The organism is Mariprofundus aestuarium, assembly GCF_002795805.1.
Classification (GTDB): Bacteria; Pseudomonadota; Zetaproteobacteria; order Mariprofundales; family Mariprofundaceae; genus Mariprofundus; species Mariprofundus aestuarium.
Map to the genome: position 1 here is coordinate 1 of NZ_CP018799.1, position 113,608 is coordinate 113,608.

General features: G+C 52.4%; 117 protein-coding genes and 1 pseudogene (1 of these 118 cut by a window edge). 78 read left to right on the top strand and 40 right to left on the bottom strand.

Annotation, left to right across the window (positions count from 1 at the left end):
* Positions 1-119: 119 nt before the first annotated feature.
* The 6 genes from dnaA to purN all read left to right on the top strand — a co-directional run bounded on the left by dnaA (position 120) and on the right by purN (position 8,812).
* Positions 120-1,451, top strand: coding sequence for a chromosomal replication initiator protein DnaA (gene dnaA / locus Ga0123461_RS00005; protein ID WP_100278595.1), 1,332 nt, complete (start codon positions 120-122; stop codon positions 1,449-1,451).
* 1,006 nt (positions 1,452-2,457) lie between these two features.
* On the top strand, positions 2,458-3,558 hold the full coding sequence (dnaN, locus tag Ga0123461_RS00010; RefSeq protein ID WP_100276465.1) for a DNA polymerase III subunit beta: 1,101 nt from the start codon (positions 2,458-2,460) through the stop codon (positions 3,556-3,558).
* 7 nt (positions 3,559-3,565) lie between these two features.
* Complete coding sequence (recF, locus tag Ga0123461_RS00015; protein ID WP_100276466.1) at positions 3,566-4,699, top strand: DNA replication/repair protein RecF; 1,134 nt, start codon at positions 3,566-3,568, stop codon at positions 4,697-4,699.
* The gene (gene gyrB, locus Ga0123461_RS00020) at positions 4,696-7,122 is read left to right on the top strand and encodes a DNA topoisomerase (ATP-hydrolyzing) subunit B (protein ID WP_100276467.1); all 2,427 of its coding nucleotides are present in this window, start codon (positions 4,696-4,698) and stop codon (positions 7,120-7,122) included. The genes recF and gyrB overlap by 4 nt, the downstream gene beginning before the upstream one ends.
* Positions 7,123-7,134: 12 nt before the next feature.
* Positions 7,135-8,187: a phosphoribosylformylglycinamidine cyclo-ligase gene (gene purM / locus Ga0123461_RS00025; RefSeq protein WP_100276468.1), complete on the top strand. Its 1,053-nt coding sequence runs from the start codon at positions 7,135-7,137 to the stop codon at positions 8,185-8,187.
* Positions 8,188-8,197: 10 nt separating this feature from the next.
* A complete protein-coding gene (gene purN / locus Ga0123461_RS00030; RefSeq protein WP_232710235.1) occupies positions 8,198-8,812 on the top strand; it encodes a phosphoribosylglycinamide formyltransferase in 615 nt (204 codons plus the stop codon).
* Positions 8,813-8,876: 64 nt separating this feature from the next.
* Here purN and Ga0123461_RS00035 read toward each other — a convergent pair whose 3' ends face one another.
* Complete coding sequence (locus Ga0123461_RS00035) at positions 8,877-10,220, bottom strand: sensor histidine kinase (RefSeq protein WP_232710237.1); 1,344 nt, start codon at positions 10,218-10,220, stop codon at positions 8,877-8,879.
* A 174-nt stretch (positions 10,221-10,394) separates the two neighbouring features.
* The gene (locus tag Ga0123461_RS00040) at positions 10,395-11,078 is read right to left on the bottom strand and encodes a heavy metal response regulator transcription factor (RefSeq protein ID WP_100276470.1); all 684 of its coding nucleotides are present in this window, start codon (positions 11,076-11,078) and stop codon (positions 10,395-10,397) included.
* A gap of 113 nt (positions 11,079-11,191) precedes the next feature.
* Here Ga0123461_RS00040 and Ga0123461_RS00045 point away from each other — a divergent pair, with 113 nt between their 5' ends.
* A complete protein-coding gene (locus Ga0123461_RS00045; protein ID WP_100276471.1) occupies positions 11,192-11,782 on the top strand; it encodes an NUDIX domain-containing protein in 591 nt (196 codons plus the stop codon).
* On the opposite strand, the gene bioD is transcribed toward Ga0123461_RS00045, so the two are convergent.
* From bioD to Ga0123461_RS00065, 4 genes are read right to left on the bottom strand one after another with little or no spacing between them, the layout of a single operon-like run.
* Positions 11,779-12,423: a dethiobiotin synthase gene (bioD, locus tag Ga0123461_RS00050; RefSeq protein WP_100276472.1), complete on the bottom strand. Its 645-nt coding sequence runs from the start codon at positions 12,421-12,423 to the stop codon at positions 11,779-11,781. The two genes, Ga0123461_RS00045 and bioD, sit on opposite strands and share 4 nt — an antisense overlap.
* Positions 12,413-13,324, bottom strand: a complete 912-nt coding sequence (gene bioC, locus Ga0123461_RS00055; RefSeq protein WP_232710239.1) for a malonyl-ACP O-methyltransferase BioC — start codon at positions 13,322-13,324, stop codon at positions 12,413-12,415. The genes bioD and bioC overlap by 11 nt, the downstream gene beginning before the upstream one ends.
* Entirely contained in the window at positions 13,306-14,034 is a 729-nt protein-coding gene (locus Ga0123461_RS00060) for an alpha/beta fold hydrolase (RefSeq protein ID WP_100276473.1), read from the bottom strand. The genes bioC and Ga0123461_RS00060 overlap by 19 nt, the downstream gene beginning before the upstream one ends.
* Positions 14,031-15,161 (bottom strand): aminotransferase class I/II-fold pyridoxal phosphate-dependent enzyme, encoded by a 1,131-nt coding sequence (locus Ga0123461_RS00065; RefSeq protein ID WP_100276474.1) that lies wholly within the window; start codon positions 15,159-15,161, stop codon positions 14,031-14,033. Before Ga0123461_RS00065 ends, Ga0123461_RS00060 begins: the two co-directional genes overlap by 4 nt.
* Between Ga0123461_RS00065 and Ga0123461_RS12505 the strand changes: the two genes are divergently transcribed.
* The 3 genes from Ga0123461_RS12505 (at position 15,145) to can (ending at position 16,863) form a co-directional block, all read left to right on the top strand.
* Positions 15,145-15,699 (top strand): ComF family protein, encoded by a 555-nt coding sequence (locus Ga0123461_RS12505; protein ID WP_232710241.1) that lies wholly within the window; start codon positions 15,145-15,147, stop codon positions 15,697-15,699. The genes Ga0123461_RS00065 and Ga0123461_RS12505 overlap by 17 nt on opposite strands.
* 238 nt (positions 15,700-15,937) lie before the next feature.
* Entirely contained in the window at positions 15,938-16,195 is a 258-nt protein-coding gene (grxC, locus tag Ga0123461_RS00075) for a glutaredoxin 3 (protein ID WP_100276475.1), read from the top strand.
* An 8-nt stretch (positions 16,196-16,203) separates the two neighbouring features.
* Positions 16,204-16,863, top strand: a complete 660-nt coding sequence (gene can, locus Ga0123461_RS00080; RefSeq protein ID WP_100276476.1) for a carbonate dehydratase — start codon at positions 16,204-16,206, stop codon at positions 16,861-16,863.
* Here the strand turns inward: can and rsmA are convergent, their stop codons facing one another.
* Positions 16,864-17,637, bottom strand: coding sequence for a 16S rRNA (adenine(1518)-N(6)/adenine(1519)-N(6))-dimethyltransferase RsmA (gene rsmA / locus Ga0123461_RS00085; protein WP_100278598.1), 774 nt, complete (start codon positions 17,635-17,637; stop codon positions 16,864-16,866).
* Between the two features lie 124 nt (positions 17,638-17,761).
* Between rsmA and tpiA the strand changes: the two genes are divergently transcribed.
* The 5 genes from tpiA to Ga0123461_RS00110 all read left to right on the top strand — a co-directional run bounded on the left by tpiA (position 17,762) and on the right by Ga0123461_RS00110 (position 20,921).
* Positions 17,762-18,511 (top strand): triose-phosphate isomerase, encoded by a 750-nt coding sequence (gene tpiA, locus Ga0123461_RS00090; RefSeq protein ID WP_100276477.1) that lies wholly within the window; start codon positions 17,762-17,764, stop codon positions 18,509-18,511.
* Between the two features lie 15 nt (positions 18,512-18,526).
* Positions 18,527-18,904 (top strand): preprotein translocase subunit SecG, encoded by a 378-nt coding sequence (gene secG / locus Ga0123461_RS00095; RefSeq protein ID WP_100276478.1) that lies wholly within the window; start codon positions 18,527-18,529, stop codon positions 18,902-18,904.
* Between the two features lie 196 nt (positions 18,905-19,100).
* Entirely contained in the window at positions 19,101-19,232 is a 132-nt protein-coding gene (locus Ga0123461_RS12685; protein ID WP_257790595.1) for a hypothetical protein, read from the top strand.
* A 467-nt stretch (positions 19,233-19,699) separates the two neighbouring features.
* Entirely contained in the window at positions 19,700-20,590 is an 891-nt protein-coding gene (locus Ga0123461_RS00105) for a carbohydrate kinase family protein (RefSeq protein WP_100276480.1), read from the top strand.
* Complete coding sequence (locus Ga0123461_RS00110; RefSeq protein ID WP_100276481.1) at positions 20,583-20,921, top strand: hypothetical protein; 339 nt, start codon at positions 20,583-20,585, stop codon at positions 20,919-20,921. Before Ga0123461_RS00105 ends, Ga0123461_RS00110 begins: the two co-directional genes overlap by 8 nt.
* Before the next feature lie 4 nt (positions 20,922-20,925).
* Here Ga0123461_RS00110 and Ga0123461_RS00115 read toward each other — a convergent pair whose 3' ends face one another.
* On the bottom strand, positions 20,926-21,744 hold the full coding sequence (locus tag Ga0123461_RS00115) for a MipA/OmpV family protein (protein WP_100276482.1): 819 nt from the start codon (positions 21,742-21,744) through the stop codon (positions 20,926-20,928).
* A 76-nt stretch (positions 21,745-21,820) separates the two neighbouring features.
* On the opposite strand from Ga0123461_RS00115, the gene Ga0123461_RS00120 reads away from it, so the two are divergent.
* From Ga0123461_RS00120 to Ga0123461_RS00155, 8 genes are all read left to right on the top strand, one after another.
* Positions 21,821-22,504, top strand: a complete 684-nt coding sequence (locus Ga0123461_RS00120; protein WP_100276483.1) for a DUF1722 domain-containing protein — start codon at positions 21,821-21,823, stop codon at positions 22,502-22,504.
* A 9-nt stretch (positions 22,505-22,513) separates the two neighbouring features.
* Positions 22,514-22,984, top strand: a complete 471-nt coding sequence (locus Ga0123461_RS00125; RefSeq protein WP_100276484.1) for a 2-thiouracil desulfurase family protein — start codon at positions 22,514-22,516, stop codon at positions 22,982-22,984.
* A gap of 70 nt (positions 22,985-23,054) precedes the next feature.
* The gene (locus tag Ga0123461_RS00130; RefSeq protein WP_100276485.1) at positions 23,055-23,507 is read left to right on the top strand and encodes a CBS domain-containing protein; all 453 of its coding nucleotides are present in this window, start codon (positions 23,055-23,057) and stop codon (positions 23,505-23,507) included.
* A gap of 2 nt (positions 23,508-23,509) precedes the next feature.
* Complete coding sequence (locus tag Ga0123461_RS00135) at positions 23,510-24,823, top strand: ArsB/NhaD family transporter (protein WP_100276486.1); 1,314 nt, start codon at positions 23,510-23,512, stop codon at positions 24,821-24,823.
* 9 nt (positions 24,824-24,832) lie between these two features.
* A complete protein-coding gene (locus Ga0123461_RS00140) occupies positions 24,833-25,495 on the top strand; it encodes an O-methyltransferase (RefSeq protein ID WP_100276487.1) in 663 nt (220 codons plus the stop codon).
* A gap of 96 nt (positions 25,496-25,591) precedes the next feature.
* A complete protein-coding gene (locus Ga0123461_RS00145; RefSeq protein ID WP_100276488.1) occupies positions 25,592-25,915 on the top strand; it encodes an EF-hand domain-containing protein in 324 nt (107 codons plus the stop codon).
* A gap of 95 nt (positions 25,916-26,010) precedes the next feature.
* Positions 26,011-26,652, top strand: a complete 642-nt coding sequence (locus Ga0123461_RS00150; protein WP_100276489.1) for a metal-dependent hydrolase — start codon at positions 26,011-26,013, stop codon at positions 26,650-26,652.
* 180 nt (positions 26,653-26,832) lie between these two features.
* Positions 26,833-27,333, top strand: coding sequence for an EF-hand domain-containing protein (locus tag Ga0123461_RS00155; protein WP_198507074.1), 501 nt, complete (start codon positions 26,833-26,835; stop codon positions 27,331-27,333).
* 69 nt (positions 27,334-27,402) lie between these two features.
* On the opposite strand, the gene Ga0123461_RS00160 is transcribed toward Ga0123461_RS00155, so the two are convergent.
* On the bottom strand, positions 27,403-28,362 hold the full coding sequence (locus Ga0123461_RS00160) for a 2Fe-2S iron-sulfur cluster-binding protein (RefSeq protein ID WP_100276491.1): 960 nt from the start codon (positions 28,360-28,362) through the stop codon (positions 27,403-27,405).
* A 131-nt stretch (positions 28,363-28,493) separates the two neighbouring features.
* Between Ga0123461_RS00160 and Ga0123461_RS00165 the strand changes: the two genes are divergently transcribed.
* A complete protein-coding gene (locus Ga0123461_RS00165; RefSeq protein ID WP_198507075.1) occupies positions 28,494-29,732 on the top strand; it encodes a glycosyltransferase family 4 protein in 1,239 nt (412 codons plus the stop codon).
* Between the two features lies 1 nt (position 29,733).
* Here Ga0123461_RS00165 and hemC read toward each other — a convergent pair whose 3' ends face one another.
* The 4 genes from hemC to Ga0123461_RS00185 all read right to left on the bottom strand — a co-directional run bounded on the left by hemC (position 29,734) and on the right by Ga0123461_RS00185 (position 34,049).
* Complete coding sequence (gene hemC / locus Ga0123461_RS00170) at positions 29,734-30,660, bottom strand: hydroxymethylbilane synthase (protein ID WP_100276493.1); 927 nt, start codon at positions 30,658-30,660, stop codon at positions 29,734-29,736.
* A gap of 76 nt (positions 30,661-30,736) precedes the next feature.
* A complete protein-coding gene (rsmD, locus tag Ga0123461_RS00175; protein WP_100276494.1) occupies positions 30,737-31,273 on the bottom strand; it encodes a 16S rRNA (guanine(966)-N(2))-methyltransferase RsmD in 537 nt (178 codons plus the stop codon).
* Positions 31,270-32,577, bottom strand: a complete 1,308-nt coding sequence (locus Ga0123461_RS00180; protein ID WP_100276495.1) for a M16 family metallopeptidase — start codon at positions 32,575-32,577, stop codon at positions 31,270-31,272. Before Ga0123461_RS00180 ends, rsmD begins: the two co-directional genes overlap by 4 nt.
* Entirely contained in the window at positions 32,574-34,049 is a 1,476-nt protein-coding gene (locus Ga0123461_RS00185; protein WP_232710245.1) for a M16 family metallopeptidase, read from the bottom strand. The genes Ga0123461_RS00180 and Ga0123461_RS00185 overlap by 4 nt, the downstream gene beginning before the upstream one ends.
* Between Ga0123461_RS00185 and Ga0123461_RS00190 the strand changes: the two genes are divergently transcribed.
* From Ga0123461_RS00190 to Ga0123461_RS00235, 10 genes are all read left to right on the top strand, one after another.
* On the top strand, positions 34,050-35,453 hold the full coding sequence (locus Ga0123461_RS00190) for a diguanylate cyclase (RefSeq protein ID WP_100276496.1): 1,404 nt from the start codon (positions 34,050-34,052) through the stop codon (positions 35,451-35,453).
* 229 nt (positions 35,454-35,682) lie between these two features.
* Complete coding sequence (gene purH, locus Ga0123461_RS00195) at positions 35,683-37,236, top strand: bifunctional phosphoribosylaminoimidazolecarboxamide formyltransferase/IMP cyclohydrolase (RefSeq protein ID WP_100276497.1); 1,554 nt, start codon at positions 35,683-35,685, stop codon at positions 37,234-37,236.
* Positions 37,237-37,246: 10 nt separating this feature from the next.
* Complete coding sequence (purD, locus tag Ga0123461_RS00200) at positions 37,247-38,524, top strand: phosphoribosylamine--glycine ligase (RefSeq protein WP_100276498.1); 1,278 nt, start codon at positions 37,247-37,249, stop codon at positions 38,522-38,524.
* A gap of 1 nt (position 38,525) precedes the next feature.
* Complete coding sequence (purE, locus tag Ga0123461_RS00205; protein WP_100276499.1) at positions 38,526-38,999, top strand: 5-(carboxyamino)imidazole ribonucleotide mutase; 474 nt, start codon at positions 38,526-38,528, stop codon at positions 38,997-38,999.
* Entirely contained in the window at positions 38,965-39,552 is a 588-nt protein-coding gene (locus Ga0123461_RS00210) for an L-threonylcarbamoyladenylate synthase (RefSeq protein WP_232710247.1), read from the top strand. The genes purE and Ga0123461_RS00210 overlap by 35 nt, the downstream gene beginning before the upstream one ends.
* Positions 39,553-39,583: 31 nt before the next feature.
* Positions 39,584-41,260 carry a cytochrome c biogenesis protein ResB gene (locus tag Ga0123461_RS00215; protein WP_232710249.1) on the top strand — a complete coding sequence of 559 codons (1,677 nt, stop codon included), beginning with the start codon at positions 39,584-39,586 and terminating at the stop codon, positions 41,258-41,260.
* A 52-nt stretch (positions 41,261-41,312) separates the two neighbouring features.
* Positions 41,313-42,554, top strand: a complete 1,242-nt coding sequence (gene ccsB / locus Ga0123461_RS00220) for a c-type cytochrome biogenesis protein CcsB (protein ID WP_100276500.1) — start codon at positions 41,313-41,315, stop codon at positions 42,552-42,554.
* 52 nt (positions 42,555-42,606) lie between these two features.
* Positions 42,607-43,470: a UTP--glucose-1-phosphate uridylyltransferase GalU gene (gene galU, locus Ga0123461_RS00225; protein WP_100276501.1), complete on the top strand. Its 864-nt coding sequence runs from the start codon at positions 42,607-42,609 to the stop codon at positions 43,468-43,470.
* A complete protein-coding gene (tsaB, locus tag Ga0123461_RS00230) occupies positions 43,467-44,120 on the top strand; it encodes a tRNA (adenosine(37)-N6)-threonylcarbamoyltransferase complex dimerization subunit type 1 TsaB (RefSeq protein WP_157819178.1) in 654 nt (217 codons plus the stop codon). Before galU ends, tsaB begins: the two co-directional genes overlap by 4 nt.
* Positions 44,113-44,592: a low molecular weight protein-tyrosine-phosphatase gene (locus Ga0123461_RS00235; protein WP_100276503.1), complete on the top strand. Its 480-nt coding sequence runs from the start codon at positions 44,113-44,115 to the stop codon at positions 44,590-44,592. The genes tsaB and Ga0123461_RS00235 overlap by 8 nt, the downstream gene beginning before the upstream one ends.
* Positions 44,593-44,631: 39 nt before the next feature.
* Here Ga0123461_RS00235 and Ga0123461_RS00240 read toward each other — a convergent pair whose 3' ends face one another.
* The 4 genes from Ga0123461_RS00240 to xseB are packed head-to-tail and all read right to left on the bottom strand — an operon-like array spanning position 44,632 to position 48,342.
* Positions 44,632-45,381 (bottom strand): TlyA family RNA methyltransferase, encoded by a 750-nt coding sequence (locus Ga0123461_RS00240; protein WP_100276504.1) that lies wholly within the window; start codon positions 45,379-45,381, stop codon positions 44,632-44,634.
* A gap of 2 nt (positions 45,382-45,383) precedes the next feature.
* Positions 45,384-47,240: a 1-deoxy-D-xylulose-5-phosphate synthase gene (dxs, locus tag Ga0123461_RS00245; protein WP_100276505.1), complete on the bottom strand. Its 1,857-nt coding sequence runs from the start codon at positions 47,238-47,240 to the stop codon at positions 45,384-45,386.
* A complete protein-coding gene (locus Ga0123461_RS00250) occupies positions 47,237-48,127 on the bottom strand; it encodes a polyprenyl synthetase family protein (protein WP_100276506.1) in 891 nt (296 codons plus the stop codon). The genes dxs and Ga0123461_RS00250 overlap by 4 nt, the downstream gene beginning before the upstream one ends.
* On the bottom strand, positions 48,127-48,342 hold the full coding sequence (gene xseB, locus Ga0123461_RS00255; RefSeq protein ID WP_157819179.1) for an exodeoxyribonuclease VII small subunit: 216 nt from the start codon (positions 48,340-48,342) through the stop codon (positions 48,127-48,129). Before xseB ends, Ga0123461_RS00250 begins: the two co-directional genes overlap by 1 nt.
* Before the next feature lie 91 nt (positions 48,343-48,433).
* On the opposite strand from xseB, the gene lipB reads away from it, so the two are divergent.
* The 3 genes from lipB to Ga0123461_RS12265 all read left to right on the top strand — a co-directional run bounded on the left by lipB (position 48,434) and on the right by Ga0123461_RS12265 (position 50,799).
* The gene (gene lipB, locus Ga0123461_RS00260) at positions 48,434-49,042 is read left to right on the top strand and encodes a lipoyl(octanoyl) transferase LipB (protein ID WP_100276507.1); all 609 of its coding nucleotides are present in this window, start codon (positions 48,434-48,436) and stop codon (positions 49,040-49,042) included.
* Positions 49,043-49,250: 208 nt separating this feature from the next.
* Positions 49,251-50,369, top strand: coding sequence for a carbohydrate porin (locus tag Ga0123461_RS00265; protein WP_100276508.1), 1,119 nt, complete (start codon positions 49,251-49,253; stop codon positions 50,367-50,369).
* 265 nt (positions 50,370-50,634) lie between these two features.
* Positions 50,635-50,799, top strand: coding sequence for a hypothetical protein (locus Ga0123461_RS12265; protein ID WP_157819180.1), 165 nt, complete (start codon positions 50,635-50,637; stop codon positions 50,797-50,799).
* A 114-nt stretch (positions 50,800-50,913) separates the two neighbouring features.
* On the opposite strand, the gene Ga0123461_RS00270 is transcribed toward Ga0123461_RS12265, so the two are convergent.
* The 3 genes from Ga0123461_RS00270 to Ga0123461_RS00280 all read right to left on the bottom strand — a co-directional run bounded on the left by Ga0123461_RS00270 (position 50,914) and on the right by Ga0123461_RS00280 (position 52,896).
* Positions 50,914-51,972, bottom strand: coding sequence for a TolB family protein (locus tag Ga0123461_RS00270; protein ID WP_100276509.1), 1,059 nt, complete (start codon positions 51,970-51,972; stop codon positions 50,914-50,916).
* Positions 51,973-52,115: 143 nt separating this feature from the next.
* A complete protein-coding gene (locus tag Ga0123461_RS00275) occupies positions 52,116-52,478 on the bottom strand; it encodes a DsbA family protein (RefSeq protein ID WP_335645312.1) in 363 nt (120 codons plus the stop codon).
* A complete protein-coding gene (locus Ga0123461_RS00280) occupies positions 52,393-52,896 on the bottom strand; it encodes a PaaI family thioesterase (protein WP_100276511.1) in 504 nt (167 codons plus the stop codon). Before Ga0123461_RS00280 ends, Ga0123461_RS00275 begins: the two co-directional genes overlap by 86 nt.
* Positions 52,897-53,049: 153 nt before the next feature.
* Here Ga0123461_RS00280 and Ga0123461_RS00285 point away from each other — a divergent pair, with 153 nt between their 5' ends.
* Together Ga0123461_RS00285 and Ga0123461_RS00290 are read left to right on the top strand one after the other, a co-directional pair.
* Positions 53,050-53,505 (top strand): winged helix-turn-helix transcriptional regulator, encoded by a 456-nt coding sequence (locus Ga0123461_RS00285; RefSeq protein WP_100276512.1) that lies wholly within the window; start codon positions 53,050-53,052, stop codon positions 53,503-53,505.
* A 68-nt stretch (positions 53,506-53,573) separates the two neighbouring features.
* Complete coding sequence (locus tag Ga0123461_RS00290; RefSeq protein WP_100276513.1) at positions 53,574-54,851, top strand: PP2C family protein-serine/threonine phosphatase; 1,278 nt, start codon at positions 53,574-53,576, stop codon at positions 54,849-54,851.
* Positions 54,852-54,869: 18 nt separating this feature from the next.
* Here the strand turns inward: Ga0123461_RS00290 and Ga0123461_RS00295 are convergent, their stop codons facing one another.
* The 7 genes from Ga0123461_RS00295 to sppA form a co-directional block, all read right to left on the bottom strand.
* Complete coding sequence (locus Ga0123461_RS00295) at positions 54,870-55,418, bottom strand: TlpA family protein disulfide reductase (RefSeq protein ID WP_157819181.1); 549 nt, start codon at positions 55,416-55,418, stop codon at positions 54,870-54,872.
* Between the two features lie 21 nt (positions 55,419-55,439).
* Positions 55,440-55,910, bottom strand: coding sequence for a DUF411 domain-containing protein (locus Ga0123461_RS00300; protein ID WP_232710252.1), 471 nt, complete (start codon positions 55,908-55,910; stop codon positions 55,440-55,442).
* Entirely contained in the window at positions 55,900-59,073 is a 3,174-nt protein-coding gene (locus Ga0123461_RS00305) for an efflux RND transporter permease subunit (RefSeq protein ID WP_100276515.1), read from the bottom strand. Before Ga0123461_RS00305 ends, Ga0123461_RS00300 begins: the two co-directional genes overlap by 11 nt.
* A gap of 27 nt (positions 59,074-59,100) precedes the next feature.
* Entirely contained in the window at positions 59,101-60,540 is a 1,440-nt protein-coding gene (locus tag Ga0123461_RS00310) for an efflux RND transporter periplasmic adaptor subunit (RefSeq protein ID WP_100276516.1), read from the bottom strand.
* Positions 60,537-61,874, bottom strand: coding sequence for a TolC family protein (locus Ga0123461_RS00315; protein WP_100276517.1), 1,338 nt, complete (start codon positions 61,872-61,874; stop codon positions 60,537-60,539). Before Ga0123461_RS00315 ends, Ga0123461_RS00310 begins: the two co-directional genes overlap by 4 nt.
* 91 nt (positions 61,875-61,965) lie before the next feature.
* Positions 61,966-62,385, bottom strand: coding sequence for a hypothetical protein (locus Ga0123461_RS00320; RefSeq protein ID WP_232710253.1), 420 nt, complete (start codon positions 62,383-62,385; stop codon positions 61,966-61,968).
* 49 nt (positions 62,386-62,434) lie between these two features.
* Entirely contained in the window at positions 62,435-64,270 is a 1,836-nt protein-coding gene (gene sppA, locus Ga0123461_RS00325) for a signal peptide peptidase SppA (RefSeq protein WP_157819182.1), read from the bottom strand.
* A gap of 108 nt (positions 64,271-64,378) precedes the next feature.
* On the opposite strand from sppA, the gene Ga0123461_RS00330 reads away from it, so the two are divergent.
* From Ga0123461_RS00330 to Ga0123461_RS00365, 8 genes and pseudogenes are all read left to right on the top strand, one after another.
* Positions 64,379-65,146, top strand: coding sequence for an undecaprenyl-diphosphate phosphatase (locus tag Ga0123461_RS00330; protein WP_100276520.1), 768 nt, complete (start codon positions 64,379-64,381; stop codon positions 65,144-65,146).
* Entirely contained in the window at positions 65,143-65,937 is a 795-nt protein-coding gene (gene lgt / locus Ga0123461_RS00335) for a prolipoprotein diacylglyceryl transferase (RefSeq protein WP_418289170.1), read from the top strand. Before Ga0123461_RS00330 ends, lgt begins: the two co-directional genes overlap by 4 nt.
* A gap of 126 nt (positions 65,938-66,063) precedes the next feature.
* Positions 66,064-66,531 (top strand): annotated as a pseudogene (locus tag Ga0123461_RS12515) (protoglobin domain-containing protein); the annotation flags it as partial.
* An 81-nt stretch (positions 66,532-66,612) separates the two neighbouring features.
* Positions 66,613-66,951, top strand: a complete 339-nt coding sequence (locus Ga0123461_RS12520; protein WP_257790609.1) for an STAS domain-containing protein — start codon at positions 66,613-66,615, stop codon at positions 66,949-66,951.
* Positions 66,952-66,963: 12 nt separating this feature from the next.
* The gene (locus Ga0123461_RS00350) at positions 66,964-67,311 is read left to right on the top strand and encodes an STAS domain-containing protein (protein ID WP_100276524.1); all 348 of its coding nucleotides are present in this window, start codon (positions 66,964-66,966) and stop codon (positions 67,309-67,311) included.
* A gap of 10 nt (positions 67,312-67,321) precedes the next feature.
* Positions 67,322-67,735 carry an anti-sigma regulatory factor gene (locus Ga0123461_RS00355; protein ID WP_100276525.1) on the top strand — a complete coding sequence of 138 codons (414 nt, stop codon included), beginning with the start codon at positions 67,322-67,324 and terminating at the stop codon, positions 67,733-67,735.
* Between the two features lie 3 nt (positions 67,736-67,738).
* Positions 67,739-68,773, top strand: coding sequence for an ATP-binding protein (locus Ga0123461_RS00360; protein WP_100276526.1), 1,035 nt, complete (start codon positions 67,739-67,741; stop codon positions 68,771-68,773).
* On the top strand, positions 68,766-70,925 hold the full coding sequence (locus Ga0123461_RS00365) for a putative bifunctional diguanylate cyclase/phosphodiesterase (protein WP_100276527.1): 2,160 nt from the start codon (positions 68,766-68,768) through the stop codon (positions 70,923-70,925). The genes Ga0123461_RS00360 and Ga0123461_RS00365 overlap by 8 nt, the downstream gene beginning before the upstream one ends.
* 3 nt (positions 70,926-70,928) lie before the next feature.
* Here Ga0123461_RS00365 and Ga0123461_RS00370 read toward each other — a convergent pair whose 3' ends face one another.
* Positions 70,929-71,144, bottom strand: coding sequence for a hypothetical protein (locus tag Ga0123461_RS00370; protein ID WP_100276528.1), 216 nt, complete (start codon positions 71,142-71,144; stop codon positions 70,929-70,931).
* 130 nt (positions 71,145-71,274) lie between these two features.
* Here Ga0123461_RS00370 and xth point away from each other — a divergent pair, with 130 nt between their 5' ends.
* The 6 genes from xth to rodA all read left to right on the top strand — a co-directional run bounded on the left by xth (position 71,275) and on the right by rodA (position 77,445).
* A complete protein-coding gene (gene xth, locus Ga0123461_RS00375) occupies positions 71,275-72,033 on the top strand; it encodes an exodeoxyribonuclease III (protein ID WP_100276529.1) in 759 nt (252 codons plus the stop codon).
* A gap of 268 nt (positions 72,034-72,301) precedes the next feature.
* On the top strand, positions 72,302-73,339 hold the full coding sequence (locus tag Ga0123461_RS00380; protein WP_100276530.1) for a rod shape-determining protein: 1,038 nt from the start codon (positions 72,302-72,304) through the stop codon (positions 73,337-73,339).
* A gap of 3 nt (positions 73,340-73,342) precedes the next feature.
* Positions 73,343-74,137 (top strand): rod shape-determining protein MreC, encoded by a 795-nt coding sequence (gene mreC / locus Ga0123461_RS00385; RefSeq protein ID WP_100276531.1) that lies wholly within the window; start codon positions 73,343-73,345, stop codon positions 74,135-74,137.
* Positions 74,134-74,541, top strand: a complete 408-nt coding sequence (locus tag Ga0123461_RS00390) for a hypothetical protein (RefSeq protein ID WP_100276532.1) — start codon at positions 74,134-74,136, stop codon at positions 74,539-74,541. The genes mreC and Ga0123461_RS00390 overlap by 4 nt, the downstream gene beginning before the upstream one ends.
* Positions 74,522-76,342, top strand: a complete 1,821-nt coding sequence (gene mrdA / locus Ga0123461_RS00395) for a penicillin-binding protein 2 (protein WP_100276533.1) — start codon at positions 74,522-74,524, stop codon at positions 76,340-76,342. Before Ga0123461_RS00390 ends, mrdA begins: the two co-directional genes overlap by 20 nt.
* Positions 76,339-77,445: a rod shape-determining protein RodA gene (gene rodA, locus Ga0123461_RS00400; RefSeq protein ID WP_232710255.1), complete on the top strand. Its 1,107-nt coding sequence runs from the start codon at positions 76,339-76,341 to the stop codon at positions 77,443-77,445. Before mrdA ends, rodA begins: the two co-directional genes overlap by 4 nt.
* A 3-nt stretch (positions 77,446-77,448) precedes the next feature.
* On the opposite strand, the gene Ga0123461_RS00405 is transcribed toward rodA, so the two are convergent.
* Together Ga0123461_RS00405 and Ga0123461_RS00410 are read right to left on the bottom strand one after the other, a co-directional pair.
* Positions 77,449-78,249, bottom strand: a complete 801-nt coding sequence (locus Ga0123461_RS00405; RefSeq protein ID WP_100276534.1) for a sulfite exporter TauE/SafE family protein — start codon at positions 78,247-78,249, stop codon at positions 77,449-77,451.
* 7 nt (positions 78,250-78,256) lie between these two features.
* On the bottom strand, positions 78,257-78,499 hold the full coding sequence (locus tag Ga0123461_RS00410; RefSeq protein WP_100276535.1) for a hypothetical protein: 243 nt from the start codon (positions 78,497-78,499) through the stop codon (positions 78,257-78,259).
* A 481-nt stretch (positions 78,500-78,980) separates the two neighbouring features.
* Here Ga0123461_RS00410 and Ga0123461_RS00415 point away from each other — a divergent pair, with 481 nt between their 5' ends.
* Entirely contained in the window at positions 78,981-80,075 is a 1,095-nt protein-coding gene (locus Ga0123461_RS00415; protein WP_232710256.1) for a crotonase/enoyl-CoA hydratase family protein, read from the top strand.
* Positions 80,076-80,132: 57 nt separating this feature from the next.
* On the opposite strand, the gene Ga0123461_RS00420 is transcribed toward Ga0123461_RS00415, so the two are convergent.
* The 10 genes from Ga0123461_RS00420 to Ga0123461_RS00470 all read right to left on the bottom strand — a co-directional run bounded on the left by Ga0123461_RS00420 (position 80,133) and on the right by Ga0123461_RS00470 (position 90,563).
* Positions 80,133-82,595 carry an ATP-binding protein gene (locus tag Ga0123461_RS00420; protein WP_100276536.1) on the bottom strand — a complete coding sequence of 821 codons (2,463 nt, stop codon included), beginning with the start codon at positions 82,593-82,595 and terminating at the stop codon, positions 80,133-80,135.
* Positions 82,596-82,821: 226 nt separating this feature from the next.
* Complete coding sequence (locus Ga0123461_RS00430) at positions 82,822-83,136, bottom strand: non-heme iron oxygenase ferredoxin subunit (protein ID WP_100276538.1); 315 nt, start codon at positions 83,134-83,136, stop codon at positions 82,822-82,824.
* Between the two features lie 10 nt (positions 83,137-83,146).
* Positions 83,147-84,331, bottom strand: coding sequence for an NnrS family protein (locus tag Ga0123461_RS00435; RefSeq protein ID WP_100276539.1), 1,185 nt, complete (start codon positions 84,329-84,331; stop codon positions 83,147-83,149).
* Between the two features lie 57 nt (positions 84,332-84,388).
* On the bottom strand, positions 84,389-84,961 hold the full coding sequence (gene sufT / locus Ga0123461_RS00440) for a putative Fe-S cluster assembly protein SufT (protein WP_100276540.1): 573 nt from the start codon (positions 84,959-84,961) through the stop codon (positions 84,389-84,391).
* The gene (gene sufU / locus Ga0123461_RS00445; protein ID WP_100276541.1) at positions 84,958-85,413 is read right to left on the bottom strand and encodes a Fe-S cluster assembly sulfur transfer protein SufU; all 456 of its coding nucleotides are present in this window, start codon (positions 85,411-85,413) and stop codon (positions 84,958-84,960) included. Before sufU ends, sufT begins: the two co-directional genes overlap by 4 nt.
* Positions 85,413-86,633, bottom strand: coding sequence for an aminotransferase class V-fold PLP-dependent enzyme (locus tag Ga0123461_RS00450; protein WP_100276542.1), 1,221 nt, complete (start codon positions 86,631-86,633; stop codon positions 85,413-85,415). The genes sufU and Ga0123461_RS00450 overlap by 1 nt, the downstream gene beginning before the upstream one ends.
* On the bottom strand, positions 86,630-87,880 hold the full coding sequence (sufD, locus tag Ga0123461_RS00455; RefSeq protein WP_100276543.1) for a Fe-S cluster assembly protein SufD: 1,251 nt from the start codon (positions 87,878-87,880) through the stop codon (positions 86,630-86,632). The genes Ga0123461_RS00450 and sufD overlap by 4 nt, the downstream gene beginning before the upstream one ends.
* Positions 87,877-88,629, bottom strand: coding sequence for a Fe-S cluster assembly ATPase SufC (gene sufC / locus Ga0123461_RS00460; RefSeq protein ID WP_100278606.1), 753 nt, complete (start codon positions 88,627-88,629; stop codon positions 87,877-87,879). Before sufC ends, sufD begins: the two co-directional genes overlap by 4 nt.
* A 12-nt stretch (positions 88,630-88,641) precedes the next feature.
* On the bottom strand, positions 88,642-90,108 hold the full coding sequence (gene sufB / locus Ga0123461_RS00465) for a Fe-S cluster assembly protein SufB (RefSeq protein WP_100276544.1): 1,467 nt from the start codon (positions 90,106-90,108) through the stop codon (positions 88,642-88,644).
* Positions 90,108-90,563 carry an SUF system Fe-S cluster assembly regulator gene (locus Ga0123461_RS00470; protein ID WP_100276545.1) on the bottom strand — a complete coding sequence of 152 codons (456 nt, stop codon included), beginning with the start codon at positions 90,561-90,563 and terminating at the stop codon, positions 90,108-90,110. The genes sufB and Ga0123461_RS00470 overlap by 1 nt, the downstream gene beginning before the upstream one ends.
* A 646-nt stretch (positions 90,564-91,209) precedes the next feature.
* Here Ga0123461_RS00470 and Ga0123461_RS00475 point away from each other — a divergent pair.
* The 24 genes from Ga0123461_RS00475 to fliP form a co-directional block, all read left to right on the top strand.
* A complete protein-coding gene (locus Ga0123461_RS00475; protein WP_232710461.1) occupies positions 91,210-93,648 on the top strand; it encodes a chemotaxis protein CheA in 2,439 nt (812 codons plus the stop codon).
* Positions 93,629-94,048: a chemotaxis protein CheW gene (locus Ga0123461_RS00480; protein ID WP_100276546.1), complete on the top strand. Its 420-nt coding sequence runs from the start codon at positions 93,629-93,631 to the stop codon at positions 94,046-94,048. Before Ga0123461_RS00475 ends, Ga0123461_RS00480 begins: the two co-directional genes overlap by 20 nt.
* 68 nt (positions 94,049-94,116) lie before the next feature.
* Positions 94,117-95,712 carry a methyl-accepting chemotaxis protein gene (locus Ga0123461_RS00485; protein ID WP_100276547.1) on the top strand — a complete coding sequence of 532 codons (1,596 nt, stop codon included), beginning with the start codon at positions 94,117-94,119 and terminating at the stop codon, positions 95,710-95,712.
* 139 nt (positions 95,713-95,851) lie between these two features.
* Positions 95,852-97,840, top strand: coding sequence for a methyl-accepting chemotaxis protein (locus Ga0123461_RS00490; protein WP_100276548.1), 1,989 nt, complete (start codon positions 95,852-95,854; stop codon positions 97,838-97,840).
* A 121-nt stretch (positions 97,841-97,961) separates the two neighbouring features.
* A complete protein-coding gene (locus tag Ga0123461_RS00495; RefSeq protein WP_100276549.1) occupies positions 97,962-98,327 on the top strand; it encodes a response regulator in 366 nt (121 codons plus the stop codon).
* A gap of 2 nt (positions 98,328-98,329) precedes the next feature.
* The gene (locus tag Ga0123461_RS00500) at positions 98,330-99,424 is read left to right on the top strand and encodes a protein-glutamate methylesterase/protein-glutamine glutaminase (protein ID WP_100276550.1); all 1,095 of its coding nucleotides are present in this window, start codon (positions 98,330-98,332) and stop codon (positions 99,422-99,424) included.
* Positions 99,425-99,430: 6 nt separating this feature from the next.
* Positions 99,431-100,249 (top strand): CheR family methyltransferase, encoded by an 819-nt coding sequence (locus tag Ga0123461_RS00505; RefSeq protein ID WP_100276551.1) that lies wholly within the window; start codon positions 99,431-99,433, stop codon positions 100,247-100,249.
* An 11-nt stretch (positions 100,250-100,260) separates the two neighbouring features.
* A complete protein-coding gene (locus tag Ga0123461_RS00510; protein ID WP_100276552.1) occupies positions 100,261-100,710 on the top strand; it encodes a chemotaxis protein CheX in 450 nt (149 codons plus the stop codon).
* Positions 100,711-100,764: 54 nt separating this feature from the next.
* Positions 100,765-101,130, top strand: a complete 366-nt coding sequence (locus Ga0123461_RS00515) for a response regulator (RefSeq protein WP_100276553.1) — start codon at positions 100,765-100,767, stop codon at positions 101,128-101,130.
* On the top strand, positions 101,123-101,512 hold the full coding sequence (locus Ga0123461_RS00520; protein WP_100276554.1) for a PilZ domain-containing protein: 390 nt from the start codon (positions 101,123-101,125) through the stop codon (positions 101,510-101,512). The genes Ga0123461_RS00515 and Ga0123461_RS00520 overlap by 8 nt, the downstream gene beginning before the upstream one ends.
* Positions 101,513-101,819: 307 nt before the next feature.
* Entirely contained in the window at positions 101,820-102,164 is a 345-nt protein-coding gene (locus tag Ga0123461_RS00525) for a pentapeptide repeat-containing protein (protein ID WP_100276555.1), read from the top strand.
* A gap of 134 nt (positions 102,165-102,298) precedes the next feature.
* Positions 102,299-103,324 (top strand): SPOR domain-containing protein, encoded by a 1,026-nt coding sequence (locus Ga0123461_RS00530; RefSeq protein ID WP_100276556.1) that lies wholly within the window; start codon positions 102,299-102,301, stop codon positions 103,322-103,324.
* A gap of 173 nt (positions 103,325-103,497) precedes the next feature.
* A complete protein-coding gene (locus tag Ga0123461_RS00535) occupies positions 103,498-103,872 on the top strand; it encodes a hypothetical protein (protein ID WP_100276557.1) in 375 nt (124 codons plus the stop codon).
* Between the two features lie 340 nt (positions 103,873-104,212).
* The gene (locus tag Ga0123461_RS00540) at positions 104,213-106,426 is read left to right on the top strand and encodes a flagellar hook-length control protein FliK (protein WP_100276558.1); all 2,214 of its coding nucleotides are present in this window, start codon (positions 104,213-104,215) and stop codon (positions 106,424-106,426) included.
* 18 nt (positions 106,427-106,444) lie between these two features.
* Positions 106,445-107,101 (top strand): flagellar hook assembly protein FlgD, encoded by a 657-nt coding sequence (locus Ga0123461_RS00545; protein WP_232710257.1) that lies wholly within the window; start codon positions 106,445-106,447, stop codon positions 107,099-107,101.
* Positions 107,102-107,136: 35 nt separating this feature from the next.
* Positions 107,137-108,525 (top strand): flagellar hook protein FlgE, encoded by a 1,389-nt coding sequence (locus tag Ga0123461_RS00550; RefSeq protein ID WP_100276560.1) that lies wholly within the window; start codon positions 107,137-107,139, stop codon positions 108,523-108,525.
* Positions 108,526-108,660: 135 nt separating this feature from the next.
* On the top strand, positions 108,661-109,425 hold the full coding sequence (locus Ga0123461_RS00555) for a motility protein A (protein WP_100276561.1): 765 nt from the start codon (positions 108,661-108,663) through the stop codon (positions 109,423-109,425).
* A gap of 6 nt (positions 109,426-109,431) precedes the next feature.
* Positions 109,432-110,211 carry an OmpA family protein gene (locus Ga0123461_RS00560; RefSeq protein ID WP_100276562.1) on the top strand — a complete coding sequence of 260 codons (780 nt, stop codon included), beginning with the start codon at positions 109,432-109,434 and terminating at the stop codon, positions 110,209-110,211.
* A 4-nt stretch (positions 110,212-110,215) separates the two neighbouring features.
* Positions 110,216-110,953 (top strand): OmpA/MotB family protein, encoded by a 738-nt coding sequence (locus Ga0123461_RS00565; protein WP_100276563.1) that lies wholly within the window; start codon positions 110,216-110,218, stop codon positions 110,951-110,953.
* 46 nt (positions 110,954-110,999) lie between these two features.
* Entirely contained in the window at positions 111,000-111,512 is a 513-nt protein-coding gene (locus tag Ga0123461_RS00570; RefSeq protein ID WP_100276564.1) for a flagellar basal body-associated FliL family protein, read from the top strand.
* Positions 111,512-112,516, top strand: coding sequence for a flagellar motor switch protein FliM (locus Ga0123461_RS00575; RefSeq protein ID WP_100276565.1), 1,005 nt, complete (start codon positions 111,512-111,514; stop codon positions 112,514-112,516). The genes Ga0123461_RS00570 and Ga0123461_RS00575 overlap by 1 nt, the downstream gene beginning before the upstream one ends.
* On the top strand, positions 112,509-112,838 hold the full coding sequence (locus Ga0123461_RS00580; protein WP_100276566.1) for a FliM/FliN family flagellar motor switch protein: 330 nt from the start codon (positions 112,509-112,511) through the stop codon (positions 112,836-112,838). Before Ga0123461_RS00575 ends, Ga0123461_RS00580 begins: the two co-directional genes overlap by 8 nt.
* Before the next feature lie 58 nt (positions 112,839-112,896).
* Positions 112,897-113,175 (top strand): flagellar biosynthetic protein FliO, encoded by a 279-nt coding sequence (locus tag Ga0123461_RS00585; protein ID WP_157819183.1) that lies wholly within the window; start codon positions 112,897-112,899, stop codon positions 113,173-113,175.
* Positions 113,175-113,608, top strand: partial view of a flagellar type III secretion system pore protein FliP gene (gene fliP, locus Ga0123461_RS00590; protein ID WP_198507079.1) — the 5' portion only. 319 nt of this gene lie beyond the right edge of the window; the window shows 434 of its 753 coding nt (coding positions 1-434); the start codon lies at positions 113,175-113,177; the stop codon falls past the right edge of the window. Before Ga0123461_RS00585 ends, fliP begins: the two co-directional genes overlap by 1 nt.

The window sequence follows — 113,608 nt, forward strand, 5'->3', positions numbered from 1 at the left end:
TGATAAGCAGTCGCTTAAAAAGGGTCGCGCATGATAAATACCACCGCAATGGTGTCAAGGAATCATCGCGAATCATCTATGGGCTGGATGAAGCCGGGCAAGCATGTACTATTCTGACAATGACAACAACCGAAACGGAATCTTACTGGGATAAAATCAAGGATGCGCTGATGGATGAGATCCCGGCATCGCGCTTTGATGCATGGATTCGTCCGTTAACTGCGCATTGCGATGACAATGGCTTAACCATTAAGGTACCCAACCGTTTTTTCCTTGATGGACTGAAAGCAAGCTACGGCAAACGCATGACTGAGCTGACGGCTTCCCTGCTGGGAAAAGAGACAACCATTATCTATGATGTGGATACCAACCTCGCTGCTGCTGAAGAAACCAGTCAGCCAAAGAGTGAAGTTGTAAAAACAGAATCCAATGTGGATGGATATATCGATCCACGTTTCACCTTTGAAAATTTTGTCGTCGGTTCGGGTAATGAGTTTTGCCATGCAGCCAGCAGGGCTGTGGCTGATAAACCAGGCGAGAGCTACAACCCGCTTTACCTCTATGGTGGTGTCGGATTAGGTAAAACACACCTGATCAATGCAGTTGCCAATGAGCTCCTTAGTAAAAATAATACCCGCATTGCCTACCGCACCGGGGAACGCTTCACCAATGAGCTGATCCAGGCTATTCGTAACGGTTCAACCGATGCATTCCGTAATCAGTATCGCAAGGTTGATGTGCTGATTATCGATGATATCCAGTTTATTGCTGGTAAGGACCGAACGCAGGAGGAGTTCTTTCATACCTTCAATGCACTTTATGAGGTCAAAAAACAGATTATCCTCACCTCTGATCGAAGCCCTCGCGATCTGACCAATCTCATGGAGAGATTGCGCTCCCGCTTTAACTGGGGCTTGGTCGCCGATATCCAGCCACCCGATCTTGAGACCCGTCTGGCGATTCTATCCAGTAAAGCGGAATTGGCTGGTATCCAGCTTGATAAGGATGTCGCTCATCTGCTGGCTTCACGCATCACCAATAACGTTCGTGAACTTGAAGGTGCCCTGACCCGCCTGACCGCGCACTCCACACTGACTGGTCGTACAATCGATATCGCTTTTGCTCGTCATGTACTGCGCGATCTTTTACATGAAGAGGTTCGCGCGATTTCTGTAGAGGATATCCAGAAGAAGGTGGCCTCCTACTTCAATATCAACATACGTGAAATGTCTTCAAGCAAACGCAGTAGAACGATTGCATTCCCGCGACAGATCGCGATGTACGCCACAAAAGAACTGACCTCCCTCTCCTTGCCGGAGATTGGTAGCCGCTTCGGTGGTAAGGACCATACGACAGTCCTCTATGCCGTACGTAAGATTGATGCCAAGCGTAAAGATTCGGATGATTTTGATGAAGAGATGGATCGAATCATGGCCCTGCTCAAACAGTAGTCGCAGGGAGGCTCTTTTTTAGGAGTCCCCCTTTTTTATATCCTTTAACACCTTATCTACATCACCGGCTACCGCACACCTTCAGGTGCAGGGTGGTATTAATTATTTACACCACTCCCTTAACGAGGCTTCAGAGAGGGTTGCCACCACTAATACAACCATCACCACAGGGTTTACTCGCACCCCTCTCCATAATAATCATTTAACACACTGTTATTAAATTTATTTCCGAACGAATGACTACGCCTTACAAGCTGAAAATATTTTCACCTAAGAAGATGTGAGTCTATCCCCTCAGAGCCTGTGGATGGTTTGAGTATAAAGTTATTTCACTGCAATATTTTACTGACCTTGGATACTTATCCACATCTAGCTCACACCCTCTCCTGAATCCGCACACAGTTCACAGAGGAGATAAATTCAAGTGAACAGTGAGTAATCATGGTTTATACACAATACTCACAGCACCTATGATGACTATGAACTCTTATATATATAAAAGGGTATTAAGTAGTATGTGAGACATGCAACCTTCAAATCAGCTTGGATAGCCCCTCTCCAACAAATATCTTTTCAATTGTAACCATCCTCAAAACAAAAACTGCATTAACCAATGTAACTCTTAATTATTATATATAAGACTTATTCATCATCTTTAAAATGGAACGATGCCAGTAGTGAATACAAATAAATTTGATACGCTAACTCTCATGCTTGGATGTTTTTCACAGTGCAATAAAACAACACTTCTCTTTTGTCTAAGAAGATGTGAGTTTATCCCCTCAGAGCCTGTGGATCATTTGAGTATAAAGTGATTGACCGGTAACATTCGACTGTCCATGGTTTTTTATCCACACCCTGTTCACACTCTCTCCTGAATTAACACACAGCTTTGAGGGGATGAATAACAAAGTGAATAGAGGATAATCGGGGTTTATACACAATACTCACAGCACCTATGATGACTATGAGTTTTTATAAATATAAAGGGGATTAGGTAGTAGATATGAACATTACATTGTCCAGAGCATCTTTGTTGCAGGCAGTGCAGCGTTGTCAGAGTATTGTTGAGAAGCGCCATACCATCCCAATTCTTGCTAATATTCTGCTTCAGGCAGAAAACGATACATTGCACATTACAGCTACAGACCTTGAAGTTGGCATTCGCTCTCAAGCACCTGCCACCGTTTCTTCTGCAGGGTCGATTACAGTCTCTGCAAAAAAACTATTCGATATTATCAAGGAGTTGGATCCTGATCAGGATGTAACGCTGGAAACTGGTGAAACATTCGTATCTATTCGTAGTGGTCGTTCCCGTTTTCGTCTTGCCTGCCTGGCTGCAGGTGAGTATCCAGCCCTGACAGAAGAACAGGGCGGAAGCTCCATCACACTCTCAGGCTCAACGCTTTCAGATATGGTTTCAGCCACTTCTTTCGCCATGTCCAGTGATGAAACCCGAAAGTACCTGACCGGTAGCCTGTTTGAGGTAGATGTTGAGCATATGCTCAGGCTGGTAACCACCGATGGTCACAGGTTAGCCCTTTCCGAGGTTCGTCTGCAGCAGGCAACAGAGGCGGTGAAATGCATTGTCCCGAGAAAGGCTGTGATGGAGATCAAAAAGCTGTGTGATGAGTGCCAGGGGCAGATTGAACTGTTTCTGGGCGAGCGTCAGATACGCCTGGTGGCTGATTCCAATATTCTCACCTCAAAACTGATTGATGCCCGTTTCCCTGTTTATCAGGATGTGATTCCTGCCAATAACCCATCGCAGGTGGTTATTGCCAGAGGTGAATTCGATCAGGTACTGCGTCGCAGTATGATTGTAGCCAATGAATTTACTCACGATGTACGACTCACCTTCAAAGAGAGCGGGATCGATATTTCTGCGCACAATACCGAACAGGAAGAAGCAGAAGAACATATCGCAGCAGAATACAACGGTCAGGAGGTCGCTATCGGCTTTAATGGTCGTTATCTCAGGGATACGCTGGGAGCAATCCGCTCTGCAGCGGTTTATATCGAGCTTAAAGATGAGTTATCACCAGTACTTGTACGTGGTGAAGATGCAGATGGATCGCGCTATGTCATTATGCCGATGAGGATTTAAGCGAGAGTTGTCTGCAACGCCCCTTTCTATACGCGAGGTTAAGGTAAGGCACCTACGCTGCCACGAAGAGATTACCTGGAACTGCTCGGAAGGACTCAACCTGATCATCGGTGCCAATGGCAGTGGGAAAACAACACTTCTTGAAGCTGTTTACCTGATGGCTCATGGCCGCTCATTTCGTCAGGCCCGTGATCCATTCCTGGTAAAAAGGGATGCCGAACGCTTTTTTATCCACGGACAATGGCATCGTTATGGGCCTATGAACTTGTCTGTTGCAGGTCGTCGCGGCCAAACGACGCTTCGCCTGCAGGGGCGTGACGTCCAGCGTCGTAAGGATGTCAGTGAAAGTTTCCCTGTTCTGGTGGATGCACCGCAGGGAAGAAAAATTATCGATGGTGCACCCGGTGAGCGCAGGCGGTGGCTCGATGGACTGGTTATCACCTGTTTCCAGAATATGGCTATTCACTATGAACGTTATCTGCGGGCTGTCATGCAGCGGTCGCGTTTGTTAAGGCGCAGGGCTTCATCGGAAGAGCTTGATGTCTGGGAACATCAGATCGTTCAGTATGGCAAGCCGATTGTACTGGCCAGAGAGAAGATGGTCGCAGAGATGAACCTGTACCTGGTTGAAGAGGTGGCTCTCACCGAGCATCCTTTAACGATCTCTGTCACAATGCCCGATTACGATCAACAAGCCTGGTTATCAAGGTTGAAAGAGAAGCGCAGTGACGACCTTCGCACAGGGTTGCGCTTCGGTCCGCACTGTGATTTGGTTAATATCCACTTCCAGAAGCGTGAAATCCGCAGTGCAGGCTCACGCGGTCAGCAAAAACTGGCGGCCATCGCTATAAAGATGGCAGAATGCGGACTCTGGACCCGATATCGTAAATTGATTCCGGTTTTATTGCTGGATGATTGTCTGGAAGCTCTGGATCGTACACGTCAACTGCGACTTCTTAAGCGGCTGCAAAACAGTTCGGCACAGGTATTGATGACTGCACCAGAGGGAGTCAACATCGCATCGGATCTGAATATTAGAATTCAGCTGTTGGATGCGCATGGATTGTGTGACAGTGCTACCAGCTCGATGGTTTCGATGCTTGATGATGATACAACAGAAGTAATGGAGGAAGCTGCATGACTGCTTCTCAAGAACAGGAAGAATATGGTGCGGACAGTATTAAGGTCCTTAAAGGACTTGATGCGGTGCGTAAACGCCCGGGTATGTATATCGGTGATACCGATGATGGTACCGGCCTGCATCATATGGTGTTCGAGGCAGTGGATAACTCCATCGATGAAGCACTGGCTGGTCACTGTAATAAAATTGAAGTCATCATTCACTCCGACGATTCGGTAACTGTACGCGATAATGGACGTGGCATTCCGGTTGCCATGCATGAGGAAGAACAGGTTTCTGCTGCTGAAGTGATTATGACTGTGCTGCATGCCGGTGGTAAATTCGACAGTAACTCCTACAAGGTTTCCGGTGGTCTGCACGGCGTGGGTATCTCGGTTGTGAATGCACTCTCTGAAACACTGGAGTTGGTGGTTCGCCGTAATGGCCATGTGCACTATCAGAAATATGAGATGGGTGTACCTGTAGCACCGTTGAAGGTGATCGGTGATGCCAAAGGAACGGGTACAGAAGTACGTTTCCTGCCAAGCCTAGAAACCTTCTCACATCGCAATATGTCGTTTGATATTCTCTCAACCCGTCTGCGTGAACTCTCATTCCTCAACAGTGGCGTGCATATCGAGGTGATCGATGAGCGCACCGATAACAAGGTGGTATTTGAGTATGAGGGCGGCATTTCAGCCTTTGTGAAACATCTCAACCGCACCCGTACCCCGCTGCATAGCGACTGCGTGAGCATGTGTATTGAGAAGGATGATGTAACCGTCGAACTCTCCATGCAGTGGACCGACTCCTATCAGGAGCATGTCTTCTGTTTTACCAATAATATTCCGCAGCGTGATGGTGGCTCCCATCTGGCCGGTCTGCGCGGTGCATTGACCCGCACCATCAACAACTATGCAACCGCCAGTGGTTTGGCTAAAAAGCTTAAGGTAAGCCTGACAGGTGAAGATTGCCGCGAAGGTTTGACCGCTGTGCTCTCAGTGAAGGTTCCCGATCCGAAGTTCTCATCCCAGACCAAAGATAAACTGGTCTCATCGGAAGTGAAGCCGATTGTTGAGAGTGTTGTGAATGATAAACTTGCTGAGTGGTTCGAAGAGAATCCGAAAGAGGCCAAGCGTATTGTTGGCAAGGTGACAGAGGCGGCAACTGCACGCGATGCAGCACGCAAGGCCCGTGACCTGACCCGCCGTAAAGGCGCGCTCGATATCTCATCCCTGCCGGGTAAGCTGGCCGATTGCCAGGAGAAGGATCCGGCACTCTCCGAACTCTACCTGGTGGAGGGAGATTCCGCAGGTGGATCTGCCAAACAGGGCCGTGACCGTAAGGCGCAGGCGATCCTGCCACTTAAAGGTAAAATCCTGAATGTAGAGAAGGCTCGTTTTGATAAGATGCTCTCTTCTCAGGAGATCGGCACCATGATCACCGCACTCGGTACCGGTATCGGTAAGGATGATTTTGATATCTCCAAGCTGCGTTACCATAAGGTTGTCATCATGACCGATGCGGACGTGGATGGTGCGCACATTCTGACCCTGCTTCTCACTTTCTTCTATCGTCAGATGCCTGAAGTGATTGAGCGCGGTTACCTCTATATTGCGCAGCCGCCACTTTACCGTGTTACACGCGGTAAGAAGGCACGTTATATTGCCAATGATGATGAGCTGTTCGAATTCCTACTTGAGCATGGCTCTGAGGGCAAAGAGTACTTTAACAGTAGCAAGGCCAAGGTCATGAGTGGAGAGCGTCTGCAGACATCAATTCGCAGCATTAACCGTCTGCAGCGTTTGCAGAATCGGTTATCGCAGCGTATCGACGCCAAGGTGCTTAAGTTCCTGATCGAAACCGGTCAGACTACAGTGAAGATGATGCGTAATCGCGAACTTCTGGAAGAGCGTATGGATGCACTGGACTTTGCATTTAAGCAGGCCTCCCGCATTGATGAGATTCTCTCATGGAAGATTATGGAAGATGCCGAGGACGGGAGCTTCTGGGTACAGTTCCAGCGTCGCGATCATGGCCGTTTGATGATCTCAAGGCTTGATAAGGATCTGATCGGAACTGCCGAGTTTGCCGAGGCGCAGAAGCTGTGTGAATCGTTGCAGAATTTGGCTGATGAAGGCGCACACCTTACACACGGTGACAAAAACTGGGCTATCAATCATTTCGATGAACTGGCAGCAACCATTGAGTCAGAGGGACGCAAGGGATTGAATATCCAGCGCTATAAAGGACTGGGCGAGATGGATCCTGAGCAGCTCTGGGAGACCACGATGGATCCGGCCAACCGCATCTTCAAGAAGGTAACACTGGAAGATGTTGTCAATGCTGATGAAACCTTCTCCACATTGATGGGGGATGCAGTTGAACCGCGCCGTAAATTTATTCAGGACAATGCGCTGAAAGTGAAAAATCTGGACGTTTAAGGGAAGCTGAAAGTGAGTGCTACAGACAAGAGTAAACTAAGCTATGCCGATTGCGGTGTGGATATTGATGCCGGAAACGCCTTTGTTGGCCGCATCAAAAAAGCGGTGAACAGCACCATGCGTCCGGAAGTACTGTCCGGACTTGGTGGTTTTGGTGGCCTGTTCAAACCGGATTTTTCAAATATGGAAGAGCCGGTACTGGTATCGGGCACAGACGGCGTTGGTACCAAGCTGTTGCTGCTGCAGGAGTATGACAGGCCGCATGTTGCCGGTATTGATGCAGTAGCCATGTGTGTCAATGACCTGGCTGCATTGGGCGCTACCCCGCTCTTCTTCCTCGATTATCTGGCTACTGGAAAACTTGCCGGTGAAACACTGGCTGGTGTGGTTGAAGGTATTGCCGATGCATGCCGCACCTGTGACTGCTCACTGGTGGGTGGCGAAACAGCCGAGATGCCTGGCATGTATGCACCGGGCCACTACGATATCGGCGGCTTCTGCGTTGGTGTGGTGGATCGACCGAAGATGGTGGATGGCAGCAAAATCACCGCCGGCGACATCATTATCGGTGTGGCCTCCAATGGCCCGCACTCCAATGGTTTCTCCATGGTGCGCAAGCTGCTAGAGCTTGGTGGTGCTGATCTGAATAACGACCTGCTTTCTGATGGCCGCAAGGCTGTAGAAGGCGTTCTCTCCCCAACCCGCCTCTATGTTCCTTCTGTGAATGCTTTGATGAAGTCCGATACCGAGATCCATGGCTTCTCTCACATTACCGGCGGCGGCATGTTCGATAATTTCGAGCGCCTGCTGACCGATGATCTGGCAGTCACCATTGATGTCGGTTCATGGCCTGTGCCGCCTGCATTTGAATACCTGCTTAACTTTGCAGATGTGGAACGTGATGAGCGCTACCGCACCTTCAACATGGGTATCGGTTTTGCGGTGATTCTATCTGAGTCCGAAGCGGAGAAGGCCGAGGCCGTACTGAAGGAAGCTGGTGAAACCACCTACCGCATTGGTTCAGTTCATAAACGCGATGGCGAACCGGTCACGCTGATCGGCTGATCTCACGCTCATGAGTTCCAAATCTATTGCAGTGATGGCCTCTGGCCGTGGCTCAAACCTGAAGGTGATTCTCGATGCCGTTGCGGCGGGCGACTGTCCTGTCGATGTGCAGCTGGTGATCTGTGACAGAGGTGATGCTGCAGCACTCGATATTGCTCGTGCTACAGGCGTACCCCATGTGATTCATGTGAACCCGAAAGATTATGAGGGTCGTGAGCAGTACGATGCAGAATGTGCAGATCTTCTGGACAGGTACGGCTGCCAGTGGATCGTTCTGGCTGGATACATGCGCATCCTATCCTCATCATTCGTGCGCCGTTTTCGCGGCCGCATCATCAATATTCACCCTTCAATCCTGCCCGCCTTTGCCGGCGCCAGAGCTGTAGAGGATGCGCTTGCTTATGGTGTTAAGGTCTCAGGCTGCACGGTTCACCTCGTCGATGAGGTGCTTGATGGTGGTTCAATCCTTGCCCAGTCGGTAGTCCCTGTACTTGATGACGACACCCGCGACTCCCTGCATGCCCGCATCCAGATCGAGGAGCACAAGCTCTATCCGGCAACCCTGAAACGTATGGTTGAAGAGGGTTTTACCATCGAAGGCCGCCGTATCATCTGGTCTAAATAAACAAATTGGACCTGAACGCCTGCTTCCGGTTGAGATCACCGTCGGAATCAGTCATTCAAGTAAGTCATGATTTTCCGTTCTCAGGGTCTATCAGGATATTGTCGAGTCGTTTGAGGTGGCTGGGATCGGCACCGGCCAGTGGCAGTCGGATGATGAAGGTCGCTCCTTCACCCGGTTTGCTCTCTACCTTGATCTTGCCAGCATGGGCTTCAACAATGCGTTTGCAGATAGCCAGACCAAGGCCAGCACCCTCGCCCTCTTTACGGCAGCGTGCATCATCAGCGCGGAAGAAACGGTCGAACAGGTGGCCCTGCTGCTCTTTGGCAATGCCCGGCCCTTCATCGCGCACAGCGATGATCGCAGAGCCATTCCGTGTTCTGGCACTCAAGTGGATGGTTGAATGCTCTGGCGCGTGCTTAAAGGCGTTGGAAAGCAGGTTCATCATCGTGCGCTCCAGCTGGTCAGCCTCACCCGTGACCTCCATGTCATCCTCGATATCCATTTCGAGGGTAACATTCTGACTATCAAACAGGATCAGGTGCTGCTGGCCGATCTCCTGCAGTAGCAGTGAAAGGTCGACCGGAGCCTGCACCAGCTCAAGCTGGCCGGCATCGGAGCGGGCAAGGGTTAGCAGGTCATTTACGATGCGCTGGATGCGGTCGATGGTGCCAAGCTGCTGGCGAAGTATTTGCTGATACTCCTCTTCAGAACGTGGGTGGCGCAGCGCCACTTCGATTTCACCCTTGAGTATGGTCAGCGGCAGGCGCAATTCATGCGAGGCATCGGCGGTAAAGCGTTTCTGGCCCTGAAAGCTTTCTTCGAGATCAGTAAACATCTTGTTTAACACGCGTACCAGCACGCGAATCTCTTTATCCTGCGATTTGGACTTCAGGCGGCGGGAGAGGTCGCCTGCTGCCACGCCTCGCGCGGTCGATGTGATCTCTTGAATCGGTTCAAGCGCACGCTTGGCCATGTAGTAACCGGCAACCGCACTGATGACGATAGAGAATACGCCTAGGATACCGCCCAGAATATAGAGCAGGTTGAAAACAGAGCGGATATCGCTGGTGCTGTGGCCCAGCATCAGGGTGGCAACGACACGGCCATCACGATGAATAGGGAAGGCGATAACGCGGATATTACCCTTGTTCAGCAGTGATTCGGTTGAGGCGAAGGAGGGGATTCCGTTTCGAAATGCCTGGCCAAGGGCGCGACTGACATCGTTGCCACCCTTGTCGATCAACGAACGGTCAGAGCGGAAGAGGATGAGTCCATTGGCTCCAACCAGCTGGATGGCACCGGGATAGTGGTTGGCAAAGCTGCCCAGGTGGCCTGACCAGAAATAGAATGGCGAACTCTCCAGCTCATTGGAGAGAGAGGTGGCCTGACTGATCAACTGCTCATCCACCTCGTAGTAAACGCGGTTGGCGAGTGCGGTATAAAGTACGGCAGCGGCAAAGATAAGAATGCCGAGTTCAAGTCCAATATAGAGCAGCGCAAGCCTGCCGCGAAATGTGCGGAACAGGTTGGAGCGAATCCAGTTGATAAAAGCCAGAGGGTTAAGGGTCAGGAGAAGCTCCCGTTAAACGGGTGGTGAGTCGTCGCTGAGCAGGTAACCCTGGCCGCGCAGGGTGTGCAGCAGTGCCGGCTCATAACCTTTGTCGATCTTGGCACGCAGGTGACTGACATACACATCAATAACATTGCTCTCCGGATCGAAGTTCATGTCCCAGACATGCTCACCGATCAGGGTACGCGAAAGAACCTTATCCTGGTTGCGCATCAGGTACTCTAGCAGCGCATACTCTTTGGTGGTCAGGCGGATTGCTTTGCCACGACGGGAAACGCGACGACTGATCGGATCAAGCTCCAGATCAGCAAGTTTAAGAACTGGAGATTTGCTATCTGACTGGCGGCGCAGCAGAGCACGTACGCGGGCCAGAAGCTCCTCGAAAGCGAATGGTTTAGGCAAGTAATCATCGGCACCTGCATCCAGGCCGCGAACCTTGTCTTCCACCGAATCACGGGCGGTAAGCATCAGTACCGGTGTTGCCACGCCACTGGCGCGCAGTTCGCGGCAGACCACAATACCGTTCTTCTTGGGCAGCATCAGATCGAGAATGATCAGGTCGTAATCGTTCACCTCGGCAAGAAATTCGCCGTCCTCACCGTCGTAGGAAACATCTACGGCGTGCCCCTCTTCCTTCAGTCCCTTCTGAATGAAGTGTGCAACGCGCTCTTCGTCTTCAACCACCAGAATCTTCATGGGGCTTACTGTAGCAGTTAAGGATACTCTGACAAAGCGGCATTATTCCGGAATTCGTTATAAGCGTGGGAACTCATGTTATGATACGTGAACTCTGAAGGGGAGATGCTGCCATGGATTATCAGATCAAGAAAAAAGAACGGGTCTATCAGGGCTTTTTTGCCATGGATAAATATACCGTCGAACACGACCGCTTCGATGGTGGCGCCCTTACGATCACAAGGGAAAACATGGAGCGCGGAGATGCGGCAGCGATGCTGCTTTACGATCCTGATGCAGATGAAGTGCTGTTGTTGGAGCAGTTTCGCATCGGACCGGTAGCACGCGATGACAAGCCGTGGCTGATCGAGATTGTCGCGGGCATCATTGATGAGGGTGAGAGCGCTGAAGAGGCGGTGATCCGTGAGTCAAAGGAGGAGGCAGGCTTCCTGCCTTACGAAACCCGTTTCCTGGGCCGTTACTACACCACACCCGGCGGTTGCTCGGAGTGCATTGATCTTTTTCTTGGGTTGGTGGATAAAAACAGCCCGGTAAGTGATGGCGGTGGCTGCGATCATGAACAGGAAGATATCCGCCTCTTCTGGGTCAAGCGCGAAGAGGCGCTTACGATGCTCGATGAAGGAAAGATCGGCTCCGGTGCTCCGATGCTCGCCCTTCTTCTCGCCTTCGGCTGGAAAGGTGTGGTAACCGAAGGGAATACTTAAGCAGTTAAACCCGTTGTTTCACCGTACTTCAGGCAATCAATGGTGCAACCCTGATTCAGGAAAGGTTCAACCGCTTTTCGAGTTGGTGCAACCCAGTCGTTCTGTTCCGGTTTTGTGGCATTGAAGAAGATACGAGTCGGTGAACGACCCATCTGTTTGAGTTTTTCCAGTGTTAATAACGTCTGGTTGATGGCACCGAGCTTGCAGCCTACGACAAGCCACACCTCAGCATCGGGCATGGCCTCGATCCAGTCGGAAAGCAGCCAGCTGTCGGTGATCGGCACCATCAGACCGCCTACGCCTTCGATCAGGCAGGTTTCAACATCATCTGATTGGGCTTCACACCATTTAACCAGTTTGTCCGTATCAACAGCCTGACCTTCTGCTGCGGCAGCCTGTGAAGGTGCTGCTGGAAGAGCGTAGCGAAAGAGACTGATCTGATCTGCATCGTCCAGGTTTTGGGCGGAAAGCAGGGTTTCGATATCCTCGTTTTTACCCGCCTTATCCAGACCGCAGGCGATCGCTTTCAATGCCTTGGCACTACTGCGCCCCTCTTTCAGCAGCGACCGAATGACCGAGGCCGTCACCCAGGTTTTTCCGGCATCGGTGTCGGTGGCTGTTACGAAAACCTTAGATGCCATCGATTTTCATGTCCCCTTCCACCTTGATAGGGATGATGCCATCGCGATGTTCGAAACCCTCCTCTTTGTACCATGCCTGCGCATAGAGCGCTTCGAAGGTGGCGCGAATGCGTCCGTTCTCATCGCGATAACGCTCAGAGTACTGTTTCTCCAGTTTTCTGATCAGGGCGCGTCCATAGAGACCGCTCTTGCGACCACGGATTGCTGCGGCGGAAGCGCCCAAACCCTTGAGTTCGCGTACCAGGGAGATGGTATCGGGATAGGTGAGCGTGAAGAGATCGGCATCAGTAACCGGTGTTTCAACGGCAAGTTTCATGATCGCATCACCCAGACTCATCACATCGGGGAACGGCAGTACATGGCCGGCATTGCCCGGATCGATCTCAGCCAGTGACTGGCGCAGTTCGGAGAGTGTGCGACGACCAAAGGTGGAGAAGAGAATCAGCCCGCCCGGTGCCAGTACCCGACGCATCTCGGCCAGCATCAATTCAGGTTCAGGAACCCACTGCATGGCAAGGTTGGAAGTGACCAGATCGAATGAGCCGGACTTGAACGGCAGGGAAGCCGCATTGCCGGAGGCATGATGGTGACGCCCGTGCCACGGCAGGCGGCGAGAATGAGCCTTGCGGGTTGTTGCAACCATTGATTCAGAGAGGTCGAAGGCCGTGATATCGGCCTTTTTGAACTTTCCACGCAACAGGCGGGTGAAATAACCGGTGCCACAACCGATATCGAGGATGCGTTTCGGATCGATCCTGGTGAAGTTGAGGTGTCCGATCAGGCGATCGCCGATCTCGCGTTGCAGTACGGCGTGTTCATCATAACTGTCAGAGGCTGAGGAGAATGCGCGTTTGACCTGGCCGGCATGTATATGACTGTTTTTCACTGTTTCAACCACCATGTTTGAACTGTTTTGTTAAATTTGTCTTCCTGAGTGAGGAACGGTGCATGACCGCAGGTATTAAATAGTTGCTGTTGGCTGTTCGGGATCATATCGGCCAGCCACTGGCCCGCCTCAACAGGCACGATTGCATCACCCTCACCATGGATGACCAGTGTCGGCTGTTTGATGGCTTTGACCAGCTCACGCAGGTCGAGTTGCTCCAGCAGTTCAAGCCCACCCTTCAATCCTGCCTCACTTACCCTCTTCTCCCGATCTACTGCTGCTTTAGCCAGCCGGTTGTAGTCGCTGCGGTTGAGTTCGTCACCGTGCAGCATCAGGGCAAAGAAGCGGTTCAGCGCCTTGGGTGAAGCGGATTCAACAGCCATCCTGAAACCGTTAAACACCTCACTGCTGCTGCCAAACGGCCAGTTTTCACCAATTCTGAAACGGGGTGTAGTGGAAACAAGGGCAAGCGAGGCAATACGTTCCGGAAAAGCTGCTGCAATCTGCATGGCCAGCATGCCGCCCAGAGACCAGCCGACCAGGTGGCAGGGTTTGTCAGGCAGCTGCTCCACAATGGTTTCAACCCACGCATCGGCAGGGAAGTCTGCTGCGCCGCCATGACCCGGAAGGTTAAGGAACAGGGCATCAGCGAAGGTTTCAAGCTGATTGCACCAGATTTGGCGGGATTGCGCCCAGCCATGCAGGAAAACGACAGGTCTGTTCACAGCAGTGCTCGCAGGCAGGTCGATAGTTTCTCAATCATTTCCTCGCTGTGGCCTGCGCTGAGGGTAAAACGCAGGCGCGCTGTACCTTCGGGCACAGTCGGAGGCCTGATCGCAGGCACGAAGAAAGCGGCGTCACGCAGGGCGGTGGCCATCTGCAGGGCTTTCTCATCACTGCCAACTACCAGAGGCTGAATAGGGCTGTCAGAAACCATGAATCCAAGCCCTGCTGTCAACTGTTTGAACAGCTTAAGATTTCGCTTCAACTGCTGCCGCTGCTCGCCAGACTGGATCAGTTCAAGTGCAGTTTCTGCCGCAGCAACCATGGCAACGGGCAGTGCGGTAGAGTAGATCACGGTGCGCTGTCGCTGCCTCAACCCCTCAATCAATTCACGGGTTCCGAGAATAAATGCGCCGTATGAGCCAAACGCCTTGCCGAAGGTGCCGACCTCGATCAGGCGAGCATGGCCGGAGATCGTATCACCACCTGTGATGCCTTTACCTTCCGGACCCATGCAGCCTGTGCCGTGGGCATCATCAATCACCAGCAGTGTATCGTATGCTTCGGCAAGTTTGAGCAGGCCGGCAGCATCGGCACTATCCCCGTCCATGCTGAAGATACCGTCTGAGACGATGATGCGCCTGGCTGCGGGATGTTTGTTCAGCTGCAATTCAAGCTGTTGGTTGCTCAGGTGGGCATAGCGGTGCGATTGCCCACCGGAAAGGCGCACCCCATCCACCAGCGAAGCGTGGTTTAGTTTGTCGGAAAAAACATGCGTGTGGCGATCGGCCAGCGCCTGCAGCAGCCCGATATTGGCCAGCATACCGGAACCGGCGATAAGGCACGCCTCATAGCCTTTCCAGCTCGCAAGCTTCTCCTCAAGCCGGTGCAGCACGGGATCATCCCCTGAAACCAGGCGTGATGCCCCACTGCCGACCGCGTCATCGAGCGCACCTCTAGCAACCATGCAGACATCCGGATGAAAGCTGAGCCCAAGATAATCGTTGCTGGCGAAGTTGATCAGCCTCTTACCATTAAGATGGATATACACGCCCTGACGTCGCGAGGCGGTAAAGCGCCTGCGGCGAGTCTCGGGGGTTTCAGGAAACCAATTGCGCGAATCGGGCATGTCCGGCATGCTGGTAGGCATGAAGGGACTGTCAACCAAAGCCTTTAATCTGGTTAACGGGGTGCGAAGCCTCCTGTTTCCCCCGGCCTGTCTATTTTGCCAGCAACCGCTTGAGACGCTGGCAGGCAACAGCTGTTGTTCGTCATGCTTTGAAAAGATCACCATCTGGCCACGCTCAGTCTGCCACAGTTACGGAGCTGAGCTACCTGAGGCGATGGTACCGGGGCCATGCGGCATTTGCCTTAACCGCCCACCCGCACAGACAGAGACCCGAAGCATCTATGCCTATCGTGGCCCGGTTCGAGATGCGATCCTGAACTGGAAACTGCAGGGCATGGATGGGGGCGTACGCTGGCTTCTGGAGTCCGCCATGCCCCATGCCTCAGAACTGATCGGCAAGGATGACCTGTTGATTCCGGTGCCTATGCCGCTGGCACGTATGCGCAAAAGTGGTCGTCACCACGCTGCTGACCTGCCGCTGGCTGGCGGACGGAGTCAACTGCAACTGGGATTGGCAACTGTCGCACAGGGTCGGTGAGCAGCCGCGCCAGTCGGCACTTTCCGGGTTGGTCCGGCGAAAAAACCTGCGTGGGGCTTTTGCACTCTGCGACGACTATCACGAGCGCATCCCGGATAAGAGAACGGTCTGGATTGTTGACGATATTCTGACGACAGGTTCAACGCTGAACTTTGCCGCCAGAGCTTGCAGGCCGCTGAAAGCAGAGGTGAAGCTGTTGTCGCTGGCGCGTACATTACATAGAGGATAGGTTTTCCCCATGGCTAATATTGAAATTTATTCGGGCGACTACTGCCCCTACTGCGTTCGGGCCAAGAGCCTGCTGAAAAACAAAGGCGTTGAGTTCACCGAATACAATGTGCAGCGCGACATCAATCGTCAGGCAGCAATGCTGGAGCGGACTGGCGGAATGCGCACGATCCCCCAGATATTTATCAACGGAAAGCATGTTGGTGGCTGTGACGAGCTCTATGCGCTCGATAGCCGGGGCGAACTGGACCCCATGCTGACGGATTGAGGTAGACTATGTGTAGCCCGAAAACACTACTTGCGAATAACAGGGCATGGTCTGAGAAGTGCCTTCAGGAGAACCCGGATTTTTTTAATCGGCTATCAGCGCTCCAGTCACCGGATTTCCTCTGGATCGGTTGCTCCGACAGCCGTGTACCGGCCAACGAGATTACCGGCCTTGAGCCGGGGCAGGTTTTTGTTCACCGCAATGTTGGCAATCAGGTGCACCATACCGATCTGAACTGCCTCTCGGCGGCGCAATATGCGGTCGATGTGCTGGGCGTTAAGCATATTGTTATCACCGGCCACTACGACTGCGGCGGCGTGCGTGCGGCGATGGCGGGTCAGCATCACGGCATTGTTGATAACTGGATTCGCAGTATTCGCGACACCTATATGCTGCACCAAAAAGATCTGGAACTGCTGAGTGAAGATTCGCGCCTCGATAGACTGTGCGAGCTTAATGTGATTCGCCAGGTCGATAATATCTGCCACACCCGAATTGTGCAGAATGCATGGGAGCGCGGCGATGCACTATCCGTGCACGGCTGGATTTACAGCGTGAAGGATGGCCTGCTGCACGATCTTAACGTGACAAAAAGTATGCCGGAAGATGTGGCACCGCTCTATCGCGTCACCGGCACTGAAACCAGTGCCTGGCCGGTTGCCAGTTAATTAATTTTTTAGGGCCAGAGCGATTCTTACCCAGGCATCGTAATCGAGCTGCTCCGGGCGTTTGCGCGGATCAATTCCAATGGCCTCAAACTCTTCAGCACCAAGCTCGCCCCTGAAATTGTTGTTGATGGTCTTGCGCCGATGGGCAAAACCCTGACGTACTGTTTTCTGAAGCTGTTCATAGCTGCAGGCCGGTGTTTTGCCATGCGGCGTCATCAGAATCACGGCCGAATGCACCTTGGGTGGCGGTACAAATGCACCGGGCGGCAGCGTCAGCAACCGTTTTACATCATAATAGTGGCGCACCAGCACCGAGAGACCGCCATACACCTTACTGCCAGGTTCTGACGCGATACGTTCAGCTACCTCGCGCTGATACATCAGCACCATGCCACCGGAGAGATTGAATCCGGCCAGTTTGGCGGTCAGCGGACCGCTGAGATTATAGGGGAGATTTCCCGCAATCCATTCAGGTTGAACCGAAGCTACAGCTCCCTCAAGCTCCTTCATGACATCACCGTGGATGACGGAGAGTTCCGAATTGTTCTTTGCCACATCCTGCCAATGGCTGGCAAAGCGGTCATCCATCTCGATTACGGTGAGTTTAATGGCTCGCGCCAGCAGTGATTCTGTAATTGCACCCGGCCCCGGGCCGATCTCGATGGCGATCGCTCCTTCAGGGATCGCGGATGCGATGCGGGCTATGGCATTGTGGTCGCGCAGAAAGTGCTGTCCGAGCGACTTTTTGGCGTGTTGTGAAGTGCTCTCTGTCATGGGGCAAGCGTAGCCGATATTGACGTAAAACATAGCCCCGCCGATTTCTCCTTGCCTTATATGGTAGGCTTCCTAGAATCCGCGACCGTTTTCGAGCCGTTGGTTCTATTCCGGGAGGTCTAACATGAGCAGTGAAAAGCGTAAGTTGATTGCGGGCAACTGGAAGATGAACGGGCTACTGCAGGAAGCGAAAGATTTCATGGATGCGTTTGGCAGTAACCCTGCGCCGGACCATATTGAAGTTGGTTTGATGCCGCCATTCACGCTGTTGCATCCAATGGCAGACAGACTGGCAGAGATGGGCGTGGCACTGGGTGCGCAGAACGTTTACTACGAAGATAAGGGTGCTTTTACCGGCTCTATCTGTCCGATGATGTTACGTGATGCCGGTTGCCACTATGTGATTCTTGGTCACTCTGAGCGTCGTAGTATTATTGGCGAGAGTAATGCCCAGATTCGTTCGAAGATGAATGCATCATGGCTGCATGGTCTTGAGCCGATTCTCTGCATCGGTGAAACACTGGAGCAGCGTGAGAAGGGTGTGACCAATACCGTTCTGGCTGAGCAGCTGGCTGTTCTCAAGGGTGCGCCGAAGAGTGCAGCGCTGACAGTTGCTTATGAGCCGGTATGGGCGATTGGTACTGGTTTGACCGCATCACCTGAGCAGGTGACTGAAACGCATGCATTTGTGCATGCAGAGTTGCAGCGTCTGGGTCATGATTGCCGCGTGCTTTACGGTGGTAGTGTGAATCCGAGCAACGCCGAGGAGTTGATGGGTTGCCCCGGCGTGGAAGGTGCGCTGGTAGGCGGCGCAAGTCTGAAGGCGGACTCGTTTATGGAAATTGTAAAGGCAGCTGCGAAAGCAGCGAGCTAAGGAGAACAAGAACAGATGGCTACAGTTCTTATTATTATTCACGTGCTTATCGCCGCACTGCTGATCGGAGTAATTCTGGTTCAGCGCGGACAGGGTGCAGATATCGGTGCCTCTTTCGGTGGCGGCGGTGCACAGACCCTGTTTGGTAGTCGCGGTTCCGGCTCCTTTCTGGGTAAGATGACCGGCGGTCTGGCAGCAGCCTTCATGGTGACCAGTCTGACACTGGCATTTTTCTCTCAACAGCAGACAGGTTCTGTTGTGGAACGTACCATTGTCGATGAAATTCCGGTTGAGGCTCCTGTAGAGTCACAGCCACAGCAGGGTGGTTTCGATCCATCCAAGCTGAAGAGCGATACAACTGCACCGGCCGATGGCCTTCCGGGCGCAGAATAATCAGTTTTTTCGGGGCTTCTGTCCTGATAAAACAGCAACACGAAAGGGGGCGGGTAATTTAATGTTACTCGCCCCCTTTCGTGTTAGGGATACCTGAAAAAAATCGTAACTTAATGTCGCCCCTCTTCTTTCATCTTAGTGAAATTGACTGTTCCACAGTTATAGTAAGTTACTTTTGTTTGACGTGGATGTGGTTATGAAGTTTATTGCGATGTCACTGATGCTATTACTGGCCGCCTGCTCGATTCATGTCAGGCCGGTGCCGAATGTGAGCGTACATATCCCGGTTCCCGTTCCTTTAGATGCGGAACACTCTAATCAGGAGTGATTTCTGTAGTCGGGGCATCAGTCACCCGATTCAGATTCCAGTTTTAACCTTCGATTGCGCATCTCTTCAGTCTCATGGGAAGCATTTATTTTAAATTCACGTCCGAACTTGTTCAGGCTCTTGTTGCCAATGAAGTGGCAAGTTCGGCAATCTGCTTGTATTTGACGACTGAAAGAGGGGATGGCCTGAGCCGTAATGGGTAATGACAAACAGATAAATACCGATGACATCAATATGGAAAAAAGTCTCATGTAACCTCCTTCTTTGAAGCAGATCAGCGCATAAGTAGCTTCTTGGTTAGTAAATCATTTTGAATAGCTGAGCATTAAGGTCGGGTTAACTCGGCCATAAATAGCCTTCAGAAAATCAGAGAGCTTGAAATAATCGGGTTCATCAATTTATGTCATTCAGTATCCATTCTGTTTGTAAGATGGCGTCGGGCTGATGTTTTACGTTAAAGTTCATCCATGCTTGATCTTCTCTGTATTGGCCACGCCTCTTTCGACATCACCATGGCAACAGCAGCCCATCCGGGGCCGGATGAGAAGTTGTTTGCCGATTCCATGATGCTTTCCGGCGGTGGACCTGCCGCCAATGCAGCCGTTTGTGTGAGAAGGCTTGGTGGTAAAGCCGGATTCTGCGGTTATCTCGGTAACGATCTCTTCGGCGATTTACATATTCGCGAGCTGGAAAACGAAGGTGTCGACTGTTCGCTGCTCGTACGTGGTTCTGGCCCCTCCCCCGTCTCTCAGATCCTCGCCAAACCGGACGGCACACGTTCGCTGGTCAATTTCAAGGGGAATGCCCCCTGGCTGGCCGCCAATGCAGTTTCGATCCCTACCCCTCCAAAGGTAATCCTCTTCGATGGCCATGAGCCGCTACTCTCTGTGCATCTGTGTCACTGGGCAGCGGAACAGGGAATACCGACCGTGCTCGATGCGGGATCGCTGCACAGGGGTACTGAGGAGCTGGCCGGGATGGTTGATTACCTCGTGGCCTCGGAGAAGTTTGCGCGGCAGTGGTGTGATACCGTGGATATGACGAGGGCGCTGGATGAACTGGCAGCCATATCGGAAAATGTGATAATAACACTTGGAGAGCGTGGTCTGATCTGGGCCAGGGAGAGAGGGCGTGGGATGCTCCCCGCTTTCAAAGTAGAAGCGATAGACTCGACTGGTGCCGGTGATGGATTCCATGGCGCCTTTGCCTACGGCCTGTCACTGGATATGGCGTGGGAGGAGCTGCTTCGCTACGCCTCAGCCGTGGGTGCTCTGACCTGTACCAGGCTGGGGGCAAGGCCTGCCCTGCCCGAGGCAATTGATGTGATGCGGTTTACTGGAGGCGTGAGAAATGGATAGAAACTACAGTGATGAACAACTCTTACGCATTATCGACCAGGCGATGATTTACCAGTGCGCCTGCCCTGCCCAAGTGGCATCGGTTATGCGCGAACTTCGCAGGGTGGACTCTTATCAGCAAACGTGCCTCAACCTGAGCGGTACCGATAAACAGGTTCATCAGCGGATTTCAGAGGATGTAAGGAAGGCCCATGCAACAATGGAGAGTTGCCTTGAATCCGTGCTGCTGTTGGAGGGGTGGGATCTTGAAACGATGACCATGCCGGATAATTTAAAAAAACAGATGCGCCAGGCATTTTCACCGGATGGGCAGGACAATCATTCAGGTTAACCCATCAGTTGCTTTCGGCACGCGCTTCTGACGACCAGAAGCTCCACGCCATGCCAATGGTGGCCGAAATGTAATTTTTATCTTTTACCAGTGGGCTGTTTACGATCACGCCCGGAGATAGGTTACGGTAACGGATCGCCGAAAAGAGAGAAATCGAGTCGCTGTACTGGTAGCGCAAGCTGGTCGTGAGCGACAATGAATGAAGCCCTGCACCTGCCCTGTAGGCTGGCCTTGCCGCTGTGGCATAGACCGGTGCTACACCGTAATAGGTATTGTGAAACCCCTGAGAGCCGTAAAGAAGCCCCGCTGCAAGCGTCACTTTCATTATTTCACTGGCCTGATGCTCCAGCAGAAGATCGGGTTCCGATACCCAGCCCAGCCAACTGCCGGAAGTATTAATGACGCCGCGCCACGGTAACCTGAGCGTCAGCTTGGTTTGCTCATCTTCAAGCAGCCTCCAGTTCAGTCTCGGGCCAAGCTGGAAGCTAAACTTGAGGTCAGGCATACCGGCTCTTGCCCGGTTGGAGTTGCGAACCGGCAATCCAAATCCGAGTGAGAGATCCAGGTTGAGGTCCTTGAATCCAAGCAGTTCACGCCTGATCCCAGAGCGGTCAATTTTAAGTCGATTGCCACGATAGATCAGATAGGGAATAGGAGCGCCAAAGAGATAGCGTTCATTGCTTCCCATGTAGTGTGGCAGGCTGGCCACACCAGCTGCGATGCCAACCTCCCAGAGCGGTTTGCCCGATGATTCGGTGGCGGTGGCAGCGTTTGCTGGTAGCAGCAGGCCGGGCAGAAGGATTGCGATCATTGAGCGCTTCATGAGTACGGATGATATACGCCTTGCCGATGATGAATAGTAGTTTCAACAGTCGGGTAGAGGCGTTACGCTGGCCACTATGCGGATATGGGATGTGAATCCAGGCTATCTGGCCCGGCAGCAGTTGCTCGGTGAGCACCGGGAGCTGCACGGGCTTTTCAATGTTCTTACCATGGGCAAGAAGGGTTATGCCAATCATCCTGAGACGCTTCGCTGGGTTGGCTGCATCAGTGCGCTTACGATACGGCATCGGCAACTTACGGCTGAGATGCAGTTGCGCGGTTACAACCACCACTCGCCTTTGCCTGATATTGCCGGTGCCGCGGCATGGCCCAACATATTTATCGATACCCTTGCCCACCAGTTCGAACTGCTGGCTGGTAAATATGCCGCTGACGGGAGATCTGGCCGAATTCCGCTGCCTATGAACTGCCAGGAGCTCTGGGCCCAGCATAAATATTCGGTGATGGCACACGATCCCAACCTTTATCGTGAGCTTGGCCCAGCTGTGGCGCATGGGGGGGAATACCATGACAATATTGAGGCGCTATCAACCCTGCTGATCAGAACACTCAGAAGTGAGCCTGAGCCGGGACACCTGATGAATGCACTGCAGCATATGTGGGGTTATTTGAAAGGTGAAACATCTCCGCCGCAGTCCCCCTCTGCACTGCTTGAAGCGATTCAGGCTGCTGCCATCAAACGTGACACGACTTACCTTATAAATTCCACTGCCCTTTCCGAGTTGGCGGTGTGGCTCTAGGTTGAAGCGATGCAGAAAATACTTGTAAGCGCTTGCCTGCTTGGTGAGAGGGTCCGTTATGATGGCGGTGACTGCCGTCAGTCAGGCCTTCTTAAGCAGTGGCAGGATGAAGGGCGATTGATTCCGATTTGCCCAGAGGTGGCCGGTGGCCTTCCGGTGCCAAGACCGCCGGCTGAGATTGTCACGGGTGATTCAGATGCCGTGTTATGTGGCTGCGGAGTAGTGCAGCGACAAAGTGGTGAGGATGTGACCGATGCCTTTGTCGATGGAGCGGAACTGGCTCTTGCCCAGTGCATGCGCCACCACATCAAGCTGGCAGTGCTGAAAGAGGGCAGCCCATCCTGCGGCGTTTCATATGTGAATGATGGAACGTTCTCAGGCGTTAAGATCAAAGGTGAGGGCATTACTGCCAGACTGTTGAAGCGCCATGGCATAAGGGTGTTCAGTGAGTTTGAAGTGGATAAGCTTAAATTACGCTGAACGAATGAGGCCATGCAATCACTGCGGTTTCCGACTAAACTAAAATTAGTGGGGGAAAACAGGAGCGCCTATGAAACTGATGGATGTTGTTGTGCCCACCGGCGTTGTGCTTCCGGGCATGAAAATCGGGGATGCGTTCCGCGAGTGTACGATTCATAACGTGGGCGGCCTGCCCTACTGCAATGCCGAGGGAAATATCGTCGGCCGGTTCTCGCTTCGGCATACCTTCAAATGCCTCTGTGTTCCTGACGACATGGCCCATCACGCTCACCTTCTCGGCGACAGGATCTGCAGTGAGAGTACGCCGGAGGTGGTCAGCGGTGAGATCCTGAATATGACGGTTGACCGCTACATTATCGAAAATGTTGCGACCATCACCCCCTCCTCCCCGGTGATCAAGGCGCTCTCCATCATGGAGAAGTTCAATTCCAACTATATATTCCTGCTCGACGGGGAGCGCTATGTCGGAGTGATAACGCGCATGGCGATTGCCGGCCTGCTGCTCAAATATCATAAATTCTGATTATGGTTGAATATTCCAATATGCTGACTACAGATATGTTGATCGCTCTGGCTGTAATGTTCGGGGCCTATGTCTTGATCTTCAGCGAGATACTGCATCGCACCAGCGCCGCCATTATCGGCGCCGTGGTGATGATCGGGGTTGGTACCGCAGCAGGGTTCTATTCGCAGGATATGGCGATTGAGGCCATCGATGGTAATACGATACTGCTGCTTACGGCGATGATGATGGTTGTGGCAAGGCTACGCCCGACCGGCGCCTTCGACTACATCGCTATCATGCTTTCCAAGTTTTCCAATGGTGATTCGAGGCTGCTGCTGATCTATCTCAGTCTGGCGGTAAGTATGATCAGTATGTTCCTCGATAATGTAACCACGGTAATCATCTTTGCCCCGATCACGGTGCTGATTGCCCGTATCCTTCAGATCAATCCACTGCCATTCCTGATGGCTGAGGCGATGCTCTCCAATATCGGCGGTGCAGCCACACTGGTCGGCGATCCCCCCAACCTTATGATCGGCACTGCAGGTGGCATCGATTTTAACCGCTTCCTCATTCACATGGGCCCTACTATTTTTCTGGTCTGGTTCTGCACGGTGTTGTTGATTCTTTTTGTATTCCGTAGCTACCTCATTAAGGTTGAGAATCACATCGACCTGAATGAAAAGAAGGCCATTCGCGACCCCAGGGCATTGATACAGGCATGTTTCGCCCTTGCTGTGATTATCGTGCTGTTTTTCCTGCATCACCATCTCCACCTCTATCCCGCCTATGTCGCATTTATTGGCCTCTGCATCGTACTTGTGCTGCAGCGGCCCGAGCCCAGCGTCCTGTTCGGGCAGGTGAACTGGTCGGTGCTCGCCTTCTTTGTCGGCCTGTTCATTATTGTCGGTGGCGTGGACAGCTCCGGGCTGTTGCGCTGGGTTGGCCTGCAACTTGTCGATATCGCCCGTGACCCGGAAAGGTTGATGCTGACAGGACTTGTAGTGATGTGGTGCGCTGCACTGTTGAGCGCGATCATCGATAACATTCCCTTCACGGTTACAATTATTCCGATCATTTTGGGGCTGGAAACGATGGGTGTTAATATCACCCCGCTGTGGTGGGCGCTTGCGATTGGCGTTGGCCTTGGCGGCAACGGCACGCATATAGGGGCGACGGCCAACCTGATCGCAATCGCCGAATCGGAGCGCTGCGGAATTAAAGGGGCCGCTATTACGCCGGCCGGATGGATGAAGGTGGGTATTCCCACGATGTTTTTCAGTCTGATGATTGCCAGCATCGCCTATTCACTTTTCTTCTCCACATTCTTATAGGTGGCATATATGGCAAACCGCACGATTAACATGAACGAAAAACTTTACGAATACCTGCTTGAGATGGGGCTGCGTGAACCGGAAGTGCTGGCTCGCCTGAGGCATGCGACCGAGGCTGAGGAGCTCTCTATCATGCGCTCTGCCCCTGAGCAGTGCCAGTTGATGGCAATGCTGATTCAGCTGACGGGTGCAAAGCGGGTGATCGAGGTTGGCACCTACACCGGTTATGCGACGCTCTGGATGGCGCTGGCCTTGCCTGATGATGGTGAGATCGTGACCTGTGATGTCTCAGAGCGCTGGAGCTTTGTCGCCCGGAGATTCTGGGAGGATGCGGGCGTGCAGGATAAGGTTCAGCTTTACCTGCGCCCTGCCCTTGAAACACTCGATGAGCTACTGGAGTGCGATGAGGAGGAGAGCTTCGATTTCGCCTTTATTGATGCGGATAAAGAGAACTATGATCACTACTATGAGCGCTGCCTGAAGCTGCTTCGACCGGGCGGTTTGATGGTGGTTGATAATGTGCTGTGGGGTGGCAGTGTGATTGATAATAGCAACTGTACTGCAGCAACGGAGGCGATTCGCATATTCAACAGTAAACTGAAGGTGGACGCACGCATCGACCTGGTCATGCTGCCTGTAGCAGACGGGGTGACACTGCTCATTAAGCGCTGAAGGGGAATTTCTGCGAACAGTGGTGCTGCAATCCCGGCTGAATAGCTGGTCAAGCTGTTGCAGTATCTCAGGAGTAGCCGAAGCGGAGGTATACAGATGAAACCATTACATACGCTCGCAGTGGCGCTGCTGGCTCTTATGTTATCAGCCACTCCGGCTTTCGCGGGCGAAAGCAGTGCGGGCGCGTTCGATGCCAATGGCGATGGGCAGATTACCTTTGAAGAGGTGATGAAGCGGCTGGAGAAGTCAGCCCGAGCCACCTTCGACTCCATGGATCGAAACAAGGATGGAGTCATTTCGGATAAAGATTTTGACGATGTTCGCGAAGGTATGGATAAACTGGAAAAGTGGTTTGAAGATCTCCTGAGGCCGTTCCTGCCAGAGGAAGCTCCGGAGGAGCCGGAGCAGTTGGAGGTTTAGCCGGCCACTTATCAAAATGATGGCCGTGAGCGGGCTCACGGCCATACAGGGCTAACCGTGCCAGCCTCCCCTCCTTGAAGATGAAGGGAGGAAGCATGGCTAATTTCAGGACCCACCTTACGGTTTCTGCTGCTGCTTCATTAGCAGCTACGGCGGTAGTCATGCAGGCTGAACCACTAACCCAGATGGAAGCACTGCTGCTTTTTTTGCTCGGCCTGCACGCAGGATTACTTCCCGACATTGATTCCGATCACTCCATACCCACCAGGTTGCTGTTTACGATATTCAGTTTTGCCACTGCAATTGCCGTACTGTTTCTCTTTTATACAGAATTAAGTCTCATCCCTTTGCTCCTTCTGGCACTGCTTGCGGCACTATCCGTGCGTTTTATTCTCTATCCTCTGTTTGCTGCCACGACGGAACACAGAGGTCTGTTTCATTCGGTTCCAGCAGCCTTGCTGTTCGGGATGGCCCTGTTCTTTGCAGGTGACCGTCTCTTTGGCTGGCAGGCTGAATTTGCCTGGTTGGCTGCAGGATTTGTCAGTGGTGGTTATCTTTTGCACCTGCTGCTCGACGAGATTTACAGTGTGAATTTTATAGGTGCTACGGTGAAGGACTCTTTTGGTACGGCGCTTACCCTGTTCAGCAGGAGGTCATGGTTCTCCTATATGCTTCTCTATGCGGCTGTAGGCATTGCCGTTTGGGTGGCGTCGCCTGCACAACTACTTATCCTCTAAGCGCATTCTGAATACCAGCGCAATATTTTAATTATATTTTAATTTGCTAATAAGAGGGTGCCGATAAGCTGCCGACAAATTTTCAGCCGGGCTTGTCACGGTTGGTGAACGCAAGTGCATGCGTTATGATTTGCGATGCTCGGAATTTAACGCTCAACTGCTGGAGAAAGGGGAATGTTGATGAAAAAGTTTGTACTATTTGCAGGGTTTATGATGCTGGCGACGTCTGTTCAGGCAGCCTTTATGCCCTCCTATGACCCACAGGAGACGGCGGACCGGGTGATGAAGGTGAAGGATGCCAACCATGATGGTGTCATTGATCCTGCTGAGTTTGAAGCGATGGCGGTACACAAGTTCAAAGAGATCGATACCAGCGGTGACGGTGTCATCAGCGGTGATGAGATGTTTGCGCATCGTTATGCAGGCCGCTCAGAGATGGATATCAAAACGCCAGCCGTGAAAAAAAACATCATTAACAATATCATGAAGCGCTGGGATCACGATAAGGATGGCCAGATCAGCAAGGATGAGAAGTTGGAGCCAGCCCGTAATGAATTCATGCGTATTGATCGGGATCTGGATCATAAAATCACCCGTGATGAGCTTGTTTCACACTGGGAGCGCAAGCTGAGGGACCTCAAAAAAAGCCAGGACGAAGCTTCAGGTAAAGACGGTGATTAATAGTTCATTCGCGTACGATGAACACTGCAGCCACCCAATAGGGTGGCTGTTTTTTTTGTCGCTAAATCTTTAACCAAAGGCGTCGCTATGGATGGCTGATTCGTCCATACCATGGGTGACGCAGCTCTTGCGCATGGAGGTGACAACTTCTGAGTCGCCGCAGAGAAAAGCTACCCAGTTGCTGTCGGATGCAAGTTGGGCGGGGATATGGCTGTCGATCGGGCCGCTCAATCCACCTTCTGGAGCTGCCTCGTTCAACAGGCAGGGGATATAGCTGAAATTATTGTGCTTATCGGCCACTCCTCGTAACAGTTGATCGTAGTAGAGGCCATCACTGCTCAGGGCACCATGAAGCAGTCGAATCTGCTGGCTGTGGCCAGAGGCGAGGGCATCGCGAAGGATGCCATAAATAGGCGCCAGCCCTGTTCCGGTGCCGGCCAGCAGCAGGGGGCGATCGGCATACCCTTTGCGGTAACAGCAGTCGCCCATAGCATCGCTTAACAGTATCTCGGTGCCGCACTGCAGATGATCAATAAACCAGTTGCTCATTTTCCCGTCGGGCAACAGCCGGATATGAAACGCCAGTTCACCATCACTCGGGATACTTGCCAGTGAGTAGCTGCGCGCCAGTCCATCTTCAGGCCTGATCAGATTCACGAACTGGCCCGGCCGGTAGTTGAACCCATCCGGTCGCTTCGTTGTTAGCCGAATGACGGTTGGGTTCAGGTACTCCAGCCCGGTTACAGTAGCCGGAATAAATTCATCCCTTCTATCCGGAGGTGTGATTTCAAAATCGGATTCTGGTTTACAGAGGCAGGAGAGAAAGTAGCCCTTCTTCTTCATGGCGGGCCTGATGCCTGCCTGCGCTGCAGCAGGGGGCGTTCCTTTTACTGCTTTGACCATGCATGACTGACAGAAGCCGCCGCGACAGCCATAGGAGATCGTGCCGCCCTGCCTGTTTACGCCATCAAGCAGGGTCTCATCACTTTCACATTCGTAGGCTTTCCCCTGATAAATCACTGTTGGCATGAAAACTCCAAAACTTAAAAAATCTCAGCTACTCTGTACCCAAAGGTTTGTAATTCAACGCAAAGACTTTGGGGCTATTGACCCGTGGGGTAGCCACTGGTGAGATGGCGCCCATGTCATCTGAACATAACATGAGTATATTGATCGTCGGAAGCCTCTGGCCTGAGCCCGTTTCATCGGGTGCGGGGCTTCGCATGCTGGAGCTAAGCCAGCTCTTTGTGCGGCAAGGGTGGCGAGTCACCTACGCTTCCACCGCTGCTGAAAGTGAACATTCGGTTGATCTTAAGCTGATTGGAGTAGGGGCCGCCGAAATTATGGTGAACGACAGCAGCTTCGATGCATTCATCGCAGCCCTTCAGCCCGATATTGTGCTATTTGATCGCTTTACGATGGAGGAGCAGTTCGGCTGGCGGGTAGAAAAGGTGTGTCCGGATGCGATGCGCATTGTTGAAACGATCGACCTGCATCTATTGCGTGATGCGCGCCATAACGCTTTCAAGCAGAGCCATGCGGTCACCTGCGAGCTATCAAAAAATGAGTTGTCCAATGAGGTCGCCATACGCGAAGTTGCATCACTCTTGCGTTCTGACCTCGCCATTCTGGTCTCAAGTTACGAGATGGACCTGCTCAAGGAGCAGTTCGGCATCGATCCCGCATTGATTCACTGCTGCCCCTTTATGTTTGATGAGAGCGATATTTGCAGTGAAACGCCTGAATTTGGCCAGCGCAGTAACTTTGTCACTATCGGTAACTTTCGCCACGCGCCGAACTGGGATGCGGTCTTGTGGTTGAAACAGGAGATCTGGCCGAAAATAAGGGCGGAACTTCCTGAGGCCGCGATGTTGATCTATGGTGCTTATATCCCGCCCAAAGCAACTGCACTGGATGATAAAAAAAGCGGTTTCCGGGTTCTTGGCCGCGCCGAAGATGTCTCTGTCGTCATGTCCCAGGCTCGTGTCTGCCTCGCACCGCTTCGTTTCGGAGCGGGCATCAAAACCAAACTGGCTGATGCCATGATGAACGGTACACCTAATGTCACCACCTCTGTTGGTGCAGAGGGGATGCATGATGGATTGCCATGGAGCGGTTTGGTGGCCGATAGCGCTGAGGTATTTGCAGGAGCGGCAGTCTCGCTCTACCGCGATGAGTCAGCTTGGATGGCTGCAAGGCAGCACGGCTTTGATATTGTGCAATCACTGTTCAGCGCTGAGAAGAATGGAGCGGCACTGGTGGCGCGCATATTAGAGGTTCGCGGCAACCTTAAGCAGCACAGGCTCAATAATTTTACCGGCGCGATGTTGCGTCACCATCACCAGCGCAGCACGGAGTTTATGTCACGCTGGATCGAAGCTAAAAACCGTAAGCTTTGAATTAGTGCCCTTCTGCGTAGAGCGCTTCGAGGATCGGACGGGCTCCGGCATCAAGTACCTCATTGGCCAGTGCAGTGCCGATAGCTTCGGCATCTCTGCTATGCCCTGTTGCTTCGCGAACAATGACAACCTTACCGTCGACTGAACCGACCAAGCCTTTCAGATGCAAAGCATCACCATCGAGTGTGGCGTATGCGGCAATCGGTACCTGACAGCCGCCTTCAAGGGTGGCCAGAAAAGCGCGTTCGGCTTTGGTACGAACGACGGTTTCAGGGTCATTCATCTGATCAACCAGTGCATTGATCAACTCATCGGCATCGCGGGTCTGAATGCCAAGCGTGCCCTGTGCTACCGCCGGTAACATCACTTCGGTATCGATGAACTCGTGCATCTGCGCCGCCATATCCATGCGGCATACACCTGCTGCAGCCAGAATCACTGCATCGACCTCTACGCCAAGCTTGGAGAGGCGAGTCTGGATGTTGCCGCGAATGGAGGTGAAAATGAACGAGGGGTATTTAGCCTGAAGCTGGGCGATACGGCGCAGGCTCGAGGTGCCGATTGTTGACCCTTTAGGCAGCGAGTCCAGGCCACCGCCAGTAATGGTTGCGATGGCGTCACGCGGATCTTCGCGTTTTGGATGGGCGCGAATACTGGTTCCTTCCGGCAAAGCAGTAGGCACATCTTTCATCGAATGCACTGCGATATCAGCACGGCCATCAAGCAGTGCCTCATCAATCTCTTTGGTAAACAGCCCTTTGCCACCCACCTGTGCCAGCGGCACATCGAGAATTTTATCACCTTTGGTGACAATCTTGACCAGCTCGGTGGTGACGGATGGGTCGAGCCGCTTCAGTTCAGCCGATACATATTCAGCCTGCCACAGGGCAAGTGGGGAACGACGGGTCGCAATACGGATATGAGTCACAGTAACCTCCTGATCAGGAAGCGAACCGTAGCGTTGAAGCCTTTATTAGGAAACCTCTGATATAAATGCTCTGAAATCAGGCGATTCGCGAAAGAAAGTGAAGGGTGGAATCACCGTAACGGCGGCTCTGTTTACATTGCCATCCAGCAGGCCAGAGAGGCTCCACGCGTGCCGACTCCTCAATCACCAGCTGTTCGCAACCGATCCCATGCTGGTCCAGCCACTGTGGCAGCCTGTCGGTAAAACCCTGCTGGTATGGGGGGTCGGCAAAGATCAGATCGAACTTCTGGCCGCTCAGCATGGCCAAGCCCTTCTCGACCGTAGCTGTTTTGATTTGCCACGCCTCTTCAAGGCGCCATGTTGTTCGGATCGCTGAAAGGTTGCGAGTCAGGTTGCGATTTTGCTCGATTGAGAGTGCCGAAGCAGCGCCGCGCGATAGTGCCTCCAGCGCCATGACACCGGAGCCGGAAAAAAGGTCGAGCAGACTCAGTTCCTCGACAGAGCCGAGAATGTTGAACAGTGCCTGGCGAACCTTTGCCGGTGTCGGACGCAGCCCTTCAACATCAGGCACATTAAGCACCCGGCCGCGCAGAGAGCCAGCTGTAATTCTCACTTCAGACCTGCTCCGACCCGGACGCGATTCCACTCATCAGGGTTCAGGTAGGCGGCAGCCTGTTCGCGCAGCTGTTGCAGCGAGACGGCATCAATCCGTTCAGTCCAAACGCTGAGATAATCAAGCGGCAGGTTATAAAATCCGATCATGGCAATCAGTGAAACCCTTTCTCGGTTGGAGTCCATGCGCTGGGCGAAGCTGCCTGTAAGATTCTCCTTACTGGCGGTGAGCTGTTTTTTGGTGACTTTACCGGCAGCCATCTCTGCAAGCACAGTGCGAACCACCCCTTCAGCTTCACCGGCCTGATCGCCGCGCGTACTCAGGCTGATTACGAAAGGACCGTTGGTCGCCAGCGGTGCAAAGTAGGAGTAGACGCCGTACACAAGGCCGCGCTTTTCACGCACCTCCTCCATCAGCCGTGAACCGAATCCGCCACCACCCAGGATATGATTCAGGACAAAGGCCGGGAAAAAGTTCGCATCACCGCGCGTAGGCCCCAGGCGCAGCAGTTGAACCTGTGTCTGGCTGGTTGGCAGTTGCACATCCGCATGTTTGCCGCGTACAGCCTGTGGCGGAATGATATCATTCAACCCTTTGGCGGGAGCACCTCTCCAGTCAGCCAGCTTTTTCTCCAGCAGCGGCCTCAGTTCATCCATCGTAATGTCGCCGCTGACGGCAAGCACAGCCCCCTGCGGTTTGACCTGGCTGGCATAGAGTCTTTTGAGGTCATCGAGTTCAATCTGAGAGAGTGATGCCAGGGAGCCATTCGGACGATGGCCGTAGGGGTGGCCGGCAAAGAGCAGCCCGGCCGCAGCTTCTGATGCCTGGGCACCCGCATCCTCCAGCTCTTTCTGGGCCGATGCCAGGGCGTCCTGTTTCATGATGGCAAAGCGCTTGCTGTTCCAGCCCGGCTGCAGCAGTGCTTCGGCAAGTGCATCAATGCCCGGCTTCAGAACATCCTTGAGGGTGGTGAGTGACAGGTTTAGCTCATCACGGCCGACATCGCTGCCCAGCTGGATTGCATCGCTATCGAGGAGGTCGGCCCATGTCTCGTGGGCATGTTGTGAGGTATGGTCGGAGAGCATTGAGGCCAGCAGGCTGGCTGTGCCCCCCTTGTTCGCGGCATCAAAACGGGAACCTGCCGCCATGGTAAGGCGCATCGACACCATCGGTACGTTGTGCGCCTCCATCAGCAGAATACGAAGGCCGTTTTCAAGGTGCGCCTCCTGAATCGCCGGCACGGCATGTGCCGAAGGTGTGAAAGGCAAAAGCAGCAGTACGAGTGTAAACAGGCGATACCTCATGATTTCACCTCCGGCAGCAGAACACCTGTGGTGGAGCGCTCCCGCTTCAGCCAGCGGCCCATAGCCTGCTTGATATCATCAGTCGTAACGCTGCGGATCGATTCCAGCCAAAGATTGCGGTTGTTGGCGCCAATGCCGACCACCTCCATGCGACCGATCTCTTTGGCGCGCAGATAGAGCGAATCCTGAGCGAAGACCTCCGCGGCGATGATGTTGCGCTTGGCCGCATTCAGCCTTTTTTCATCAACCTCATGGTTCGCCATGTTATCCAGCAGTGACCAAAGGCTTTTCTCAAAAGCTTCCGGCGTCTGGCCGGGACCGAGCATGCCATAGGCATACCAGAGGTCGAGCCCCATACCATGAGCATCGTATCCTGCACCCGCAGCAAACGCCTTGCGCTGCTCATCCACCAGTTCGCGCTGCAGGCGTGCTGCCCTGCCCCCGGCAAGTATCTGGGTCGCAAGTGTAAGTGCTGCTGCCTCACGATCATTTTCGCCCGGCTTCCAGACAGGCACAGGCACGGTGATGGCCAGCATCGGCAGCTGGGCCGGAAGAGTTACCTGAATACGCTTGGCGCCAAACGTTTTGGGCTCGACCGGATTAAAGCGGGCGGGAACCGGCCGTGCTTTCATGCGGCCGAAGGTATTAGCCACTGTTTTCTTCGCCTGCTCAAAATCAACATCGCCAACCACGACCACGACGACATTGCCCGCAACGTAGTGCTTTTTGTAAAAGGCTTTCACATCCTCGATGGTCAGTTTTTCCAGATCCTGCATCCAGCCGATCACCGGGTTGCGGTAAGGGTGCAGGCGCAGGGAAGCTGCGGAGAGCTCCTCGAACATGTGGCTGTTGGGATCATCCTCGGTGCGCATGCGCCGCTCCTCCATGATCACCTTGATCTCCTTCTGGAAATCCGCATCGCGCAGCTTGAGGTTGGCGAAGCGCTCGGCCTCCATCGCCAGCACCTCATCGATGCGCTTGGCTGGCACGGTCTGGAAATAGGCGGTGTAGTCGGTTGAGGTGAAGGCGTTGTCGTTGCCTCCCATTGCCGAGATGCGTTTGCTGTATTCGCCCGGTCCGAGTTTGTTGGAGCCCTTGAACATCATATGCTCGAACACATGTGCCAACCCCGTTTTGCCCGGTAGTTCGTCACGCCCGCCCACCTTAAGCCAGACCTGCACCATGGCAACGGGGGCCGAGTGGTCCTCTTCTACGATCAGTTTGACGCCGTTTTTGTAGGTTGCTTCTTTAAGTTCCGCTGCCTGAACAACGGGTGTCAGGCTTATCAGCAACAGAAATGTTAGCAGTAGCTTGGGCATGGGCTCTCCGGTAGGGAATTTGTCAGGGTGGCGATCATGATTCAAAGCCGGTTGGCGTGCAAATCGGTATGATTGCATCAGCAGCGTAAACTTTTCGCGCTTCCACATGAGAAATGACCCATAAAGCTTAAATTTGTCTGCTATAATAGACATATGCTCCGTCGCTCCCTAGCTGCTCAGGTTGCCCTGATTCTTGTTGCCACCTTCCTTCTCAGCGGGCTGGCATACAGTCTCCTTTATCACCGTTTCGAACATGACGCTGTAGAAGGCCTCATGCTTTCCCAGTCGAAGGTGCTGTTCCGTCAGATCCAGCTCACCCGCCACTGGAACTCTAATTATGGCGGGGTTTATGTGCTCAAACGCTCGGGCATGGAGACCAACCCCTATCTCTATGAGGTGGGACCGAAAGAGGGGGAGAAGGCGGATATCCGACCCGAGATCACCGATCTCGATGGTCATGTCTATACCCTCAAGAATCCTGCCCTTATGGCGCGCGAGCTTTCGGAGCTGAGCGGTGCCCGATCAGACATTCGTTATCACCTTACAAGCCTTAAGCCGATTAACCCGGGAAACAGCCCAGATGCCTTTGAGCAGGAAGCGCTCGAAGCGTTTGAGAGCGGAATAGGCGAGTGGTTCGGTGTTGATGAGGATGATGAGCGGTTTCGATACATGGCTCCTTTGAAGGTGGAAAAGTCGTGTCTCAAGTGCCACGGTTTTCAGGGTTATAAGCTTAACGGTATTCGCGGTGGACTTGCCATCAGCCTGCCAATGAAGAGTGCCATCGAGATGACGCAGGCTGGGCGGATGATCACGATTGCAGGCGGCGTTGCTGCTATTCTATCCGTGCTTCTGGTGCTGTGGGTTCTGCTGAAGCGGCTGATCCTTCGGCCGATCAAGATGATGGAGTTGTTCGCATCCCGTATAGGTTCAGTCGATGAGGTCGGTTTCGAACTGCCTGCTCGCGACGATGAGATAGGAAGGCTGTCGCGTGTGCTGGCCACTACCGAGAAAGAGGTGCGCAGGCAGCAGCAGGAGTTATTGGCACAGGCAAAGAGCATGGATTATGATCGACGGCACGATCAACTGACAGGGCTCCATAATCGCCGCCACCTCCATCTTGAGGGAGAGGTGCTTTTTGCTCTGGCGCGTCGCGAAGGATTTGAAGTCAGCGTCATGATCCTCGATATTGATCATTTCAAGGAGCTGAATGCCAGCCATGGACATGCCGCCGGTGACAAGGTGCTGGTTGAGATCGCTCAAATGCTGCTCGGGCACAGCCGCACCTACGACCTTCTGGTTCGCTTTGGAACTGGGGAATTCGCCATTGTTGTGCAGCATTGCAACACGGTTGAAGCCAATCATATCGCAGATAGATTCCGTAAAGATGTGGCGGAGCTCAAAGTCCATTGCGAAGCTGAGGTCATTCAGGTTACCTGCAGTATTGGTGTCTGCAGCAGTCGTGTGAAGGAGCTTGAGCAGATGATTCTTGCCGCTACCGAGGCGACCTACAAAGCCAAGGCTGATGGCAGAAACAGGGTGTGCCACTCAAAAAAATAAATAAGTCAGAAGTGAGCTGTTCGCATCGAAACCCTTGATTTATCAGTTGGTTGAAAGGTTTGAAGGCCGGCCTTGGCCGATTTGCCACAGTTCAGCGAAACAGAGGTTGCGTAAATAGGCTTGAGGCGCGTGAAGCCAGAAGTCGTTGCATGTGCTGTTCTTTGTTGCTTCCCAACGGCCAATGCGTAGCCTTCCGATCCCTTTTATTTTCCATTTCGGAGTGGCTCACATGGCTTCTATCAAACAGGCGCTGATCAGCGTTTCAGACAAAACAGGCGTGGAGGTTTTTGCCAGAGCGCTGGCTGACCGCGGCGTAAAAATCCTCTCCACCGGTGGCACGGCCAAGCTGCTGCGCGAGGTCGGGATCCAATGCCGCGACGTATCGGACTACACCGGATTCCCTGAGATGATGGATGGCCGCGTCAAAACGCTGAATCCGAAGGTGCATGGCGGTATTCTTGCCCGCCGCGACAACGAGGGTGACCTTGCATCGATGGCTGAGCACGGTATCGAGCAGATCGATCTGGTCTGCGTTAATCTCTACCCTTTCCGTGAAGCGGTGGCTAAAGATGGATGCACGATTGATGATGCGATTGAGAATATCGATATTGGTGGCCCCTGCATGGTTCGTGCCTCTGCCAAAAACCACAAGTTTGTTACCATCGTCGTTGACCCCTCAGATTACGAAATGATTATCCACTCCATTGATGCCGACAGCCTGAATGAAGAGATCCGCCGCGGACTGGCGACCAAGGCCTTTGCCCATACGGCTGCCTACGACGGGGCGATTGCCAACCACTTTTCGGCCCTGAATACAGACGGCTCCAAGCGCAAATTTCCTGACATCTTTACGCGTCAGTTTATCAAGACGGCCGATGAGCTACGTTACGGTGAGAACCCGCATCAGGATGGTGCCTTCTATGCGGATATCGAAGATGAGGGCCTCTCTCTCGCTGACTGCGAAGTGCTGCAGGGCAAGGCACTCTCCTACAACAATATTGCTGATGCTGATGCTGCATTCGCCTGCGTACGCGACTTCTCTGACAATGCAGCCGTGATCGTTAAGCATGCCAACCCATGCGGTGTGGCCGTAGGCGGTTCACAGGAAGAGGTTTACGAGCGCGCTCGTGCCGCTGATGCCACCTCTGCATTCGGTGGTATTGCTGCCTTCAATCGTCCGCTTGAGGTAGAGGCTGCAAAGTTGATTGCCGAAACCTTTATGGAGGTGGTGATTGCACCGGGCTTCTCCGAAGCTGCCCGTGAGGCGCTGGCTGCCAAGAAGAATCTTCGCCTGTTGTTGGCGCCATCGGTTGATGCGGTATCCGGGGGCTGGGAGTTTAAACGTGTGAACGGTGGCCTGCTGGTGCAGGAGCGTGATGCGCATATCCTTGATCGCGATGCATGCCGGGTAGTGACTGAGCGCGCCCCTACAGAAGCGGAATGGAACGATATGCTCTTTGCCTGGTCTGTAGCTAAACATGTGAAATCTAACGCCATTGTCTTTGCCAAGAATGGTACTACGCTCGGTGTGGGTGCGGGCCAGATGAATCGTGTGAACTCTACCCGTATCGCTGCGTTTCATGGTGGTGATGCAATCATCGGTTCAGCAGTAGCTTCCGATGCATTCTTCCCATTCCGTGACGGTGTTGATGCACTGGCTGATGCAGGTGCAAAAGCGGTGATTCAGCCGGGTGGCTCGATGCGTGATGACGAGGTGATTGCGGCAGCGAACGAACACGGACTGGCGATGATCTTCACCGGCATCCGCCACTTCAGGCATTAAGGAGCACTGAATGAAAGTATTGGTTGTCGGCGGCGGTGGTCGCGAACATGCACTATGCTGGAAGCTGAAGCGCTCCCCCAGTGTCTCTGAGGTGGTTTGTGCTCCTGGTAACCCAGGCATAACCCGCGATGCGCGCTGTGTGGATATCAGTGCCGAAGATGTCGATGGTCTGATGGGCCTTGCTTTGGCAGAGAAGCCAGATCTGGTGGTGATAGGCCCTGAAGTGCCTCTGGTGCTGGGGCTGGGCAACCAGTTGCGTGCCGAAGGGTTTCCCGTTTTCGGCCCGGACAAGGCGGCAGCGAATCTCGAGGGTAGTAAATCCTTCTCCAAACGCTTGATGTATGAAGCAGGCGTGCCGACTGCGCGTTTTGAGGTGCATGTCGATGTCGATGAGGCTGTAGATACGATCCGTTCATGGGGGGCTCCAATTGTGGTGAAGGCCTCAGGTCTTGCTGCCGGCAAGGGCGTTGTTGTAGCGCAGACGGAGAAAGAGGCGATTGATGCGGTGCGTGATATGCTCTCTGGTAACAGTTTCGGCGATGCCGGTTCCCAGGTCGTGATTGAGGAGTGCCTGATTGGAGAAGAGGCAAGTTGCCTGTTCATCGTTTCTGGCGACACCATTCTTCCGCTGGCCTCTTCGCAGGATCACAAGGCGCTGCTTGATGGTGATAAGGGGCCTAATACCGGTGGCATGGGCGCTTACTCCCCTGCCCCATGTGTGACCGCGGATGTGGAAAGCGTGGTGCTGGAAACGATCGCCCGGCCTATTATCGCGGCACTGAAAAAGCGCGGCGCAGAGTTCATCGGAATCCTCTACGCCGGTGTGATGCTGACTGAAGAGGGGCCTAAGACACTGGAGTTCAATGTGCGTTTCGGTGATCCAGAGTGCCAGCCGCTGATGAGCCGGTTGAAATCCGACCTTGGCCTGGTGCTGTTGGCTGCTGCCAACAAGGCGCTGGATGGGGTGACGCTGGAATGGGAAGAGGGAACGGCGCTCTGCGTGGTGGTAACCTCTGAGGGTTATCCCGCAAGCTTCGAGAAAGGCCAGGTCATTGGCGGCCTCGATGCCGTTGAGGCAGCCGGCGCTGCTGTTTTTCATGCAGGTACTGCTGAAAAGGATGGTGCTATCGTCAATGCAGGTGGTCGTGTGCTGGGTGTTACAGCTGTAGCGCCGACGGTGAAAGAGGCACAGTCCATCGTTTATGGGGCGCTCGAAAAGCTGGAATGGCCGGGTGCTTTTTATAGAAAAGATATTGGCTACCGCGCAGTAGCCAGAGGAGAGGGTTAACATGGAAGCGATTAAAGTATTGATCCTGATGGGCAGCAAATCCGACATGCCTGTGATGCAGAAAACAGAGGGTGTGCTGGAAGAGTTCGGCGTTCCTTACAAGACGATGATTCGTTCGGCTCACCGGACGCCTGAAGCGACCGTGCAGGCGGTTAAAGAGGCTGAAGAGGCGGGATGTAAGGTGTTTATCTGTGCCGCAGGCATGGCTGCGCATCTGGCTGGCGTAGTCTGCTCCAAGACTGTGAAGCCGGTCATTGGTGTTCCGATAGCATCAGGCCCCCTGAACGGAGAGGACGCGCTGCACTCCACTGTCATGATGCCGCCGGGATTGCCGGTGGCGACGGTGGGTATCAATGCCGCCAAGAATGCCGGTCTTCTGGCCGTGCAGATGCTGGCCCAGAACGATGAGCGGTTGGCAGATTTACTGAAGGCTGATCGAGTTGCACAGGCAGAGGCGATTCTCGCTGAAGACTAAGGTCAGCCAGAAGCTTGCCGCCCTCAGGGTGGCGAAAGTGCTGAAGCAGGGCGGGGTGATTGCGCATCATACACACACTCTGCCGGGTGTGGCGGCAGACCCGCATATCCCCGCCGCAGTGGACAAGCTGGTTTCTTTCAAGCGACGTATGGGCCCCTTTCTCCTGCTGGCCGATTCGGTGCAGACGGCAACCGGGTTGATCCGTTTTTATTCGCCGGAGCTGCGCAGAATCATCCGCCGTTCGTGGCCAGGTCCCTTTACGCTGGTGATACCTGCAAAGCCAGGGCTGACACCGATTTGCTATCGCAACAGCACACTTGCCGTACGGGTTGATGCAAGTATTCAGACCCGGCAGCTGGCCGCGGCCTGCGGAGGACTGTTGCTATCCTCCAGTCTTAACCGCAAAGGCGGAGCCCCAACGGAGCCTGGCCGCAAACTTCGCATGCGCTGGAATCGGCACCTTGATGCTGTGCTGCAAGGAGCTGTCAGTACAGGCAAAGCCTCAACTCTATTGCGTGTATGGCGCAATGATTGCACCACAATTCGGCCATGACGCCGCGCTGATGAATGGCTAACATGCCGACATGAATTCTTTCTCCGATTTTTTGAAACAGTTGTGGCAGAGGCTTGGTTCGATGTCACTGGCCATTGTACTGCTCATGGTACTCTCTATTGCATCGGTCATCGGTACCGTGCTGCTGCAGAATCAGGATCAAACCGATTACCTGCAACAGTTTGGGCCGCTCTGGTACTGGGTGTTCCGCTCGTTGGGTCTGTTCGACATGTACCATACATGGTGGTTCCTCACCCTGCTCGGCTTCCTGATGCTTTCACTGACTGCCTGCCTGTGGCGCAATGTTCCGAAGATGCTCAAGGAGATGCGCAGCAATAAGGTGACGCTCAACGAGCGCTCGCTTAAGCGCATGGAGCTTCTACAGCACTGGAAACTGAAATCGGTGATGTCGGTGGAAGAGCTGGAGCAGGCCTTTCGCAAGCAGCTCTACGGTTGGAACTTCAAAGCAGTTGAAGAGAATGGCCAGCACTTTGTCCGCGCTGATAAGGGGCGGAACCACAAATGGGGTTACATCCTGGTGCATTCGGCGATCCTGATCGTTCTTGTGGGTGGCTGGATAAGTGTGCAGTTCGGTTTCCGCGGCAACATGGCTGTGGCTGAAGGCTCCATGGAGAAGCAGATCTCCTTTTTGAAGGGGACCGAATCGGCAACACTCGACATGCCATTTCAGGTGCGCTGTAACTCGTTCGATATTGACTTCTTCCAGACTGGTGCGCCGAAAGAGTTTCGCAGCAACCTGACCATTATTGATGAGGGTAAAGAGGTGCTTACCTCCGATATCATCGTCAACGAACCGCTTTTCTACAAAGGCGTCTATATCTACCAGGCAAGCTTTGGAGATGGTGGTTCCGATATCACCTTCAAGCTGTTCCACATGGACGGTAGCCAGAAGACACGCATGGCACAAACCGGAGTTTACAAAACCTGGAAGGATCCGGAGACCGGTATATCGCTGGAGGTGACCGACTTCAGACCCTACAACGTCGAGAATATTGCCGAAAATCTTGGTGAGAAAAAGTTTAAAGATATCGGGCCATCCGTTGAGTATGTGATCCGTGGCTCCGGCATCAAACCGGTCAAGGTTAAGTCGTACATGAACCCTTATATGGGGCCTGACGGGCAGAACCAAGGCTCGTGGATGATGGTTTCTCTTACCGGTGATGCCAAGGATTACCAGCCGGTAGCGCTGGGATTGGATATGACCAGTCCTGATGAGTGGAAGCTGTACAACGCTTTTATCAGCCACCTCTCCAAGCTACAGGAGACGTCAGATAATAAGGCGAAATACGAAGCGTTCCAAAAAGCCACTCATGATGTTTATGGTGATTCTCCTCCCGAGAATATCCGGGATATTAGCATACGTACGGTGCAGGCAGTAAACATGCTCCCGCAGCTGCCATGGCCAGTGATTCCTATGCTGGATGATTTTGAGCACGTCTATTACACCGGCCTGCAGCTGGCCAAAGACCCCGGAATGAATGTGGTTTGGATCGGCAGCGCAATCCTTGTTTTCGGCCTCTGCATCATGTTTTATATGCCGCATCGCAAGCTGTGGCTCGTTATTCGCGCCACTGAAGCTGGCGCAGAGGTTTCTCTGGCAGGCATGACCAACCGTAATCAGATCGCTTTTAAAGAAACCTTTAACGATCTGTTCATAAAACTTGATAAAGAGTTTGGCCGCAGCTGAAGCCTGACCGAATCTGTTGCCGGCCCGGAGTGGGCCAAAAAAGGAGAAATGCATGACTGCAATGACTGCTGAACCGTCGATCTGGGAGTTGGTGAATCGCGGGCGCTGGGCGTTCCTTCGCTTCTATGCCTATATTGGAGCATCGCTCGGTATCTCGGCCATGGCGATGTATGCACAGGGAGGCTATAACGAGGATGCGTTTCTCTATCAGATTCTCAGCACTCAGGGGCTGCTATGGGGCGGAACCGGCGCCCTGATTGGCGCAGCTCTTGCCGCAGTTGTGATCACCATAAAGCCAGCCCTGCTTCAGGGTCGCGTAGCTCCAAACACTGTGCCGTGGCTGGATGGCATGCTGCTGATGGTAATTCTTGCTGCTATTGCCGCACTGTTTGAGCCTGATGCCAGCCAGATCTCCTATGAAGACCAGTCCAACCTTATTGCTGGCAGCATTATCATGGCCATGAATGTCGTATTTATCTTCTCAGCCGTGGCTTACATCGCTTATCTGTTTGCACCTGAGAACTTCATTGGCCGTATTGCCACCGGCTCGGCTTACTTCGGTATTTATGCCGGCGGCACTGCCCTGCTGCTGCGCTGGCATGAGTCCTATATGATTGATGTAGAGATCGGACACGCGCCAGTTTCCAACCTGTATGAAGTGTTCATCGTACTGTTCATGATTACAGCGGCCGTTTACCTCTCGTTTGAGCGCCGCTATGGAGCCAAGGGCATGGGGGCCTTCGTCATGTTCCTTGTTTCCGCAGGTGTATTCTTCGGTGTCTGGTTGGACTCGATTGGACAGGCTGATATCAAGCCGCTTGTGCCTGCCCTGCAGTCTTACTGGATGAAGATTCATGTGCCGATGAACTTTGTCGGTTACGGTGCATTCGCAGTCGCTTGCGCAGCTGGAATGGCCTATCTGCTGCGTCATGGAATGGAGGCACGAGGCAGCAGTTCGAAGATGTTGAAAGTTCTCCCGACTCTGGAGCAGCTTGACCAGCTTGCTTACAAGTCCGTTGCTGTCGGGTTCCCCGCCTTTACGCTGGCAACCATTCTCGGTGCAGCCTGGGCTGCTGAAGCTTGGGGTGGTTACTGGTCCTGGGATCCAAAAGAGACCTGGGCACTGATCGTATGGCTGGTTTACGGTGCTTACCTGCATGCCCGCGTTTCACATGGCTGGCATGGCAAAGCTCTGGCCTGGTGGGCCGTGGCCGGGTTCCTGGTGACTATTTTCTGCTTCCTAGGTGTGAACATGTACCTTTCCGGCCTGCACTCCTACGGCCGCCTCAGCTGATCGGAAAGCTTTGTGCTATACTGGGAATCATTAAGTTAAGAGGGATCCCAACATGAAACCGTTACGCAAAATTATCTTCCCGGCCGCAGGGCTTGGCACCCGTTTCCTGCCCGCCACCAAGGCGAGCCCCAAGGAGATGCTGACGATTGTCGATAAGCCGCTGATTCAGTATGGGGTCGAAGAGGCGATTGCCGCCGGTATGGGTGAGATCATCATGGTTACAGGTCGCGGCAAGCGCGCCATTGAGGATCATTTTGATATTTCGGCGGAGCTCGAAGCCAATCTTAAAAGTGCTGGCAAGAGCGCTCTCTACAAAGAGGTTTCACGTGTGGCACGAATGGCGGAGGTGATCTACCTTCGCCAGAAAGAGGCGCTGGGCCTCGGCCACGCGGTGCTTTGCGCGCGCCACTGGGTGAGTGACGAGCCGTTCGGTGTGTCACTAGCTGATGAGTTGATCATCCATGAGAAACCGGCAATGCAGCAGTTGCGTGAGGTCTACGACCAAACGGGCTGCTCGGTGATCGGCCTTATTCAGGTGCCAGCCAGCGAGGTTTCCAAGTACGGCATTGTTGATTACACGACTGAAGAGGGAGGACTGTTGCGGCTAACCGACATGGTTGAGAAGCCTGGCATGGATGAAGCGCCCTCCGATATGGCAATGGTAGGCCGATATATATTCACGCCGCGGTTGATGCAGCTTCTGAAAGCGGTGCAGCCAGGCAAGGGTGGCGAGATTCAGCTTACTGATGCCATTGCAGTGCTGGCGAAAGAGGAGCCTGTCTACGGTGTCTTACTGGAAGGACAGCGTTTCGATGCCGGTAATCCGGAAGGTTTTTTACTGGCCAATGCAGTCATTGGTTTGCAGCACGCAGAGTATGGCGAATCGTTGCGCAAATCTCTGCAAGAGTACTTGTGAAGCCCGATAATATTCTGGCGCTGGATACGGCGTTCGGTGAGATATCGGCCTGTATTCATACGGCTGAAGGCTCCTTTCTGTCAGCGGCTGCCACAGAACACGGAAAAACCCGTTCAACCAGTATCGTACCGATGCTCAATGGACTGCTGAACCGGGCGGGACTTACGTGGAATCAACTTGACCTTATGGCACTGGGAGCAGGTCCCGGTTCATTTACCGGTCTGCGTATTGCAGCTGCGACTCTGGCAGGCATCAACAGCGGCATGAAGCTGCCGATCCTGCATCTCTCTTCTCTGGCAATTACCGCAAGACAGGCTGATGTAAGCGACCCACTCTGGGTGCTTGAGGATGCGCGTGCCGGCGAGGCCTTTGCCGGTTTATATCAAGAGGACCTGGTAGTTGGTGAAGACCGCTGCCTTAGGTGGGATGAGGTGATTGCGGAGCTGGAGCCCGGGTTGTTTGCCTGCCATAACGAGCCACCAGTAACGCTGGCGGGCTGGCAGCGGATGCCGTTGACTATGACGCGCTCAGAAGCACTTCTGGCTGCGGCACTGGCTGAGTTGGAGCGGGCTGATCTACCAACGCTGCCCTGTTATCCAGAGCCGGTTTATCTGCAGCGCTCACAGGCGGAGAAGAATATCTATGGCTGAAAATCATAAAGAGAAGGTCCTGTTTGTCTGCCTTGGCAATATCTGCCGCTCACCCTTAGCGGAAGTTGTTGTACGTGGCGTAGCAGCGCAGCGCGGACTCAATCGTTACCATTTCGAGTCTGCAGGCACAGGTGACTGGCATGTTGGTGGCCCTGCTGATCCCCGTTCTGCAGCCAAGGCGAAAGAGAAGGGATTGGACTTAAGTCGCCATCGCGCACAGCAGGTTACTGCCCGAAATTGCCAGCAATGGGACTGGATGATCGCTATGGATAGTGACAACAGAGCCAACCTGCTGCGTCTGGGAGTACCCGAATCACGCATTCTGATGATGCGCCAGTTTGAGGTTGAGACTGGCCACGCCCCTGATGTGCCCGACCCCTACTACGGCGGTCCGGATGGCTTTGAAGATGCCTATCTGATGTTGGTGGCTAATGCTGAGAAGTTGTTAAATCATCTGGAGAGCTTCAAATAAGGGCTGTACCCTTGTGGCGAGCATAACACGGTTTTTTAGCTAATTGTTACGTTTCAACCCCAGTAGGTACTCAACATTACCCTTGGGCCCGTGGATTGGAGACTCTTCAATGCCGATGATCTCTGCGCCGAAGAGTTCGGACTCCACCATCGTGGTTACCCGGCCAATAGCCCACTGACGCCACTCATCCTCACGCACCACACCTTTAATCAGGTGATTGGGGTCAACTTCAAACTGCGGTTTAATAAGCGCCACGCACCAGCCTCCCGCTTTTACGAAAGGCCATGCACATGGAAGTACACGGGTCAGCGATATGAATGAGGTGTCGATGACCAGTGCATCAATGGCTTCTGGGATCAGTTCAGGGGAAAGTTTTCGAACATGCGTTTTTTCTAGGTTAATGACGCGCTCATCATTCTGGAGCTTGTAGTGCAGCTGCCCGTGGCCAACATCAACAGCATATACTTTGACTGCCCCGTTCTGCAGCAGCACATCGGTAAAGCCGCCGGTGGATGCGCCGACATCAAGCGCCACTATGCCATGGGTATTGAACGGAAATACTTCCAGAGCTCTCTCAAGTTTGAGGCCGCCGCGCGACACATAACGCAGCACCTCGCGAACCTCAATCTCGGCATCTTCGCGGAACTGCATGCCTGGTTTGTCCGCCTTCTGACCTGCAACATAGACAAGTCCGGCCATAATCATGCGGGCAGCCAGATCGGCTGAGTCACTCAGCCCCCTATCGAAGAGGATCTGATCAAGGCGCCGTTTTTTTGCTTTTGCTGCCAAGGTTAATGGTCGCGCAGCTGCTTGAGTATGCCTTGTGAATCCATTTTTAGATCCCGAAGCAGTTCATTCTGGGTGCCATGGACAGGGAAATTGTCGGGCATGGCAATATGGATGAACGGCCCGCTCCACCCTGACTTCAGTGCGGCCACGGCAATCTCCTGACCGATACCTCCCTGAGCGATCCCCTCTTCAACCACCGCAAGCTGCTTACCCTGCTTCAGGTGAGAAAGAATGGCCTCCACATCCAGCGGTTTGATAAAACGAAGGTTCAGTAGTGTCAGTGCACGGCCATCTTCCTTGCGCAGGGTTTCAACCGCAGACAGCGCGTCGCGAACGCGGCTGCCGACTGCAACCACCAGCCCGTCACTGCCCTCTTCAAGGACTTCGGCCTTGCCGACTGGCAGCACGGAGCTGCTGGAGATATCAACACCGTAACCGTTACCGCGAGGGTAACGGATGGTCACCGGCCCGTTGATTTTGCGGGAGGTGGCGAGCATCTTTTTGAGCTCAGCTTCATCCTTGGGAGCCATCACGGTCATGTTCGGAAGATTGCGCATAAAGGCGATATCGAACATGCCGGCATGCGTTGCGCCATCAGCGCCGACAATGCCTGCCCGATCAAGACAGAAGGTGACCGGAAGGTTCTGGATGCAGATATCGTGAATGATCTGATCGTAACCGCGCTGCATAAAGGTGGAGTAGATCGCCACATAGGGGCGTTTACCCGCGACGGCCAGTCCACCAGCAAAGGTGACAGCATGCTGTTCGGCAATGCCAACATCAAAGCAGCGTTCAGGGTGACGCTTGGCAAACAGGGAAATTCCGGTTCCTGCAGGCATCGCCGCAGTGATCGCTACGATTGACTCATCATGGTCGGCCATATCGGCCAGCGTATTACCGAACACCTGCGTATAGGTGGGAGGGCAGCCTGCACTTTTGTGCGGAATACCGGTCTCAACATTGTAGGGACCAAGGCCGTGCCAGGTTTCAGGATCCTCTTCAGCCGGGGAAAAGCCGAGCCCTTTCTTGGTCACCACATGCAGAAGCATCGGCCCATCCAGCTCCTTGCAGTTGGCCAGTGTCGGCAGCAGATGATCGAAATCATGACCATCAATAGGCCCGACATAGCGGAAGCCCATCTCCTCAAACAGCGTGCCCGGTGTGATCATGCCTTTGACATGTTCCTCCAGTCGTTTCGCCGCATCCAGTGCCCCCGGCAGTTTGCCGAGTATGCGTTTGGCAGTGTCCTTGGCCTGCGTGTAGGGCTTGCCGGTAATGATGCGGGCAAGGTAGGAGGACATGGCGCCAACATTGGGTGCAATCGACATCTCGTTGTCGTTAAGGATCACCAGTAGCCGATTATTGTGGGCACCTGCATGGTTGAGCGCTTCAAATGCCATGCCGCCAGTGAGTGCACCATCACCGATGACGGCAACTACATGGTAGCCCTCATGGTTCAGGTCGCGGCCGGCAGCGATACCGTAAGCAGCCGAGATTGAAGTGGAAGCGTGGCCTGCACCGAAAGGGTCGTGCTCGGATTCACTGCGCTTGGTGAAACCGCAGAGCCCGCCATACTGACGAATGGTAGGCATGCCAGCCAGGCGGCCTGTAAGAATCTTGTGTGGGTAGGCCTGATGACCTACATCCCAGACAATCTTGTCTTGTGGTGAATTGAAGAGGTAGTGCAGTGCGATGGAGAGTTCGACTACGCCGAGCCCTGCCCCAAGATGGCCGCCGATCGGGGCCAGCGTTTCAATTAGGTAGTGGCGCATCTCGTCGGCCAGTTGCGGCAACTGCTCGGGATAGAGCGCCTTGAGATCGGCTGTGCCATGGATTCTGTTGAGAAGCTCAAACATCAGCTATCACGCTCCAAAATATAGTTGGCCAACGACTTTAGCTGGGTGCCGTTGCCGTTCAATGCTTCGCAGGCGTTGATGGCAATCTCGCGCATTTCACCAGCCAGTTCTCTAGCGCGGGTCAGTCCCAGCAGTGATACGTAGGTGGCTTTATTCTGCGCCTCATCCTTGCCTGCGCTTTTGCCAAGTTTATCGGAGCTGGCTGTAACGTCGAGGATGTCATCGGCGATCTGAAACAGCAGGCCTACTGCCTTGCCGTAACGGGAACAGGCGTCGAACTGCTCTTCATTGGCTCCGGCCAGTAGCGCGCCCGCCTCGCAACACCAGCGCAGAAGTGCGCCGGTCTTGTGCAGGTGGATGCGCTCCACGGCGAGAATATCGATGCCGGAGCTGTCGCTTTCGCTCTGGATGTCGAGCATCTGTCCGCCAACCATACCCTGGCATCCAGAGGCTACAGCCAGTGTTCGGATCAGTTCGCAGCGTAGTTCCGCAGGTATTTCAGACGCCGCCAACAGTTCAAAGGCCAGCGCCTGCAGCGCATCGGCTGCCAGAACTGCAGTCGCCTCATCAAATTTCTTGTGACAGGTAGGGTTGCCCCGACGCAGGTCATCATCGTCCATGCAGGGTAGGTCATCGTGAATCAGCGAATAGGTGTGGATGCACTCAATCGCCATGGCTGCAGCCATGGTTTTCTCAATCTCTTTGCCGCCACAGGCGTGGAAACATTCAACTACCAGCCCAGGGCGCACCCGTTTGCCACCTGCAAGCAGGCTGTAGGACATGGCATCGATCAGCCGCTCTGTCACTACTGATCTGCGTGTTTTAAGTGTGTTGATAAGCACCTTTTCCACATGCGATGCATGGGAGGCGAGAAATTCAGGAGCCTGCATCAGCTCTCGTCTTCGCTATTGCCCAGTACCTGCAGACGCTGTTCGGCTTTATCCAGCAGTGATTCGCAGCGGCGTGAGAGTTTTACGCCCTGCTCGAATGCAGCCACACTCTCTTCCAGAGGCAGCTCTCCTGACTCCAGCTTTTCGACCAGTTTGGTCATCTGCTTCAGAGACTCTTCGAATGAGAGTGTGCTTGTATCTGTTTTGCTGCTCACTGCTGGCCGCTCCTATTCCCTGAGGGGAAAAGCTGATTCTAGGAACCTATCCTCCTTGGTCAATGTGTATAACTCCGGCTAGGCTTCGCAGATGCAGATTATCCGCCATGAGCGGCAGATTTATCCCGACTCACTGGCCGAACAGGAGGCTCTGGTTGCCGCTGTTCTGGCTGGTAAGGCCGAACCGGCGCTGATCCTTACCGAGCATCCGCCGGTTTATACGATCGGTTCATCTGGCAGCGAAAATGACGTGCTGGATCGGGAGATTGATGGTGAGACAATAGTCGTTTACCCCACAGGTCGCGGCGGTGAAGTTACCTACCACGGCCCCGGCCAGCTCATCTGTTACGTGATTGCCGACCAGCGGATCGAGCAGGATTTGCATAAACATGTCTGGAGACTTGAGGAGATGGTAATCCGCACGCTGGCCGACTTCGGTATCACTGCTGAGCGCGACAAGCGCGGCATCGGCGTCTGGGTGGATGGCAACAAGATCGCTGCAGTGGGTGTGCGCTGCCGCAAATGGATTACCTATCACGGCATTGCCCTGAACATCAACCCCAATCTCAAACACTTCTCAGGCATAGTCGCCTGCGGCATGAGCGATAGCCCTGTGACATCAATGTGGCAACAGGGTGCAGAGGCCAAACGCGAGGACGTGGAGAGGGCAATTTACCAACACAGCTCAATTTTCTCTTAACTCTGGCGATAAATTGATTACATTTCAGAGCCTCGGAAAATCAGCTATTTAGAGCATGGTAAAATATTTGACTCAAAACATGCAAGCGGCCCGCTTAGTGGATTGCCGAAGCTTGCAGCAGACCTGGGCGATGATAAATTTAACAAAGCTTTACAGGCAGTGTCGATCGGATGATCGATGGTGATCTCGGCTTAGGAGCAGTTATTAAATGAATTTAAAGATAAAGAAACATGGCCTGGTTTGTGCGCTTCTCGCCTGCTTTAGTGCAGCTCCGGCTCCGGCTCTGGCTGAAGATGGCGGTAGTGCAATTACAGCGGAGTTCAGCTATATCGCAGAGAGCGTGCGAAATTTTTCCGGAGGACTGCAGAAAGGTGTTAAAAATGAAGCAGCAGGTACTCTGGCTGCCACTATCGACCTTGAGAAGGCAATCGGATGGTCCGGCGCAACCGCCTATGGTGAATTTATCGTCAACCACGGAACGGATCCGAGCGGTTTACTCATCGGCGACTTCCAGACTGCCAGTAACATAGCTGATGGTAACCGTACGCGCCTGCAGCAGGCGTGGGTTGAGCAGCGGTTGATGGACGATGCAATCACCATCCTGGTTGGTACGCATGACCTGAACTCCGAATTTGATGTGTCCGAGTATGGTGGGCTGTTCACCAACTCATCCTTTGGCATTGGCCCTGAAATCAGTGGTAATGTGGCAACTTCGCTGTGGCCTGAAGCAGGTCTTGCTGCCCGGGTAGCACTGCAGTTGAACGATCAACTCTCCTTCCGTATTGCCGGTTATGACGGTGACCCTGCAACCAGAGGCTTGAGCGCTGCAGAGGGTTACCTCTACATCGCCGAAGCGGCCTATGCCAGCGAAGATGCTGCCTACAAGCTCGGCGTGTGGCGACACAGCAAGGCTCCGGTTCAGGGCGGCGGTACCGGCCTGACAGGAGGATACATCGTGGTCGACCAGCCCCTGATGGCATGGGATGGCGGTGCACTAGGCGTGTTCTTTCAGTATGGCCTTGCGCAGCGCTCTGCTGAAAACATCAAAAATTACCTCGGCGGCGGCTTGCATGTTAGTGGCCTGATTCCGGGGCGCGGCGACGATGAGGCAGGTGTTGCCGTAGCGCGGGCTGATTTCTCCAGTAATTACCGGACACTCAACGCCGGCTTCAAAAAGGCCGAGACCGTTTTTGAGCTGACTTACCGCGCCCAGCTATTTGACTGGTTGGCCCTCCAGCCCGCATTCCAGTATATCCTTTCACCCTCCGGCGATCCGGCACTGGCTAACGCCAAGGTTGGTATCCTGCGTGCAGAGGTAAGCCTGTAACGGCGAGAGCTACGTTCGTCACTATAAGGCAAGTCAGCGCCATCCATTACAGATTGATGGCCTGCGACAGGAGCAGCAAAAAAATATAAACGAGGCGGAGCAGCAATGCCCCGCTTTTTCGTTGCATCATGATCGTATGATAACCAATTGGGTAAACTCATTGAGTGGTGACTCGTTCAGTCATATGGATGACTTGCTGCTGACATAAGGGTGCCCCTTTTCTTCGTATCGTTTCTGTAAAACGAGTTAAGAAAAGGAGGAACTTATGTCACTTGATGCACTGAACCCCGATTCCGCACGATTTGAATTTATGAAGTGGGTAAGCGAGCACAATGCACATATTCCAATATCCGAGCTGGAGTTTCTGATCGGTATTCCTGCGCTTGGCACGGAAGATGAATGCGAATTTGAGGATGGCGATTGGTATTGATGCAAGATTTAACGCCGGGGCTGCATCGGCATCGTGAAGCGGTTGCCAATAGCGGAAATTTGTCTAACAAAAAAGGCCCCGATAATGGGGCCTTTCGAGAGGAGTCGTAGTGACTTACTTACCAGTATTTGTAGGCCAAGCGATGGTCCAGATGTGGAAGCTGTGAGATTTCACAGATTTAACCTGGTGCTGCTCGCGTATATCTTTGCTGATGGCACGATCGGAATGGAAGTAGATGAGACCGTCTTTACCCATGCGCGCCGCACCATCGCGAGCTTCATCAAAGGTGATCTGAGTCAGGTTGCGTCCGTCAGTGCCGATAGCCCATACATCCCATTGTGATTTACCCTTATGACGCATGTCAGCTTCGGCACGGTTAGAGGTAAAGAGGATCCACTTGCCATCAGCACTCCATGAAGGCTGTGTATCCACACTTCTGGCATCTGTAATCTGAACCAGATCGGAGCCATCGGTGTTCATGCGAAACAGGTGTATGCTCCGGCCAGCCTGCATGGAGAACACAATTCGGGTGCCATCTGGTGAGAGGGAAGGGTTAATGCCTTCAGTTAGAACCTGCTGGGATCCACCTTTATTGATACGAACAATATCTGTCGCAAAACCGGGGAATTCCCAGTTGTTAAAGGTGTCGAGCTTGGGCTTTTTCATTTTTGTATTTTTATAGTTCAGTGGCCTTGCCTGCACCACAATGATGGACTCATCAGGCAGCAGGACTGGCTGGGTAAGTGATCCGTGCAGGGACTGGAGCCGGCGCTGCATGCCTTCACCATCTGAAATCTTCTCCCACAGGCCGAGGCCGCCAGCACGCTCAGAGAGGTAATAAATATGGCCGTCATCCTTCCAGCCGACAGATTCCACTGTGCGCACGTCGTCAGTCACCATGTTGACTGGGTCACCATTTTCGGTGAGACGGCGGGAAATCCAGGTTTGCTTGCCCTGTTGTGACAGGGTTAGGAAATATTTTCCACCGGGTGCCGGCAGCGGGTACATTTCACTCTCTTTGTTTTCCAGCGTAAGCAGACTGGCTGCATCCGCAGGCTCAATAGCTTTCTTTGTCGAGTTAACCGTTGAGTTTAACCATTCAAGTGCATTTTCAGCCTGTGCGGCTGGGGCAGCTATCAATAACCCAAGTGAAATAAGTAGGATTTTTTTCATGTTTTATTGACCCCTCCATCAAAAGATGGTGCAGACTGCGCTCTTGAAAATAAATATTACATGGCTCGAAAATTAATTTTTTTTAATGTTTTTTTCGGCTTTCGTGCACCCAATGTTATTTTTTCAGGACAGTGATTTCGGGATTAGTTTGCCCGTTTGTTCTGTGTGTTGGAATGCCTGTTTCTTGAAAAAAATCGTAATTTGGATTTAGCTGCAGGCGCGTGCGAGGAGCTCCAAATGATCAACACCGAAGAAGAGTTCACGGCTGCAGGTGAAGTGTTGCCGGGTAACTTCATCAGCTGGGGCAGGTTAAGTGGCAGCCAGTTAATCTCTACCTGATGCTTCTGTGAAAAGCCTGGTAGCTGTGTCGCCGCCAAATAGCTGTACGGGCTGATAAAATCGAAATAGAAGTCGATACGCTTAGTCATCGTGATGCTCAAATGGTGCAACATAACCTTCCGGGCGTATGGCGACAGTATTGAGGATTCGTGTACAGACCTTGCCATCCTCTCTTACAAACTGCATCTCAAAGCAGGGGGTGGCCCGCCCGTTCTCTTTTAACTCTTTTTCAATCTCAAGAAACTGCCTCTCGTCAAAATCGAAATGGAGCTTGAGATCGGAGCTTCCCACTCGAATAAAATCAATCACCAGCTTTTTAGTCGCCACTCTGTAACCTGGAAACCTTTTCAGGCAGGCAAGTGCGGGTATCGGATCGGCAAGGCTGGCCTGATAGCCACCAAACATATTGCCCGCGGCATTGGCAGATACCCAGTTCAATGGCAGGCGAATACGCACGCTGCTCCAGTCATCTGCCAGCTCCTCTATCTTCACGCGCATCAGGAAGAAGGGGGGAAAGAGTTCAAAGCGCCTTCGGGATGAGAGGAAATGGAGCTTGGCTAGCAGGTGTAAGTTACTACGTCGCATAACATTTCTCCTCTCGCATCCGCATATTAGTGCCTATTAGAGACCAATGATTGCCACAAGGTCTCTAATGGGTACTTATGTCATTACGATCGTCTCTAATAGAAACTTACAATATATAGTAGGTTTCTTTTTGCAACCTGCTATATTGACGCCATGAGCAGCGAACAACCAGTATCAGCTTCGTGCCCCATCTCTCGCCTGTTGGATATTGCTGGCGAGCGGTGGAGTTTTCTCATTCTACGGGATCTGTTTAATGGTGTCAGGCGTTTTGATGGCCTGCAGAAAAACCTCGGTATCTCCAAAAAGGTACTATCTCAGCGTTTAAGAAGGCTTGTAGAGGCCGGATTACTCAGTCGAGTTCCCTATCAGGAGCGCCCTCCGCGATTTGAATATCGGCTGACTGCCAAGGGGCGCGACTTTTTCCCGGTGCTGGTGGCGATGCTTAGCTGGAGCAATCGCTGGCTGTTTAATCAGGGTGAGCAGACCACTGAATTGACCCACCTAGAGTGCGGGCATCCTCTGGATGCAAAACTTGTTTGTGGCCATTGCAATGGTGCGGTAACCCCTGCTCGCATCAAAGCCATAGACACCATAAAGCGTGAGCAATAGCACAGTAACCACAATCGTATTATCATACTCTCTTGCCCGAATGAGAAAGGCCATCAGGGGAATGGGAATTGACCAGCGAAACCGAGCTACTGGAGCATTTCAGAAAGGATAACGAACGTCTGCGTACAGCGTTGAAAATCAACCAGTTGATTGCTGGTGAGCTGAAGCTTGGCCCGCTGCTTAAACAGATCATGGAGATAACCCAGTCGCTGATGCAGGCGGAAAGCTGTTCACTCTTCCTGCATGATGAAACGAGTGGGGAACTTGTCTTCCACGCCTGCTCGGGTGAAAAAGAGAGCCAGCTCAAAGAGATCTGCAGGCTGCCGAAGGGCAGCGGTATAGCAGGTTGGGCCGCTGAAAACCTGCAGACACTGCGCCTGACGGATGTCTATGCAGACCCCCGCTTCAACTCCGAGTTCGACCGTGAAACAGGCTTTGTTACCCGCAATATGATCTGCACCCCGCTGATTGCACGCGGCAAACTGATCGGAGTAAGTCAGGTCATCAATCGTCAGGATGGCGACTTCTCAAAGGCGGATGAGCGACTTATGGAATCATTGGTTCAGATGGTGGCAATTGCCATCGACAATGCCCGCACCCACGAGCGCTTGATGGAACAACAGCTTCTGCAGCATGACCATGAGTTGGCCAAATCAATTCAGGAGTCGTTCCTGCCTAATGAAATGCCTGAGGTTGATGGCTATCAGGCTGCATTTCACATGAACTCCGCATTTGAAGTGGGTGGCGATTTTTACGATACAGTTCGACTTCCAGATGGTCGTTTTGCCTACCTGATCGGGGATATCTCCGGTAAAGGTGTGTCAGCCGCAATGATCATGTCCACCGTGCTCAGCGATATCCGCATGGAGCTGACGCATGGAGGCAGCGCTGCAGAAGTTCTCAACAGATTTAATCTTTCGCTGTGTAAAAAAGCCCAGAATGGCATGTTTGTCAGCCTTGTTCTGATGATCCTGAATCCGGAAACGGGAGACCTTGAGATTGCCAATGCAGGGCACCTGCCACCGGTGAACATTCTCAGCCAACGTATCTGGCAGCATGATGAAGCCTCAGGACCACCAGCAGGAGTGATCCTCGACGCCTGCTACGATTGCATGCGACTGGTTCTTGAGCCTGGCGAGATGGTGCTGCTCTATACCGACGGCATCACTGAGGCGCGCAATATCGATCACGAAATACTTGGGGCAGGAAGGCTTCTGGCTTGGTTAGGTGAGTGCCCTGACACTCCTGAGATGTGCATGGGGTACCTGATAGAACGCATCCGGCTGTTTACCGATCAGGCTGCCCAGAGTGATGACATCACGCTACTCATTCTGGGCAGAATCTGACGCAGTTAGTGCCGCAGCCTATTGCGCAGCATCAGGTGGTGGAACTTTGCCGGTTTTCTGAATCACCTTGAGAATTCCGATCAGTTCAGGAGAGGCCCACGGAAAAGCTCCTGCCACCTTTTCAACAACCACTCCATCCGCATTAAGGATGTAGGTTTCAGGGAACATGAATGATTTCAGGATTGACTTGGCGATCTTTATACCACCCTCATCCCAGAACATCGGAAATGTAACATGTTGTTCGCTGACGAATTTCTTCACATCTTCCAGATTGTTATCGACCGAGAGGCCGACCACGAGGAATTTATCTGCCGGCAGCAGTTGAGAGAGGCGTTGCAAGTCGGGCATCTCCTTACGGCATGGCGGACACCAGGTCGCCCAGGCATTGAGCACCACCACCTTGCCGGCAAATAGCTTCTGGCTGTCGACTATTTCACCAGAGAGCGACATCATCTGGAAAGGTGGCATCTTTTCGCCCTTCGTAGCTATCGGAGAGGCCTCATCACTACTACATGCGGAAAGCCCCATCATCACGGCCAGCATCAAAGAAAAAGAAACTGATTTCATACGAAACAACATTATAAACCCCTAGTAAGCGTGATAAATGGCACTGTTGCCATTTTTATCAAAACTTAAAACGTCATAACCTTTTGGTGGAAGACCCGCCGCCTGCATGCCGGGAGAGTGCATCGGCATCCCCGGTGCGGTGAGGCCTGCCACATCAGGGCGCTCTTTCAACAATCGCTTAACATCATCAGCAGGCACATGCCCCTCGATAATATAACCATCAATCAACGCGGTGTGGCAGGAGGCGAGTTTCGGTGCCACACCATATTTGGCCTTAATCGCGTCCATATCGCTGCTCAACTTTTCAGTTACCGTAAAACCTTCACCCTCCAAATGTTTGGCCCAGTCGCCACAGCACCCACAGTTCGGATCCTTATACATGGTTACTTCTGTAGCCATGACAGCATCCGTTGCATTGCACGATATCAGCAGCGCGGCAAAAGCTGAGAGTAGAAAACCTGCTAAGCGTCCTTTTTTATGATTACGTTTCATCACTGCTCCTGTTAATAAACTCGTCCTGAGAACTGATCGAAGTTGGCCCATGCTGCCATTGAAGCAGCAGGCCATAAACAACCGGTAATACGATCAGGCTGAGAATCGTAGTGCTAACCATGCCGCCGATCATTGGCGCTGCGATGCGCTGCATGACATCGGATCCCGTACCTGAACCCCACATAATGGGAAGCAGACCGGCAATGACCGCTGTTGCAGTCATTGAAATCGGCCGCACCCGCTTGCCAACACCTTCCTGCACCGCCTGCCAAAGGTCTTCATGGCTCAGTGAACCGGTTGCTTCCTCCCTTTTTTGCATGATGGACTGATCAATAAAGGTGAGTACCAGCACCCCGATTTCAGCTGCCACGCCGGCTAGTGCAATAAAACCAACAGCCACAGCAACAGAAATGTTGTAATCCAGAACCCAGACCAGCCAGAAGCCTCCGATCAGTGCAAAGGGAATTGAGAGCATCACCGTCAGCGGCGCAACGATGTTGCGGAAATTTAACCAGAGCAGCAGGAAAATGATGGCCAGTGTTGCCGGAACCACCATCTTCAGCTTATCTGCAGCCCGTTGCATGTACTCAAACTGGCCAGACCATTCCACCGTGTAACCCACTGGAATCTTCACACTTTCATCCACGATCTGTTTGGCCTCCCGGACAAAGCCGCCGATATCGCTGGTTTTGATATCGATATAGACCCAAGCGTTGGGCCGTGCATTCTCGGTTTTGATCGATGGCGGGCCGCGCCGCAACTGCAGATCAGCAACGAGTGACAACGGCACCTGTGCACCGGTCGGTGTAGGCACCAGAACACGCTTGAGTGACTGCAGGTTATCGCGCAATTCACGCGGATAACGCACACTCACCGGATAGCGTTCCAGCCCCTCGACTGTGGTGGTGACATTCATGCCGCCAATGGCGCTGGAGATGACATCCTGCACATCGCCGACAGTCAGTCCGTAACGGGCCGCCTCCTCGCGTTTGATATCGAAATCGAGATAGTAGCCGCCAGCCGCTTTATCGGCGAAAGAGGAGAGTGTATCCGGGTGGGCTTTGACTACCCGCTCAATATCCCCTGCCACATTCTCCAGCACATTCAGGTCAGGGCCGGAGACCTTGATGCCAATCGGTGTTTTGATGCCAGTAGAGAGCATGTCGATGCGCGTTTTGATCGGATATGTCCAGGCATTGGCAAGGCCGGGGAATTGAATCGCAGCATCCATGTCATCCATCAGCTGGCGCGTGGTTTTGGCAGAATCGGGCCATAAATTCCTCGGTTTTAGGCGGATTGTTGTTTCCAACATCGATAGCGGAGCAGGATCGGTTGCTGTTTCAGCGCGTCCAACCTTGCCGAACACCGACTCAACCTCGGGGAAAGTTTTCAGGATTTTATCGGTCTGCTGCAGCAACTCCCGCGCCTTGGTGATTGAGATGCCGGGGTAGGTGGTCGGCATATAGAGGATATCCCCTTCATCCAGCGGCGGCATAAACTCCGAACCGGTATTCATCACCGGGTAGGCAGTGAACGCCAGCAGAACCAAGGTCACCACCACGGTGAATGCACGCGCAGAGACCGCCAGCTGCAATAGTGGAGCATGCAGTTTTTTAAGCATGCGGTTCAGTGGGTTCTGCTCCTCCGACGGAATACGGCCTCGAATGAACAATCCCATTAGTACCGGAACCAGTGTCACGGCAAGCAGGGCAGCCGCAGCCATGGCCCAGGTTTTGGTAAAGGCAAGCGGTGCAAAAAGCCGCCCTTCCTGTGCTTCCAGTGTAAACACTGGCAGGAAGGAGACCGTGATAATCAGCAGGCTGAAAAAGAGCGCAGGCCCCACCTCTTTGGTGGAGGCCAGAATCGCATCCCAGCGCTCAGAGGTGGAAATGTTTTCGTTAGCCCGTTCAAGGTGTTTATGGGTATTCTCAATCATTACGATGGCACCATCGATCATCGCACCGATGGCGATGGCAATCCCTCCCAGGCTCATGATGTTGGCGGAGATGCCCTGCCACTGCATGATCATAAACGCCATCAGTATGCCGACAGGCAGCGAGATAATGGCCACCAGCGCACTGCGTGCATGCATCAGGAAGAGCAGACAGATCAGTGCCACGACAATTGATTCCTCAATCAGTTTTTCAGTCAGGTTATCCACTGCGCGTTCGATCAGTGCACCGCGATCATAGACCGGTACAACCTCCACGCCCTTGGGCAACCCTTTGGCCAGTTCATCTAGCTTGAGACGTACTTTTTCTATGGTGGCCTGTGCATTCTCACCGTAGCGCATGATCACAACACCACCAGCCACTTCACCTTCTCCGTTCAGATCAGCGGCGCCGCGCCGCAGTTCCGGTCCCAGGTGCACGTGCGCCACCTGCTTTAGAAAGATCGGCGTGCCGTGTGCATCTACACCGATGGGTGTGATTTCCAGGTCATGGATGGAGCGGATATAACCCAATCCGCGCACCATGTATTCGGTTTCGCCCATTTCGATCAGGCGACCGCCAACATCGTTGTTGCTGCGTGCAATGGCATGTTTCACTTTTGAGAGCGGGATGTTGAAGGCGGCCAGTGCATCGGGATCAACTTCGACCTGATACTGCTTAACGAACCCGCCGATGGAGGCGACTTCAGCTACCCCTTCGACCGTCTGCAGCGGATAAGAGATGTACCAGTCCTGCAGGCTTCTTAGCTGAGCCAGGTCGAGGTTGCCGGTTTTGTCGACCAACGCATACTCATAGATCCAGCCCACACCGGTAGCATCCGGGCCAAGCTTTGGTGAAACAGCGATGGGCAGTCGATCACGGGCATAATTCAAATACTCCAGCACCCGCGTGCGCGCCCAGTACATATCCGTTTTGTCTTCGAAGATCACATAGACCATTGAGAAGCCAAAGAAGGAGTAGCCGCGGACCACCTTGGTCTTGGGTACGGAGAGCATCGCTGTGGTCAGCGGATAGGTGACCTGATCCTCAACCACCTGGGGTGCCTGACCGGCATAATCAGTAAAGACTATCACCTGCACGTCGGAGAGATCGGGAATCGCATCCAGCGGCATGGCACGCATGGCCTGAATGCCCGCGATGACGATGATGGCGGTTGCAACCAGCACCAGAAAGCGGTTCTTAACTGCAGTCTCGATCAGTTTGTGAATCATGATTTTTTCACCGAGGAAAACAGTGCATTATTCATGGCCTGCTCCGTGCATGTGTGAATGATCAGGCGGACTGGCAGGCATCGGCCCTCCGTGATCCATCGGTTTCGACTTCGGGACTGGTTGCTCATTCATCTCCATCTGATCTAGTGCTTCTGCCGAATGGTTCATGCCGGAATCGGGAGTAGTAACCTGCTTGCCAGCTTCGACCATTTTGGCAGTGGCTTCTTTAAGTTTGGACTCCGAATCAATCAGGAACTGGCTGCTCGTTACCACCCTCTCCCCTGCCGCAATACCGGAAACAATCTGAACCTGACCATCGGCCTGCAGTCCCAGCACTACTTCACGCGGTTCGAACTTGCCCGGCTCCCGCTGCACAAACACCTGTTCACGCGCACCTGTTCGGACAATGGCCTCCGATGGTATGACCACCGCATTTACCGTGCGTGATGCCTTTAGTGTGATATTGGCAAACATATCCGGTTTTAGCATCAGGTCTGAATTATCGAACTCAATGCGCACCTTGTTGGTGCGGGTTTTTCCGTCCAGATAGGGGTAGATGTAGCTCAGCCGCCCCGAAAAAACACGCCCCGGCACAGCCGGAAGACGCATCTGGGCCTCATCACCGAGCTGCACCCAGGGCAATTCATCCTCATAGATATCGACCTGCACCCAGATACGGGAGAGATCGGCGACCATGTAGAGTTCCGTTTCCGGGGTGATACGGCTGCCTTCGCGGGCACCGATATTCATCACAATGCCATCGAAGGGTGAATGGATATGCAGTGCTTTGGGTACGATGCCACTGTTGCGGATCTCTTTGAGCTGGTGCTCCGGAACATCCAGCAATTTCAGCCGATCCAGCGAACTCTGCAGCAGTCGCTTTGCACCCTCCCTGACATCAGCAAACGGACTATCTTTCAGGTTCTGCCAGTTTTTCAATGCCAGAAGATACTCCTCGCCACTGGCCACCAGCTGTGGTGAATAGATCGCCAGCAGCATTGTGCCTTTACCCACCAGTTCACCGGTTTTCTGCACGAACAACTTCTCCACCCACCCCTCAACCTTGGGGTGCAGGCGGGCCACGCGCTGTTCATCAAAGGTAACGCGACCAACGGTACGGATGTCGCGGGAGATCGTTTTCTGCTCAGCAAGCACAGTGCGAACACCGATGTTCTGCACCACGGTTGCATCGATACTGACGCTGCCGGCAGTCCCGGAATCACGCTCCCCGTCAGCACAGATCGGCAGGTAGTCCATGCCCATCTCATCCTGTGTGAAAACCGGAGATGTGATGGCTGGATTCATCGGGTTGCGCCATGCAAGCACCTCATCTCCGCCAGAACAGGGGCCATCGGCATGATGCTCCTGCCTCCCATTGCCGCTCGTAGAGCTGCCCGGCAATAGATAACCAACAGACAAGCCCACAGTCAATACAAAGGCCATCATCATTAGATTTTTTGGATTCATTGGAGGCTCCCCATCTCATTTGTTTTTTCGTTGTGGCCAACGGCGCTATCGTGGACTGGACGCCGCGGCTCTTTTCCAGATGCCGCAGCCAGCCGGGCCTGTGCCTGACCGGCGCGGGCGTAGAGGTGCCAGTATTGAATATCGTTATTGAATTCGTTGAGGCGGGCACGAATCAGATTGAGGAAGTCGACCTTATTCACCTGATAACCCGCCAGCATGGATGCGGTGGTCTGCCGCGCCTGCGGAATAATGCCGTGCTGAAACAGGGACAATTGCTCAAGCGTCATGGCAAGCTCTGCCGCAGCAATATCAATCTCCGCATACACCCGGTTCACGGCATCCTGCCTGGAGAGGCGGGCCCGCTCTCTCTCCGCACGGCGTTGATCGAATGCACTATCCTGTTTTCCGCCAAGGTTAAATGGCATATTCATCGACAGGCTTAGCGATGCCAGATCGGGCCGCGATTGGCGGTTAACCGGATTGATGCTCTGACGGAAACCATAAGCTGCTCCCAGTTTGAAATCGGGGTAATAATCCTTCCCGGCCAGCGAGACCAAGGCATCGGCTGCCGCAATACGGCGCTCAAAACCGGCAAGCAATGGCCGGTGCTCTTCGGCCCAGACTTTCAAGCCTGCGATGTCGACAGGGGCTGTATCATGCTTTGGCAGGAAGTGAGGCAGAGCTATCGGCATAGCACTATCCCGGCCAAGAAGCCTGTTCAGTTCCGCCTGTTCCCGAACACGGTCCGATTTCAGAGAGAGCTCCCGTTCTAGCAGCTTGGATAGCTCCAGCTGTGCAAGCAGTACATCCTGCTGCAGCCCCGCACCGGTTTTGTACTTGGCTTCAGCCACCCGCACCAGGTGGCGCAGCAGTGTCTGGTTGCTCTGCAGCGTGGCCAGTGCCCGCTCCAGATAGGCAAGATTCCACCAGCGTATGCGCACATGGCTTACCAGCAGCAGTTGAAACTCTTCGGTGTCGCTACCCGCTGCTGCAGCCAGCTCTTCAGCGGCCTGTTGCCGCAAGCCAAGCTTGCCCGGGAAGGGCAGTGCTTGTGACAGACCCACCTGCATCTGGGTCATGTTTTCCTGACTTGCAGAAAATGAGTCGACGGGAAGATTCAATGCATTCAGGCTAAGAACAGGGTCGGGAAGGCTGCCCACCTGTGCCGGAATCGCGCGCATCGCTTCAGCCTGTTGGCCCTGAGCCTGCAGCCCCGGATGATGTTTCAATGCCAGTTGTTCTGCCTGCTTCAGGGTCAGCGGAGTCGCCGCAAAGGCTTGTGTGGTTAAGCTGAGAAGTACCGGCAACAACCAGCCGGTTTTGAGGACATGCATATCTGCCTCCTGCTAAAGAATATATGTGCGGACCGGAAACGGCAGCACACTCCCAAACCCACCGGGTCAGGGAATCAGCAAAAGGCGAGGGTCAAATACGGATGCGTTGTGTTGTGTTATAGAGAAGGGAGGAGCTTTTCGGTGGTCCGGTCGGCACCCGCGAAGTCAATCGCAGGGCGGGTTGAAAGACAGATATATCGTTCAGCGAATGCCCGATATAGGCAATGAACAGCATATCACCATGCACAGGTGATTGGACATTCTGTAGCAGCTCATCGGGTTGGTTACAATGCGAGCATGCCGATTGATTTGTACCTGCATCCAGCGCATCAGCCACCGGAGGTGCACAGTGGTCAGCACTCATATCCATGCTGTGAGATGCAGTGTGAGAAGAGGTGGGCGGCATGGCATGCGTAGCGGGCACCATCATGCAGAGTCCTGCGGCAAAAAGCTGCACAGCAAAAAGCCCGGAGATTAGCCGGGAAACACCTCGAATATGCAGTTTGCGCATGAACATAATTCGCACTGTACGTTTTAAATTATTAACAAACAATGAATGTTTAGGGCGAAACCTTCAGGTTACAGACAGTAAACAGCGCGGGCTGGTTGCTCGAAAAGGCAAGCAGTTGCCCAAGCTGTCTGACCTCCTGCAGCCATGGTGCTGCCTTTGTCACAGCCGTCATCCCTGTAAATGGATCGCCGCCCAGCACCTGCGTAATCATAGCATCTGCGCTGCCAAGCAGTTTCATCATCAGCATCTCCCTGAAGCTTTGCGGCGGCGTGATCCACACCGCAGAGTAGGATTCGACACCCGCATGCCTTGCTGCAGCTGCGACGGCATCGTCAAAGCCGCCGAGGCTATCGATTAGCCCCAGTCGCTTGGCATCCAAGCCTGTCCAGACCCTGCCCTCAGCAAGTTTCCCGACTTCAGCAGGTTCTATGCCGCGATCCGTTGATACCAGGCCCAGAAAACGGCTATAAACATACTGGACCGAGAGTTGAATGACCTTTTTTAGCTCATCAGGCAGTGGCCTGTCGGCTCGCACACCACCTGCAACTGAGGTTGTTCCCAGCCCATCACTGTGGACACCGAGCTTTTCCAGCCCCTTGCCGACATTAGCCAGCACCCCGAATGCGCCGATAGAGCCGGTAATCGTCGTAGGTGAGGCCCATATTTCGTCGGCAGGTGCTGCAATCATGTAGCCGCCAGAAGCCGCCATGCCACTCATGGATGCGATCACCGGCTTGCCCGCCGCCTTCAGTCGCAGAATTTCGCTGCGGATCATCTCTGAGGCCGGCGCACTGCCGCCGGGGCTGTCGATGCGCAACACCACCGCCTTGATGGCAGGATCGCGACGTGCCTCTGCCAACATCTCCAGCATCGAGGTGCTGCCAACACTGCCTGCCGGCTGTTTGCCATCCAGAATCATGCCACTGGCGGAGATAATACCGATTCGGTTATCCTGCATCGTTTCAGGCTGGTCGCCGATCACAGCAAGGTACTCCTTGAAATCAACAGACGGGTAATCGCCACTTTCAACACCCATGGCGCCTGCTATATAACTCTCAATACCGCCGGGGCTGGCCAGCTGATCGGCCAGTCCTTCTGCCTTGGCCAACTCGGCAAGGCTTCCGTTGTGCTGTGCCAGATAGAGGGAGGGGTGATCCAGCACCTGCTGTATCCGCTCCGGTTTGATATTGCGCAGAGCTGAGATGTCGTTTTTATACGCTGACCACAACTGGCCGAGAAGCACCTTATTGGCCTCACGGTCCTCTTTTGACATATCGTTGCGCACCAGTGGCTCAGCAGCTGCCTTATACTCTCCCGCCCTGAACAGCTGCACATCCACATCGAGCTTTTTCAGCGCATCCTTGAAATAGTTACGGTAGATGCTGAAACCCTCAATGGCCACAACCCCCAAAGGATCGAGAAATACCCGGTCGGCCGTGGCTGCAAGGTAATACTGGGTCTGGCTATAGTTGGGACCTACAGCCACCACCATCTTGCCGGATGCCTTGAATGATTCGATAGCGCCCCGCAACTCCTGCAGCTTAGGCAGGGCCGCCCCTCCCATCTCATCCAGCTTGAGCACCATCATGCGAATTCGCTCATCATCTGCAGCATGGCGAACCACGCGAACCAGATCGTGCAGGCGGGTCTGCTCTGGAGCCCCGAAACTGGACTGTAGTGGCAACAGCGAAGGGGCAGAAAACTCCAACTCCTCGACAATAGCCCCCTTGGGGTTAAGCACCAGCGCGCCACTCTCCGGCATCTGTGATTGCTCGGAAAATATAGCCACAATAAACAGCAGCACGAAGACTACGAAGAGGCCATTAACCAGAGTTCGACGCAATCGATCCAGCCAGGTCATTAATGTACTGAAGAATTTTCTCATAGTCTTTATCCCTTTTTCGGACATGTAAATGATATGGCTGAGCGTAGCAGTGTTGTTTCGAAAAAACATCACGTAGGGTAGCGCGACCAATACGTAAGGGTGGGATTAATGGATATATTACAGGCGATATGGTTGGGGCTGATTGAGGGTGCCACGGAGTTTCTTCCCATCTCATCGACCGGCCATTTGATTGTCGTCAGTCACTGGCTCGGCATTTCGCAAAACGAAGAGAACAAGGCATTTGAAGTCATTATCCAGCTGGCGGCCATCCTTGCCGTGGTTGCAAACTACCGCGAGAAATTCACATTCAAATACTTGGATCTGTGGAAAAAGGTGGTGCTGGCCTTTATTCCGATCGGTGTGGTCGGGTTTCTTTTTCACAAGCAGATCAAAGCGATGTTTACGGTTGAGACCGTTGCTACGATGTTCATCGTCGGCGGCATCGTTTTCCTGATTGTAGAGTATCTGCACAGGGACCGGGAGTATCCGACAAAACGCGTCGAGGAGATGAGTTACAGGCAGGCTCTGTGGGTTGGTATTGCACAGGTTTTCGCTCTTATTCCCGGCACCAGCCGGGCCGGCGCATCAATCATCGGCGCCCTGCTCGTCGGCGTTGATCGCAAGGCAAGTGCAGAGTTTTCTTTCCTGCTGGCACTGCCTGTGATGATGGCCGCCAGCGGTTTCGACCTGCTCAAGCATTATCAGGATTTCACCGGCTCCAACCTCATCGTGCTGGCTGCCGGTTTCGTCGTTGCCTTTGTTTCGGCCTGGTTTGTTATGCGGCTGTTCATCCGGTTTCTTGAACACTTCACCTTTATTGCCTTCGGCATCTACCGTATTCTCTTCGGTGCCCTGCTCTTCTGGGTGGTGCTCTGATGGTCTGGAGCGGCATCGATCCTGTTGCCCTGCAGTTGGGGCCACTGGCTATTCACTGGTACGGGCTTATGTATATCGCAGGCTTCTTCGCCACCTGGTACCTAGTTCGCCTGCAACTGAAGCAGACTGGACTGTGGGAAACACGCATCAGTCATGATGCTTACGAAGGTCTGTTTACCACACTGATTCTCGGCGTCATCCTAGGTGGCCGCATCGCCTATGTACTTTTTTACAATTTTGATTATTACATCGATCATCCGATCGAAGCGTTCTATATCTGGCAGGGGGGCATGTCGTTCCATGGCGGCATGGTTGGCCCGCTGGTAGCAGGCTGGTTGTACTGTAAAAAACATGACCTGCCATTCCTTGAGCTTTCCGACCGCTTCTTTACCGTGGCTCCGCTCGGGCTTATGTTCGGACGCATTGGTAACTTCATCAATGGCGAGCTGTGGGGTCGCACAACCGATGTCTCATGGGGTATGGTCTTTCCGCATGCCGGGCCCTTGCCGCGCCATCCCAGCCAGCTTTACGAAATGGCATTGGAAGGATTGCTGCTGTTTATCGTGTTATGGCTTCTGCGCAAGAAGGTGTGGCCTTCGGGCGCCCGTGTAGCGATCTTCCTGTGCGGCTATGCCGTAGCACGTATCTTCTGTGAGAATTTCAGGGAGCCGGATGAGCAGCTGGGGTTCCTGTTTGGCCCGGTCACTATGGGCATGCTGCTCTCATCAGCCATGCTGGTTGCGGGTTTGGCCTGGCTTGCTAAGCTGGATTGGAAAACTCCCAAAAATTAGCTGCTATGAAGTGATGTCGATCCTATAATAGTCGCAGTGGCACCTTTGTTGCTATATGTTTTATCCGGACTAGGGGTATCGAGAACTTAGTTCGGTCAACACCAGGCTTGTCGAGGGGAGAGGGGCATGACTATATCAATTGAAGAGTGGGAGCAACGCAAGGCCTTCGTGGGCTTTGGTGAAACGGAGGCCCAGCTGCTAAGCGAGCTGAAGGAGCTTGTTGTTGACCACACAGACGAGATTATTGATAAGCTTTATGCCAACTGGAGTGATTTCAAAGAGCTGCGAGAGTTGCTTAAAGGGCAAGACACCATTCAGCGGCTGAAAAGCACATAGAAGGATTATTTCAACCGCCTGTTATCTGGTGAGTATGGGCAATCCTACCTTGAGGATCGGATTCGTGTTGGTATTCGCCATCAGAGGATTGGCCTGGACGTCAGATGGTATATGGGAGCATTCTGTAATTATATCGATGCAGTGACTCCGCACATCTTCAGGCTGCTGGCTTCTGATCCAGAGAAGGCCCAGAAAACGATTCTTGCCCTGTACAAGCTGATCAACCTCGATGAGGAAGTTGCCATTACCAGTTACATCGATGCTCGAGAGGATGTGATTGCCAAACAACATGAGGAAATCCTTGAACTATCCACGCCCGTCGTGCAGCTGTGGGAAGGCGTGGTTGCGGCTCCGATTATCGGAACCCTCGACTCTCACCGTACACAGCTTTTCATGGAGCGACTGCTGGAAAGTATCGTAGAAACACGTTCACCCGTAGCGTTGGTCGATATCACAGGTGTTTCAGCCATTGATACGGCTACGGCCCAGCATCTTATCGATACCATTAATGCCGTGAAGCTGCTTGGAGCAGAGGTGATAATCACTGGTGTCAGCCCATCAATTGCCCAGACTCTGGTGCACTTGGGAATTGACCTTTCCGGCATCTATACACGTAGTTCTCTAGCCGACGGCCTGAAACAGGCGCTAGAGATGCTCAATAAAAGCGTTTCGCATTAACAGGAGCTACTTATGAGTGCCATTGCCATTTTGAAGCTTCGCGATGTACTGCTGGTCTCCATTCCGAGCGAACCTGATGATATGCTTATCAACGAGCTGCAGGAGGAGGTCCTCAACGCGCTACAGCGCAAAAAAGCAAAAGGTGTGATTCTTGATCTCTCTACAGTTGATATTGTGGACTCATTTTTTGCCCGCACCATTATCGATACGATGCAGATGATCAATTTAATGGGAGGCAGGACCATTCTGGTTGGTATGCTGCCCAGTGTGGCTATCACCGCCACACAGCTTGGACTTACATTCGAAAATATCGAAACCTGCCTTGATGTTGACACTGCTTTTCTGAGACTGGACCAATAAAAGAGCACTTATGAGTGACTCTCATCTGCTACAAAGCATCAACATTAACAGCGAACGCGATATTTTGGTTGCCAGAAAGCAAATTCGAGATATTTGCCAGCAGATGGGCTTTGGCTTGACCGACGTCACCCGAATCGTCACCTCTGTTTCTGAACTTGCTCGCAATATCCAACGCTATGCAGATCAGGGGACCGTTTCCTGGCGCAAACTAGCTGAAGGAAAACGCACTGGAATCGAACTTTTCTTTGAAGATAGCGGTCCAGGCATTGAAAATCTTGATGCTGCGATGCAGAACGGATTTTCTACTACAAACAAAAGCATGGGCATGGGGCTTCCGGGGGTCAAACGACTGATGGATGAGATGGAGGCGGTCAGCACCGTAGGCATAGGCACCAAAATCACCATTCGTAAATGGCGAAAGTAGATCATGCCCCAGCCAGAGACTAGGTCTTTTTATATTTCCGGCCCTGCCGATGTAACTGCAGCCCGCCGTGTCAGTAAGTCATTTGCCTTAGCGCTTAGCTTTGATGAGGTGGCGAGTGAGCAGATGGCATTAGTTGCCTCCGAGCTTGGTAGCAACATCTACAAACATGCGGGTCGGGGCACGCTAAGCTTGTCATCGATAACAGTTGAGGCGCAGCACGGCATGGTTATTGAGGCGCGCGACTGGGGTGGTGGCATTGCCAATCAGGAGGAAGCATTCGCCGATGGCTTCTCGACAGCAGGTACTCTTGGTGATGGGCTAGGAGCTGTGAACCGCCTGGTTGATAGCATGGAGATTACGTCGGATGGTGAAAACGGCACTCATATTATCGGCATAAAGATGCTCCGAAAAAATAGTTTCCCCATGCCAGCACATGAAAACCCATTCGACATTGCTGCCGTTTCCAGAGCCATCCCTGGGCATCAGGTAAATGGTGATGCTTTTGTCATCAAGCACGCAAACCACCGTACATTGGTAGCTGTTATCGATGGCGTAGGTCATGGAACATTTGCACATAAGGCATCAACGACTGCCAAAGCCTATATCGAAAGTCATTTCGAGCAGGATCTTGAGCATTTGCTTATGGGGTGCTCTAGAGCATGTCGTGCCACCAGAGGGGCAGTTATGACACTGGTTGCTCTCGAGTGGCAGGAAAGAAACATGCACTATGCAGGTATCGGTAATATCGAATCACGGATTTTCAATGCCTTAACAGATAAGAAACTAATAGTTCGGCGTGGCATTGTTGGCAACAGAATGCCCCCGCCAAAATCTTCGCTGGAGAGTTGGAATAGCGGGGCGGTTATGGTGCTGCACTCTGATGGCATTAGTACAAAATGGCAGTGGCATGAATTGACGCCAGTGATGCACCTAGGCGCCAGCGCCGTAGCCCAGCGAATTATGGAGAGGTATGGCAAAGGTAATGATGACGCAACTGTGCTGGTAATCATGGATAAAGCCGAGAAGCCTCATGACTGATCAGGTCCAGCAGTTGCAAGCTTATATTGAAGAGTTGGAAAACGAACTGGCTGACTCCAGCCAAGGACTTATTGCCATCACCTTAGAGCTTGAAAACGCACAGGAGCAGTATAAAAATATTGTTGAGAGCAGCCTGCAGGGCATCTACCAGACTGATTTGGATGGGGCCTTCAATTACGTAAACCCCGCATATGCAACGATTTTGGGCTATGGCAACGCTTTGGAGATGCGCGAGGAAGTGTCCGGAGTTGCTCAAGTTTATGTAGACCATGATCGACCAAAACAGATTAGTGCAATGCTTGCGGACAGGCAGCCGGTTAGGGGGCTTCTCTCCCCAGCTTATAAACGAGACGGCCAGGCAGTCATACTTTCCGAGAACATTCGCTTCATAACCAACGGAACCGGTGAGCTCACTGGTTACGAGGTCATTGCTGAGGACTTCACGCGTCAGTTCCACAATGAGCAACGAATCATGCTTCTGGCTAAAGTGTTCGACTATAGCATTGAAGGCATCATGATTACCGATGCTCAAACAAATATTCTGGAAGTTAACCGCGCATTCTCTGAAATCACCCTCTATTCGGCAGAAGAAGTCATTGGTAAAACACCTCACATTCTATTTTCCGGGTGGCATAACGATCGTTTTTATAAACAGATGTGGGAGAGTCTCAACAACAAGGGTGTCTGGCAGGGGGAAATTACAGATCGACGTAAAAACGGGGAACTGTTTGTTCAGTGGGTGACCATATGCAGCGTAAAGGACAATAACGGCGAGGTCAGCAACTATATTAGCATTGTCAATGACATCACTTCAAAGAAAGAGTCCGAAAAGAAGATTCACCAGTTAGCCTACTACGATATATTAACACAGCTCCCCAACCGAACGTTGTTTTACGATCGGGTAGAGCAAGCCATTCGCAAAGGAGCGCGAGAAAGCCATAAGTTTGGCATTCTCTTCATAGACTTAGATAACTTCAAAAACATTAATGATACCTTAGGACACCTAGTCGGAGACAGGTTTCTGATCAAAGTCTCCTCCCTGCTACGTACCTGTGTCCGAGAAGAAGACACTGTCGCTCGGCTGGGCGGTGATGAGTTCATTATACTTCTTGAGGATCTGAAAGATGATCAGGATGCGGCCATTGTGGCAAAAAACATTCTAAAGAATCTTGTCGGGACGGTGGCTGTCGATAAGCACTTGCTTTCCAGTGGCGCCAGCATCGGTATCAGTGTTTTTCCCAGCGATGGAAATAAACTGGATGACCTGATCAAACGCGCTGATTCTGCTATGTACAATGCCAAGGAAGAGGGTAAAAACGATTACCGGTTCTTCACATCAGATATGAACGCGAGAGCCATGGAGCGCTTGCGGATTGAAACTGATCTCAGAAAAGCAATAGAAGAGGAGCAGTTCCAACTCTATTTCCAGCCAACGAAACACTTGGGCCAAGAGTTTATCTCAAGCGCGGAAGCCTTGCTCAGATGGCAGCACCCAACCTACGGCATGGTGTATCCTGATACATTCATGTCAGTCGCTGAAGAATCTGGTCTAATCAATCAGATTGGCAAATGGGTTTTCAAATCAGGAATGGCTCAGGCTGCCAAATGGCATTCTCAGGGAAAGCGGGTGCAAATTTCAATCAATGTGTCTGGTAGACAGCTGCGACAACCACACCTTATTGATGAGATTATGACGCAACTGCTAGAGACCAACTGTGACCCCACTCTTATTGAGTTCGAACTGACAGAAAGCGCCATTCTAGAGTTCCCTGATAAAGCTATAGAAATCCTGCGAAAGCTCCGCGCTCAAGGCTTTAGTATCGCACTTGATGACTTCGGCACAGGATACTCATCCTTAAGCTACCTGAAGCAGCTGCCTGTTGATAAAGTGAAAATCGACCGTTCTTTTATCTCCGGGTTGCCTGACGATAAAGACTCAAGAATCCTTGTTGAAGCCATCATTGCTCTATCCCATAAAATGGGGTTGTCTGTTATTGCCGAAGGGGTTGAAAACGAAGAGCAGCTAGATTTCCTCGAGACGCAAAAGTGTGCGAAAATTCAAGGCTATTTCTATTCGAGGCCTCTTTCTGTGGATGCTTTTGAAGACTTTGTGCGCAGACATTCACACCCTCTAAGCAGTAGTTCTAACTAGCTATCACACGGTCAACTTGGCCTCGATCTCTGCAACCTGCCCCTCTTCATGATTGGCATAGCCGAGCCTGAAGGCAAAAGACCAGAAGCAGGCCTCACGAACAAAGTAGGCATGATTGTCCAGGTAGTGAACACAGACCCCTTTGGCTCTGTTCTCAACTGCAAAGGAACTGATTCGGGAAAATGATTCGGCTATAGTTTTGGCTCGGCTGCTTTTCATGGCTCTCTCCTTTATGTCGGTTTCTTATATACATCTATCGCACTACTGTTAATAGGCTTGAGCATAAATCATGCCGATAAGAACAGGATTACTTCTTGAGTGTCAGCACCGCGCCATACATCATCTGCCTATGCGAATCACCACCTGGAATGTGAACTCCCTCAACGTGCGTCTGCCACATCTGCTTGAATATCTGGCCGAATTTGAGCCGGATGTTGTGGCACTGCAGGAGACCAAGGTGCCCGACGAAAAATTCCCAGTTGCAGAGGTGGAAGCTGCCGGTTATCGGGTCATTTTTTCCGGCCAGAAAACCTATAATGGTGTCGCCACCATCAGCCGCGATGAGGCAACCGATATGGTTACTGATATTCCCGAGCTTGATGACCCACAGCGCAGGCTGCTGGCTACAACCATCAACGGCGTACGAATTGTTAATGTCTATATTCCCAATGGTCAGGAGGTAGGCTCGGAGAAATACGCCTACAAATTCCACTGGTTGCATGCTTTTAAAGATTACCTGAAGGGTGAGCTGGAGAGGTACCCGCAGCTGGTGCTGCTGGGTGACTACAATATCGCCCCCACTGATCTGGATGTGCATGACCCCATGCGCTGGCAGGGTAAAATCACCTGCTCAGAGCAAGAGCGTGCAATGTTTAGGGAGCTGGTGAGTCTGGGGCTCACCGACACAGTAAGAAGCCTCCATCCCGATGAACCGATGTTCAGCTGGTGGGACTATCGCATGAATGCATTTCGCCGCCGCTGGGGTATCCGCATTGATCACCTGCTTGCTACCGAATCCATGCGGCCGTGTGCGGCTGGTGTAGCCACGGATTACCGGGCCAGAGAGCGCCCCAGCGACCATGCGCCGGTGTGGGTGAATTTCGCCTAGGAGCCGACCGATCAGAAAACGCAGCAGCCCCAAGTACGCAAAAACAGCCGTGATGGGGAACACAGCCTGAACAGTTCACCGGGTTACATTTCCGGCGATGGTTTTCCCACTATTGTCAGGTCAGGCGATGACCTCTGTCGCATCGGCCAGAACATCGTAGTGAATCATATCATATGATGAAGTCCCGGGTTTTCAGCGTCCCATCGCTTTACCTGTTCGGTTTCACCAACTAGGCTAGCAGGCTTAGTTTCCGGAGGCTGGTTTTCTTATGTTTAATCGCATGTTCGGGGTTTTCTCCCGCGATATTTCCATCGATCTGGGCACTGCCAATACGCTGATTTATGTGCGTGGCGAAGGCATTGTCCTCAATGAGCCATCCGTGGTGGCAATTCATGTCGGCGCTGGCAGACAGCACCGCAGGGTGCTGGCAGTAGGTACGGATGCCAAACGCATGCTCGGCCGCACTCCGGACAGCATTCAGGCAATCCGTCCGTTGAAAGACGGCGTTATTGCCGACTTCGTTACCACCGAAGAGATGCTTAAACAGTTTATTCGCAAGGTTCATAATCGCACTTGGGGCATACATCCGCGTATTGTCATCTGCGTGCCTTACGGCTCCACACCGGTAGAGCGCAGGGCAATCCGTGAATCCGCCCTTTCTGCTGGTGCACGTGAGGTTTACCTGATCGAAGAGCCTATGGCGGCAGCAATCGGTGCCGGGCTTCCTGTGACTGAAGCCTCCGGATCCATGGTTGTGGATATTGGTGGCGGTACCAGTGAGATCGCCGTGATCTCTTACGGCGGCATCGTCTATTCGCGCTCGGTACGTGTCGGTGGCGACAAGATGGATGAGGCGATTATTAATCACCTGCGCCGCAAGTACAGCCTGCTGGTTGGTGCTCCAACAGCTGAAAGAATCAAGATGGAGCTGGGCAGCGCCTTCCCACAGGAGACGCGCCGTGAAATGGAAGTCAAAGGCCGGGATCTGATCAATGGTGTTCCTAAAAACCTCCGACTCGACGACTCAGAAATTCTTGAAGCCCTTACCGAGTCCGTTAATGCGATTATCGAAGGTGTGAAAGTCTGTCTTGAGCGCACACCGCCTGAGTTGGCCGCAGATATTGTCGATAAAGGCATCATGCTTACTGGTGGCGGCGCTATGCTGGTAGGATTGGATCAACTGCTTCGCGAAGAAACGGGGCTGCCGGTGACCGTTGCAGAAAATCCTCTGGACTGTGTAGTGCTGGGCAGTGGCCGAGTTCTTGATGAACTGGATCGCATGCGAGGCGTGCTCTTCGAGGAGTAATTCGTGAAAACCGTCAAACGTCGCTACAAGCTGTGGCTGATAAGTGTGATGGTTTTTACCGGCCTTCTTATCATTGCCCGAACATCTGCAGGCTCCTGGCCGATGTTGGCCTCCTGGCCAGCGCTTGAAGCACTGCATGCCCCTGTGCAGTGGTGGCAGGATTCCAGTCTCTGGTTCTCGGAACGGCAGAAACTTCAGGCCGATTACCAGGCATTTCGAAAAAAAGCACAGCAACAGGCATCGCTCATTCAGGAGGCTAACTCGCTGCGCGAAGAGAACAGGCAGCTTCGCAAAATCCTCGATATTTCCGGTATCACAGGCTATCGCTGGCATGCCGCCAAGGTGCGCGGTCGAAGCCCTGAAGCGATGAGCCAGCGCATCCTGCTACAGGTGCATGGAGTATCGAAAGATGATGTCATCGTATCTAGCGAAGGGTTGGTTGGCGTTGTAGATAGCACTGCGGAAGGCCACGCCACAGTACGAACCATATTCGATGCCTCACTTGCTGTTCCGGTCACAATTCCCGGCTCATCACTGGCTGCGCTTGCCCGAGGGCAGGGAGAAAGCCTCTCCATCGACTTCGTGCCCGAAGAGTTTGCGCTCAAACCGGGACAGGTGCTCTATACCAGTGGCGCGGGTGGTCTTTTTCCACCTGGTATCTCTGTTGCCCGCATTATCGAGGTTAAAGCCGTTCCGGGAGAACTGTTTGTTAAGGCCTCAGCAGCCCCGACTGCCCACTGGCAACGCGATAACTGGTTAGCCGTAGCTTCACACCTTCATACTGACGCTTCGCAATGATTGCGACTTCCATTGCACTGTTAGCACTGCTGGGGCTGAGCCTCAATCTCGCATTCTCAGCATCGCTCATCCAGCCAGACTGGGCCATGGCACTGCTATTAGCCGGTATTCTTGCGCGGCGACACAACTGGGTATGGGTGCTGCCGGGCATCTTCATTCACGATATCGTACTGCACTGGTCGGTGGGGCTGAGTTTTGTTTTCGTAGCATTGATTCCGTTTGTGATGGTTTATTTCGATGAACATCTGGGGGTAGGGCTGCCGCAACGGATTATCATGATGTTCATCGCGACCTTAAGCCTGCTTCACTGGGGATGGGAATTTACCGCCATACTCCTGACCCTCTGTTTCTGCGTGCCAATCTGGTATCTGTTAACGAGTCTTTATGCGCAAAAACCAGCTTGAAAGCCGCCAGCGTTTTGATCTGCGCATGCTCTTCTTTTTTGCAGTCACGCCGCTTCTGCTGGGCGGACTTATGTTGCATTTGTTGCAGCTGCAGTGGACTCAGCATGAGAAGCTGGCCCTGCAGGCAAATGAAAATCGCCTGAATATCGTGCCGGTTCTTCCTGTTCGGGGTGAAATTACTGATGCCAACGGCAAAGGGCTTGCTGTAAACAAAATAGCATACCGGGTTCTACTGATTCCGGAGCGGGTTAAAAAACTGGATGAAACACTGGCTACGCTTGCCGATGCACTGCAGTGGAGCGAGAGAAAGCAGTCACAAATCCTTAAGCGCATTAAATCGTCACGTCCGGATCGTCCTGTACTGCTGGATGATAAGTTGCAGTGGCTGCAGGTATCTCCCATTGCAGCCCGACTTCACCACCTCTCCGGTATCGATGTTGAAGCGGGCAGCTATCGCTACTACCCCTATGCTGAGCTTACCTCGCACCTGATAGGATATCTCTCACTGGCCCGTAAGTCTGATCTTGATAATGGCTTTCTCTCCACCGAGTTTATCGGCCGCACAGGTGTCGAAAAGTCGTTTGAAACCTATCTGCACGGTACGCCTGGCTCCCAACAGGAGGAGGTCGATGCGCACGGACGCCGTATTGCAGTCATCAAGCGGACTCCATCTATTATGGGTCAGCAGGTGAAGCTGGCCCTCGACATTGATGTTCAGAAGGCAGCCTCAGAAGCACTGGGGGAGAGAACCGGGGCTGTGGTTGTGATGGATGTCGAAACAGGTCAGATCATCAGCATGCTGAGCCAACCGGGATATGACACCAACCGCTTCATCACAGGGCTTGAAACGGAGCAGTGGCAGGAGTGGCTCAACAACCCCGACAAACCGCTGCTTAACCGGGCAACTCAGGCAGCTTATCCTCCGGCATCTACATTTAAAATGCTCACAGGACTTGCAGGGTTGGGACAGCAGGCCACTCTGGCAACCGGCCATACGCAGTGCCCCGGTTACCTGGAACTGGCTGATCGCAACCTTCGCTGCTGGAAACGGACAGGACACGGCGATGTGTCACTGCACTCTGCGCTGGTGCATTCATGCGATGTGTATTTCTACAAGCTGGGCGACCAGATTGGCATGGGTGCGATCAGTGACGAAGCCCAAAAATGGGGGCTGGGAGAAAAAACCGGTATCGACCTCTCCCCCGAATCGCGCGGCATTATTCCTGCTCTTCGCCCCAATATGATGGCTGCAATGAACAGCAGTTCATCCAGACGTAAGCACTGGTTCCGTGGTGAAACGATGATCACTGCTATAGGGCAGGGACAGCTCACCACCACCACGTTGCAGATTGCCCGTCTTGCTGCTGCCATTGCCAATGGTGGCAAAGTGCTGAAGCCCCAGCTGCTGGCCGATTCCGAAAGTGAGTTGATGCATCAGGTTGATGTTAAGCCAGCACACCTGAATATGATTCATAATGCGATGCGGGATGTTGTTGCCACCCCGGGAGGCACAGCATTCTGGGCCCTCCGCTCCGCTCCCTGGAAAATGGCTGGTAAAACAGGGACGGCTCAAGTGGTCAAAATGGCTCAGGATGATGATAAGAAAGGAAAATTAACCGCACAACAGGTACTCAAGCGGCATAAGGATCACGCATGGTTCATGGGGTATGCGCCGTATGATAACCCTAAGGTGGCGATAGCTGTTTTTGTTGAGCATGGTGGACACGGTGGTAGTGATGCCGCCCCTGTAGCTGCTGCCATCATCAGAACCCTTGCCGCCAAAGAGGCACCTCAACCATGATTAGAGCTCTTCGTTCCTTAGACTGGCCGTTGCTGGCGACCATGGCCTGCCTGATCGCTCTGGGGCTGGTTACACTCTATGCCGCTATTCATCAGGGTGATGCAGCACTATGGAGAAGGCAGCTCATTTTCCTGAGTATCGGCTTTTCAGTTTTCCTGTTTCTCTGCTTTGTCCCGGTACGTGTTGTAGGGCTGGCCAGTTGGCCCTTCTACATTGTTGCCCTTCTTCTTCTGGCCATGGTTCCGCTGATCGGCGATGTCCAGATGGGTGCGCGACGCTGGCTGGATTTGGGGATAATGAACCTGCAGCCCTCAGAACTGATGAAGTGGGCATTGATGCTTGTACTGGCCAGCTGGTTTGCCAGTAGGGAGGCCGATTCGCTCAAGGATTTGGGGGTTGCTCTTGCTTTGGCGCTGGCCCCTGCCTCTCTGATTATCATTCAGCCGGACCTGGGGACAACACTTGTATTGCTGTTTGCCGCCACTGCCCTGCTGATCGCTTCAGGCCTGCCCTGGCGCTGGTTCGGCATTGCCGTGACTCTTTCACTCGCCTCACTTCCAGTCTTGTGGCATTTCATGCACGCCTACCAGAAGCAACGGGTGCTGACTCTGCTTGATCCGCAGTCCGACCCGCTGGGAGCAGGTTACCACGTCATCCAGTCGACCATTGCGATCGGTTCGGGAGGCCTGTTTGGTAAAGGTTATATGCAGGGAACACAGGCCAGCCTTCACTTCCTGCCAGAGCAGCACACCGACTTTATCTTCTCTGTGCTGGCTGAAGAGGGCGGTTTTGTCGCAGCTTTCATTCTACTGCTGCTCTATACCACTCTTATCACCCGTATTCTGATCATCAGCAGTCGCGCCCATTCACGCTTCGGATCACTGGTCTGCATCGGCATCGCTTCGGTGTTTCTGCTCTACATTGCCGTCAATATCGGAATGGTTTCTGGGCTGTTGCCTGTTGTAGGGTTGCCACTTCCCTTTATCAGCTACGGCGGATCTGCACTGGTGACCATGCTTGCCGCCCTGGGGCTTGTGATGCGGGTTGCCATCGAATCGAAAGACCATATCCCGTGGCAGCGCCCGGGAAGTCCACTGGTTTAATAGTTAGACGCTCAAGAAGGCGGCAACGGACAGCGCTAATGCCAGTGATATAAACACTGTCTTGAGCACAAATCGAAGCGTTGCCTCCTCTGCCGAGTCATGCAGGCGTGCCGACCAGCCTGAGGCAAAGGGCAGAATCGCTATGATGCCTGCCCATGCTCCAAGCAAGAACGACCAGTGCTGGCCAAGCAGCCCGTTCCAGTCAGATTCCAACGATAGATTGAGCAGGATAGCACCAGCCGCCATGACCAGGCCGCACATCGCCGATGTGCCGACGGCCTGTCTGAGATGAACAAAACGCCTGAGCAACGGCACCAGCATGGTCCCTCCTCCAATACCAAACAGGCCGGAGATGTAGCCAATAGGGCCGGATAGAAGCTGCATGGCATAGGCCTGCTTGGCGTGCGGACGGTGTGTGCGCCCATAATCGAATGCTACCCAGGCGTTGAGGGCGGCGATCCCCACCAGTATCCAGAATTGCGGCAGTAGCAGGGTGCTCCACAAGCCCAGTGCAGCCCCAATCACCAATCCCGGAAGCAGGGCAAACATGCTGCTGATATCGACATGGCCAAGACGAAGATGGGCACGGGCTGAGAAAAAGGCGGTAGCCACCACGGCAACCATGCTGGCAAAGATATGTATTGCCATGCCTTCGGAGTCGGAAGGCATAAAGGCGTAAAAGAGAGGGACGTAGATCAGCCCCCCGCCTACGCCTGCGAGTCCGGCCAGCGTACCGCCGATAAGTCCCGCGCCCAGACCAACTATCAGCCCGTAAACAATCAGGCCCAGTTCAATCTCAGCCACCTCTGTATTAGCCCGACTTGCTGTGTTTAAAGAGGAGATAGGATTGATATTCCTCCATGTCCATCTTACCGAGGATATAGAGCTGCTGATCGATCAGGACATCGGGGCTACTGATGGAATGCAGTTTGTTGTGTGCATCAGCCTGTGCGCGGCGTTTCTCCGATTCCGCATAGTCAACACCGTCCGGCCGCCGCATCGCTTCCTCACGCCATTGCTCAGCAGTGTCAAAAATCAGTTTGTGCTCACCCATCCATCAAAAGATACAGCTCAGCAGCTATCAGTCGAGCCTAAAGTCTGTATGATGATAAGGCTCAATTCGATTTCAGCATGGTTGGCCAATCCCGCCTTGCCCTGTTTGAGGAGGAGGTCTGCCTGATGCTCCCTCCTAGGGCTAGAGCTGCTGATTGAAGCACGTTTCTGATGTGGACAATGTGGCACTGGCAAGATTTGCCGGAAGTCTTGGCCAATTTTTCCGGGCTGTATGATATCTGATACTGGCGGCTACTGGCTCATCACTTCACTTCATCACAATATATTCTTACCCGTCAAAATTCCAACCGCCTTCATTTTCTTGCCGGAAAAGAGGCTTTATGAACCATAAATCTACCCTAAACCAGCCTAAAATCAGGTGAATTTACGTCGATTTATTGACGAGGTGCTAAAACAGGGTGCATTCTGACGTATTCGGGGGTGTAGTCCTTCGCGATATTTGTGATAAGGAGATTACAATAATGGGGCAAAACAAGTATAAAACGAACAGCTTATTCACTAATAATTTTAGAGGTTCAGATGCATCCATGGGAGTAGATGAAGACGACCATGGCTTGGCATTAAAGGTGCGTTCAGAGGAATGCGAGGGAGGGATTCTTCGCAATACCAGCAATGAGGGGATTCAAAAGATGGAACAGCACCGCTTTAAAGCCAGTACAATACACACAAGCGAATATAGGGATGCTTACAAATACGTTGAACAGTATAAGCTCAAAAACAACACATTACGTAAAAGCGAGTGTAGGCATTCATACACTTCCATGGGTGTTTTCTATGAGGATAACCTTGATTTGGCGTGGTACTGTATGAAGGGACTTCCAAGGCCTTGCTTTACTCCAAAGTTATTGGATGAGACGTTAAGCTGGCTAAGAGATTTAAGAAACAACTCTGACCTGAACCACATTAAATATCTGGTCGTCACATCCGACACTCCCGAAGTATTTAACCTTGGAGGAGACCTCGATCTCTTTTGCAAACTAATTCGAACTCGAAACCGGACAGGTTTATTGGAGTACGCAACAGCTTGCATCAAAGCCGTCTATCAGTTTCATACTGGGCTTGATAAAGACATTACGACCATTTCGTTGGTGCAGGGAGATGCTCTGGGAGGTGGTTTTGAAACGGCAATTGCCGGCGAGGTGTTGATCGCAGAGAAGGGCTCCAAAATGGGAATGCCCGAGATTCTCTTTAACCTGTTTCCTGGCATGGGAGCATTAAGCCTTCTTTCTAGAAAGGTCGGCCTCGCCCAAGCGGAAAAAATGATATTGAGCGGAAAGGTGTACTCTGCCCAAGAGATGTTTGAATTGGGAATTGTCGACGTGCTGGTTGAAAAAGGAGAAGGTAAACAAGCAGTTTATGATTATCTCAAGAGAGAAAGCAGGGCAAGAAACGGCTTCCGTGCACTTCGTCGGGCAAAACGTTTTTGTAACCCGGTCAGCTATGAGGAACTGGAATCGATTACATCTGTATGGGTTGATGCGGCTCTTGAATTGACCGCGAAAGACCTGCGCATGATGGAACGGCTAATAAACAAACAGACTCAAAAGGCGGGATAAATGGAGCGTAGCATGGCTCCTTGGAGTGTTATTGCCCCTGAATTTGGATGAAACAGGTCAGACTTGCCCTAGGTAATTGCGTAGGGACTCACATCCCTGCCTGAGGGCACTATCCAGCTGTTTGCAATAATTGACCATTTTAGAATGGTCGATGGTGCTGCCTATTTCTTCTATTTCATTGCATAGCATAACAACATCTTTCACACCGAGCGTGGCTGCAGAGCCTTTTAATCCATGAATCCTTAATAGATACTCTTGGCCATTATTCTGTTCTGCCGACAAGCTAAGCTGCACAAGATGTTCAAAGCCTGAGCTTTCGAGTGAACAAATCAGGTGCTCCCGTTTCTCATCTGAGCGGATAAGGCCGAACAGTTCACTAATGACCGCCTCATCCAGGCATCCAGCATTGCCGGATCGTGAAGCCCCATCGCTGCTCTGCTTCTCCTGCTCTTCTTCACGATGACCTGAGTGCTCAGAGATCTTTTCCAGCAGGTCAGAGGCCCTGACTGGCTTCGTCAGGTAATCATTGGCTCCAGCCTCCATGCACTCGCGCACCGTATTCGGCAGAGCATCGGCACTAAGCATCAGTACCGGCGTGGATGCACTGGTGTCCATAAATCGAAACTGTTTAAGGACATCGAGGCCGCATACCTTCGGCATGTTCATATCAAGAATAACGAGATCGTACTCCTTCTCTTCGGCCAGGGCATCGAGCGCAGCTTCACCATCATCGACGAGCTCAGTGTGGTGTCCAGCACGATTAAGGATTTCATAAATCACCTCCTGATTTACCGGATTGTCTTCGGCCACAAGAATATTGAGCGGCCGCTGTTTCATCTTCCGCTTCATTACATCATTGATGGAGATAACATCGGCGGAGTGGTGAACGACACTGGATGCATGCAAGGCATTAAACAGCAGCGACTCCTGTATAGGCAGGTGAAGTACAGAAGAGAAGCCCGCCTCTACCATGACCGGATCTGCTGACTGCTCTTTGTCCGATTCAATCAGAATCAAGTCAAGGTTTGACAGGTCACTTTTGTCCCGGAGGGCATGGGCAATCAGTTCAGGTTTACATTGCAATGCGTCGCGACTAACCATGACCACATCGTATGGCTGACCTGTCGACCAGGCATCCACGATATTGGATAAAAGAAATTTTTCGTCCTCAATAAAAGCGTAATTCGTACCCCAGCGACTGAGCATCTTCTCCAGGGGGTTGCCCGGATACCTTTCCCCCAGCACCAGAATATTGACCTTGGTCAAGTCTTGCGAGGCGACGGTTTCTGTCTGTTGTTCAAGTGGAATCTCAATGGTGAAGGTGCTGCCTACACCCTCAGCGCTGAACAAACTAATGGAGCCCCCCATCATCTCCGTCAAGTTTTTTGCGATAGTGGTGCCAAGGCCCGTGCCGCCAAAACGCCTGGTGATGGTGGTATCAGCCTGAGAGAAGCGTTCGAATATCTTTTTCTGCGCCTCTTCGGACATGCCGATTCCTGTATCAATCACCTTGAAAGTCAGTCGTGTCTCCTCACTGTTTTCGGTCAGACTGAGGCGTACATTGACACTTCCATGTTCGGTGAATTTTACCGCATTTCCAATAATATTGAGCAGGATCTGCTTCAGGTGTTTGGGGTCGCCAACCAGCGCGAACGGCACTTGCGGATCAATATGCAGGCTAACCGTGATGCCCTTTGCTCCAGCTTGGCCTTCAAACATAGCTACAACACCATGCATAAGCTGATGCATATCAAACGGCGATTTTTCCAGCTCAAGCTTTCCAGCTTCGATTTTAGCTATATCGAGAATGCGCTCGATCAATCCGAGCAGGTGATAGGCCGACTCCTTAATGACAAACGCAAAGCGTTTCTGTTCCGCATTCAGCTTGGTACTCAGAGAGAGGTCATTCATTCCGATGATGCCATTCAGCGGCGTTCGCAGTTCATGGCTCATATTGGCTATAAACTGAGATTTGGCCTGATTGGCTGCCTCTGCATCGCTAATTGCCCGATGCAGTTTTGTGATTAGGCTGGCCATGTATAAAGGAACAATAATAATCGCTATTAATATAGTTCCACTAAACCAGATGTGTTGTATCCAGAATGGATTTACTATGCATGCAGTTATGAATCCTGCTAAAGCCAGGAGCATGGAGATATACAGGTATTTAATGCCATAGCGGAACCCATTGCCTGTAATTACCCATAAATAGACAGCCAGTAATGGTGCTGCCGTTTCGCCTGCAAGAAAAAGACCTGTCGAAATAGCAGACATGTCTCCAATAGCCCCGATGACTCTTCGAGGATGACTTGAGTCTGGCGCAGCAACGATCCAAACAAAGAGAAACAGTGATAGAAGAAGATATGCAGCGCTTACCTTATATGCGGTCGAAAAATCAAAATAGAAAAACCATGTAAATACAATCGCCACAAGAATGGAGCGGACAATGGCTTGCTCATGCTCTGAGTCCGAGCGACTGCGAAGGCGCCTCTTCACGAATGTAAGCCATTTGATCCCCATATGGCTACGCTAACAGCTTTAACTGTGCCATTTCACTTCTTTTCTGGCCTGGGCTCGAATTTCAGGCAGTTGATATTGGAGGCCACCTGCACTTCAAAACAGGGAAGCATTCCCGATTTGAATTTGAATGCACGGCAGCCGTGCGGTCTGTTCTGATCCCAAGTGATATAATAGTGCCTGCAGCCTCGGCACTGCGGTTTTTTCGTAGTGTCGGACGGGCTAGCCATCAGTCGTCCAGATCAACCTGCACCATGCCGTTCTCCACACGGACTGGAAAGGTATCGATATTTTCATATGCAGGCGGGGTCAGCGACCGGCCATCGCGGATACAGAAGCGAGCCCCATGGCGAGGGCAGATAATCTGGTCGCCTTCGCAGGCACCGCTGGCCAGCTCGCCACCATCATGGGTGCAAACATCCTCGATCGCGAAAAACTCACCATCGAGATTGAACACCGCGATCTCAGCATAAGGCGTCACCACCACCTTGCGACTTCCCGCCGGTAATGCGCTCTCCGCTACTACATCGATCCATTCAGACATCTCTTTCTCCTTAACCCGGTTTCCCGTCCAGTCGCGGTCGCAACAGAAGCATCGAATAGCGGATGGTAAATATCAGGAATGCGATGATCCAGCACGTTGCGCTGATCTCCACCGCACGCTCAAGCCAGTCAGGGTACATCAGTGGTGCAATAACCCGTACACAGGCAGCTACAACCATCAATCCGAATGCAGCCGGCATCCACGGAAGCGCCCGCACGGGCCGTCCAGTGTGGCCGAGTGATACCCGCGCCATCATGCCGAGTGTAAACATGCTGACTGCCCCGATCGTCCATGCATGCACGGCATGCACAACGCCAAGATCCAATAGCAAGGCGCCCGCATAAAAGAGAAAACCGGCAATGATCCAGCCATAACCGATATACAGCACCCATAACATTGGCTCCTTCCAGATTGCAGCCGTATACCAGTGCTGCATGCGTAGCGCGTGCAGGAGGGCAACCGTAATCGCAGCGATTGCAATGATGGCAGGCAGAGGCAACAACAGGTTGAGTGCAGTAAACGCCAAAATTGAAGGCAGTGCCAGCTTTTCGATACTCTTGCTTGAGCCTGTCTGAGCGCCGGTTGTCTTGCCGATAAAAAAGGGCAATACCCGCCCGGCCATCAGCACGATGATAGCAACCAGCGTTAGCACGCCCAGGTGCAGCATAGGTGCCGTGCTCTCTTCAAGCTGGCCGAGAAGATCAAGGTGAATGCCCAGATTGCTGGCCGCCAGCAGCAGGAGCAGTGCCGGCACGCTGTAGTTGTGCGGCTGCTTTGCCTTTTGCAGGTTGCGAAAAAGAACGATTGCCAGCGTGGGAAGAAAAAGCATATCAAACAGGGCAAACAGCAGCGGCGGCATCGGAACGGCTGAGACCAGGCGGGGGATTAACCAGAGCAGGACCAGCAGCGCCAGCGGCCAGCCGGTCGGTGTTGGCAGGCCCGTCCAGTTGCGCACCGCTGTGAGCAGGAATCCTGCAACCACGGCCACGGCGAATCCGAAGAGCATTTCATGCGCGTGCCAGAGCGAGAGATCAAAATAGTTGTAGTGCCAGATGCCGGTTACAAAACCACCAAGCGAGGTGGCCATAAACAGCATGGCGAACCATGCCGCAAGCAGGAAGAAGGGGCGGAATCCCAATGCCAGTGGCGCCCAGCCTGCAGGTTTTTCAGGAGCTGCATGGATATCAATTTTCATGTTTTTCTATCCTGTTGAACTTCGCCATCAGGGAGTAAAAGACAGCGCGTTGATGCCTTAAAACATGCCAAGCTGGAGGCGTGCCTCATCGGACATCATGGAGCGATCCCAGGCCGGGTCGAACACCAGTTCCACCTCAACACCGCTGACATTGTCGACCGAAAGTGTTTTGAGGCGCACATCATCAACAATGAATGGCCCCATACCGCAACCGGGCGCGGTCAGCGTCATGACGATATCGACATGGTTGCCGCCCTCGTCATCTTCTACAACATGCACGTCGTACACCAGCCCCAGATCGACGATATTCACCGGAATTTCGGGGTCGTAGCAGGTTCTCAGGGCATTCCAAACATCCTGTTCATCCACCGGCCCATCCACCGGTTTCTTCTCTTCCTCGCTTGCTTTGGAAGCCGCGACTTGTTCGTCGCTTTCACCCAGGCCAAGTGCATCGGCATCCTTGCCTTCAATACGGGCCAGGTTGCCTCCCACACTGACGGTGTAGGTGCCACCAAGCTCCTGAGTAATCAGCACCATCGCACCTGCAGGAATGGTGACCGGTGTGCCGAGCGGAATCAGAATCGCATCGACATCGCGGGTTGTAGTAAGTGTATCGCCAGCGCTATTCATTCTGTCTTTGCCACCTCGTCGGAATCTGTAACGGCCGACTTCAGAGTATGCCAGCAGAGTACGGCGCATTTAATGCGACTGGGAAACTCGCGCACACCGGAGAGTACAGCCAGCTTGCCCAGCACCTCTTCGTCGGGAACCTCACTTAGATCGGCTGTAACCATATGCTGGAACATATCGAACTTCGCACTGAATTCGGAGAGCGGCGTACCTTTCACCGCTTCAGTCATCAATGATGCTGAGGCAACAGAAATGGCGCACCCTTCACCTTCAAAGGAGACTTCCTCGATCAAGCCTGCATCGTTTACATTCAGGTAAACGTGGAGCCGGTCTCCACATAGCGGGTTATAACCGTCCGCTTCATGGTTGAATTTCTCCAGCTTGCCGAAGTTGCGTGGACTCTTGTTGTGATCAACGATCACCTGCTGGTATAGATCTCTTAAATCGAACATCAGCCGAAAATCTCCTGTGCTTTTTTCAACGCGGCGAAGAGCGCATCGACTTCGGCCTCTGTGTTATAGATCGAGAACGAAGCGCGTGCGGTAGCCGGCACCTTGAAGAAGTCCATCACCGGCATCGCGCAGTGGTGGCCAGCACGGATCGCCACGCCTTCACGATCAAGGATAGTGCCAAGGTCATGCGGATGCACCCCGTTGAGCACAAATGAGAGTACACAGGCCTTCTCTTTCGCTGTACCAATCTGGCGTAAGCCCTCAAAGGCCTCCGCCTTTGCCGTGGAGTAGGCAAGCAGCTCCTTTTCACGCTTCTGAATGGCATCAAAGCCAATTTCCTGAATGTATTCGATCGCCCTGCCGAAACCGATGGCGCCGGAGATGTTCGGAGTTCCCGCTTCGAACTTGTAGGGCAGGTCGTTATATTCGGTCTTCTCGAATGTCACCATGCGGATCATGTCACCACCGCTCTGATAAGGGGGCATGGCCTGCAGCAATGACTCTTTGGCAACCAGCACACCGATACCGGTCGGGCCGTACATCTTATGCGCACTGGTGACGTAGAAATCTGCATCAAGCGCCTGAACATCAACCGGCAGATGTGCAGCCGCCTGTGCGCCATCCACCAGAACTTTCGCACCCACGGCATGGGCTCGCTCAATGATTTCGGCAACCGGGTTAATGGTGCCCAGTGCATTGGACATATGAACCACGCCAACCAGCTTGGTGCGCTCACTCAAAAGCTCGTCGAGCGATTCCATAATCAGCTCGCCCTTCTCGTTGATCGGAATGACCTTGAGTGTTGCGCCAACATGCTCGCAGAGCATCTGCCACGGCACGATGTTGGAGTGATGCTCCATATGCGTGATCAGTACCTCATCACCAGCGCGTACGTTGTAACCGCCCCAGCTGTGGGCCACCAGATTGATCGCTTCGGTAGTGCCTCGGGTGAAGATCACTTCGCGTACGGAGCGGGTATTAAAGAACTCGGCAATAGTCTTGCGTGCACCTTCATAGGCTGCTGTGGCGCGCTCAGAGAGTGCATGTACACCACGATGAACATTGGCGTTGTCGCGTTCGTAGTAATGGGTGATCGCATCAATAACAGACTGAGGTTTCTGTGTGGTTGCCGCATTATCGAGATAAACCAGCGGTTTACCGTAAACCTGCTGGCTTAATATCGGAAAATCGGCGCGCACAGCGTTCAGGTCCATACTCATGTCAGCATATCCTCAAGGCCGGAGAGGTTGGGCAGCTTGGCAAAGGCGGCGCGCTCAATATAACGGCGTATCGGCTTGATCTTCATTTTGGCCAGCAGCTCATCGGCAAAGGCGAAGGTAAGCAGCTGTTTCGCTTCCTCTTCGGAAAGCCCGCGCGACTTAAGGTAGAACAGCTGGTTTTTATCCAGCTGACCCACGGTTGCGCCGTGCGCACACTTCACATCATCGTTATAGATCTCAAGCTCGGGTTTGGTATCAATCTCGGCGCGGTCAGAGAGCAGAAGATTGGCATTGGACTGCGCCGAATCAGTTTTGACCGCACCCTTGGCCACAACCACTTTACCGTTGAAAACAGCATGTGAACGACCATCGAGTACAGTGCGGTAGCTTTCACGGCTTCTGCAATGCGGAGCCTCGTGGGCTACGCGGGTATGATGATCAACATGCTGGCGGCCTGAGAGAACAAAAAGTCCATTAAGCTCGGATTCAGCGCCGCATTCATTCAGGTCATCCACCACATCAACGCGTGAGAGCGCAGAACCCAGCTCCACCGCATGCATGGTATAGGAGGAGTCCGCCTTCTGGTTCACCTCAACACGACCAAGGTGCCACTGCTTTCCACTCTCCAGCTGCAGGCGGTAATGCTCACAGCGACCGCCGGCCTCTAAACGAATAGCAGTCAGGCTGTTGGTGACTCCTGCCACGTCTGCATTACCTGCAAAGTGTTCGATAACTTCGAGCTCTGCGTGCTCACCGATTGTAATGCCGGTACGCAGATGCACAGCACCACCACTGTTGATATGCAAAATATGCAGAGGCCGATCCAGTTTCAGATTTGCAGGCACACAGATGCAGCAGCCATCTACTGCCTTCGCCGCATTCACAGCCGTCATACCACTGGCAAACGGCGCATCGGCCTTATATTCCATTAACTCAATCATCTTCTCAGGCTCATCCTGAATCAGGGACGCCAGTGAAGTTACGTTGACAGTTTTCGGCAGCTCTGAAGCCTCAGCGTCAAAACGACCATTCACGAATAAAACCGTATAGGCATCGAGACCGGCAATGGCAAAAGTATCACGATCGACCTCGCCTTTAGCCACAACATCCCACCACTGCTCACCGAGCAGAGCGGTAATGCGGGTCAGGTCACTGTATTTCCAGTCTTCATCACGCGCACTTGGCAGTCCGGCCGCCTCGAAGGCCTGCCATGCCGTTTCGCGAGCGGCTTGCAGTGTGGTACTCATGCAGCGGCCTCTTCTCTGACCCAGTCATAACCACGCTCTTCGAGCTCGAGGGCAAGGGATGCATCGCCAGTTTTCAGGATCTGTCCGTTGACCAGCACATGCACCACATCGGGTTTAATATAATCAAGCAGGCGCTGGTAGTGGGTTACCATGACCACCGAACGGTCAGGCGCTCGCAGGGTATTCACACCTTTGGCGACAATGCGCAGGGCATCGATATCCAAGCCTGAATCGGTCTCATCAAGCAGTGCCAGTGACGGCTCAAGTACTGCCATCTGAAAAATCTCGTTACGCTTTTTCTCACCACCGGAGAAGCCTTCATTCACACCGCGTGACAGAAAGGACTGATCAAGTTCCACCAGTTTTGCCTTCTCTTTCACCAGCTGCATGAACTCCATTGCATCAAGCTCCTGCTCGCCCTGATGTTTACGACGGGCATTCACACCCGCTTTAAGCAGGTAGGTGTTATTTACACCAGGAATCTCAACCGGATACTGGAATGCGAGAAATACACCTTCCCAGGCGCGCTCTTCCGGGCGCATCTCCAGCAGATCCTTACCCTTATAGATAATCGTTCCCTTGGTGACTTCATAGCCGTCGCGGCCGGCAATCACATTGGAGAGTGTAGACTTGCCGGAACCATTCGGCCCCATGATGGCGTGCACTTCACCAGCACCAATCTCCAGATTGATCCCCTTCAGGATCTCTTTGCCGCCTACTGAGACGTGTAAGTTCTCTATCTTAATCATTGTCATTCCTTATTATCCCACTGCGCCTTCAAGGCTAACTTCCATCAATCGGTTCGCTTCAACTGCAAATTCCATCGGCAGTTCGTTAAATACATCTTTGCAGAAGCCGTTAACGATCATATTCACTGCATCCTCTTCCGAGATGCCACGGCTCTGACAGTAGAAGAGCTGGTCTTCTCCAATCTTCGAGGTGGTTGCCTCGTGCTCCATTGTTGCCGTCGCATTCTTCACCTCCACATAAGGGAAGGTGTGTGCACCGGACTTATCACCGATCAGCAATGAATCACACTGGGTGTAGTTGCGCGCGTTCTCGGCATCCTTTCCGATACGTACCAGCCCACGATAGGACTGGTTGCCGCGCCCTGCAGAGATGCCCTTGGAGACAATCGTACTGCGCGTGTTCTTGCCAATATGAATCATCTTGGTGCCGGTATCAGCCTGCTGACACATCTTGGTCAGTGCCACCGAGTAGAACTCGCCCACTGAATGGTCGCCACGCAGTACGCAGCTCGGATACTTCCATGTAATCGCACTGCCTGTTTCTACCTGAGTCCAGGAGACCTTGGCACGATGACCACGGCACTCAGCGCGCTTGGTTACGAAGTTATAGATGCCACCAAGCCCGTTCTCATCACCCGGGTACCAGTTCTGAACGGTTGAATACTTAATCTGCGCATCATCCATCGCCACCAGCTCAACGACAGCTGCATGCAGCTGGTTCTCATCGCGCTGCGGGGCCGTGCACCCCTCGAGGTAAGAGACGTAGGCCCTCTCCTCGGCAATGATCAGTGTGCGTTCGAACTGACCTGTATTCATCGCATTGATGCGGAAATAGGTGGATAGCTCCATCGGGCAGCGCACGCCCTTGGGGATGTAAACAAAGGAGCCATCAGTAAAGACCGCTGAATTAAGCGCCGCATAGAAGTTGTCGCCAGCAGGCACGACGGTGCCGAGATATTTCTGCACAAGCTCAGGATAATCGCGCACAGCCTCCGAGATCGGGCAGAAGATCACACCTGCATCCTTCAGCTTGCCTTTAAATGTGGTGGCCACGGAGACCGAATCAAACACCGCATCTACGGCAACACCGGCCAGAAACTCCTGCTCACGCAGTGGAATGCCCAGTTTTGCATAGGTTTCCAGCAGCTTCGGATCAACCTCATCAAGGCTTTTAGGCCCGTCTTTCATCGATTTCGGTGCGGAGTAGTAGGAGACCGCCTGATAATCAATCGGCGGATAACTTACATGCGCCCAATGCGGTTCGGTCATTGTCTGCCAGTGGCGGAATGCCTCCAGCCTCCAGTTCAGCAGCCACTCAGGCTCCTGCTTCATCGCTGAAATATGGCGAACCACATCCTCGTTCAGCCCCGGTGGCAGGGTGTCTGCTTCGATATCAGAAACAAAACCCGCCTCGTATTCGCGGGATGCCATCTCTTCCGGCGTGGATTCGGATTTAGATTGTTTTTTTATGTCACTCATTAGTGCACCTTCGAGATAGCGATGCCGCGCTGCAGGCGGAAGATCGGTACAAAGTTCTGTTCGGTCATGTCGGCCAGCGAGATATCCTGCAGTGCCTGACGCACAGCATCATTGATCCGCTTCCAGTTGTTGCTGGTGGAGCAGACATCGTGCTGGTCACAGGAGCTGTCATCGAGATTGCACTCGGTCAGGGCAATGGAACCCTCGAATACATTGATGATATCACGCACATTGATTTCGGTAGATGGGCGTGTCAGGCGATAACCGCCTTTGGCGCCACGGGTAGAGTCCAGCAGTCCTTCATGGAGCAACATCTGCAGAATCTTACTGACGGTTGGTGACGGAATGCGGGTAATCTCCGCAAGTTCGGCAGCGGTAAACCGCTCCTGCTCAGACGACACCATGCGCGTCATCAGCAGGATGCCGTAGTCCGTCAATTTGGTCAGTCTGAGCATGGCCACCTCTGAGGGGGACCTGTAAACAGGTCACTCCAATTTAAAGGCGACCATTCTAGTCCGGTTTATAAACCGGATCAATATGGTACAAATTAGGGTTATTCAGTCGCAGGTGGTGAAGCAGGGCTGCTTCAGACTCCGTCACGTCATGGATACTGCCAGTGAGACACTGAGCTTGAACAAGGCACCAGTGGAGAGATCCAAGGGGGATTAACAGCATCTTATCTAGGGTTAATTATAGAGGGCCCTTGCCGATAGAAGGTGGTTCGAACCAATTATAGGAGAATGCTTCTATGCCCAATATAGATATTCAGTTCAAAAACATTATAACAAAACAAATGTTTTCATTGCTTGCTTTGGGCCTGATGTCCATTGCAATCGTATAACAAGCCTGCACTCCATGTCGTATTCCGCATTAAAGTATTAAAACATTGCGCCGATATAGGTTTAAATGTGTTTAGCAGCCTGCGGGGGGAGATGCATCAAAATATTGGCTGTGTCGCCATAATATTGTCGCCAAAGAAGTGACGGTTTTTCGGAAGGTGGGTGCCCTGCCCTTTTCAAGATTGGAATGAAAATTGCTCTACTCAGTGCTGTTGAGGCAGCTGAAGCCAGGTAAGCCAATGATCAGAGAGGTAGCTTGATTGTGAATGAAATGGACGAAATGGACGAAATGGATGAAGTAATCCAGGAATTTATCGTTGAGAGCAATGAGAACCTGGATAACTTGGATAATGATCTTCTGGCGCTCGAAGAGGACCCATCAAATGCGGAAATCATGGGTAGTATCTTCCGCACCATTCATACAATCAAAGGAACTTGCGGTTTCCTGGGTTTCGGAAAGCTGGAGAAGGTTTCGCATGTTGGGGAAAACCTGCTGAGCAAGTTGCGCGAGGGCGAGCTTCAACTGACCAAGAAACGGACGACTGCACTGCTACAAATGGTTGATGCAATTCGCCAGATGCTTGTCTGCGTTGAGGAGACCAAAAGCGACGGCGAGAAAGAGTACTTGGAGTTGATAGAAATTCTGGCGGCACTGCAGATCGATGATGCAGAAGCAGAGCAGGGCGATACTCCCCCTGACGCAGCCCCGAGCGTAGAAGCCGAGTTTCCTGAAGAGGAAGTTAAGGTCAAACCAATTGGGGAGATGCTTGTTAGCTCAGGCGTTGCGACCTCCGCTCAAGTGGCAGATGCCATTAAGCAGCAGCTGGATGGAAATAAGGCCCCTGTGGGTGAAATTCTTGTTAATCAGGGTGTGGTTGATAAAGGCTCAGTCGCCAAAGCGGTAGATAAACAGAGCGAGGCTAAGTCTCGGGCGCCTGCTGCCTCCGCTGGTTCCATTCGGGTTGATGTCAACCTGCTGGATCAGTTAATGAATCTGGTCGGCGAACTGGTGTTGATACGCAATCAGGTGCTGCAGTTTGGCGAAACATTCGACAGTCCGGTATTTTCCACAACATCTCAGCACTTGAGCCAGGTGACCTCGGAGCTGCAGGAGCAGGTGATGCAGACCCGGATGCAGCCTATTGGTGGCGTCTGGAGCAAATTCCCGCGCGTGGTCCGGGATCTGTCGCAGGGATGTGGAAAACAGGTTCGCCTTGAAATGGAAGGTAAGGAGACCGATCTCGATAAGTCATTGATTGAAGCGATCAAGGATCCGCTAACGCATCTTGTGCGCAACTCTGTGGATCATGGCATTGAAATGCCGGAGGTCCGCAGTGCCAACGGTAAACCGGCTGAAGGTGTGATAACACTGCGTGCATATCACGAAGGTGGACAGGTCAATATTGAAATTTGTGACGATGGTGCCGGTATAGATCCTGAGAAACTGAAAAACAAAGCACTGGAGAAGGGTCTGATCAGCGAGGATCAGGCTGAGAGAATGGGTGAAAAAGAGGCGCTGAATCTGATTTTCAAGGCCGGTTTTTCAACGGCAGCCGCAGTCACCAACATCTCTGGTCGCGGGGTCGGCATGGATGTGGTCAAAACCAACATCGAAAACCTCGGTGGTGTTGTTGATATCTCCAGCCGGTTGGGCGAAGGCACCACCATGCGGATTAAGATTCCTCTGACGCTGGCGATTATTCCGGCGCTTACTATCTCCTGTGCCGGTGATCGTTATGCCATCCCCCAGATCAATCTGATGGAGCTGTTGCTGCTTGAAGGTGAAGACGCCAAATCCGGCATCGAGAATCTTCATGGCGTACCTGTCTACAGACTGCGCGGCAAACTCCTGCCGCTGCTCTATCTAAACAAGGAATTGTGGAATGAAGAGCCTGCAGAGGATGAGGAGGCTAACAACAATATCAATATTGTTGTTTTGAAAGCAGGAGAGCTGCAGTTCGGACTGGTTGTGGATGAGGTCAATGACACGCAGGAGGTTGTTGTTAAGCCGCTTGGCAAGCAGCTGAAGGGAATCAGCAGTCTGGCAGGTGCAACTATTATGGGTGATGGCCACGTGGCCATCATTTTGGATGTGTTCGGGCTGGCTGATAATGCCAAGCTGCTTTCTGAGGCTACTCATCAGGGTGAGGGTGTTCATGGTGAACAAGAAGTCGCGGAAGAGTCAGAGAAGGTCTCTCTGGTTCTGCTGCGCAACCCTGATGGTGGTCGCATGACAGTGCCTCTTTCAGAAGTGACGCGCCTTGAGGAGATCCAGAGAACATCTATTGAACGTGTCGGTAACGAGCAGGTTGTTCGTTACCGAGGGCAGATTATGACCCTTATAGATGTCTTTTCCCTGTTGCCTGAGCGGCGCAGCCCGGAGCGCATCACAGCTGATGCACAAAAAGACGCGGAAAGTGTAGTTGCATACCAGCCCGCTGAAAGCAGCAGCGTAGTTCAGGTTGTTGTATGTACAAAAGATGGTAAAGCCATTGGTCTTGTAGTGGATCAGGTGCTTGATGTTGCAGAGGAGGCTGTTGAGATCTCGGGAGAGTCCAGCCGCAAAGGGGTTTCCGCCACAGCCGTGATTCAGGATCGAGTGACCGAGTTCCTGGACGTTGATGAGGTGATTGCCATGAGCAAGGTAAAACCAGACGGTCAGGCTCGGAGGGGTGATAACAATGCAACTATGTACATTTAAGCTCGGGGATTACTTCTTTGGTGTGAATGTGGAAAAGGTTCAGGAGGTCATCCGCCATCAGGAGATGACCAGAATCCCTCTGGCCAATAAGGAAGTTCGTGGCCTTATCAATCTGCGCGGCCAAATAGTGACGGCAGTAGACCTGCGCCTGTTACTTGGGTTGACCGGATTCTCATCTTCAGATGAGCCGATGAATATCATCATCCAGGATGAAGATGGCGCGGTCAGCTTTCAGGTGGATGAGATCGGAGATGTTCTTGAGGTGGAGGAGTCCAGCTTTGAGTACCCCCCGGAAACACTCAAGGGTATAGCCCGGGAGTTGATTCAGGGAGCCTACAAGCTCACAGACCGACTTTTACTTGTTTTAGATGCCGAGAAGGCCGTGGCGATGACCGCCTGATGTCAGGTGTTCATGCCGCTGTTTTAGGTTAACAACTGGGGAGCTTGATTAACAATGGGGAGAGTGAAATGAAAGAAAAATTACTTATGGGAAGCGAAAACCTTTCCTTGAAGATCAAGCTCAATGTGGCGGTTTCCGTTATCTTTATGGTGGTTATGGGGGTGGATAGAACCTATTCGCTTATAGAGGAAGATCAGCGCGTCATTGCCATGACTGAAGAAGGCGTTGTGAGCACATCCAATAACTATTTTGACAGCCTTAACATGTTGATGCTGGCCGGGGATATGGAAGAGCGTGAAGTGTTGCGCAAAAAGGTGCTTGATAGCAGTGAAAGCATTATTGAAGCGCGGGTATTGCGAGGCGAGCCGGTGAAGCAGCAATATGGGCAGGGAGGTGCTGACGAGCAGGCACACGATGATCTGGACCGTGACGCCCTGCAGGGTGAAAAAATCTCGGTCATTGAGGAGGGTAAGGATGGGCGTGTCCTGACGGTCATCACCCCGTTTGCGGCTAGCGAAAATACGCGGGGCGTGGATTGCCTGAGCTGCCATAACGTACCTTCCGGCAGTATTAACGGCGCAGTTCGCATCTCCTATTCACTGAAGGAGATAGACAGTGAATTGAACCAGGCAATGTGGACGGGTATTGCCATCAGTCTTGGGCTTCTGCTGCTGGGGCTTACCGGCTTAAACGTGATATTGAACTATATCGTGGTCAAACCAGTCGTTAATCTTAGCAACCGCCTGAAGGACATCTCTGAAGGCGAGGGGGATCTGACACAGCGTGTCGAGGTCACAGGCCGCGACGAGATCGGCCAGCTTGCTATATCATTCAACACATTCACTGCAAAGATTCAGGAGACCATTAAGGCCATATCTGCCAATTCACAGACATTAAGTGGTGCAGCTGAAGAGCTGACATCGGTGAGCCAGCAGATGGGAGCCAATGCAGAGGAGACATCCGCTCAGGCGGGCGTGGTTGCCGGAGCTTCTGAGACCATCAGCAGCAATGTTCAGACTGTGGCCAGTGGCATTGAGGAGTTGAGTGCGACAACGCGAGAGATTGCCGGTAATGCTGCAGAAGCAGCCAAGATTGCACTCTCTGCTGTGGAGACAGCCGATTCAGCCAATGCGACCGTGAGCAAACTCAATGTAAGCAGCAGTGAAATTGGTGAAATCATCAATGCAATCAACTCTATTGCACAACAGACGAAGCTGCTGGCACTCAATGCCACCATTGAGGCAGCGCGCGCCGGAGAGGCAGGCAAAGGCTTCGCCGTGGTAGCCAACGAGGTGAAGGACTTAGCCATGGAGACAGGCAAGGCCTCCGATGACATCGCCAAGAAGATCGAGGTGATCCAGTCTGATACCACAGAGGCTGTGGCGGCAATCAGCAAGATCAATGAGGTCATTGCACAGATCAACGAATTCCAGAGCACCATTGCCAGCGCAGTGGAAGAGCAGAGTGCGACAGCCGGGGAGATTTCCAGGAATGTGGCCGATGTGGCTCAAGGAAGTGGCGAGATTACCCAGAATATCGCCGGCGTGGCAGAGGCCGCACAGAGTACATCTACAGGTGCCAATGACACATTGCAGGCCTCAGCGGAACTCTCCCGCATGGCCGCGGAACTGCAGCAGCATGTGGCCAAGTTCAAGTTTGAGTAAGTGAGTGATTCAGAAGCCGGGATTTATTCCGGCTTCTTGATTGGATGCGGATGGCATTGGCGTACTCCATATGCCTTCTGGGGAAATGAACAAGAAAACATTAAATTGAAATCAAGTCTTAGCAGGAGAAAAGAGGCAAATGAAATTCATCACAACTTTTATCGGCAACCTGGGTATTAATACGAAGCTTAGCATGCTTCTGGGGCTACCGATGCTAGGCATACTGATACTGGCAATCATGATGGCCAGTTCGAAATGGGATGAGGTAGATCGCCTGCACCTTCTCGAAGCTTCGTCTGTTCTGAATGTGAAAGTTGGCAACCTGATGCACGAGATGCAGAAAGAACGCAGTGCCAGCGCAGGCTTCCTCGCTTCCAAAGGTGCTAAGTTCAGTAGCATTTTACGCAGTCAGCGTACAGAGACCGATCGAGCCCTTGAGGAGCTCAATGAGTATGCAGACAACCTTGATTATGCTGCCCTGACTGATGAGGGGGTTGCAGCACTCAAGGCCTATAAGAGTAATCTAGGCAACCTGAGCAGCAAACGTTCTCAGGTGGATGCTTTAAATGTTACTGCAGAGGAGCAGAGAGCGTGGTATAAAAAGATCAACGGCGATGGGCTACATGTCGTTGCCATGGGCGTACAGTCCGCTTATGACCCGGAACTGACGGTCAGCGCCGACCTCTCCTTGATGAGTGCAGGCTACCTCACCTTCCTGTCAATGAAAGAGCTCGCGGCAACCGAGAGGGATACCTTAACCTCAGTTTTTTCTGCCGATGTGATAGAGCAGAAAGAGCATGACGAACTGGTGACCTTAATCGGTGAACAGCATGTTTATGAGAGGTTATTTACGGAGATTGGCGAAGATGCATTCGCTGAGGTTTTCCACAACAGCATGAGGGAGCCAGCGGTCACTTCTGCGCTCGCTGAGGTGGAGAGGCTGCAGGAGTTGGCGCGCAGAAAGCACGGTGACTTTGGCGTGGACCCGGAACAGTGGTTCAAGGTTATGACCCAAAAGATTGCCGGCCTGCATAAGACTGAGTCCTATATTGGTGATGACCTTGTAGAAGAAGCCGAGGCAATGGCGTCAGAATCTTTAAACCAGTTATGGAAAATTGTTTTCATCGTTGCCCTCCTGATGGTGTTCAACCTTCTGCAGGGAGTGACCACCGCCCGAGGCATTATCCACTCGCTCAGAGAGACAATGAATGTGCTGCAGGCCATGGCCGAGGGTGATTTGACGCAGCGTGTCAAAGAGCAGTCAAAAGATGAAGTAGGCCAGATGAACGGATACCTCTCCAATGCACTTGACGGCTTGCAGGCAACCATCGCTGCGATATCCGCTAACTCCCAGACCTTGAGTGGTGCAGCTGAAGAGCTGACATCGGTGAGCCAGCAGATGGGAGCCAATGCAGAGGAGACATCGGCTCAGGCCGGTGTGGTTGCCGGGGCTTCCGAGACCATCAGCAGCAATGTTCAGACTGTGGCCAGCGGAATCGAGGAGTTAAGTGCGACAACCCGTGAAATTGCCGGCAATGCAGCAGAGGCGGCCAAGGTTGCGCTCTCTGCCGTAGAGACAGCTGATTCAGCCAATGCAACCGTGAGCAAACTCAATGTGAGCAGCACCGAGATTGGTGAAATCATCAATGCAATCAACTCTATTGCGCAGCAGACGAAACTGCTGGCACTCAATGCTACCATTGAGGCAGCGCGCGCCGGAGAGGCAGGCAAAGGCTTCGCCGTGGTGGCCAACGAGGTGAAGGATCTGGCGATGGAGACGGGTAAAGCCTCTGATGATATCGCCAAGAAGATCGAGGTGATCCAGTCTGATACCACAGAGGCTGTGGAGGCGATCAACAAGATCAATGAGGTAATTGCGCAGGTCAATGAGTACCAGAGTACTATTGCCAGTGCGGTGGAAGAGCAGAGTGCGACAGCTGGGGAGATCTCCAGAAATGTGGCCGATGTGGCCCAGGGAAGTGGCGAGATCACCCATAATATTGCCGGTGTGGCAGAGGCTGCGCAGAGCACCTCAACAGGTGCCAATGACACCCTGCAGGCATCTGCCGAGCTCTCCCGCATGGCAGCTGAGCTGCAACAGCATGTGGCCAAGTTCAGGTTGGCATGAGTGATGCTTTAAGCCGGAGTGAATTCCCGCTTACAGCAAAAGTGTGGATGGTATTGGGAAAGTTAATGCCTTCTGTGGAAAACGAACAAGAATATATGACGCGACGTCACGTGAGGGAATTATGCGAGCTCTGGTAGTTGATGACTCAAAAGCGATGAGAATGATTATCGGGCGAACGGTGAAAGGCCTGGGCTATGAGGTGGCTGAGGGCTGCAATGGCCTTGAAGCCCTTGAACGCCTGAAAGACAGTGGCCCGTTTGATGTTGCACTGGTTGACTGGAATATGCCTGAAATGAATGGTTATGAATTTATTTGTGCTGTTCGAGCCGATGCTGTCTATAGCGACATGAAGATTGTGATGGTGACAACTGAAGCTGAAATGTCTCAGGTGATCAAGGCGCTGGAGGCGGGGGCGAATGAGTATATTATGAAACCATTCACCAAAGAGATGATCCAAGAGAAGCTGCAGATGTTAGGTCTGGACTGAAGATGACCGATAAGATCAGAGTCCTTGTTGTCGATGACTCGGTAGTCATCCGGAGGATGGTGAGTGACGTGCTGGCCAGTGATCCGGCCATTGAGGTTATCGGTGTTGCAGCCAATGGCAGCATTGCCCTTGATAAAATTGCTCAGCTCAAGCCTGATTTGATTACCCTGGATATTGAAATGCCGGTGATGGATGGGCTGCAGACCCTGAAGGAACTCAGGAAGCTCTATCCTCGCCTGAAAGTCATTATGTTCAGCACGCTGACCGAGCGAGGAGCCAGGGCAAGCCTTGATGCACTTTCGCTTGGGGCCAATGATTATGTTACCAAACCGGCCAACGTCGGCAGTGTGGCCGCAGCGCAGCAGTGCCTTCGTGATGAACTTGTACCCAAAATCAAATGTTTCTTCCATCGTGCTCCAGTGCAGCTTCCCAAGGCTCCTGTGGTATCTCCGGCAAAGCCGGTGGTTGCATCTCCAGCGCCCAGACCTGTTACTACTGCCCGCCAGCGCATAGATGTTGTGGCTATTGGTATTTCAACGGGTGGCCCCAATGCACTCATTGAGATGATACCGACGCTGCCAAAGGACTTTCCGGTGCCGATTGTGATTGTGCAGCATATGCCTGAGATGTTTACCAAGCTGTTGGCTGACCGGCTCGATCAGAAATCTGCCATACAGGTAAGGGAAGCGGCAGCCGGGGATAAATTGCAGCCTGGTCTTGCGTTGGTTGCTCCGGGTGGTTTTCACATGGCCCTGGTGCGTAAAGGCGCGTCTGTGGAAGTAGCGCTGAACAAGGACGCGCCTGAAAATTCATGTCGTCCTGCGGTGGATGTTCTGTTCCGTTCAGTTGTTGATATTTATGGCGCCAATACATTGGCGGTTATCATGACTGGAATGGGCCAGGATGGGATGCTTGGGTGTCATAAGGTCAAGGAGGCCGCTGGCCAGATCATTGCGCAGGATAAAGAGAGCAGCGTGGTCTGGGGCATGCCGGGTGCTGTTGCTCAGGCGGGATTGGCTGAAGAGTTGATACCGCTGAATCGTATCGGTGCTGAAATCGTACGCAGGGTTCAAACCGCGCGTATAGGGAGAGTGTAAAAGGTTATGGTCAACGAACACGATTTTTCCTATATCCGCAAACTTGTGTATGATAACTCTGCAATTGTGCTGGAAACTGGTAAGGAGTACCTAGTGGATTCCCGAATTAATCCGCTAGCCAAGGCCAAGGGGTTCTCCTCCCTTTCCGAGCTTGTCAAAAAGCTTCAGCAGACCCCGTATGGTCCTCTTCATTATGATGTGATCGAAGCGATGACCACCAATGAAACAAGCTTCTTTCGTGATGCCCATCCGTTTGAAGCCATGAAGGCACACGTTCTGCCTGAAATGACAGAAAAACTGGCCCTCAGAAAGCGTCTGAATATCTGGTCTGCAGCCTGCTCAAGCGGGCAGGAGCCCTACTCCCTGGCCATGCTGATTAATGATCATTTTGCCGCGCAACCGGGCTGGAATGTGAATATTACAGCCACTGACATCTCAGAAGAGATGTTGAGTTACACAAAAAAAGGGCACTACACACAGCTTGAAATCAACCGCGGGCTTCCGGTGACAATGATGGTCAAGTATTTTGAAAACCATGGCTCGGTATGGAAGGCCAAAGACAATATCAGGAACATGCTTGATTTTCGTAAGCTGAACCTGTCAGGTCCATGGCCGATGATGCCAAAGATGGATGTAATATTTCTGCGCAATGTGCTGATATATTTTGATCAGGAAACGAAAAGAGGCATTCTGAACAAGGTGCGCAATCAACTGAACCCGGAAGGTTATCTGTTCCTTGGTTCTGCAGAGACTACTTTTAACCTGGATGATTCATTTGAGAGGAAATTAATTGGCCGCGCAGTGTGCTATCAGTTGCGTGCATAAAGGAGAGGGTAATGCATTTTAATGAAGAAGATATAAACCGAATTATCACCGATATCTGGACGACCATATTGGACCTGGAAATTGAATATGTTCATGATGGCGTTACCCTTCCGAAGGGGGAGCGGTCAATGGTCGGCTGCATTCAGATTGCAGGCGAATGGCAGGGAGCGGTTACCCTGTTCTGCCCTGATTCGCTGGTACGCAAGGCTACAGCCTCAATGTTTGGCATGACCGAGGATGAAGTGTCGGAAGATGAAATGCAGGATGCACTGGGCGAACTCACCAATATGACAGCAGGCAACATCAATACCCTGTTGCCGCAGGGGTGCTGTATCTCCTTGCCCTCTGTCGCCGAAGGAATTGATTACAAGATCACGATTCCAGGTGGAAAAGTTACCTGCGAACTCGGCTTTTTATGTGAGGGCGAGCCGATGATAGCGGCAGTTGTGGCACGAGGTTAAGTAGTCCGGGAAGAGGATTACATCAATAAATAAAAGAGACAGATGGAGAGTGATATGAAAATTCTGGTAGTAGATGACAGTAAAGCTATGCGCATGATTGTGTTGCGCACCCTGCGTCAGGCCGGGTATGGGGATCATGAGACCAAAGAGGCGGCCGATGGCCAGCTGGGCCTGGATGTTGTCCATGAATGGGCACCGGACGTAATTATTTCAGACTGGAACATGCCGAATATGAACGGATTGGAATTTTTGCAGGCGCTGAAGGCAGAAGGCTTTTCCGGCCTGTTTGGCTTTGTGACTACGGAAGGTTCTCCAAAAATGAAAGAGACCGCCATGGAGGAAGGAGCTAACTTCCTGATTACCAAGCCGTTTACTGCCCAGTCATTCCAGACAGAATTAGGCCCGACCCTGAATGGCTGATCCTGATAACAAGCGCGACTTTTCTCGTGTGGAGACCCATATCGATGCTGAGGTTGATTGTGGGGATAAGATTGTTTGCGGTCGGCTTGCAGATGTAAGCATGCGTGGTGTGCGGCTATTCTGTAATGAAATGCTGCCGCTACAGGCTGAATGCACGGTGAAATGTTTTCTTGGCGAAACCAGGGAGAGTCCGGCATGCATCAAGGCCAAAGGGAAGATTGTACGCTCGACTGAGGAGGGCATCAGTGTCGAGATTTCGGAGATTGATCTGGAAAGCTTTGAGCATCTGCGCAATCTGGTGCTCTTGAATGCCAGCAATGAATCTCAGGTCGAGGGTGAGCTAAAATCTCATTTGGGCCTGAAAAAACCTTCGGCGATATAACTCCACTTAGCTCAGGCTATGAATGACCGCATGCAGGCTCGGAAGAGTAGAGTACTCTTTCAGTCTGCATGCGGTAGCCATGCAAAGTTAACGCTCTTCAGGCGTGGTGATGAGGCCGGCCTTCATAGAGAGCCTTTATGCTCATGGCCACCAGTGCCCCCCCCTTTTGCATTATTCTAATAGAGGCGATACCTCTATCGGTCCAACCCCCTTCTCGCTGACCCTCTCTTATGCAGAACCGATGAAACAATGGCATTATATTTGCTCAACCTTATTCACTATACTCAGAATGAAATAAGGTTGGATCATGGAAGAAAACACTCATAACCCATTAAAAAAGAAAATATGCGGGCTGTTGCAGGATGACAGGGTCGAAGAGGTCAACGCCATTCTGGCAGGTATAGATGGTTTTTCTCTGGCGGCTGCAAACCTGCGTTCTGCCAATTTGCAGGGGATGCACGTGGGTGGGATAGATTTTTCAAATGCATACCTTCGCTCTGCCAACCTGAAAGGACTGGATATGCGCTCCTGCAGGCTCGAAGGCGCCAGCCTGCATGGGGCGAAGATAGCAGGCACATACTTTCCAGATGAGTTGATGCCGGAAGAGATTCTTCTTTCGGTAACGCGCGGCACACGCTTGCGCTACAGATGATATAAACCCACACAAAATAACCGCATGCTACCCCCCCCCCCCCCCCCCTTTCTCTGTAAAAGTCGAGAGATGCCAGACAGGGCTGTGAGATCATTGGATTGCTGTAGTGAAGGAATAAAAAGCTTGGAGGATTTATGTCAGACAGTGGAAAAGAGAATCACACCTTTGATGAGGATGCGCTGAAACAGGCTCTGAGTGAACAGCTCTATGATGAGAGCGAAGCCGCAACTGACCCCCTGAAGTCGATGGAAGAAAATGATGATTTTATCGATCAGGATTCAGAACATATGGAGCAAACAGAGTGGGTCGATGAAGCTTCCACAGAAGATGTTCGTGCCAAAGAGACAAGAATTATTCCAAAAAAAGAGGACGATTTGAATTTCGCAACAAAACCCCTTCCAGATTCTTCTAGCAATAGTAATAAAACAGGCAGTAAGGGGATTTCCCGGATTGTCATGGCTGTAATAGCCCTTGCTGCAGCGGGTTTCAGTGTATCAAGCTGGATGGCAAACCAGAAAATAGCCGCCTTGCAGCTGCAGGTCGAAAGTATTGAAGCGAGAATGAACAGTGGTCTGGGTGTAGATGCAGGTCAGGGGGATCAAGCGCAGTATACTGCGGATTCAGGGCCGGACAATGGAGCCATCCTCATGCAGTTGGCGACGCAGATCATGGAAAACAGAGAGGCGATTAAAGCGCTAGAACCGCCTGTTAAGAACAGCGCTGTTCAAAGCACTACAGATGCGCCAATGGGTGCAAGCAGCTCTGAAGGTTCGACTGCCAGTTTGCCAGCACCTGAAGAAGAGAAAGCCAGAACAGCGGATAAAGAGGTGAAGAAGGTCGCTGAACCACTGAAGAAGGCAGCTGCTGTAAAGTCGGCAAAGCCTATACCTGAAGCTGCCAAATCGGCCGCGCGTGAAAAGGGAGAAGGATGGAGTGTTGTCTTAATGTCATTGAAGAGTGAAGAGATGGCTGATCGAGAGTTGGCAGCCTTACTTAAAAGCGGGCATAAGGCTGAAAAGCATATGGTGAAGGTGCGTGGCGAAACCTACTATCAACTGCGGATGGGCTGGTTTGCGCAGAAAGATGATGCTCATGCGTATATTAAAAATGTCATCACTGGTATGGGGTACAAGGATGTCTGGATCAGTCACACGCAGTGACCTCAGGTTGCCGTTAAATCAGACCAGTCAAAGCAACAGGGAAAGTTGCCATGTTGCTTTGGCCTGATAATTGCGTGCAGTGAATCTTATGTATGTACCAAAACAGTGGTTGCCTGAAGTCGCACTGCTACATTTTCCGAGAAAAGGAACTCAGGATTCCAGAAGGAGTTGTCATGAAAATTCACAGCACTAACCCGACCAGGGTCAATGCCACTAAGGTGAAAAAGTCAGAGGTGAAAGGCGGCAGCTTCCAGGAGCTATTGCATACCAGGCTTGATGGAATCCAGCCCAAGCAAGAGAACCATCATCCTGGCGAAGGGTCTAAAAATAGCAGTAGCACACTGGATATCATTGAAGATGCAACCCTTATGCTTGACCAGGCCCTGGAGCAGATTGAGAAGAATGGAGAGCCGTCTGAGGAAGTTACGCATTCGCTAAGTCTTCTTCGCGATCGCTTGAAGCATGGCGCTCCCGACTCTGAAAGCTTGAGGGCTGCTGATGCCATTATCGCCGTTGAAACCAGCCGACTGCAATCCTGGAAGCTCTAACCAGAACGCCCCTCTCTTCTAACAGTTATAAAGTCTGAAAAAAGCTCTTCCCAGTAGGCAGCTGTATGCAGCCAGAAGAGCCCCCAGTACACCTTCCATACATCGTTAACCAATAATCAAGAAGCAGGACTATGCAAGCAAAAGCGTGCACGAGAGCTGCGGCTTATGCTTATTGTTTGATGTCAGTCATACCAACGGCAGAAAGTGTACAGATACGCCAAGAGAAGGAAAAAGTTGCCGTATAGAGGCATATATTGCCTGCAAGAATTGCCGATAGTTTTCATAAGTGCTTGTTTTATAATGATAAACCAAATGGCACAGCGCATGCTCATAAGTTGGCATGGATCAGAAAATCACTTCGAGCGCCTCGTCGCAAACAGCTTCAGCAGCACTTCAGGTTGCCAATAGTCATGGCAAGTCTTCCGAGAAGGGTTTCTTTGCCAAGCTGGTTGCCATCATTGAAGGCAAAGTAAATGCGGACAGCGCAGCTGGTTCCGAGAAGCTCTCCAAGCAGGCAGCTAAAACCTCGTCAACCAGCCCTGAGGCGTCTGCAGAGAAACCGGTAGCTGAGAAGCTTAAACCGGGCCATAAAGAGTCCTCAGACATTGTAATAAAAGAAGCCGATATTGATCTTCAAAGCAGCAGCCAGCCTAAAGCTGCGACCACAGAAAAAGCAGACGTGAATCAGCAGGCAAAGAGCAGCATCACTGCTAAGCCGACAGCAATTTCAACAGCGCCGGCTGCAGATGTGGCAAAAGCTGCGACCACAGAAAAAGCAGATGTGAATCAGCAGGCAAAGAGCAACATCACTGCTAAAGCGGCAGCAACTTCAGCAGCACTGGCTGCAGATGTGGCAAAAGCTGCGACCACAGAAAAAGCAGACGTGAATCAGCAGGCAAAGAGCAGCATCACTGCTAAGCCGACAGCAATTTCAACAGCGCCGGCTGCAGATGTGGCAAAAGCTGCGACCACAGAAAAAGCAGATGTGAATCAGCAGGCAAAGAGCAACATCACTGCTAAAGCGGCAGCAACTTCAGCAGCACTGGCTGCAGATGTGGCAAAAGCTGCGACCACAGAAAAAGCAGATGTGAATCAGCAGGCAAAGAGCAACATCACTGCTAAAGCGGCAGCAACTTCAGCAGCACCGGCTGCAGATGTGGCAAAAGCTGCGACCACAGAAAAAGCAGATGTGAATCAGCAGGCAAAGAGCAACACCACTGCTAAAGCGGCAGCAACTTCAGCAGCACTGGCTGCAGATGTGGCAAAAGCTGCGACCACAGAAAAAGCAGATGTGAATCAGCAGGCAAAGAGCAACATCACTGCTAAAGCGGCAGCAACTTCAGCAGCACCGGCTGCAGATGTGGCAAAAGCTGCGACCACAGAAAAAGCAGATGTGAATCAGCAGGCAAAGAGCAACACCACTGCTAAAGCGGCAGCAACTTCAGCAGCACCGGCTGCAGATGTGGCAAAAGAGGCCACTACAGCCAAAGTGGAAGTGAACCCGCCTGCAAGGCTTGCTGTTAATAGCGAGGCTGCAGTTGCTTCTTCAACACATATCGAAGAAAAAGAAGCCGTTGCCTCCAGCATCAAGGTGGAAACCAGTCGGCCTGCCAAGAGCAGGAGTGAGGCAGCACATGTCGCAGCAGTGCCTGATGCAGACAAGCAGGAAAGCTCAGTAAAAATTGTAAATCCCGGCGCTGCAACAAAAATCGAGCAGCATGCCAATGAGCAACGGGTTGCGAACAACAAAGTGGCAACGCAACAGGCTACAGCGAACAGCATTCAGCCGGAAAAATCTGTGTCCGCTCAAGCAGAAGCAGTAGCTCTAGCAAGCCTGCCTGAGCAACAACGCATCTCTACAAATAACTTTGTGAAGAGTCGCAAAGTCAACCTGGAGCATGCCTCCAGAGCAAAAGGATCACCTGTGCAGGCTAATGCCGGCCAAAACAGACAGCCTTCCATGCCCCCATCCGCATCCTTCACCAACAGCGTGAAAGATATGATGGGTCAGACTGACTCCTTTTCTAGGCCTGCCCAGCACTCATTTGACCCTGCAAGCGGGCAGATGCTCCAGATTGGCGGTCAGGATGCCACATCCACACTCATGCGATCTGTTTATCAGCCAAGTCAATCGATGTTGAGTTCCGGGCCATGGTCAGTTGCAGCAGCGATGCAGCAGGTTGGTCAAGCGGCAGGTCAGGGGAAATTCCAGATGGAACTCACATTAACCCCCAAGCACCTCGGAAAGGTTCAGGTCTTTCTGGAGAGTGACGTGAACAAGCAGATTCAGGTCCACTTCGTTATTGATCAGTCCACATCCAGACAGTCCATAGAACAGCATCTGCCTACGTTGCGTCAGGCATTGGCAGACCAGGGACTGAATATGGACAGCTTCTCGATGGAATCTTCCGAGCAGCATAAAGATAACCAGCAGAGTGAACAAAACCGGGGGCCATCAGTTCCGGGAACCCTTTCAACAGGTCAGTCCGGCAGCAGTGATAACCGGCCCGAATCACCGGCAAGCGCAAGCAGTCGGCTGAGCATTCGGATTTAGGATAGTAAGGAGAGTATGATGCAGGTAGGCGCAGTACAAAGCAGTCAGGCAGCACCAGAAAAATCGTCAAGGAATGATTTGGGGCAAAAAGATATATTCCTAAAAATCCTTGTCGCCCAGATGCAGAATCAAGATCCGTTGAAGCCACAGGATGCGGCGCAGCAGTCTACTCAGTTGGCGCAGTTCAACATGGTTGAGCAGCAGATTAGTACCAACGAGCTGCTAACATCCATGCTCGCCAATTCACAGTCAGGCAACTCGGAGATGGCAACCGCCTCTTCCTATCTGGGGCATCAGGTCTTAGCTGACTCGAGCTCATTTACATTTGATGGTGCCACACCAGTTCAGTTCACTGCTGATCTGCAAGGCGCCGCATCCGCAGCTGACGTACAGATTGTCGACAGCTTCGGCAAAACAGTGCGTACCATAAACAGCGGTTCATTGCCGACTGGAATCAATAACCTGAGCTGGGATGGCAAGACAGATGCCGGCACCGTCGCCAGAGCAGATAATTACATCATCAAAATCGCAGCGACGGACAATACAGGTCAGCCCGTTTCTGCACCCACCAGCATTAACGGACTCGTTACAGCAGTTCGTCTTACACAAGAGGGTGTGAATGTCATGATCGGCAACACCCCTGTCAGCATGGCCAGTATCAAAGAAATTAAATAAATAAACTTAAAAATAAATAATACAGGAGAAATAACATGGGTATTTATAATGCACTTTTCACAGGAGCAAGCGGACTTACAGCATTTGGCGAAGGCGTCCGTGTTATCGGCGATAATATTGCTAATGTGAACACACTCGGCTTTAAGTCACAGAACGTAAACTTTGCCGATGTACTTGGACAAACAGTAAACGTATCGCGCTCCAACATCGCTAACCAGGTTGGTAACGGTGTGCGCATCGGCGCCATTACTCGGGACCAGGCACAGGGCAGCGTGCAGAGCACGACCAATGCAACGGACATGGCCATCAATGGCTCAGGCATGTTTGTGCTCAAGGATCCGGCTAGTGGTCAGACACAGTATACCCGTGCCGGTGCATTCCTGATCGACTCCTCCATGAACCTCATTAACGGTCAGGGTTTTCAGGTGCAAGGTTGGGCACTGGACTCTGCAGGTAACCCTCAGGGTAGCGTTCAAGGCATTACCGCTGCAAATGTCTCCGCGAATGCAAGCCCAACAACAAAAGTCGATGTGGGTGTCAATCTGAATGCCACGGCTCCTGTCATCACCCCTGGGGCATTTGACCCTACCATCCCATCAACATATACATCCAAGGCCGATGTGGCCGTATATGATTCACTCGGCAGCCTTCACAATGTCAGCCTCTTTTTTGTGAAAACTGGTACCGAAGCTGTTACCGGTAATGCTGTCTGGGATTGGCATGCGACTGTCGATGGCGGTGATGTCACCGGAGGTACTGCGGGAGTTCCGTTTGAACTTGGCGGCGGAGCCGGTGCAATTTCTACTATTACTGCCGGACCACCAGCTACCGCAGCTGCTGGTACCCAAGGGCTGGTATTTGATCCCGCGAATGGTGCGTTGGTCAATGAGTTCGCTCCCGCACTTACTGCTAACTGGAAATCGGCTTCAGCAGGTGCACTTGCCTTCAACTTCGGTAGTGCTGTAGGTACAGATGCCTCGGGCATTACCGGAACGGGTCTGGATGGTGCAATTCAACTGGCAGGTTCCGGAGCTACCCGCTTCATGAATGCCGACGGTTATGGCGCAGGCTTCCTTGACCACATGGAAACAGACAGTACCGGCCGCATCAACGGTATCTTCACCAACGGACAGCGCCGCCCTCTCTTTCAGGTGGCTCTGGCAAAATTCCCCAACGAGGCTGTATTGAGCAAGCTGGGTAGCAATATGATGGGAGCAACCATCGCTTCGGGAACGCCTGTGCTGGAGAGGCCCGGCAATGGCGGCATGGGTAGTATTTCACCCTTCGCACTTGAGCAGTCTAATGTGGATCTGGGTAACGAGTTTGTGAAGCTCATCGTTATCCAGCGTGGCTATGAGGCAAACTCAAAAACCATCCTTACCACAGACCAGATGCTTAGCTCATTGATGACGCTGAAACGTTAACTGACGGCTAGCTGAATCATTGGCGGAGTGAGGCACAGGCCTCACTCCGCTTTTGCTATTTTAAGTGTGCACGCTTCTTGCTAGGGATGTAACATGCGTATGAATCGGACAATCTCTTCCCTGTAAGGAGCGGAAATGGATATCGCAACTATTATTGGCCTGGTTACAGCTATTGGCCTGGTTATTACAGCCATCCAGATGGGTGGTTCTCTGGAATCGTTTATCGATGTGGTTTCAATGTTGATCGTTGTGGGTGGCACCATAGGAGCCACGCTGATCAACTACCCATTAAAAGAGGTGATTGGAACCATAGCCATCGGTCTAAAGACATTCATATCAAAAGTACATGATCCCAAGGCCACCATTAATGAGCTAATCGAGCTTTCCCAGATTGTACGTAAGGACGGACTGCTCGGCATGGAAGCGCAAGTTGATAGCATGGACAACGAATTCTTGAAAAAGGCCGTGCAGATGACTCTGGATGGCCAGGAACCAAGTGTGGTTGATGACATCCTGTATGGTGAGACGGAAAAAATATCTGATCGCCACGCTCTGGGCGCGGAAATATTCATGGCTCTGGCCGGCTTTGCCCCTGCGTTCGGTATGATAGGAACACTGGTCGGTCTGGTACTCATGCTTCAGAATATGGAAGATCCCGCCACCATCGGCCCATCCATGTCCGTGGCGCTATTGACGACATTTTATGGCGCTTTGATGGCCAATATTTTCTTCCTGCCTATGGCTGGAAAGCTGAAAACCCTGAGTAAGAAGGAAGTGCTGGTAAACGAGATCATCATGGCAGGTATCCAGTCTCTGGCGGCAGGAGAGAATCCGCGCATCATGGAACGCAGACTGATGGGTTATTTGTCACCCAAAGATCGCACAACCAGCTTCGATTAGAAAGCTATGGCAGCGCGCAAAAGCAAAAAAGTAAACGAGGATCCGAAGTCGAACTTCGATATGCTTTTCCTGCAACTCATGATGATCATGATGGCTTTCTTCATCCTGCTCTCCGCACTGTCAGTTATTGTTGATGAAAAAAGGCTGAAAGCACTGAACTCTATCGCAGGAGCCTTTAACCTGCTGCCGGCAGGTGCAAACCTCAGTCAGAGTCACGATGCATCCATGCCCAGCAAGGAGCTTGGCGCCGCCAATACGGCCACAAAAAGAACCGCCAAAAAACTGACGAATGTTGCCAAACTATTGGGGGTAGGCAGCGCTGTTCACGTGCTTCCTCTCGATAAAAGTACCGTGCGGGTCCGCATGCAGGAGCAGATCCTGTTCAAGCCGGGGCAAGTTGCACTGAACGCCAGTATCCGCACTTTTATCGCTTCGATAGCGGAAATCCTGATACAGCCTGAAATTCAGGATATTACCATTGAAGGACACACTGATAGAACGCCTATGCGAGGCAAAGGCGCTATGGGTAACTGGGAGCTTTCTGCAGCCAGGGGCATGCAGGTCTTTCATGAGCTGGCAAAATATAACCTCTCCAAAAGTAAGATGTTTGTCGCCGGTATGGGAGACACCCAGCCGCTGAGTGCATCAGAAACAGGCGGTAACGAAGCGCTGAACAGGCGTGTGGAATTGATTATTCGCTTCCGTCCTACAACCACTCAGGAATCTCAATTAACGACTATAGATAGCAACACGCCAGCTGTAGCTGCTCCGGCCAGGGGAGATTGAGAAGATGGCGCGCAAAAGGGAAAAGAAAACGCCAGAAAAGGTTGATACTGAAGGCTGGGTGATGACCTTTGGAGACCTGATAAGCTTAATGCTTACTTTCTTCGTTCTGATCGTCTCCATGTCTACAATGGATAATTTGACACTCAAGGAGATCAGCGACCAGGCGGCGGTCGGCATATCAGTGTTTGACCGGGGAAGTAGTACCGATCTGGATATAACACCGATCGTGGATAACAACCAAGAAATAAGCATGCAGGAGATGCTGTTGGCAGCACGCCAAAAGGCCAATCGGATGCTCTCCAATAGTGAATGGAAAAGCAAAGTGAATGCGCGCGTGGTCAAGGATAAGTTTATGTTCAGCCTGCCCAGTTCAGTGTTGTTCAGTGAAGGTGGAGCTAACCTGAAAGAACAGGACATTGTTATTCTGAGGCGACTGGCACGACTGCTTGCCTCCACCCCGGGTCACATACGCGTTGAGGGACACACCAGCTCTGATGCACTCCCTTCAGGTAGCACTTATCCGGATGCATGGAGCCTCTCCCTGGCACGGGCGGCATCAGTCTTGCATGTGCTGGAAGCAGAAGGTGTTAGCCACGCCAGACTGTCACTTGTTGGATATGGCCCGTCAAAGCCGGTTTCCGCGTTAAACAGTGTGTTCAGTCGCGCCAAGAACCGGCGTGTCGATATTGTGCTTTACGAACCGCAGGCAAAGAAACGTGCAAAGAAACAACCACGGCTATAACAGTGATTGGTGATGATACGATTAGCAGCTGAGAAGGAGACTCTACATGGCGGATAAAGAAATTGAGAATGATGATGGACAACAGCAGGAAGAGAAAAAGAAATCTTCCATAACGCTCGTCCAAATTATCATTATCGTACTTTTGGTGGCAGTCCTGGGGGTGGGCGGTTTTATTTCCTGGAAGCTGATGAACCTGGAAATCCCTGTGGCTCAGAATGAACAGCAACTGGCAGAGGAAGAGCTGCCGGAAGCCGGGCCGGCTATTCTAATCGATCTGGAAAATATCACAGTCAATCTCTCTGACGAAGATGAGAGCCGCTTTCTACGCGCAAAAATAAAACTGGAAGTAAAAGATGAAGAGTCCAAGTTAAAGATCGACACCTACAACGCACAGATAAAAGACCTCATTATCACGATTCTTTCCAGTAAAAGATTTGACGATATTCGTTCTCCGCAAGGGAAGTATGACCTCAAGCTTGAGCTGGTATATCGCATTAACGCGCTTGTCGGTGGGGAATCTGTGAAAAATATGTTTTTCTCTGACTTTGTGGCCCAATAATGAGTGAGCCAGTACTGAATAAAGGCGAGATCGAGGCGCTGCTGGGCGCGATTGCGCCAGAGGAGGAAGCCGATGCGCTTATAGCGAGCTTCCCCATGATGCCTCAGCCTGAGAGTGTCGACAGCTTTGAATTCCGTGAGGAAGAGAAGAGCGGCCTCAATGATTATCCCCGATTTTCCCAGATGCATGACAGATTTACCGAAGCTCTGCTGGCAAACTGGAGAATGAATTTCACTAATACGATTTCTGTGTTCTTCAAGGAAACGGTTGAAAGTAGTTATTTCGAAGCGCTGGATAGTGATGAGCCCCGCGTCTATTTTACTTTGGAGTCCCCAGGTTCAGGCCACATTCTTGTGGTGCTTGATAAGGCACTGGTTGTTTCCTATATAGATGCCCTGCTCTCTGGCAGTGGTGAAGTGATTCCTGATGAAGATACAGGATTGACGCCACTGGAGCTTAAGCTGGCGGCAAGAATCGCCAGCTCAACTGGGTCCATGTTGGCTGATTTATGGAGCCCCATCATCAAGCTGGATTTCGAATTGAAACAAATCGACCTGGATCCCATGAGCCTGTTGATGACAGCCGAGGATGAGTTGTGTTTTTCGGTTACCAATGTGATCGTGCTTGGGGAAGAGGTGCGCGGAGAGATAACCATCTGCTACCCATTCTCCTTTCTCGAACCGATGCTGATTACCATGCGCTCTCAGGCACGCGAACAGACGGAAAGCATTGATGAAGAGTGGAACAGCCAGTTGAAAAGCAGCATCCTGCACTCTCCGATTGAATTAAGGCTTGAACTTGGCCGCTGTAATATCCGAATCCAGGATTTCCTTAATTACAAAACCGGTGATTTTCTACCCTTAACAATTCTGGAACGTGACCCTGCCAAGCTGTGGATCGATAAATATCAATCTTACCTCGCCATCCCGGGACAGCAGGATGGGATGCTAGCAGCTGAAATAATAGAAATTTTAAAACTTGAACCGGAGAACAATTATGACTGAGCAAACTCAAGAGGTTGAACAGCAGGCCATAGAGCAGGAGATCAGCACCAAGGAACATAGTCCATCAAACCTGGAATCCCTGATGCACATTCCGTTGGAGGTAAGCGTAGAGCTGGCGCGTGTGAAGTTGCCTCTGCACTCGGTCGTTCGCATAGGCCGGGGAACAGTACTCCAGATGGGGAAGGAGGCAGATTCACAGGTGGATATTATGGCCAATGGAAGCATTTTTGCGCGCGGTGAAGTGGTCAAGGCAAACGGGAAACTTGGCGTACGGATTACTAATATCGTAACACCTGAAGAGCGCATACGCGCCCTCTCATGATTTCCATGCAGCCAATGAACCATTTTCCGGCACTGATGAGATGAGTGAGCCCTTTCTAATGGCGATTGTGCAGTCTGTGGCTGCGCTGGCCGTTGTGCTTGCAGTCTTTGCGGGTGTGGTATGGCTGTTGCGCCGCCTTCAGACATCCACGCAAAGCCGACACGGGGAGCATATGAAGGTGGTCAGGCGTTTGCCTTTGGATACTAAACACAGCCTTGTGGAAGTCGCCTATGACGGCAGACATTACTTGATCGGCCTGTCGCCGGCCGGGATGACATCAATCTCTCAACATATTAAGGAAGCAGGGATCGACTCAGGCGAACCCGAGGATAAATGATGCCATCACGTCTGACATATTTCCTTCTCATGGGAGTGGTGCTGTTCCCTTCTCTCTCCGAAGCTGCAGATATTCCTACCCTATCAATGAGCCTGGGAAACTCCGGTGAGCCGGACGACTGGTTTACCGGCCTAAAGATCATTGCGGGGTTAACGGTTCTTGCCCTTGCCCCTTCAATACTGGTGATGATGACATCATTTACCCGAATTCTTATCGTGTTCGGCTTTCTGCGGCAGGCTATGGGTACACAGCAAGCACCGCCAAATCAAATCCTGATCGGTTTGGCTTTGTTTATGACCGTTTTTATCATGATGCCCGTCTGGCAGAAAATTGACACTCAGGCTCTGACTCCCTATCTGAATGAGGAGCTTTCCCAAGCCGACGCATTTGAAAAAGCCAAAGCTCCTCTTCGCAGTTTTATGCTGGCGCAAAC

What these genes read in the sequence shown, in the direction of transcription:
- Ga0123461_RS00250 (WP_100276506.1), bottom strand. Translation starts at nt 48,127, where the DNA reads ATGCAGGCTCCTGAATTTCTCGCCTCCCATGCATCGCATGTGGAAAAG.
- Ga0123461_RS00135 (WP_100276486.1), top strand. Translation starts at nt 23,510, where the DNA reads ATGGTTGAATATTCCAATATGCTGACTACAGATATGTTGATCGCTCTG.
- Ga0123461_RS00350 (WP_100276524.1), top strand. Translation starts at nt 66,964, where the DNA reads ATGAGTGCCATTGCCATTTTGAAGCTTCGCGATGTACTGCTGGTCTCC.
- purD (WP_100276498.1), top strand. Translation starts at nt 37,247, where the DNA reads ATGAAAGTATTGGTTGTCGGCGGCGGTGGTCGCGAACATGCACTATGC.
- Ga0123461_RS00500 (WP_100276550.1), top strand. Translation starts at nt 98,330, where the DNA reads ATGACCGATAAGATCAGAGTCCTTGTTGTCGATGACTCGGTAGTCATC.
- Ga0123461_RS00360 (WP_100276526.1), top strand. Translation starts at nt 67,739, where the DNA reads ATGCCCCAGCCAGAGACTAGGTCTTTTTATATTTCCGGCCCTGCCGAT.
- Ga0123461_RS00410 (WP_100276535.1), bottom strand. Translation starts at nt 78,499, where the DNA reads ATGGGTGAGCACAAACTGATTTTTGACACTGCTGAGCAATGGCGTGAG.
- Ga0123461_RS00330 (WP_100276520.1), top strand. Translation starts at nt 64,379, where the DNA reads ATGGATATATTACAGGCGATATGGTTGGGGCTGATTGAGGGTGCCACG.
- bioD (WP_100276472.1), bottom strand. Translation starts at nt 12,423, where the DNA reads ATGGCATCTAAGGTTTTCGTAACAGCCACCGACACCGATGCCGGAAAA.
- rodA (WP_232710255.1), top strand. Translation starts at nt 76,339, where the DNA reads ATGATTAGAGCTCTTCGTTCCTTAGACTGGCCGTTGCTGGCGACCATG.
- Ga0123461_RS00495 (WP_100276549.1), top strand. Translation starts at nt 97,962, where the DNA reads ATGCGAGCTCTGGTAGTTGATGACTCAAAAGCGATGAGAATGATTATC.
- Ga0123461_RS00565 (WP_100276563.1), top strand. Translation starts at nt 110,216, where the DNA reads ATGGCGCGCAAAAGGGAAAAGAAAACGCCAGAAAAGGTTGATACTGAA.
- ccsB (WP_100276500.1), top strand. Translation starts at nt 41,313, where the DNA reads ATGACTGCAATGACTGCTGAACCGTCGATCTGGGAGTTGGTGAATCGC.
- sufU (WP_100276541.1), bottom strand. Translation starts at nt 85,413, where the DNA reads ATGTTCGATTTAAGAGATCTATACCAGCAGGTGATCGTTGATCACAAC.
- Ga0123461_RS00125 (WP_100276484.1), top strand. Translation starts at nt 22,514, where the DNA reads ATGCAGAAAATACTTGTAAGCGCTTGCCTGCTTGGTGAGAGGGTCCGT.
- can (WP_100276476.1), top strand. Translation starts at nt 16,204, where the DNA reads ATGTGTAGCCCGAAAACACTACTTGCGAATAACAGGGCATGGTCTGAG.
- Ga0123461_RS00515 (WP_100276553.1), top strand. Translation starts at nt 100,765, where the DNA reads ATGAAAATTCTGGTAGTAGATGACAGTAAAGCTATGCGCATGATTGTG.
- Ga0123461_RS12265 (WP_157819180.1), top strand. Translation starts at nt 50,635, where the DNA reads ATGTCACTTGATGCACTGAACCCCGATTCCGCACGATTTGAATTTATG.
- Ga0123461_RS00510 (WP_100276552.1), top strand. Translation starts at nt 100,261, where the DNA reads ATGCATTTTAATGAAGAAGATATAAACCGAATTATCACCGATATCTGG.
- Ga0123461_RS00415 (WP_232710256.1), top strand. Translation starts at nt 78,981, where the DNA reads ATGGGGCAAAACAAGTATAAAACGAACAGCTTATTCACTAATAATTTT.
- sufT (WP_100276540.1), bottom strand. Translation starts at nt 84,961, where the DNA reads ATGAATAGCGCTGGCGATACACTTACTACAACCCGCGATGTCGATGCG.
- Ga0123461_RS00365 (WP_100276527.1), top strand. Translation starts at nt 68,766, where the DNA reads ATGACTGATCAGGTCCAGCAGTTGCAAGCTTATATTGAAGAGTTGGAA.
- Ga0123461_RS00190 (WP_100276496.1), top strand. Translation starts at nt 34,050, where the DNA reads ATGCTCCGTCGCTCCCTAGCTGCTCAGGTTGCCCTGATTCTTGTTGCC.
- Ga0123461_RS00180 (WP_100276495.1), bottom strand. Translation starts at nt 32,577, where the DNA reads ATGAGGTATCGCCTGTTTACACTCGTACTGCTGCTTTTGCCTTTCACA.
- gyrB (WP_100276467.1), top strand. Translation starts at nt 4,696, where the DNA reads ATGACTGCTTCTCAAGAACAGGAAGAATATGGTGCGGACAGTATTAAG.
- Ga0123461_RS00380 (WP_100276530.1), top strand. Translation starts at nt 72,302, where the DNA reads ATGTTTAATCGCATGTTCGGGGTTTTCTCCCGCGATATTTCCATCGAT.
- Ga0123461_RS00275 (WP_335645312.1), bottom strand. Translation starts at nt 52,478, where the DNA reads ATGGCAAGGTCTGTACACGAATCCTCAATACTGTCGCCATACGCCCGG.
- Ga0123461_RS00115 (WP_100276482.1), bottom strand. Translation starts at nt 21,744, where the DNA reads ATGAAGCGCTCAATGATCGCAATCCTTCTGCCCGGCCTGCTGCTACCA.
- bioC (WP_232710239.1), bottom strand. Translation starts at nt 13,324, where the DNA reads ATGGTGGTTGAAACAGTGAAAAACAGTCATATACATGCCGGCCAGGTC.
- Ga0123461_RS00105 (WP_100276480.1), top strand. Translation starts at nt 19,700, where the DNA reads ATGCTTGATCTTCTCTGTATTGGCCACGCCTCTTTCGACATCACCATG.
- lipB (WP_100276507.1), top strand. Translation starts at nt 48,434, where the DNA reads ATGCAGATTATCCGCCATGAGCGGCAGATTTATCCCGACTCACTGGCC.
- dnaA (WP_100278595.1), top strand. Translation starts at nt 120, where the DNA reads ATGACAACAACCGAAACGGAATCTTACTGGGATAAAATCAAGGATGCG.
- Ga0123461_RS00310 (WP_100276516.1), bottom strand. Translation starts at nt 60,540, where the DNA reads ATGAATCCAAAAAATCTAATGATGATGGCCTTTGTATTGACTGTGGGC.
- secG (WP_100276478.1), top strand. Translation starts at nt 18,527, where the DNA reads ATGGCTACAGTTCTTATTATTATTCACGTGCTTATCGCCGCACTGCTG.
- Ga0123461_RS00305 (WP_100276515.1), bottom strand. Translation starts at nt 59,073, where the DNA reads ATGATTCACAAACTGATCGAGACTGCAGTTAAGAACCGCTTTCTGGTG.
- Ga0123461_RS00065 (WP_100276474.1), bottom strand. Translation starts at nt 15,161, where the DNA reads ATGCCCGATTCGCGCAATTGGTTTCCTGAAACCCCCGAGACTCGCCGC.
- Ga0123461_RS00575 (WP_100276565.1), top strand. Translation starts at nt 111,512, where the DNA reads ATGAGTGAGCCAGTACTGAATAAAGGCGAGATCGAGGCGCTGCTGGGC.
- Ga0123461_RS00320 (WP_232710253.1), bottom strand. Translation starts at nt 62,385, where the DNA reads ATGCGCAAACTGCATATTCGAGGTGTTTCCCGGCTAATCTCCGGGCTT.
- Ga0123461_RS00185 (WP_232710245.1), bottom strand. Translation starts at nt 34,049, where the DNA reads ATGTCTATTATAGCAGACAAATTTAAGCTTTATGGGTCATTTCTCATG.
- Ga0123461_RS00580 (WP_100276566.1), top strand. Translation starts at nt 112,509, where the DNA reads ATGACTGAGCAAACTCAAGAGGTTGAACAGCAGGCCATAGAGCAGGAG.
- purH (WP_100276497.1), top strand. Translation starts at nt 35,683, where the DNA reads ATGGCTTCTATCAAACAGGCGCTGATCAGCGTTTCAGACAAAACAGGC.
- Ga0123461_RS00265 (WP_100276508.1), top strand. Translation starts at nt 49,251, where the DNA reads ATGAATTTAAAGATAAAGAAACATGGCCTGGTTTGTGCGCTTCTCGCC.
- Ga0123461_RS12685 (WP_257790595.1), top strand. Translation starts at nt 19,101, where the DNA reads ATGAAGTTTATTGCGATGTCACTGATGCTATTACTGGCCGCCTGCTCG.
- Ga0123461_RS00540 (WP_100276558.1), top strand. Translation starts at nt 104,213, where the DNA reads ATGGATCAGAAAATCACTTCGAGCGCCTCGTCGCAAACAGCTTCAGCA.
- tpiA (WP_100276477.1), top strand. Translation starts at nt 17,762, where the DNA reads ATGAGCAGTGAAAAGCGTAAGTTGATTGCGGGCAACTGGAAGATGAAC.
- Ga0123461_RS00520 (WP_100276554.1), top strand. Translation starts at nt 101,123, where the DNA reads ATGGCTGATCCTGATAACAAGCGCGACTTTTCTCGTGTGGAGACCCAT.
- Ga0123461_RS00530 (WP_100276556.1), top strand. Translation starts at nt 102,299, where the DNA reads ATGTCAGACAGTGGAAAAGAGAATCACACCTTTGATGAGGATGCGCTG.
- sppA (WP_157819182.1), bottom strand. Translation starts at nt 64,270, where the DNA reads ATGAGAAAATTCTTCAGTACATTAATGACCTGGCTGGATCGATTGCGT.
- dnaN (WP_100276465.1), top strand. Translation starts at nt 2,458, where the DNA reads ATGAACATTACATTGTCCAGAGCATCTTTGTTGCAGGCAGTGCAGCGT.
- Ga0123461_RS00130 (WP_100276485.1), top strand. Translation starts at nt 23,055, where the DNA reads ATGAAACTGATGGATGTTGTTGTGCCCACCGGCGTTGTGCTTCCGGGC.
- Ga0123461_RS00165 (WP_198507075.1), top strand. Translation starts at nt 28,494, where the DNA reads ATGAGTATATTGATCGTCGGAAGCCTCTGGCCTGAGCCCGTTTCATCG.
- Ga0123461_RS00285 (WP_100276512.1), top strand. Translation starts at nt 53,050, where the DNA reads ATGAGCAGCGAACAACCAGTATCAGCTTCGTGCCCCATCTCTCGCCTG.
- grxC (WP_100276475.1), top strand. Translation starts at nt 15,938, where the DNA reads ATGGCTAATATTGAAATTTATTCGGGCGACTACTGCCCCTACTGCGTT.
- Ga0123461_RS00525 (WP_100276555.1), top strand. Translation starts at nt 101,820, where the DNA reads ATGGAAGAAAACACTCATAACCCATTAAAAAAGAAAATATGCGGGCTG.
- Ga0123461_RS00470 (WP_100276545.1), bottom strand. Translation starts at nt 90,563, where the DNA reads ATGCTCAGACTGACCAAATTGACGGACTACGGCATCCTGCTGATGACG.
- Ga0123461_RS00155 (WP_198507074.1), top strand. Translation starts at nt 26,833, where the DNA reads ATGAAAAAGTTTGTACTATTTGCAGGGTTTATGATGCTGGCGACGTCT.
- Ga0123461_RS00150 (WP_100276489.1), top strand. Translation starts at nt 26,011, where the DNA reads ATGGCTAATTTCAGGACCCACCTTACGGTTTCTGCTGCTGCTTCATTA.
- Ga0123461_RS00355 (WP_100276525.1), top strand. Translation starts at nt 67,322, where the DNA reads ATGAGTGACTCTCATCTGCTACAAAGCATCAACATTAACAGCGAACGC.
- Ga0123461_RS00300 (WP_232710252.1), bottom strand. Translation starts at nt 55,910, where the DNA reads ATGAAACGTAATCATAAAAAAGGACGCTTAGCAGGTTTTCTACTCTCA.
- Ga0123461_RS00485 (WP_100276547.1), top strand. Translation starts at nt 94,117, where the DNA reads ATGAAAGAAAAATTACTTATGGGAAGCGAAAACCTTTCCTTGAAGATC.
- Ga0123461_RS00040 (WP_100276470.1), bottom strand. Translation starts at nt 11,078, where the DNA reads ATGAAGATTCTGGTGGTTGAAGACGAAGAGCGCGTTGCACACTTCATT.
- Ga0123461_RS00140 (WP_100276487.1), top strand. Translation starts at nt 24,833, where the DNA reads ATGGCAAACCGCACGATTAACATGAACGAAAAACTTTACGAATACCTG.
- Ga0123461_RS00280 (WP_100276511.1), bottom strand. Translation starts at nt 52,896, where the DNA reads ATGCGACGTAGTAACTTACACCTGCTAGCCAAGCTCCATTTCCTCTCA.
- Ga0123461_RS00110 (WP_100276481.1), top strand. Translation starts at nt 20,583, where the DNA reads ATGGATAGAAACTACAGTGATGAACAACTCTTACGCATTATCGACCAG.
- Ga0123461_RS00430 (WP_100276538.1), bottom strand. Translation starts at nt 83,136, where the DNA reads ATGTCTGAATGGATCGATGTAGTAGCGGAGAGCGCATTACCGGCGGGA.
- Ga0123461_RS00560 (WP_100276562.1), top strand. Translation starts at nt 109,432, where the DNA reads ATGGCAGCGCGCAAAAGCAAAAAAGTAAACGAGGATCCGAAGTCGAAC.
- Ga0123461_RS00270 (WP_100276509.1), bottom strand. Translation starts at nt 51,972, where the DNA reads ATGAAAAAAATCCTACTTATTTCACTTGGGTTATTGATAGCTGCCCCA.
- xth (WP_100276529.1), top strand. Translation starts at nt 71,275, where the DNA reads ATGCGAATCACCACCTGGAATGTGAACTCCCTCAACGTGCGTCTGCCA.
- Ga0123461_RS00535 (WP_100276557.1), top strand. Translation starts at nt 103,498, where the DNA reads ATGAAAATTCACAGCACTAACCCGACCAGGGTCAATGCCACTAAGGTG.
- Ga0123461_RS00145 (WP_100276488.1), top strand. Translation starts at nt 25,592, where the DNA reads ATGAAACCATTACATACGCTCGCAGTGGCGCTGCTGGCTCTTATGTTA.
- Ga0123461_RS00120 (WP_100276483.1), top strand. Translation starts at nt 21,821, where the DNA reads ATGCGGATATGGGATGTGAATCCAGGCTATCTGGCCCGGCAGCAGTTG.
- Ga0123461_RS00545 (WP_232710257.1), top strand. Translation starts at nt 106,445, where the DNA reads ATGCAGGTAGGCGCAGTACAAAGCAGTCAGGCAGCACCAGAAAAATCG.
- sufB (WP_100276544.1), bottom strand. Translation starts at nt 90,108, where the DNA reads ATGAGTGACATAAAAAAACAATCTAAATCCGAATCCACGCCGGAAGAG.
- Ga0123461_RS00480 (WP_100276546.1), top strand. Translation starts at nt 93,629, where the DNA reads ATGCAACTATGTACATTTAAGCTCGGGGATTACTTCTTTGGTGTGAAT.
- Ga0123461_RS00505 (WP_100276551.1), top strand. Translation starts at nt 99,431, where the DNA reads ATGGTCAACGAACACGATTTTTCCTATATCCGCAAACTTGTGTATGAT.
- Ga0123461_RS00420 (WP_100276536.1), bottom strand. Translation starts at nt 82,595, where the DNA reads ATGGGGATCAAATGGCTTACATTCGTGAAGAGGCGCCTTCGCAGTCGC.
- Ga0123461_RS00585 (WP_157819183.1), top strand. Translation starts at nt 112,897, where the DNA reads ATGGCGATTGTGCAGTCTGTGGCTGCGCTGGCCGTTGTGCTTGCAGTC.
- Ga0123461_RS00235 (WP_100276503.1), top strand. Translation starts at nt 44,113, where the DNA reads ATGGCTGAAAATCATAAAGAGAAGGTCCTGTTTGTCTGCCTTGGCAAT.
- sufD (WP_100276543.1), bottom strand. Translation starts at nt 87,880, where the DNA reads ATGAGTACCACACTGCAAGCCGCTCGCGAAACGGCATGGCAGGCCTTC.
- Ga0123461_RS00045 (WP_100276471.1), top strand. Translation starts at nt 11,192, where the DNA reads ATGGATTATCAGATCAAGAAAAAAGAACGGGTCTATCAGGGCTTTTTT.
- Ga0123461_RS00555 (WP_100276561.1), top strand. Translation starts at nt 108,661, where the DNA reads ATGGATATCGCAACTATTATTGGCCTGGTTACAGCTATTGGCCTGGTT.
- Ga0123461_RS00370 (WP_100276528.1), bottom strand. Translation starts at nt 71,144, where the DNA reads ATGAAAAGCAGCCGAGCCAAAACTATAGCCGAATCATTTTCCCGAATC.
- Ga0123461_RS00570 (WP_100276564.1), top strand. Translation starts at nt 111,000, where the DNA reads ATGGCGGATAAAGAAATTGAGAATGATGATGGACAACAGCAGGAAGAG.
- Ga0123461_RS00490 (WP_100276548.1), top strand. Translation starts at nt 95,852, where the DNA reads ATGAAATTCATCACAACTTTTATCGGCAACCTGGGTATTAATACGAAG.
- Ga0123461_RS00450 (WP_100276542.1), bottom strand. Translation starts at nt 86,633, where the DNA reads ATGAGTATGGACCTGAACGCTGTGCGCGCCGATTTTCCGATATTAAGC.
- purN (WP_232710235.1), top strand. Translation starts at nt 8,198, where the DNA reads ATGAGTTCCAAATCTATTGCAGTGATGGCCTCTGGCCGTGGCTCAAAC.
- rsmA (WP_100278598.1), bottom strand. Translation starts at nt 17,637, where the DNA reads ATGACAGAGAGCACTTCACAACACGCCAAAAAGTCGCTCGGACAGCAC.
- Ga0123461_RS00295 (WP_157819181.1), bottom strand. Translation starts at nt 55,418, where the DNA reads ATGAAATCAGTTTCTTTTTCTTTGATGCTGGCCGTGATGATGGGGCTT.
- Ga0123461_RS00390 (WP_100276532.1), top strand. Translation starts at nt 74,134, where the DNA reads ATGATTGCGACTTCCATTGCACTGTTAGCACTGCTGGGGCTGAGCCTC.
- Ga0123461_RS00160 (WP_100276491.1), bottom strand. Translation starts at nt 28,362, where the DNA reads ATGCCAACAGTGATTTATCAGGGGAAAGCCTACGAATGTGAAAGTGAT.
- purE (WP_100276499.1), top strand. Translation starts at nt 38,526, where the DNA reads ATGGAAGCGATTAAAGTATTGATCCTGATGGGCAGCAAATCCGACATG.
- galU (WP_100276501.1), top strand. Translation starts at nt 42,607, where the DNA reads ATGAAACCGTTACGCAAAATTATCTTCCCGGCCGCAGGGCTTGGCACC.
- Ga0123461_RS00550 (WP_100276560.1), top strand. Translation starts at nt 107,137, where the DNA reads ATGGGTATTTATAATGCACTTTTCACAGGAGCAAGCGGACTTACAGCA.
- Ga0123461_RS00435 (WP_100276539.1), bottom strand. Translation starts at nt 84,331, where the DNA reads ATGAAAATTGATATCCATGCAGCTCCTGAAAAACCTGCAGGCTGGGCG.
- Ga0123461_RS00315 (WP_100276517.1), bottom strand. Translation starts at nt 61,874, where the DNA reads ATGCATGTCCTCAAAACCGGCTGGTTGTTGCCGGTACTTCTCAGCTTA.
- mrdA (WP_100276533.1), top strand. Translation starts at nt 74,522, where the DNA reads ATGCGCAAAAACCAGCTTGAAAGCCGCCAGCGTTTTGATCTGCGCATG.
- Ga0123461_RS00215 (WP_232710249.1), top strand. Translation starts at nt 39,584, where the DNA reads ATGAATTCTTTCTCCGATTTTTTGAAACAGTTGTGGCAGAGGCTTGGT.
- sufC (WP_100278606.1), bottom strand. Translation starts at nt 88,629, where the DNA reads ATGATTAAGATAGAGAACTTACACGTCTCAGTAGGCGGCAAAGAGATC.